This is a genomic window from Spirosoma pomorum (assembly GCF_054776615.1).
On the sequence record NZ_BAAHBP010000027.1, the window covers coordinates 230,685 to 346,027 of the forward strand.

94 protein-coding genes and 1 riboswitch (2 of these 95 cut by a window edge) are annotated in these 115,343 nt (G+C 53.2%); of the genes, 48 read left to right on the forward strand and 46 right to left on the reverse strand.

Annotation, left to right across the window (positions count from 1 at the left end; genetic code table 11):
* Positions 1 to 505 carry the 5' end (the start) of an MGH1-like glycoside hydrolase domain-containing protein gene (locus tag ACYVAD_RS16430; protein WP_461140596.1) on the reverse strand. It extends 2,171 nt beyond the left edge of the window, so 505 of the gene's 2,676 nt are visible here — the first part of the coding sequence; the start codon lies at positions 503 to 505; its stop codon lies off the left edge, out of view.
* Positions 506 to 675: 170 nt separating this feature from the next.
* Complete coding sequence (locus tag ACYVAD_RS16435) at positions 676 to 1,113, reverse strand: WapI family immunity protein (protein ID WP_461140597.1); 438 nt, start codon at positions 1,111 to 1,113, stop codon at positions 676 to 678.
* A 316-nt stretch (positions 1,114 to 1,429) separates the two neighbouring features.
* On the opposite strand from ACYVAD_RS16435, the gene ACYVAD_RS16440 reads away from it, so the two are divergent.
* The 4 genes from ACYVAD_RS16440 to mnmE all read left to right on the forward strand — a co-directional run bounded on the left by ACYVAD_RS16440 (position 1,430) and on the right by mnmE (position 5,146).
* Positions 1,430 to 1,810, forward strand: a complete 381-nt coding sequence (locus ACYVAD_RS16440) for a response regulator (protein ID WP_461140598.1) — start codon at positions 1,430 to 1,432, stop codon at positions 1,808 to 1,810.
* A gap of 72 nt (positions 1,811 to 1,882) precedes the next feature.
* Positions 1,883 to 2,644 carry an MBL fold metallo-hydrolase gene (locus ACYVAD_RS16445; protein WP_461140599.1) on the forward strand — a complete coding sequence of 254 codons (762 nt, stop codon included), beginning with the start codon at positions 1,883 to 1,885 and terminating at the stop codon, positions 2,642 to 2,644.
* 60 nt (positions 2,645 to 2,704) lie between these two features.
* Positions 2,705 to 3,730, forward strand: a complete 1,026-nt coding sequence (locus ACYVAD_RS16450; RefSeq protein ID WP_461140600.1) for an oxygenase MpaB family protein — start codon at positions 2,705 to 2,707, stop codon at positions 3,728 to 3,730.
* Between the two features lie 33 nt (positions 3,731 to 3,763).
* Positions 3,764 to 5,146 carry a tRNA uridine-5-carboxymethylaminomethyl(34) synthesis GTPase MnmE gene (gene mnmE, locus ACYVAD_RS16455; RefSeq protein WP_461140601.1) on the forward strand — a complete coding sequence of 461 codons (1,383 nt, stop codon included), beginning with the start codon at positions 3,764 to 3,766 and terminating at the stop codon, positions 5,144 to 5,146.
* Between the two features lie 25 nt (positions 5,147 to 5,171).
* Here the strand turns inward: mnmE and ACYVAD_RS16460 are convergent, their stop codons facing one another.
* Positions 5,172 to 5,603, reverse strand: coding sequence for a type II toxin-antitoxin system VapC family toxin (locus ACYVAD_RS16460; RefSeq protein WP_461140602.1), 432 nt, complete (start codon positions 5,601 to 5,603; stop codon positions 5,172 to 5,174).
* On the reverse strand, positions 5,600 to 5,854 hold the full coding sequence (locus ACYVAD_RS16465; RefSeq protein ID WP_461140776.1) for a DUF6364 family protein: 255 nt from the start codon (positions 5,852 to 5,854) through the stop codon (positions 5,600 to 5,602). Before ACYVAD_RS16465 ends, ACYVAD_RS16460 begins: the two co-directional genes overlap by 4 nt.
* Positions 5,855 to 6,054: 200 nt before the next feature.
* Between ACYVAD_RS16465 and ACYVAD_RS16470 the strand changes: the two genes are divergently transcribed.
* Together ACYVAD_RS16470 and ACYVAD_RS16475 are read left to right on the forward strand one after the other, a co-directional pair.
* Positions 6,055 to 6,942, forward strand: coding sequence for a dienelactone hydrolase family protein (locus tag ACYVAD_RS16470; RefSeq protein WP_461140603.1), 888 nt, complete (start codon positions 6,055 to 6,057; stop codon positions 6,940 to 6,942).
* A 130-nt stretch (positions 6,943 to 7,072) separates the two neighbouring features.
* Positions 7,073 to 9,361 carry a GH92 family glycosyl hydrolase gene (locus ACYVAD_RS16475; RefSeq protein ID WP_461140604.1) on the forward strand — a complete coding sequence of 763 codons (2,289 nt, stop codon included), beginning with the start codon at positions 7,073 to 7,075 and terminating at the stop codon, positions 9,359 to 9,361.
* An 80-nt stretch (positions 9,362 to 9,441) separates the two neighbouring features.
* Here ACYVAD_RS16475 and ACYVAD_RS16480 read toward each other — a convergent pair whose 3' ends face one another.
* The 4 genes from ACYVAD_RS16480 to ACYVAD_RS16495 form a co-directional block, all read right to left on the reverse strand.
* Positions 9,442 to 9,705 (reverse strand): hypothetical protein, encoded by a 264-nt coding sequence (locus tag ACYVAD_RS16480; protein ID WP_461140605.1) that lies wholly within the window; start codon positions 9,703 to 9,705, stop codon positions 9,442 to 9,444.
* 60 nt (positions 9,706 to 9,765) lie between these two features.
* The gene (locus tag ACYVAD_RS16485) at positions 9,766 to 12,114 is read right to left on the reverse strand and encodes a S9 family peptidase (RefSeq protein WP_461140606.1); all 2,349 of its coding nucleotides are present in this window, start codon (positions 12,112 to 12,114) and stop codon (positions 9,766 to 9,768) included.
* A gap of 254 nt (positions 12,115 to 12,368) precedes the next feature.
* The gene (locus tag ACYVAD_RS16490) at positions 12,369 to 12,680 is read right to left on the reverse strand and encodes a hypothetical protein (protein ID WP_461140607.1); all 312 of its coding nucleotides are present in this window, start codon (positions 12,678 to 12,680) and stop codon (positions 12,369 to 12,371) included.
* Positions 12,681 to 13,388: 708 nt separating this feature from the next.
* The gene (locus tag ACYVAD_RS16495) at positions 13,389 to 15,614 is read right to left on the reverse strand and encodes a xanthine dehydrogenase family protein molybdopterin-binding subunit (protein ID WP_461140608.1); all 2,226 of its coding nucleotides are present in this window, start codon (positions 15,612 to 15,614) and stop codon (positions 13,389 to 13,391) included.
* 173 nt (positions 15,615 to 15,787) lie between these two features.
* On the opposite strand from ACYVAD_RS16495, the gene ACYVAD_RS16500 reads away from it, so the two are divergent.
* The 5 genes from ACYVAD_RS16500 to ACYVAD_RS16520 all read left to right on the forward strand — a co-directional run bounded on the left by ACYVAD_RS16500 (position 15,788) and on the right by ACYVAD_RS16520 (position 19,370).
* Positions 15,788 to 16,156: a hypothetical protein gene (locus tag ACYVAD_RS16500; RefSeq protein WP_461140609.1), complete on the forward strand. Its 369-nt coding sequence runs from the start codon at positions 15,788 to 15,790 to the stop codon at positions 16,154 to 16,156.
* Entirely contained in the window at positions 16,131 to 16,559 is a 429-nt protein-coding gene (locus ACYVAD_RS16505) for a PPC domain-containing protein (RefSeq protein ID WP_461140610.1), read from the forward strand. Before ACYVAD_RS16500 ends, ACYVAD_RS16505 begins: the two co-directional genes overlap by 26 nt.
* 161 nt (positions 16,560 to 16,720) lie before the next feature.
* Entirely contained in the window at positions 16,721 to 17,764 is a 1,044-nt protein-coding gene (locus ACYVAD_RS16510) for an SDR family NAD(P)-dependent oxidoreductase (protein ID WP_461140611.1), read from the forward strand.
* 198 nt (positions 17,765 to 17,962) lie between these two features.
* On the forward strand, positions 17,963 to 18,706 hold the full coding sequence (locus tag ACYVAD_RS16515) for an FkbM family methyltransferase (protein WP_461140612.1): 744 nt from the start codon (positions 17,963 to 17,965) through the stop codon (positions 18,704 to 18,706).
* A gap of 142 nt (positions 18,707 to 18,848) precedes the next feature.
* On the forward strand, positions 18,849 to 19,370 hold the full coding sequence (locus ACYVAD_RS16520) for a GreA/GreB family elongation factor (RefSeq protein ID WP_461140613.1): 522 nt from the start codon (positions 18,849 to 18,851) through the stop codon (positions 19,368 to 19,370).
* Positions 19,371 to 19,476: 106 nt separating this feature from the next.
* Here ACYVAD_RS16520 and ACYVAD_RS16525 read toward each other — a convergent pair whose 3' ends face one another.
* Together ACYVAD_RS16525 and ACYVAD_RS16530 are read right to left on the reverse strand one after the other, a co-directional pair.
* Positions 19,477 to 21,453, reverse strand: a complete 1,977-nt coding sequence (locus ACYVAD_RS16525; RefSeq protein WP_461140614.1) for a TonB-dependent receptor plug domain-containing protein — start codon at positions 21,451 to 21,453, stop codon at positions 19,477 to 19,479.
* Between the two features lie 58 nt (positions 21,454 to 21,511).
* Positions 21,512 to 21,745: riboswitch (cobalamin riboswitch) on the reverse strand.
* A gap of 92 nt (positions 21,746 to 21,837) precedes the next feature.
* Positions 21,838 to 24,675 carry a M14 family metallopeptidase gene (locus ACYVAD_RS16530; RefSeq protein ID WP_461140615.1) on the reverse strand — a complete coding sequence of 946 codons (2,838 nt, stop codon included), beginning with the start codon at positions 24,673 to 24,675 and terminating at the stop codon, positions 21,838 to 21,840.
* A 446-nt stretch (positions 24,676 to 25,121) separates the two neighbouring features.
* Between ACYVAD_RS16530 and namA the strand changes: the two genes are divergently transcribed.
* Positions 25,122 to 26,192, forward strand: coding sequence for an NADPH dehydrogenase NamA (namA, locus tag ACYVAD_RS16535; protein ID WP_461140616.1), 1,071 nt, complete (start codon positions 25,122 to 25,124; stop codon positions 26,190 to 26,192).
* Positions 26,193 to 26,383: 191 nt separating this feature from the next.
* Positions 26,384 to 27,376: an aldo/keto reductase gene (locus ACYVAD_RS16540; protein ID WP_461140617.1), complete on the forward strand. Its 993-nt coding sequence runs from the start codon at positions 26,384 to 26,386 to the stop codon at positions 27,374 to 27,376.
* Positions 27,377 to 27,838: 462 nt separating this feature from the next.
* Here the strand turns inward: ACYVAD_RS16540 and ACYVAD_RS16545 are convergent, their stop codons facing one another.
* From ACYVAD_RS16545 to ACYVAD_RS16585, 9 genes are all read right to left on the reverse strand, one after another.
* Positions 27,839 to 28,525 (reverse strand): hypothetical protein, encoded by a 687-nt coding sequence (locus ACYVAD_RS16545; protein WP_461140618.1) that lies wholly within the window; start codon positions 28,523 to 28,525, stop codon positions 27,839 to 27,841.
* Between the two features lie 102 nt (positions 28,526 to 28,627).
* Positions 28,628 to 29,215, reverse strand: a complete 588-nt coding sequence (locus tag ACYVAD_RS16550; RefSeq protein ID WP_461140619.1) for a Crp/Fnr family transcriptional regulator — start codon at positions 29,213 to 29,215, stop codon at positions 28,628 to 28,630.
* Between the two features lie 286 nt (positions 29,216 to 29,501).
* Positions 29,502 to 30,410 carry a helix-turn-helix domain-containing protein gene (locus ACYVAD_RS16555; protein ID WP_461140620.1) on the reverse strand — a complete coding sequence of 303 codons (909 nt, stop codon included), beginning with the start codon at positions 30,408 to 30,410 and terminating at the stop codon, positions 29,502 to 29,504.
* Between the two features lie 20 nt (positions 30,411 to 30,430).
* The gene (locus ACYVAD_RS16560; protein ID WP_461140621.1) at positions 30,431 to 30,793 is read right to left on the reverse strand and encodes a hypothetical protein; all 363 of its coding nucleotides are present in this window, start codon (positions 30,791 to 30,793) and stop codon (positions 30,431 to 30,433) included.
* A 32-nt stretch (positions 30,794 to 30,825) separates the two neighbouring features.
* A complete protein-coding gene (locus ACYVAD_RS16565) occupies positions 30,826 to 31,740 on the reverse strand; it encodes an SDR family oxidoreductase (protein WP_461140622.1) in 915 nt (304 codons plus the stop codon).
* Positions 31,741 to 32,145: 405 nt separating this feature from the next.
* A complete protein-coding gene (arsB, locus tag ACYVAD_RS16570) occupies positions 32,146 to 33,198 on the reverse strand; it encodes an ACR3 family arsenite efflux transporter (protein ID WP_461140623.1) in 1,053 nt (350 codons plus the stop codon).
* Entirely contained in the window at positions 33,191 to 33,616 is a 426-nt protein-coding gene (locus tag ACYVAD_RS16575) for an arsenate reductase ArsC (RefSeq protein WP_461140624.1), read from the reverse strand. Before ACYVAD_RS16575 ends, arsB begins: the two co-directional genes overlap by 8 nt.
* An 11-nt stretch (positions 33,617 to 33,627) precedes the next feature.
* Positions 33,628 to 34,464 carry an arsenite methyltransferase gene (locus ACYVAD_RS16580; protein ID WP_461140625.1) on the reverse strand — a complete coding sequence of 279 codons (837 nt, stop codon included), beginning with the start codon at positions 34,462 to 34,464 and terminating at the stop codon, positions 33,628 to 33,630.
* Positions 34,465 to 34,516: 52 nt separating this feature from the next.
* Positions 34,517 to 34,843, reverse strand: a complete 327-nt coding sequence (locus ACYVAD_RS16585; protein ID WP_461140626.1) for an ArsR/SmtB family transcription factor — start codon at positions 34,841 to 34,843, stop codon at positions 34,517 to 34,519.
* Between the two features lie 227 nt (positions 34,844 to 35,070).
* Between ACYVAD_RS16585 and ACYVAD_RS16590 the strand changes: the two genes are divergently transcribed.
* Both ACYVAD_RS16590 and ACYVAD_RS16595 read left to right on the forward strand, forming a co-directional pair.
* On the forward strand, positions 35,071 to 35,352 hold the full coding sequence (locus tag ACYVAD_RS16590) for a Na+/H+ antiporter NhaA (protein WP_461140627.1): 282 nt from the start codon (positions 35,071 to 35,073) through the stop codon (positions 35,350 to 35,352).
* Positions 35,353 to 35,393: 41 nt separating this feature from the next.
* Positions 35,394 to 35,564 carry a Na+/H+ antiporter NhaA gene (locus ACYVAD_RS16595; protein WP_461140628.1) on the forward strand — a complete coding sequence of 57 codons (171 nt, stop codon included), beginning with the start codon at positions 35,394 to 35,396 and terminating at the stop codon, positions 35,562 to 35,564.
* 166 nt (positions 35,565 to 35,730) lie between these two features.
* Here the strand turns inward: ACYVAD_RS16595 and ACYVAD_RS16600 are convergent, their stop codons facing one another.
* Entirely contained in the window at positions 35,731 to 37,371 is a 1,641-nt protein-coding gene (locus ACYVAD_RS16600) for a Na+/H+ antiporter (protein WP_461140629.1), read from the reverse strand.
* A 263-nt stretch (positions 37,372 to 37,634) separates the two neighbouring features.
* Here ACYVAD_RS16600 and ACYVAD_RS16605 point away from each other — a divergent pair, with 263 nt between their 5' ends.
* From ACYVAD_RS16605 to ACYVAD_RS16615, 3 genes are all read left to right on the forward strand, one after another.
* Positions 37,635 to 38,069, forward strand: a complete 435-nt coding sequence (locus ACYVAD_RS16605; RefSeq protein WP_461140630.1) for a hypothetical protein — start codon at positions 37,635 to 37,637, stop codon at positions 38,067 to 38,069.
* A gap of 299 nt (positions 38,070 to 38,368) precedes the next feature.
* Complete coding sequence (locus ACYVAD_RS16610) at positions 38,369 to 38,746, forward strand: hypothetical protein (protein ID WP_461140631.1); 378 nt, start codon at positions 38,369 to 38,371, stop codon at positions 38,744 to 38,746.
* 601 nt (positions 38,747 to 39,347) lie between these two features.
* Complete coding sequence (locus ACYVAD_RS16615) at positions 39,348 to 39,533, forward strand: hypothetical protein (RefSeq protein WP_461140632.1); 186 nt, start codon at positions 39,348 to 39,350, stop codon at positions 39,531 to 39,533.
* Between the two features lie 571 nt (positions 39,534 to 40,104).
* Here the strand turns inward: ACYVAD_RS16615 and ACYVAD_RS16620 are convergent.
* Positions 40,105 to 41,796 (reverse strand): TlpA family protein disulfide reductase, encoded by a 1,692-nt coding sequence (locus ACYVAD_RS16620; protein ID WP_461140633.1) that lies wholly within the window; start codon positions 41,794 to 41,796, stop codon positions 40,105 to 40,107.
* Positions 41,797 to 42,149: 353 nt separating this feature from the next.
* Here ACYVAD_RS16620 and ACYVAD_RS16625 point away from each other — a divergent pair, with 353 nt between their 5' ends.
* Entirely contained in the window at positions 42,150 to 42,899 is a 750-nt protein-coding gene (locus tag ACYVAD_RS16625; RefSeq protein ID WP_461140634.1) for a DUF2306 domain-containing protein, read from the forward strand.
* A 29-nt stretch (positions 42,900 to 42,928) separates the two neighbouring features.
* Here the strand turns inward: ACYVAD_RS16625 and ACYVAD_RS16630 are convergent, their stop codons facing one another.
* On the reverse strand, positions 42,929 to 43,222 hold the full coding sequence (locus ACYVAD_RS16630; RefSeq protein ID WP_461140635.1) for a winged helix-turn-helix transcriptional regulator: 294 nt from the start codon (positions 43,220 to 43,222) through the stop codon (positions 42,929 to 42,931).
* A 254-nt stretch (positions 43,223 to 43,476) separates the two neighbouring features.
* Between ACYVAD_RS16630 and ACYVAD_RS16635 the strand changes: the two genes are divergently transcribed.
* The 5 genes from ACYVAD_RS16635 (at position 43,477) to ACYVAD_RS16655 (ending at position 56,738) form a co-directional block, all read left to right on the forward strand.
* Positions 43,477 to 44,463: a ClpXP adapter SpxH family protein gene (locus ACYVAD_RS16635; RefSeq protein WP_461140636.1), complete on the forward strand. Its 987-nt coding sequence runs from the start codon at positions 43,477 to 43,479 to the stop codon at positions 44,461 to 44,463.
* 432 nt (positions 44,464 to 44,895) lie between these two features.
* Positions 44,896 to 48,957, forward strand: a complete 4,062-nt coding sequence (locus ACYVAD_RS16640) for a hybrid sensor histidine kinase/response regulator transcription factor (RefSeq protein ID WP_461140637.1) — start codon at positions 44,896 to 44,898, stop codon at positions 48,955 to 48,957.
* 141 nt (positions 48,958 to 49,098) lie between these two features.
* The gene (locus ACYVAD_RS16645) at positions 49,099 to 55,308 is read left to right on the forward strand and encodes a beta strand repeat-containing protein (protein ID WP_461140638.1); all 6,210 of its coding nucleotides are present in this window, start codon (positions 49,099 to 49,101) and stop codon (positions 55,306 to 55,308) included.
* A 45-nt stretch (positions 55,309 to 55,353) separates the two neighbouring features.
* The gene (locus tag ACYVAD_RS16650; protein WP_461140639.1) at positions 55,354 to 55,725 is read left to right on the forward strand and encodes a hypothetical protein; all 372 of its coding nucleotides are present in this window, start codon (positions 55,354 to 55,356) and stop codon (positions 55,723 to 55,725) included.
* Between the two features lie 479 nt (positions 55,726 to 56,204).
* A complete protein-coding gene (locus tag ACYVAD_RS16655) occupies positions 56,205 to 56,738 on the forward strand; it encodes a DUF998 domain-containing protein (RefSeq protein ID WP_461140640.1) in 534 nt (177 codons plus the stop codon).
* Between the two features lie 79 nt (positions 56,739 to 56,817).
* On the opposite strand, the gene ACYVAD_RS16660 is transcribed toward ACYVAD_RS16655, so the two are convergent.
* A complete protein-coding gene (locus ACYVAD_RS16660; protein WP_461140641.1) occupies positions 56,818 to 57,912 on the reverse strand; it encodes an amidohydrolase family protein in 1,095 nt (364 codons plus the stop codon).
* A 213-nt stretch (positions 57,913 to 58,125) separates the two neighbouring features.
* Between ACYVAD_RS16660 and ACYVAD_RS16665 the strand changes: the two genes are divergently transcribed.
* Entirely contained in the window at positions 58,126 to 58,518 is a 393-nt protein-coding gene (locus ACYVAD_RS16665) for a helix-turn-helix domain-containing protein (RefSeq protein ID WP_461140642.1), read from the forward strand.
* Positions 58,519 to 58,658: 140 nt separating this feature from the next.
* Entirely contained in the window at positions 58,659 to 66,044 is a 7,386-nt protein-coding gene (locus ACYVAD_RS16670; RefSeq protein WP_461140643.1) for a choice-of-anchor Q domain-containing protein, read from the forward strand.
* A 603-nt stretch (positions 66,045 to 66,647) separates the two neighbouring features.
* On the opposite strand, the gene ACYVAD_RS16675 is transcribed toward ACYVAD_RS16670, so the two are convergent.
* Complete coding sequence (locus tag ACYVAD_RS16675) at positions 66,648 to 67,379, reverse strand: outer membrane beta-barrel protein (RefSeq protein ID WP_461140644.1); 732 nt, start codon at positions 67,377 to 67,379, stop codon at positions 66,648 to 66,650.
* Between the two features lie 394 nt (positions 67,380 to 67,773).
* Here ACYVAD_RS16675 and ACYVAD_RS16680 point away from each other — a divergent pair, with 394 nt between their 5' ends.
* The gene (locus ACYVAD_RS16680; RefSeq protein ID WP_461140645.1) at positions 67,774 to 68,208 is read left to right on the forward strand and encodes a hypothetical protein; all 435 of its coding nucleotides are present in this window, start codon (positions 67,774 to 67,776) and stop codon (positions 68,206 to 68,208) included.
* 342 nt (positions 68,209 to 68,550) lie between these two features.
* Here ACYVAD_RS16680 and ACYVAD_RS16685 read toward each other — a convergent pair whose 3' ends face one another.
* The 4 genes from ACYVAD_RS16685 to nirB form a co-directional block, all read right to left on the reverse strand.
* A complete protein-coding gene (locus ACYVAD_RS16685; RefSeq protein ID WP_461140646.1) occupies positions 68,551 to 69,219 on the reverse strand; it encodes a response regulator transcription factor in 669 nt (222 codons plus the stop codon).
* Positions 69,220 to 69,222: 3 nt separating this feature from the next.
* Positions 69,223 to 70,704, reverse strand: a complete 1,482-nt coding sequence (locus tag ACYVAD_RS16690) for an ATP-binding protein (RefSeq protein ID WP_461140647.1) — start codon at positions 70,702 to 70,704, stop codon at positions 69,223 to 69,225.
* Positions 70,705 to 70,830: 126 nt separating this feature from the next.
* On the reverse strand, positions 70,831 to 71,181 hold the full coding sequence (gene nirD, locus ACYVAD_RS16695) for a nitrite reductase small subunit NirD (RefSeq protein ID WP_461140648.1): 351 nt from the start codon (positions 71,179 to 71,181) through the stop codon (positions 70,831 to 70,833).
* A 33-nt stretch (positions 71,182 to 71,214) separates the two neighbouring features.
* Positions 71,215 to 73,737, reverse strand: coding sequence for a nitrite reductase large subunit NirB (nirB, locus tag ACYVAD_RS16700; RefSeq protein ID WP_461140649.1), 2,523 nt, complete (start codon positions 73,735 to 73,737; stop codon positions 71,215 to 71,217).
* A gap of 285 nt (positions 73,738 to 74,022) precedes the next feature.
* On the opposite strand from nirB, the gene cobA reads away from it, so the two are divergent.
* The 6 genes from cobA (at position 74,023) to ypfJ (ending at position 84,137) form a co-directional block, all read left to right on the forward strand.
* Positions 74,023 to 74,781 (forward strand): uroporphyrinogen-III C-methyltransferase, encoded by a 759-nt coding sequence (gene cobA / locus ACYVAD_RS16705; RefSeq protein WP_461140777.1) that lies wholly within the window; start codon positions 74,023 to 74,025, stop codon positions 74,779 to 74,781.
* 262 nt (positions 74,782 to 75,043) lie between these two features.
* Complete coding sequence (locus tag ACYVAD_RS16710) at positions 75,044 to 76,591, forward strand: alginate export family protein (RefSeq protein ID WP_461140650.1); 1,548 nt, start codon at positions 75,044 to 75,046, stop codon at positions 76,589 to 76,591.
* Between the two features lie 85 nt (positions 76,592 to 76,676).
* Positions 76,677 to 77,978, forward strand: a complete 1,302-nt coding sequence (locus tag ACYVAD_RS16715) for a NarK family nitrate/nitrite MFS transporter (protein WP_461140651.1) — start codon at positions 76,677 to 76,679, stop codon at positions 77,976 to 77,978.
* A gap of 101 nt (positions 77,979 to 78,079) precedes the next feature.
* Positions 78,080 to 81,709, forward strand: a complete 3,630-nt coding sequence (locus tag ACYVAD_RS16720) for a molybdopterin-dependent oxidoreductase (protein WP_461140652.1) — start codon at positions 78,080 to 78,082, stop codon at positions 81,707 to 81,709.
* Between the two features lie 2 nt (positions 81,710 to 81,711).
* Complete coding sequence (locus ACYVAD_RS16725; protein WP_461140653.1) at positions 81,712 to 83,181, forward strand: rubredoxin; 1,470 nt, start codon at positions 81,712 to 81,714, stop codon at positions 83,179 to 83,181.
* A gap of 95 nt (positions 83,182 to 83,276) precedes the next feature.
* Positions 83,277 to 84,137, forward strand: a complete 861-nt coding sequence (gene ypfJ, locus ACYVAD_RS16730; RefSeq protein WP_461140654.1) for a KPN_02809 family neutral zinc metallopeptidase — start codon at positions 83,277 to 83,279, stop codon at positions 84,135 to 84,137.
* Positions 84,138 to 84,238: 101 nt separating this feature from the next.
* Here the strand turns inward: ypfJ and ACYVAD_RS16735 are convergent, their stop codons facing one another.
* Together ACYVAD_RS16735 and ACYVAD_RS16740 are read right to left on the reverse strand one after the other, a co-directional pair.
* The gene (locus tag ACYVAD_RS16735) at positions 84,239 to 84,406 is read right to left on the reverse strand and encodes a hypothetical protein (RefSeq protein ID WP_461140655.1); all 168 of its coding nucleotides are present in this window, start codon (positions 84,404 to 84,406) and stop codon (positions 84,239 to 84,241) included.
* 59 nt (positions 84,407 to 84,465) lie between these two features.
* Positions 84,466 to 85,236: a UbiA prenyltransferase family protein gene (locus ACYVAD_RS16740; protein WP_461140656.1), complete on the reverse strand. Its 771-nt coding sequence runs from the start codon at positions 85,234 to 85,236 to the stop codon at positions 84,466 to 84,468.
* Positions 85,237 to 85,530: 294 nt separating this feature from the next.
* On the opposite strand from ACYVAD_RS16740, the gene ACYVAD_RS16745 reads away from it, so the two are divergent.
* Positions 85,531 to 85,896: a Crp/Fnr family transcriptional regulator gene (locus ACYVAD_RS16745; RefSeq protein ID WP_461140657.1), complete on the forward strand. Its 366-nt coding sequence runs from the start codon at positions 85,531 to 85,533 to the stop codon at positions 85,894 to 85,896.
* Positions 85,897 to 85,906: 10 nt separating this feature from the next.
* Here the strand turns inward: ACYVAD_RS16745 and ACYVAD_RS16750 are convergent, their stop codons facing one another.
* Positions 85,907 to 86,110 carry a hypothetical protein gene (locus ACYVAD_RS16750; RefSeq protein WP_461140658.1) on the reverse strand — a complete coding sequence of 68 codons (204 nt, stop codon included), beginning with the start codon at positions 86,108 to 86,110 and terminating at the stop codon, positions 85,907 to 85,909.
* Here ACYVAD_RS16750 and ACYVAD_RS16755 point away from each other — a divergent pair.
* Positions 86,109 to 86,441 carry a hypothetical protein gene (locus tag ACYVAD_RS16755; protein ID WP_461140659.1) on the forward strand — a complete coding sequence of 111 codons (333 nt, stop codon included), beginning with the start codon at positions 86,109 to 86,111 and terminating at the stop codon, positions 86,439 to 86,441. The genes ACYVAD_RS16750 and ACYVAD_RS16755 overlap by 2 nt on opposite strands.
* Positions 86,442 to 86,555: 114 nt before the next feature.
* Positions 86,556 to 88,034: a M48 family metalloprotease gene (locus ACYVAD_RS16760; protein ID WP_461140660.1), complete on the forward strand. Its 1,479-nt coding sequence runs from the start codon at positions 86,556 to 86,558 to the stop codon at positions 88,032 to 88,034.
* A gap of 493 nt (positions 88,035 to 88,527) precedes the next feature.
* Here ACYVAD_RS16760 and ACYVAD_RS16765 read toward each other — a convergent pair whose 3' ends face one another.
* From ACYVAD_RS16765 to ACYVAD_RS16775, 3 genes are all read right to left on the reverse strand, one after another.
* Positions 88,528 to 88,800, reverse strand: a complete 273-nt coding sequence (locus ACYVAD_RS16765; protein ID WP_461140661.1) for a DUF433 domain-containing protein — start codon at positions 88,798 to 88,800, stop codon at positions 88,528 to 88,530.
* A 135-nt stretch (positions 88,801 to 88,935) separates the two neighbouring features.
* Positions 88,936 to 89,991 (reverse strand): PLP-dependent cysteine synthase family protein, encoded by a 1,056-nt coding sequence (locus ACYVAD_RS16770; protein WP_461140662.1) that lies wholly within the window; start codon positions 89,989 to 89,991, stop codon positions 88,936 to 88,938.
* A gap of 96 nt (positions 89,992 to 90,087) precedes the next feature.
* A complete protein-coding gene (locus tag ACYVAD_RS16775; RefSeq protein ID WP_461140663.1) occupies positions 90,088 to 91,473 on the reverse strand; it encodes a glycoside hydrolase family 140 protein in 1,386 nt (461 codons plus the stop codon).
* A 355-nt stretch (positions 91,474 to 91,828) separates the two neighbouring features.
* On the opposite strand from ACYVAD_RS16775, the gene ACYVAD_RS16780 reads away from it, so the two are divergent.
* Together ACYVAD_RS16780 and map are read left to right on the forward strand one after the other, a co-directional pair.
* Positions 91,829 to 92,866, forward strand: coding sequence for an aldo/keto reductase (locus ACYVAD_RS16780; RefSeq protein WP_461140664.1), 1,038 nt, complete (start codon positions 91,829 to 91,831; stop codon positions 92,864 to 92,866).
* A gap of 147 nt (positions 92,867 to 93,013) precedes the next feature.
* Complete coding sequence (gene map / locus ACYVAD_RS16785; protein ID WP_461140778.1) at positions 93,014 to 93,775, forward strand: type I methionyl aminopeptidase; 762 nt, start codon at positions 93,014 to 93,016, stop codon at positions 93,773 to 93,775.
* A 98-nt stretch (positions 93,776 to 93,873) separates the two neighbouring features.
* Here the strand turns inward: map and ACYVAD_RS16790 are convergent, their stop codons facing one another.
* Positions 93,874 to 94,341, reverse strand: coding sequence for a restriction endonuclease (locus ACYVAD_RS16790; protein ID WP_461140779.1), 468 nt, complete (start codon positions 94,339 to 94,341; stop codon positions 93,874 to 93,876).
* Positions 94,342 to 94,633: 292 nt separating this feature from the next.
* Positions 94,634 to 97,270, reverse strand: coding sequence for an ATP-dependent chaperone ClpB (gene clpB / locus ACYVAD_RS16795; RefSeq protein WP_461140665.1), 2,637 nt, complete (start codon positions 97,268 to 97,270; stop codon positions 94,634 to 94,636).
* A gap of 152 nt (positions 97,271 to 97,422) precedes the next feature.
* Between clpB and ACYVAD_RS16800 the strand changes: the two genes are divergently transcribed.
* Positions 97,423 to 97,995 carry a hypothetical protein gene (locus tag ACYVAD_RS16800; protein ID WP_461140666.1) on the forward strand — a complete coding sequence of 191 codons (573 nt, stop codon included), beginning with the start codon at positions 97,423 to 97,425 and terminating at the stop codon, positions 97,993 to 97,995.
* Between the two features lie 6 nt (positions 97,996 to 98,001).
* Positions 98,002 to 98,298 carry a hypothetical protein gene (locus ACYVAD_RS16805; RefSeq protein WP_461140667.1) on the forward strand — a complete coding sequence of 99 codons (297 nt, stop codon included), beginning with the start codon at positions 98,002 to 98,004 and terminating at the stop codon, positions 98,296 to 98,298.
* Between the two features lie 34 nt (positions 98,299 to 98,332).
* On the opposite strand, the gene ACYVAD_RS16810 is transcribed toward ACYVAD_RS16805, so the two are convergent.
* Both ACYVAD_RS16810 and ACYVAD_RS16815 read right to left on the reverse strand, forming a co-directional pair.
* Positions 98,333 to 99,268: a TspO/MBR family protein gene (locus ACYVAD_RS16810; RefSeq protein ID WP_461140668.1), complete on the reverse strand. Its 936-nt coding sequence runs from the start codon at positions 99,266 to 99,268 to the stop codon at positions 98,333 to 98,335.
* Between the two features lie 22 nt (positions 99,269 to 99,290).
* Positions 99,291 to 100,355, reverse strand: a complete 1,065-nt coding sequence (locus ACYVAD_RS16815; protein ID WP_461140669.1) for an SDR family NAD(P)-dependent oxidoreductase — start codon at positions 100,353 to 100,355, stop codon at positions 99,291 to 99,293.
* A 150-nt stretch (positions 100,356 to 100,505) separates the two neighbouring features.
* Between ACYVAD_RS16815 and ACYVAD_RS16820 the strand changes: the two genes are divergently transcribed.
* A complete protein-coding gene (locus ACYVAD_RS16820; protein WP_461140670.1) occupies positions 100,506 to 101,051 on the forward strand; it encodes a DUF4136 domain-containing protein in 546 nt (181 codons plus the stop codon).
* A 70-nt stretch (positions 101,052 to 101,121) separates the two neighbouring features.
* On the opposite strand, the gene ACYVAD_RS16825 is transcribed toward ACYVAD_RS16820, so the two are convergent.
* The 5 genes from ACYVAD_RS16825 to pheS all read right to left on the reverse strand — a co-directional run bounded on the left by ACYVAD_RS16825 (position 101,122) and on the right by pheS (position 106,477).
* Complete coding sequence (locus ACYVAD_RS16825; protein ID WP_461140671.1) at positions 101,122 to 102,162, reverse strand: SDR family NAD(P)-dependent oxidoreductase; 1,041 nt, start codon at positions 102,160 to 102,162, stop codon at positions 101,122 to 101,124.
* Positions 102,163 to 102,374: 212 nt separating this feature from the next.
* The gene (locus ACYVAD_RS16830) at positions 102,375 to 103,727 is read right to left on the reverse strand and encodes a DUF937 domain-containing protein (protein WP_461140672.1); all 1,353 of its coding nucleotides are present in this window, start codon (positions 103,725 to 103,727) and stop codon (positions 102,375 to 102,377) included.
* A gap of 133 nt (positions 103,728 to 103,860) precedes the next feature.
* Complete coding sequence (xseB, locus tag ACYVAD_RS16835; RefSeq protein ID WP_461140673.1) at positions 103,861 to 104,064, reverse strand: exodeoxyribonuclease VII small subunit; 204 nt, start codon at positions 104,062 to 104,064, stop codon at positions 103,861 to 103,863.
* A 56-nt stretch (positions 104,065 to 104,120) separates the two neighbouring features.
* Positions 104,121 to 105,323: an exodeoxyribonuclease VII large subunit gene (locus ACYVAD_RS16840; RefSeq protein ID WP_461140674.1), complete on the reverse strand. Its 1,203-nt coding sequence runs from the start codon at positions 105,321 to 105,323 to the stop codon at positions 104,121 to 104,123.
* Positions 105,324 to 105,415: 92 nt separating this feature from the next.
* Positions 105,416 to 106,477 (reverse strand): phenylalanine--tRNA ligase subunit alpha, encoded by a 1,062-nt coding sequence (gene pheS, locus ACYVAD_RS16845; protein ID WP_461140675.1) that lies wholly within the window; start codon positions 106,475 to 106,477, stop codon positions 105,416 to 105,418.
* A gap of 370 nt (positions 106,478 to 106,847) precedes the next feature.
* On the opposite strand from pheS, the gene ACYVAD_RS16850 reads away from it, so the two are divergent.
* Both ACYVAD_RS16850 and ACYVAD_RS16855 read left to right on the forward strand, forming a co-directional pair.
* Entirely contained in the window at positions 106,848 to 107,279 is a 432-nt protein-coding gene (locus ACYVAD_RS16850; protein WP_461140676.1) for a LytR/AlgR family response regulator transcription factor, read from the forward strand.
* A 252-nt stretch (positions 107,280 to 107,531) separates the two neighbouring features.
* The gene (locus tag ACYVAD_RS16855; protein WP_461140677.1) at positions 107,532 to 107,945 is read left to right on the forward strand and encodes a LytR/AlgR family response regulator transcription factor; all 414 of its coding nucleotides are present in this window, start codon (positions 107,532 to 107,534) and stop codon (positions 107,943 to 107,945) included.
* A 75-nt stretch (positions 107,946 to 108,020) separates the two neighbouring features.
* On the opposite strand, the gene ACYVAD_RS16860 is transcribed toward ACYVAD_RS16855, so the two are convergent.
* Positions 108,021 to 108,689: a porin family protein gene (locus tag ACYVAD_RS16860; RefSeq protein WP_461140678.1), complete on the reverse strand. Its 669-nt coding sequence runs from the start codon at positions 108,687 to 108,689 to the stop codon at positions 108,021 to 108,023.
* Between the two features lie 193 nt (positions 108,690 to 108,882).
* Between ACYVAD_RS16860 and radA the strand changes: the two genes are divergently transcribed.
* The 4 genes from radA to ACYVAD_RS16880 all read left to right on the forward strand — a co-directional run bounded on the left by radA (position 108,883) and on the right by ACYVAD_RS16880 (position 113,523).
* Entirely contained in the window at positions 108,883 to 110,268 is a 1,386-nt protein-coding gene (gene radA, locus ACYVAD_RS16865) for a DNA repair protein RadA (protein ID WP_461140679.1), read from the forward strand.
* A gap of 214 nt (positions 110,269 to 110,482) precedes the next feature.
* Positions 110,483 to 110,758 carry a hypothetical protein gene (locus ACYVAD_RS16870; RefSeq protein ID WP_461140680.1) on the forward strand — a complete coding sequence of 92 codons (276 nt, stop codon included), beginning with the start codon at positions 110,483 to 110,485 and terminating at the stop codon, positions 110,756 to 110,758.
* 178 nt (positions 110,759 to 110,936) lie between these two features.
* Positions 110,937 to 112,358 (forward strand): Gfo/Idh/MocA family oxidoreductase, encoded by a 1,422-nt coding sequence (locus ACYVAD_RS16875; protein ID WP_461140681.1) that lies wholly within the window; start codon positions 110,937 to 110,939, stop codon positions 112,356 to 112,358.
* A gap of 163 nt (positions 112,359 to 112,521) precedes the next feature.
* Positions 112,522 to 113,523, forward strand: coding sequence for a GRP family sugar transporter (locus ACYVAD_RS16880; protein ID WP_461140682.1), 1,002 nt, complete (start codon positions 112,522 to 112,524; stop codon positions 113,521 to 113,523).
* A gap of 133 nt (positions 113,524 to 113,656) precedes the next feature.
* Here ACYVAD_RS16880 and ACYVAD_RS16885 read toward each other — a convergent pair whose 3' ends face one another.
* Positions 113,657 to 114,142: a DinB family protein gene (locus tag ACYVAD_RS16885; protein WP_461140683.1), complete on the reverse strand. Its 486-nt coding sequence runs from the start codon at positions 114,140 to 114,142 to the stop codon at positions 113,657 to 113,659.
* Positions 114,143 to 114,290: 148 nt separating this feature from the next.
* Between ACYVAD_RS16885 and ACYVAD_RS16890 the strand changes: the two genes are divergently transcribed.
* A complete protein-coding gene (locus ACYVAD_RS16890; RefSeq protein ID WP_461140684.1) occupies positions 114,291 to 115,169 on the forward strand; it encodes an alpha/beta fold hydrolase in 879 nt (292 codons plus the stop codon).
* A gap of 51 nt (positions 115,170 to 115,220) precedes the next feature.
* Here ACYVAD_RS16890 and ACYVAD_RS16895 read toward each other — a convergent pair whose 3' ends face one another.
* On the reverse strand, positions 115,221 to 115,343 hold the final stretch of the coding sequence (locus ACYVAD_RS16895) for an AraC family transcriptional regulator (protein WP_461140685.1). 750 nt of this gene lie beyond the right edge of the window; the window shows 123 of its 873 coding nt (coding positions 751-873); its start codon lies off the right edge, out of view; its stop codon occupies positions 115,221 to 115,223.

Sequence of the window (115,343 nt, forward strand, 5' to 3'; positions counted from 1 at the left end):
TATCAAAATACTCATCCTGCTCAAAAACGCCCGTGTCAATCAGCTCAAACTCCGGCTCGGTCCGGTTCCGGCGCATACTCTCAATGACCAGCCGATTATAGGGGAATTCCTGCTGCGGGTACTTGTACAGCATCTTCATGTACGAGTGCGTCGGAGTACTGTCCAGGTAATAGTACAGCTCCTTCACATCCTCGCCGTGATTGCCTTCGGGACCGGAGAGACCAAATAACCGCTCCTTCAGGATCGTATCCTTGTGATTCCAGAATGCCAGCGAAAAACAGATCGTACTCTTGTTATCGGAGATGCCACCAATACCTTCCTCGCCCCAGCGATACGCACGTGAGCGGGCCATGTCGTGATTGACATAGTTCCAGGCGTCACCATAAGGGCTATAATCTTCCCGTACCGTACCCCAGGCACGGTCCGAAAGATAAGGTCCCCATTTTTTCCAGCCTTTATTGTCAGCTCGTTCGTAAATGCGTTCGCGTTCGGCAATGGCAGTCATAATCAATAAGTCGGTAAGTACTGTAGTGTAGTCTACTCAGTTGGGCAAACTGCCTTCAAAGATAGTATACTCCCTGACTACTTGACCGCAAAGACTCTGCCGAAGTAATCGTACCTCGCTATTTTTCGCGTGAACCGCTACTCGTTAATAAAACATGAGCTAACGGCCCCTTACTCCCGCACTGGAAAAAGTTTGAGTTGAAGTTCCAGATCATCAATAGCTTGCTGCAGGTCCTGTTTGCTAACGTCAACGGGGAGGTAAAATGCCTGATCGCCAGATTGCCAGCGCGGTAGGGCGTCAGAACTCAAACGGATCTGAAACCGATAACCACCATCTTTAGACGATGCATTGTTGAAAGCCAGCGCGGGTTCGACGAAGGTCAGCCGGGGAGAGAGCTCGCGCTGTGCAGCAATGGAACGTAACCAGTCCAGCAGCAGCTCAATTTCCCAGGTTGAGAGCAGCGGGGCTGTACAGACCGTTTGTTGGTGTTGAAACCGGGTTTTTAGCCCAATAAGCAACCAGTTGCGATCCATAAATGAATTGGAATCCGAGCATTCGTAATCCAAAATATTCAACTCAAACGTGCTGTCGTGACCAGTTAGTTTCATGGGTAAAGAGGAGAGGAAGACTGTGAGTACACAAGAGGAGCGGGGGACTGGCCCGACGCTGATCATCCACTCAAAATGGAAGGTCGGCGACTAACGTAATGGGGCAAACTTAACGCCACCAGCGTTGTTACTAAAGTGAAAGTTAACCAGAATAATTGATAGTTTTTTACTTTTCGATGAAATGTTTGTTTTTTATCGTTAGGCGGTGCCCCCAGTCCACACAGAAAGGAAGGAGAGAGCACCAGTACCTATCTTTTGCATTTGCCGATTAAGTACTAATTTCACCACTCCAAACAATACGATACGCTAAAACCCTATGTCAGCTTCCAAACGCGTCCTGATTGCCGAAGACAGCTCTGTTATTCAAAACCTGGCCCGTAAAATCCTTGAGTTTCAGAACTACGATATCACAGCGGTCAAAAACGGCGAGCAGGTATTGCAGATTCTGGAAAAAGAAGACTTCAGTATTTTGCTGCTGGACATCAACATGCCTATCATGGACGGTATGGAATGCGTTCGGCGTGTCCGGGCTCTTCCCGAAAAGGAAAAAGCGTCTGTTCCCATCGTGGCAATCACGGGAAATGCCCGCAACTATACCGAGGAAGAATTCAAAACGGCTGGTTTTAACGACGTACTGGTAAAACCCCTCAACTTCGACCGTCTGGTAGAAGTTGTCAATCAGTTAACGGAAAAATAAAGAGCGAATGAGCGAAAGAGCGAAAGAGTGATACCCCCTTCGCTCTTTCGCTCATTCATTCTTTCGCTCTTTATGATCATTACTCTGCTGGGAACGGGCACTTCGTCGGGCGTACCCTTAATTGGATGCGACTGCGAGGTGTGCCGCTCTATCGACTTTCGGGATAAACGACTACGCTCGTCCATTCATCTGTCTATTGATGGCCGTAGCTTCGTTGTCGATACAGGGCCCGATTTTCGGCAGCAGGTCCTCCGCCTGAACCTCAAGCAACTTGATGCGGTCCTGTTCACGCACGAACACAAGGATCATACAGCGGGGATGGACGAGGTACGGGCCTATAACTTCCGGTCGGGTCAGGACATGCCCATCTACGCCCGTCCGTCGGTACTAACGCAGCTACAGCGTGAGTTTGCCTATATCTTCGCGGAAAATAAGTACCCCGGTACGCCCCGAATTCAGGTCAACGAGATCCATAACGAGCCGTTCGACGTAGCGGGTATTCGAATAATGCCCATTGAAGTGATGCACCACAAACTACCGGTTTATGGCTACCGCATTGGTGATTTCACGTACCTGACGGACCTAAATTACATTTCGGAGCAAGAACTGGTAAAAGTGATGGGAACGAAAGTGCTGGTGCTGGACGCGCTGCAACGTAATCCGCATATATCGCATTTTACGTTGGCTCAGGCTATCGCCGTGGCCCAGCGTATTGGCGCTGAACGGACGTATTTTACCCACATTAGCCATAATCTGGGTTTGCACCACGAAGTCGAAAAGGAACTGCCGGCCGGTATACGGCTCGGTTACGACGGCTTGCAGATTCACCTATAGGACAAGCGGGAAAACCGTTTTTGCTCCGCTACGGTTAGATAGAGTAGACCCCGCATGCTAATGACTACTCGTATCAAACCCGCCCGTATTTTCTCCGATCAATTGCTTGGTCAATACCGCCAGCAGGGAGACCCGGCTGCTGATGCTGTGATTGCGTCAATCGTGAATGAGTGGGGAAAAGAAGGGCTACGGTCGCTGATGACCTGGCTGGCTGATACGCAGGATTTCTCGACGGCTAAGCAATCACCTGTTGTACAGCAGTTTTTCGCGGAACATGCCGCACTACCTGGCTGGGCTGACGCTACCCGAATGGCGCGGGGTATGACTTTCTTCTCAAAACATGTCGGTACGATCAGCCTGATTCTGGGTTGTTTTTCGCTACCCTATTGTTATTTAGGAGCTGATGGCGCACAAGTGCTCTGGCTGACCGAACGAATCAAAAACGACACGGCCCAGCGCTTGCAGGAAACGGGCGAATGGCTCTTTGCTGTTAACAGTCCGGCTGAATGGCGGTCAAATAATGCGGTACTGCGCACGCTGAAAGTGCGGCTAATTCATGCCGGTGCACGATGGTTTACGAAGCAATCGGGCCGTTGGAATGACGACTGGGGCGTACCTATCAACCAGGAAGACATGGCAGGAACAAACCTGGCGTTTTCGTATGTCGTACTGCTGGGGTTGCGTAAGTCGGGCGTCACCGTGACTGACCAGGAGGAGGAAGATTACCTGCACCATATTAATATTGTGTCCTCCCTGAATGGAGTAGCTGACGAACTCATTCCGGAAAATCTTCGGCAGGCGTACCAACTCGGGCATGCTATTGCCCGTCGACAATTCCGTCCGTCGCAGGCGGGGGCTGGGCTGACAAGATCATTGCTGGATGCGATCACCAGGCAGGTAGGTGGCGACAAACCCGAAGCAACCCGGAACCTCGTGGCGGGACAAATGCGTTTTCTCCTGGGCGATACGTATGCCGACTTACTCGATGTACCCCAGGCCCCTCTTGAAAAAAGATTAGCCGGACTACTGACGCGCCTGCCTATCTTTCCGTCCGTAGCCCCTGTTGCAGGAAATCGGCGCGGTTAGACGTGTACCGCATCCGCCTGTCCTCATTCGATAATGACTGTATATCAATTAGAACCTATTGCGGCCCTGGCGACAGCGCCGGGCATCGGGGCCATTGCCGTCCTACGCGTATCGGGCGAAGGTGCCATCGATGTTACCAACCGGATTTTTTGGGGCAAAGATTTGACCCAGCAGCCGAGCCACACGGCGCATTTTGGTACGTTACGTACCCAGGAGGGGGGAATCATTGATGAGGTGCTGGTAACGGTGTTCCGGGCGCCAAAATCGTTCACGAAAGAAGACGTCGTTGAAATATCCTGTCACGGTTCGGAGTTCATTATCCAACAGATTTTACGTCGGCTAACGCAGGAAGGCGTTCGCCTGGCCCGGCCGGGAGAGTTTACGCAGCGTGCCTTCCTGAATGGACAGTTTGACCTGGTCCAGGCCGAAGCCGTAGCTGACCTGATCGCGTCGGATTCGGATGCCAGCCACCGGGCCGCTCTGACCCAGCTACGGGGTGGTTTCTCGAAACAACTGAAAGCGTTACGGCAACAGCTCATCGATTTTGTTGCGCTAGTGGAACTGGAGCTGGACTTCGGTGAGGAGGACGTTGAGTTCGCTCACCGCGACCAGTTGCGGCAGCTGATGCTCGACATTCGGCGGGTGCTTCACCCACTGATCGATTCCTTCTCGGCGGGAAATGTGATCAAAAATGGCGTACCAACCGTTATTGTCGGTAAACCTAACGCCGGTAAGTCAACCCTGTTGAATGCCCTACTGAACGAAGAGAAAGCCATTGTCTCCGACATCCCCGGTACCACCCGCGACGTAATCGAAGACGAGTTGTTTATCAACGGCATTCGCTTTCGGCTAATCGACACGGCGGGGCTGCGTCAGGCTACTGATCAGATTGAAGCGATTGGTATCGAACGTACCCAGCAGAAAATGCGGGATGCCGCGCTGGTTATCTATTTATTTGATGGCAAAAACGCCATACCTGATGAGTTAACAACGGCGCTCAGCGAAGTCCGCGAATCGGGCAAGCCATACCTGTTGGTTGGTAACAAACTCGACGCGATAACCGACGCTAAACGGCAGGCGCTGGAAGAAGCTGCTGGCGAAAATATCGTCTGGATTTCAGCCGCCCAGCAAACCCATTTGGACGAACTGAAAACCGCCCTCTCAACCCGTGTCCGGACCGATGCTGCTGTTCAGACAGGTAGTGCTGTCGTCACAAACGCCCGCCATTACGAACACCTGACCGGCACCGACGAAGCCCTGAACCGTGCTATCAACGGCCTGGATGCTGGCGTCACCCCCGATTGGCTGGCCATGGACCTGCGCGTCGCCCTGCAACATCTCGGCGAATTGACGGGAGAAATCACCACCGATGATTTGCTGGATTCAATTTTCAGCAAGTTTTGTATCGGAAAGTAAGATTTACGACTGTTCAATACGACTATTACGTTAATAATCTGACCATCTCCGTGGGCGTGACAACCGGTAGACGGGTCTGATAGGCTGAGCGGAAATCCTTTATGTTTCCAGTGACGAAATACCGAATGGCGCTGGTTCCTAAGGCCGTCTGATACTGGAAGCCATCTTTTAGATCGGTGATTGCCGTTAGGTCGCTAGCGTTAGTAAACGTGTCTCTGTTAGCACCTGCTACGTTTATTAGTGTCAGGAAGCTGATCAGCGCATCACGTAGTTTTTGTCCTCGTTTGCCTGTTTTGTGCAATACATAGGCTATCGTGTAGGTACAGCCGCTGGAAATATAAATAGTGATCCGGTTTTCCTCAGCAGCCAGAAAGAGATCGGTAGCTTCATCAGCGTAGGTATCGGTTCGGTCCAAGAGCCAGTCGAGAACGACATTTGCAGCTATAAAGATGGTCATAAGCCGTAGCGATCTTTGTACATCATTTCCCGAATCTGCTTATCTGTTTTTGGGCTGAGCGCTCCTTTGGCAATCCCCCGCAATCGTAGCGCAGTAGGTATGGACGCAGTGGTATCGAGCTGGCCACTGTCGGTGGGAGCCAGCAGTTGCTCGATCATGGCCGACAATGATTTTCGCTGTTGCTTGGCCAGCAATTTTGCATGACTGACCACCCGTTCGTCAACGGTCAGGGTGAGTTTTACTTTACTTATATACGTGTGTTTTTATTCTTTAAATAAATATACGTATATGAGATGACAATGCCTGTTTATGCGATAAGCTTTCTTGTGGGCAAGTCTACGAATGGAAAAAGGATGAACGATTTAACCTTTGGATGGAACAGGTTTAATGAAAAAGGAGCCGAGGATTCCATAATTGCTTACATTTAAGCAAACTCCTTAACCAGACCCGCATGAGCGATATTAAGAAAGAAGATATCAAGCAGGAAGTGTTTGTCCTGTACGACGATTACGCGCATAATCGGATTGACCGTCGTGAGTTTGTACAGAAACTATCGACCTACGCTGTGGGCGGACTTACGGTTACGTCCCTGATGAGTTTTCTGATGCCCAATTATAAGGACAACGTCCAGGTAAAAGCTGATGACCCGCGTCTACAGGTAGAAACCATTACGTATCAGTCACCGAAGGGGGGAGGGGCAATCAAGGCGCAGTTGGCGAAGCCTGCCGATGCGAAGAAGAAACTCGGTGGGATCATCGTCGTCCATGAAAACCGGGGCTTGAATCCGTACATCGCTGATGTAGGCCGACGAGCAGCGCTGGCCGGATTTGTATCGGTTGCTCCTGATGCGTTGTCGCCACTTGGCGGCTATCCGGGGAATGATGATGCGGGCCGTGAGTTGCAGAGTAAACGCAACCGCAATGAGATGCTGGAAGATTTTATCGCGGCTTACGATTACTTAAGCAGTCACAAAGATTGTAACGGTAAAGTTGGCGTTGTCGGCTTTTGTTTCGGTGGCTGGATTTCCAATATGATGGCGGTACGTATTCCCAGCTTATCCGCAGCCGTGCCGTTTTACGGTACCCAGCCAACTGCTGAAGATGTAGTCAAGATCAAGGCTCCTCTTTTAATACATTACGGCTCCCTAGATACCCGTGTCAATGAGGGCTGGCCTGCGTACGAAGCCGCGCTAAAAGAGAACAAGAAAGAGTACACGGAGTACATGTACGAGAACGCCAACCACGGCTTTCACAACGACACCACGCCCCGGTACGATAAAGCCGCTGCCGAGCTGGCCTGGAAACGAACCATCGACTTTTTCAACAATAAACTGGCGTAAGGAAAACGAAAATGGCTTTTCTGTTTAGTCCGTGGATGCTAACGGCAAAGCTCCGGGGGTGGTAAAGTATGGAGGGCTGCTTTTCGTACCTTTGGCGTGATAGTTCAGAGAATGGCTTTATCCCCAAACAATGCGGCAAATTACCCTTACCACCCTACTTCAATTTCTTGCTTTTCTTACGTTCGCCCAGCAGAATCTGGTGCCGTACGTTCATCCGCTGATTGGCACCGAGAAAATGGGCCACACGTTTCCGGGGGCTACCGTCCCGTTCGGAGCCGTTCAGCTGAGTCCGGATTCAGATACGTTGTCGTACGAACTGAATGGGAAGTACAACGGCGATGTCTACAAGTATTGCGCGGGCTACAAATACGAAGATAAAACGATTGTTGGGTTCAGTCACACGCATTTCAGCGGAACGGGCCATTCGGACCTGGGCGATTTTCTGATTATGCCCACGCAGGGGCCGTTGCAACTTAATCCGGGCGTATCGTCAAATCCGAAAGGTGGTTACCGGTCAGCGTTCTCACACGCCAACGAAGTAGCCGAAGCCGGCTATTATAAGGTTAAACTCGACGATCACAACATCCTGGCCGAGCTGACGGCTTCGAATCGGGTAGGCTTTCATCAGTACACGTTTCCGAAATCGGATCAGTCGCATATCATTCTGGATCTGGCGCACGGCATTTATAACTACGACGACAAGGTCGTCTGGACTTACGTGCGGGTGGTGAACGACACGTTGATTACGGGCTACCGGCAAACCAACGGCTGGGCCCGCACCCGAACGGTCTATTTTGCCTTATCCTTCTCGAAGCCATTCAAATCGTACGGGCAGAAAACGCTCGACAAACCGCAGGTATACAAAGGCTTCTGGCGCAAGTTCGACCAAAGCCGCAATTTCCCTGAACTGGCCGGAAAGCGGATGCGGATGTACTTTGATTTTGATACGCAGGAAGGGGAGCAAGTAAAGGTAAAAATGGCGATCTCGCCAGTAAGCCAGGAAAACGCGCTGGCTAACATGCAGGCCGAAGTTCCTCACTGGAACTTTGACCAGGTGAAAGCCCAGGCGCAGGCCAGCTGGAACCGTGAACTGAACAAGATTCAAATCGACGCACCGGACACCGACAAGATCAATTTCTACACCTCGTTATACCACGCGTTTGTCAACCCAACGACGTACATGGATGCCAACGGGCAGTATAAAGGGCTGGATCAGGGCGTTCACCAGGCAGACGGATTTACGAATTACACCACCTTCTCGCTCTGGGATACGTACCGGGCGCTGCATCCGTTCTTCAACCTGATGCAGCCGTCGCGCAACAGCGATATGGTAGCCTCGATGATGAAGCATTACGACCAGAGCACGCTGAAAATGCTGCCGATCTGGTCGCACTACGCCAACGACAATTGGTGCATGAGTGGCTACCACAGCGTATCGGTGCTGGCCGACGCCATTATCAAAGGGGTCTACAAAGGCGATCCGCAGAAAGCGCTCGATGCCTGCATCGCTACGTCGAACCACCGCGATTACGAAGGCATTGGAGATTATATCGACAAGGGATACATTGCTGCTACGTCCAATGGTACGTCGGTGTCGAACACGCTCGAATACGCTTATGACGATTGGTGTATTGCCCAACTGGCGAAGAAGCTGAACCGGATGGACGTGTTCGAAACCTACCAGAAACGGGCTCAGAACTGGCAGAATGTGTTCGATAAATCGATCGGGTTCATGCGCCCCCGCCTGGCTGATGGCTCATACAAAAAAGAATTCGATACGTATAGTACCCACGGGCAGGGATTCATTGAGGGGAACTCCTGGAACTTTAGCTTTTTCGTACCCCAGGACCCAACGACACTGATGCAATACATGGGCGGGCCGAAAAAATTTGCAACCCGGCTCGATACGTTGTTCGCGATGAACCTGCCCGATAAGTTCTTCGCCGAAACTGAAGATATTTCTCGCGAGGGCATCATTGGTGGCTACATCCACGGCAACGAACCGGCGCACCACGTAGCGTATCTGTACAACTGGGCCGGGCAACCCTGGAAAACGCAGGAACGCGTGCGGATGATCCTGAATAGGCAGTACAAACCCACGCCCGACGGGCTGGGGGGCAACGATGACTGCGGTCAGATGAGCGCCTGGTACATGTTCTCCTCAATGGGATTTTACCCCGTGTCTCCCGGCTCCGACGAATACTCACTGGGTAGCCCGTCCGTGAAAAGCGCCCGGCTAAACCTAGAAAACGGCAAAACGTTCGAGGTCGAAGCCATCAACCAGAGCCCGAAGAACGTTTACGTGCAAAAGGTACTCCTTAACGGCAAACTCTTGACTAAACCGGTTATCACGCACGCTGACATCACGAACGGCGGTAAGCTAACGTTTTACATGAGCGCCAAGCCAGTGAGAAAATAGGAAGGTATATTACGTAAGTAAGAAAGGGCTGAATCGATCAAATAGCATTGATCGATTCAGCCCTTTTATAATGAGGACCTCTACCAAACGTAGCGAAACTGATACCAGCAGATAGCCACGAAAATGGCTTCGAAGAGCCAGGTGTAGAGCGTGTTTTTCTTGAACAGATGGAACACCAGCAGATGCATACTCACTCCGCTCAGAGCCATTGGAACACCGAAAATAAACTGGAGAGCATTGTTTGGTTGGCTTGGGTTAACAAAGCCGTAGCCAATAGCAATAACGCCCATGGCCGAAAAAATGGTCAGGGGCGTTACGATGTTGAATAGTTGCTTGATCGTCATGTTTCCGGCCGGTTCGTGGATACTTACCACCTCCGAACGGATGAAACAATCGGAGGTGAATTAGTTAACCTGATTACGGGGGTCAGGTTTCAATTCCAGCTTGAATTCCTTGGGTGGTTCAGCACCCGCCAGGTTCTTGATGAAATAATCCCAACGCCGACGAGTCATGTAAGGCGAGTAGCTGCCGAAGCCGTGAGCGCTGTTCGGGAAAATGACCAGATCGTAATCTTTATTGGCTTTTTCCAGTGCTTCGACCACCAGCAACGTATTGTACGGCGGTACGTTGTCGTCCATCATGCCGTGGGCCAGCATTAGTTTGCCTTTCAGGTTCTTGGCGTAGGTCTGATTGGCCTGCGCTTCGTAGTCGACGTTGGCCGCTAAGCCGTCGTAGCGATCGCCCCAGTCGTCTTCGTAATTGCGGTTGTCGTGGTTGCCGGATTCGGAAATACCCACTTTAAAAAAATCCGGGTAGCGGAACATCGCCGTTGCCGTGGCAAATCCTCCACCCGAATGCCCCCAGATGCCAACGCGGGCGGTATCCATGTAAGCGTACTTCTGGGCGAGTTGCCGAATGCCCGTGATCTGATCGGGGAGCGTATTTTCGGACATATTGCCGTAGCTCATGTCGTGGAAGCTCTTGGAACGTAATGGGTTGCTGGTGCCTTCAATTTCAACCACAATGAAACCCAGCTCGGCCAGCGACTGGTTGTCTTTGCGAGCTGCCGAGAAAGACCAACTACCGACACTGCCGCCTTGTGGACCGGGATAGATGTAATCGACTACCGGGTATTTTATGCTCGGGTCCAGCTTCGTCGGTTTGTAAAGCAGGCCATAAATATCTGTTTTGCCGTCAGCGGCTTTAACCGTGATGGGCGTTGGGGGTGTCCAGCCCGTCGCCGTCAAGCGCGAAATATCCGCTTTCTCCAGCGTTGCGACGAGTTTACCGGCCATGTTACGTAATACGCTGACGGGCGGCACGTTAGGCTGTGAATACGTATCGACGAAATGCGTTCCCGAGGGCGAGATCGTCACCATATGATTCCCTTCTTCGGGCGTTAGCACGGCAAAGTTCTTACCATCGAATCCAATCTTACAAAACTGACTGAAGTAGGGGTTAATAGCCTGACGTCCGTTAGCGATAAAATACAGTGTCCGGGTTTTCTCGTCCACGCGCAAGAGTCGCGTAACCAGCCAATCACCCTTGGTAATCTGGTTTTTGAGCTTACCGGTAGCGGCATCGTAGAGGTAGAGATGACCCCAGTTGTCGCGCTCCGAGAACCAGATAAATTCATTCGATTTGTCGAGGTAGCGCCAGTTGATAGCGCCCCACCCCGATTCGTACTGAGTTGGTACCGTTTCTTCGAATACCTCACGTACCGCGCCCGTTGCGGCATCGGCCAGACGGATTTTTTCCTGTTTGTGGTCGCGGGACGTAGAGACAAACGCTAGTTTAGTAGCATCGTCGTTCCAGTTTACGTCATCGAACGTACCGCTGCTGGCAATGTCGTCGCTCAGGGTAGCCCGGTGCGGATCAGCGGGGATCTGCAACTGAATCACCTTCGGATTGTCGACGTCGATAATCACCCGCTGAATTGTCGCGATGTGCTCATCGCCGGGGAGCGGGTACTTCCACTGCTTCAGGGTTGGCTTGCCGACGTTAGTCGTCACCAGATACATATCGCTGACCTGCCGCTGATCCTGTTTGAACGTCGCAATTTTTTTCGAATCAGGCGACCATATCAGAATGGCCCGGTCGCTGGACTTCCAGCCCGCATTATCGGTTGCGTAACCGAAATCCTTGATACCGTCGGTGGTGAGCTGGGTTTCTTTCCCCGAGGCTACGTCGCGCACCCACAGGTTGTAGTCTTTGATGTAAGCAGCCCGTTTTTTGTCGGGTGACAGTACGTCCGGACCGGCGCTTCCCCGAGAGGGACGACCACTGCCATCAGTAGTAGCTGACTGCGACCGGGCCGATGATGCATCGGCCGTTAGCTGATACGTTTGCAGGTTGCAGGACCAGCGTTTGCCATTCGCCGTGAACGAAACCGTCGTCAGGTCGGGCGAAAAGCTGATAGTCTGGAACGGTAATCGGCTGGCTTCATACGATTTGCCCGCAGCCGCCGACAGCGCGCTGGCCAGCTTCTGGTGATCGAAAGCAGGTGTGCGGGAACCCTTGGCTGGGTCTACCAGAATAAACCCGCTGCCAGTAGCGGTCAAGTCGCGGTACCAGAAACGGTCACCGGCCAGCCAGTTGGGGCGTACGTTGGCATGGTCAATCAACTGATCGGCGTTCGTCGATAAAAATCGCTGGGCCTGCTCATAATCGGAAGGGGTCAGCGCAGGGCGCTGCTGAGCCTGTGCTGAAACGATGGCCAAACCAATCAGGCCAACAAGAACTGTTTTTTTCATTGTAGATGAACGTGAACGTCGAAGCGCGCCATAGACTAGTTGTCCCGGTGATCGAATCGGCGATTCTGCCAAACTACAAAATTTTAGGCAATGCTGGAAGGCCAGGAGACAAGTTTACCCCAGTAGCAATCGCAGAAACGTACTAGCTGTTCTTAAATAGCAAAAGCGGACACAGGATAGCTATGGCCGCTTTTGCTACGTAAACCAGTGCTGACTGTCAGGTGCTTAGTGGTGAGCCTCTGGTAGTTAACTGATTAGGCGAAAAAGCTGGGACGGCGGAGCTCACCCGAGTTTTGCCAGGAGGCATCTCGCCGGCGGAGCGCCTGCGAAATGGTTATAATCTGTTCGCCGAGTTGGCCCTGGCCTTCGAACGAAGCCTGGTCATATTGATCCTGCCGGGAGGCATCCCAGTCGAAGAGTTCGGTTTTGGCGTCGTAAATACCAATTGGTTTACGTCCCTTGTGATTAGCGACCAACTTCAGGATTGATTCGGCTTCGGCACGCGTGTTGCAGGAAACGTGATGATACTGCTCCCGAAATAAATAAATTACTGAAAAACGATTCATGACTCTTATGTTTTGGTTGCGGCAGAACCGATTCCTGTGAAGGCTCCGGCGCAACGATGGTTCTTGATAAAACAGACTTGGAAATAGCGGTAGATGAGGCTACGCTCAATTAGTAGCGAGCGTTTACCCAGTTGCCGCCAAAGGGAGTGGCATTACGGCATAGTCCCTCAAAAACTGCTTGATTTCGACGCACGAAAGACGAAAAAGTCATCCGCGTAAAAGTGCAAATTCTTGTCCAGGTAATCTTTGTCTTATCCCCGCGCTTTGCAACGAATGGTACGTTCATGGTAGGTATAATAAGTTAATAATCAGCCTGAAAAATGAGAGGGCACTTGCTCTCCCGTTCAGTTTATAAACTAAATAAGGGGCTTAATAAGTTTTGTTTTATTGGTAAAGTGCAAAAATTGCCTACGATTTTTCATCGAAAAGCTGAATAGTACAAGTGATTCCTGTACAAAGGCTATGATTTTTCTGCCTTTTTTGCGCTCGTCGATCTGGTAGTGTGCAGTAAATGGCTATAAATCAAAATAGTATATCTAGGGAAAGTTAAATCCTGAGTAGTAGCAAAGGCGCACAAAACTGACTTTGCAAAGGGTTTCAGCGGTTGAGAAAACCAATAGGAGAGAATGGGCGCTGTAAATAGTTGGCTATCCCTAATGAGTCACTAAATCGAAAAGGCCGGTTCCTGTAGGAACCGGCCTTTTCGATTTAGCCAAGTAGTTTGTCGGGGGTGATAGGCAGATCGCGTATTCGCTTGCCCGTTGCGTGGTACACGGCATTAGCAATCGCGGCTGCAAAGCCAATCAGCCCAATCTCGCCCATTCCTTTCGCGCCGATTGGATCAATGATGGAGTCGGGTTCGTCGATCAGGATAATTTCGGTGTCGGGAATATCGGCACAGACGGGCAGGTGATAGTCCGCCAGGTTGTTGTTCACGTAGCGGCCATACCGATGGTCCAGTATCCCGTCTTCCATGAGCGCCATGCCAATACCCCAGGCCACGCAGCCGTGGACCTGACTGTGCGCCGTTTTCTGATTGACGACCTTCCCCACATCCAGCGCCGATACGACCCGCTTCGTGCGGACTTCGCCCGTAGCAGGATGTACGTGCACTTCGACAAACGTAGCGCAGAATGACTTGCTGGAATAGTTTTTCTGCTCCGGTCCACTTTCTGAATCGATCTTGACCTCGACATAAGGCAGCTTCTGCTGCTTCAATACGTCGGCGTAGGATACGGAGTTATTTTTTGCTTTGTGACTGATCTGGCCATTCTCGGCGGTTAGTTGCTCGACTGGAACACCGCCCAAGGGTGTAGCGGTCTTCTGACTAGCCATATCTATCAGCTTTTTTTGCAGTGCAACGCACACGTCGTGCACCGCTGATCCGACGGATGCGGTGGTGTGCGAACCAAACTGGCCGGGGGCGGGCGGGAAGGAGGAATCGCCCAGCTCAAAACGAACGAGTGAGGGCTCAATCCCCAGCACCGATGCGGCAATCTGCGTCATGATGGTATACGTGCCAGGGCCAACGTCGGCCGTTGAACTGCGTACCAGAACGGTGCCATCGGGCATCAGCCGGGCGCTGGCTGATGCTTTCGTTCGGGCGGCCTTGTAAATGCCAGCGCTCATGCCCATCCCGACCAGCCAGTCGCCCGACATCATGGAGCGAGGCTGTGGATTACGTTTAGACCAGCCAAACTGGTCGGCCCCCCGTTCGTAGCAAGCTTTTAGCTGATTGCTCGACCAGGGGAGTGTTGATTCCGGGTCGGTCGTAGCATAGTTTTTAAGGCGTAGGGCAACCGGGTCCATACGTAGCGCATAGGCCAATTCGTCCATGGCCGATTCCAGCGCAAACGAGCCACTGGCTTCACCGGGGCCGCGCATCCAACAAGGCGTACTTAAATCAAGCGGAACCAGCTTGTAAACCGTATTCAGGTTCGGTACGGCGTACAGCGTTTTGGTGGGGTCAACAATCCGCTCGGTAAACTCTTCGAACGTGGACGTAGCCCCAAATGCTTCGTGCGTAAGACCGACCAGCGTTCCGTCGGCAGTGGCACCAAGCCCCACCTTCTGCACGGATCGCGGCCGGTAGCCAACCATATTAAAGGCCTGATCACGTTTGAGGGCTACTTTTACGGGACGCCCTACTTTTTTGGCTCCCAGGATCGCGGCCATCTCCTGCGGCCACACCCGCGACGAACTACCAAAAGCCCCGCCCACGTAAGGTGAGTGGATCTGCACATTGTTTTCGGGCAGCTGAAACAGCCGTATAATGTCTTTCTGCGCCAGCTTCGTTGCCTGGGTTTTATTGTACACGATTACTTTATCCGCGCCCTCCCAGGTAGCCGTAGCTGCGTGGGGTTCCATCGGATTGTGAACGTTGATGGGTGTCTGGTATTCCTGTTCGATATGTACTGCGGCCGTTTTGTACGCATCACGCTGACCACGCACATAATCGTCTTCTCGTTTAGGCTTGGTGCCGCGCTTCAGATTCGTTTTTAGGTTGGTCTGGTGCGGACGCTTGTCGTACGTTACCTTGACCAGCGAGGCTGCGTGCGTAGCCCGTTCGAGTGTATCGGCCACGACCAACGCTACCGGCTGATTGCTGTAGTAAATCTGATCATTGTAGAATACCCGAAACTCCTGACCTTCTACCCGCGACTCTTTCGGATCAACCGGGATGTCGTAACCCGGTACGGCCGGTCTGTTTTCGTGGGTCATGACGACCAGAACGCCGGGTAAGCGTTCGGCCTCCCGTGCATCAATGCGGGTAATCCGCCCGCGCGCAATGGTACTGGTAACCAGTACACCGAACGTAACGCCGGGCAGGTTGTACTCGGCAGCATACGTAGCGCCACCGGTCACTTTAAGGGGGCCATCGACCCTACTCATTGGATCGCCGAGCTTGATGGTTTGGGGAAGGGATTCAGTCATACGTACTACCGTTTCGGAGGGGCAACGCCCATGCTGACTAAAGCCCAAAAAGAAGGGCAAGGTTTTGAGCGGGGGTGAGTTTGTGAGCGAATCAGCACGTAACGGACTAACCAAAGCCTGGTTCGGCGGGTTATTTGCAGAAACAACGCGACGAGCTTCACACAACGGCAACGATGGAAACGATTTATGAATGGCTACTATCCTACATGGGTAAGGAAGATAAATACTACACAATCCTGAATGCACAGCGTCATGACGCCAACGATTCGGCAACTATTGAGGTGCTGGCCCGAACCAAGGATTTTCGTTCGGTAGGTATGTTGATCTACCAAAGTACAACCCCACTGACCAAGCAGCCGGACTGGGTGCCGCAGGCAGCGACGCAGACGGATTTTCTGTTCGACAGTGCCCGGCAGGTGGTTGATTATTTAGAAACGGGTGAAGGAGCGACCCTGGCCAGCGACAAAACAGGCATTCACCTCATTCTGATCGAGCCAGAGGATGATCTGATGCCCATTGCGTTCGATCAAAACGCTCAGTAATGCTATGCTGCTATTCCTGATGACGCTGCTGACGGGGCTGCTTGGTCAAACGCCAACACCCGCTGTCAAACCAACTCGCGTTCACTTTGAGCGGGGAGCTATTACGGCTCAGATCAAAGGGCAGTTGGCAGAAAAACAGGAGGGCGCGTATTATCTGGTCGAGGCTAAAGCCGGTCAGCGTATGGTTGTTCACACGGCCGGACTTTCTACCGAACCGATCAATCACATGGTACCCATCGCGGTTGTGTACTCGCCGTCGGGTAAGTACAGCGGTGACAAAGGGCCGATCAACTTCGACGCAAAACTAACCGAAACCGGTACGTATACTATCCGGGTTGCCCGCAACCTGATGGCGTCGAATGTGGGCGCGGGTCCGTATTTGCTGGAGATTATAATCCGGTGATGACCAAGAGTAAAGGGGGGGGGGAGACGTAAAACGGGAGAATTTCTTTCGTCTTCCGTTTGTCCCCCTTTTCTTCCTACACCCAAGCGTTTCCATTAGCTTTCTTCTTACTAACCTTCCAGCGCTGAGGGCGTTATCCCTATGCACTGACGCAAAACGATATGAGTACAACTGCAAATCAAACGAAAGCGATATTATGGGGCCTGGCAGGAATTGGGGCCTGGGCTTTGACGAAAGCCGTGCTGGCTCAACGACGTAAATTAGATTTTCGTGGCAAAGTCGTCATCGTAACTGGTGGTTCGCGGGGATTGGGTCTGGCCATTGCGCGGCAACTGGCGAAAGAAGGTGCCAACCTGGCGCTATGCGCCCGTGATGCGGCCGAACTCGAACGGGCCGAGGCTGAACTGTTAACTTACGGTGGACAGGTATTTACCTACGCTTGTGACATTACCGACAAAGCCGAAGTGGAGCGCTTTGCGGAAGCCGCCCGGCAGGTCATTGGCCCGATCGACGTACTGATCAATAACGCCGGCATCATTCTGGTGACTCCCTACGAACACAGCACTGAAGACGATTTTCGGGATGCAATGGATACCAATTTCTGGGCTCCTTATCACCTGATTAACGCTATCCTACCGCAGATGCTGGCTCGAAAATCGGGCCGAATTGTGAACGTAACATCCATCGGTGGTAAAGTCTCCGTGCCTCATTTACTGCCGTATTCCGCGAGTAAGTTTGCTTTGGTAGGCTATTCGGAAGGACTACGGGCTGAGTTGCTCAAGGATAATATTTACGTAACGACTGTCTGTCCCGGCCTGACGCGTACAGGCAGTCCCCGGAACGCTATTTTTAAGGGTAAGAATGAGGACGAATACGCCTGGTTCAAAATTGCTGATTCGTTACCGCTGATAACCAGCAGTGCCGAAGACTGCGCCAATCAAATCATTGACGCGTGTCGTTATGGGGAGGCTGAGCGGCTGATTACGTTATCGACCAAACTCGCAGCCGGGCTACAGGGATTGGCCCCTAATCTGGTTGCTGAACTAAGCGCCGTAACAAACGAATACCTGCTGCCCAGCAAAGCACCGGGCGGGGCTGGTAGCCAGCGGGTAGCGGGGAAAGATAGCGAAACGCCCTTGTCGCAATCCGTGGTAACCACCTTAACCAACCAGGCTGCGGAACAAAACAACCAGTACAATAACTAATCTTCAGGGGCTCAGCGTACACGTTGAGCCCCTGCTCGTTGTAGACCCGGTCATTTACTCGATAAATGATTAGTAATCAGAAGGGGGTTCAGCAAAAGCGTGACTTTTACCGGTTTACGGTTCAAAATGGTAAGTGAGCCCGTTGGCTAATCAACGATTCCAACAACGGTCTGGCTTGCTTAACCAAACCCGACTGAGATGAAAAAGCGCATCGTCAAAGCCGTACGGTCTGTCTTGTCGCCACTGGGCGTATTTCTGGCGTCAAACTACCCAAACATCGTTAACGGGCATAAGCTGGAGGACGATCTACGAATTCTGCTGCCCCAGGCCAATCCGGTTTGCTTCGACATCGGGGCTAACCGCGGGCAAACCATCGAACTACTACAGGACTGTCTGAATCAGCCGGTTATTCACTCGTTCGAACCGGCATCAACGACGTATTCGGAGTTGACGAGTAAGTCATTCGGCCCGCGTGTGCAGTGTCATCAGCTGGCGCTGGGAGACCAGGTGGGCGTGGCTGAATTTCGTAATTACAAGGTGTCGGAGTTGAGTTCATTTCTGCCCATGAACCCCGACAAACGGGAGAACTTCTTCGCCGGGGAGGAAGTCGTGTCGGTGGAATCTGTTCCGGTCGATACACTGGACAACTTCTGTTCGGCCCGCGCTGTTGACCGTATTGATTTGCTGAAGATAGACACGCAGGGATTTGAGCTACCTGTATTGAATGGAGCTGCTGAACTCTTTAAAAACGGGAAGATTGGAGCCGTTCTACTGGAGCTCAATTTCGCGACGCTGTACGAAGGGCAGTCCGACCCACTAGCCATTTTGCAGCTTCTGCATACCTACCAGATGCGGCTGGTCGATTACTACGAAACCGAGCGGATCAACGGCAAGGAAATCTCTTGGACAACAGCGCTATTCATTCACTATCCAAGTCGCTAATAGGGACTTTATGGTGTTTTTGGTGTACTGCCTGGTCAATTGAGAAGGGTTTGACTGCCGTGTTTCGAGCCAGAACAATTCGGCTTATAGCGATGTTTTTTCATGGGGGAGTAACAATAAAACGCTCGCTCCCGAAGAGATTATGAGCAGCGCTTTTTTGAAAAATGAAACGGCTGATGCACCCGTTGTGATTCCCGCCCGTGCGCCCTTACCCCCGGGTACACCCAACTATGTGACGCCCCACGGTCTTGATCTATTACGTGCTGAACTCACCGATTTAGAAACGGAACGCGCTCATTTACAGGCCGCCAGCGTTGACGATCAGAACGAACGTAGTCGGCAACTCGCCTTGCTCAATGGGCGTATTGCAAACTTGAACCAACGTATTTCCAGCAGTAAAGTGGTCAATACCCATGAACAAGATAGTGTTCGCTTTGGGGCTACGGTTAGTCTGGCGATACAATCGGGAAAGCTGGCCGGTACAAAACGGCGTTTCACAATCGTTGGTGTCGATGAAGCCAATGCCGATAAGGAGTTAATCGCTTTCACGGCTCCTTTGGCTCGCGCCTTGCAGGGAAAGCGGGTAGGAGAAACGGTTAGCTGGCCACCTTTACAGGGCCAGCAGGTAATGGAAATTGTGGCTATCAGCTACGAGGCTGCCTGACCTGTTCGTTTAATTCACTAAAAAGTCAATAAATAAAGCGAGTCAGGGGTGTACTAATCGACCACATGTAGCGGTTGGTGCGCCCCTGACTCGTTTCAATATCTCTTTACAAACTTACTCTTACCCCAATATTCGCCGTGCGTTGCCGGGTATTGTAGCCGTATACGTCCGTATACTGCCTGTCGAGCAGATTTTGCACGTCGGCGTACAGGCGTACGTGATTCAGCCGATATTCGGCGTAAAGATCGAAAGTGCTGTAAGGGGCCAACGTTACGTTCTCGCTGGTAAACGTGGCCGAGTTGTAGAACCGGTCAGTGCGGCTGCCCACCGAACGTAAAGAGGCACTGGCGAAGAGCGCCGGCGTGATCTGATAACCGGCCGTAACGTTGACGAGCACTTTGGGGCGACGAAACAGGTTGTTATAGGTCGTGTCCCGACCCGCGGCCTGGGTCGTCACCCGACCGTCGAGCAGCGTGAGATTACCAGTCAGGGCTAATTGCCCCAGTTGCGCCTGTCCTTCAAACTCCCAGCCGTGGTCGTGCTGCCGGTCAAAGTTGATGTACTGGCTCGTGTACGGCGGTACCGATAGCGACTGGAAGAAAATAACGTCACGCACCCGACGATCGAAATACAGGGCTCGCACCCAGGCGTTCTTCGACTTGGTGAATACCTGAACCCCAGCTTCAATAGACTGACTACGTTCTGGTTTCAGCGCCCGGTTGCCGTACGGTGAGAAGATCTGATAGAGCGACGGAGCCCGGAAACCCGAAGCCAGATTGGCAAATACCTTGATTTGGTCCCGAATCAGATACGATGGGTTGAACGAATACGTAAAGGCGTTGCCGTAGACCGAATGGTGGTTATAGCGCCCACCCAGTTCGACCGATAATCCTTTTTGTGTACGCCAGACGCCGGATGCGTAGAAACTCAACTGACCCGTGCGGGCCGTATCAGCACCCAGCGGAGGAGCTTCATACAGGCCGTAGCTGCTGACCGATCGATACGTCTGATCCGTGTTGGCGAAGCGGTAGTCGGCACCGGTTAGTAGTTCGATGTTTTTGCGGATAGTTAACGTGTGGTACAACTCCGCAAAATGCGTCAGGCCGCTGTATTCGCTGTAACTGTATTTATCAAAAGCGTTTGGCTCGACCGATGTTGAATCGTCTTTGTAGACCCGCCGACTGCCGCTGATGCCATAGTTGGCTACTAGTTTACCGCGCTGGTGACTCCATTCCAGCCCCGCCGATCCAAAGCTGAACCGGTTGTTGGACGTATAATCTTTTTCGTCACCGAAAGCTCCGGCGTCGAGGTCCGTCTGGTAGGCCGTGGTCAGTCCGCGCAGCTTCAGCGTCAGGCGCGGATTGAGCGTTATCGCGATGTTACCAAGCAGAGCGTTTTGCCGGTAGCCGTCTTTATCGAACGTACCCGTGTTTTCGCGATCCGTAGCCGCCGAGAAGCCCGTCGATGACAGCCGCGTGTATTGCAGATTATACGAAACTTTATTCGTCGCACCACTCAGGCCAATGCCCCCCCGGAACGTATTGTACGTACCATACTGCGCCGTTGCCGACACCTGTAGTGGCCGTTTGCCAACACCGTTACGGGTAGAGATCGAAATAACACCGGCAACGGCATCAGAACCATAGGCTGTCGACTGAGCACCTTTCAGAATCTCGATTCGTTCGCATTCGCCCACGGTAATGAGGTTCAGGTCAAACGCATTAACCGTCCCCGATGGGTCATAAACCGGTACGCCGTCCAGCAGAATCAACGTATTGCCCACGGCAGCACCCCGTAGGTACACATCCTGGTTCGAACCCAGCGGCCCCTGTGCGCCTACAATCATCAAACCCGCCTGACGCGTCAGTAACTGGCTGACGGTCTGGGTAGCGTAACGTTGCAGCACTGAGTCAGGGAGGACCGTCACGACCTTGCCGGTCTGCGATTGTTTCTGGGGGAATTTGTTGGCCGTGACCACGACTTCGTCGAGTGTTCTGGCATCCTGAGCCAGGGTAGGTACGGCGGTACCGAGAGCAACCGATCCTAGCAGGGCGGTTGCGAACAGGCGCGGAGTTGTGCGCATGAAGAAAATAAAAAAAGTGAATACCCGTCGCTGTTAATCGCCATCCTCCGTAACGACAAACAACTCACGACCAGCGGCAGGTCTCCTGACTTAGCTCACCGATTCAGGTCTTCCCGTTGCGCCGGAGCGGAACAGTGACCAAAGCAGCAATGAATCGGCTGTCTTAAAAACGAAGCAGTACAGTTGCGGGGACAGTCCCGGTTTTGGTCCGAAAAGACCACCGAAGTTCCCTATTAAGCCAGTATCGTCGGCACTGGGGCCGATGACGGGCACCGCTAATCCGGGGCGAAGGTACGGAACGAATCGGTGAAGTAGGGACAATACACAAAAGCGCCCGGCAGAAAATCCGCCGGGCGCTCCGCTTAAACAATTCAGAATAGCTACTTATTTACCGTTCAAATCAGCCACTGAGTTGCTGTCTGTTTCGTAAAGCTGGTTGAACAGGAACTTGAACGTTCCCTGCGCCTGCGCCCGGAAGGTAATTTCCGGACCAAATGCGTACAGCTTGCCCGCGCCAACCGGTGCCATAAAAGCAGCTACGCCGTCTTTCAGGTAGGCTTGTCCCCAGGCCCAGCCGCTACGTAGTGGTTTGCTGCTATCGAACCAGGCCAGTGGTTTTACTTTACCGGTAGCGATGGCATCGGGAGCGATGTTAAACACGGGGCTGGCATCGAAATAAACATCCGTCTTGGTTGGCAGTCCCCAGGTTGCCTGCTGCGTCGAATCGATGTTCACGCGTAGCACGCTGCCTGGAATGTAGTATTTCTCGCCGGGCAGTGAGCGTTCCTGCCCTGAGCTGGTTACTTCGGTCAGGGCATTCTTGACGGGCAGACCCAGGTGATAAGCCAGGTTGGTGCTGCTGCCAATGGTAATAATATCGCCACCGGCTTCCAGGAATTTCTTCAACTCCGGAACCGACTTCTCGTGGGTGATCCGGCCCGTGTGGGTACGGTACTCAGCGGGAAGTTCGTCGTTTTTCGGTATCCGTGGCGCATAGTTCCGGTAGGGATCGTTGTCCTCACCCGTATACTGCGGAATGGCGCGGGTTACGAATACGATCGCATCGTACTTCTTCCGCAGGTTACCGGCGTCAACTTCCTGACTGTAAATTACTTTCATTGGGAAGTGGTACTGCTCCATAATCCAGCGAACCCAGCCCGACGGCATCGAGCCACCGTAGGTATCCCAGAGGGCGATCCGCATCGGGCTTACTTTGGCCAGCGAGCCCGTTGGTCGTTTGGCGATGCTCGTTACGTCGATACCCAGACTTTTGGCTGATTTATCCAGCAAGGTCTTGGCTTTGTCCGAAGCGGGAACGAAGAACGTACCGGGCGCTACTGCCGATTTGCCGCTACCACCCGTCGGGACGCGAAATACATCAACGCCACCCGCCAGCAGATCGTTGACGGCGATAAACGAGTTGTTCGACTGAGCACTCAGTAAGTAACCGGCTCCTGAAGTAGCGGCCATGCGGCCCTCCGGCGATTGAAGCTGACCGTAAGGAAGGGTCTTGAAGGGTCCTTTGAAATCCTCCAGCACCCGGTCGAACTGAACGTTCATTAAGTAAGCTAGTGTCCAGCCAGCCGCGTCATACGGACGAACCGGTGGGCCACCCGGATACTGGAAGTCGTTCGGGTGATCCTGGGGCTCGAACATATCCAGAACGTGCGGGCGGAAGGCCTGTGCCGTTTTTACGACGTACGAACCGGCGGGGTATTTCTTGCCGGCAACGCTGAAGTCGCTGGTAGCCTGCTGAATCTGAATACCCGTTTTGATCAGAGCGTTGATAAACTTAACGGCCGTGGCAAAATCGGCTTGGTTGGCCGGGATGATAAAGCCGCGTGGATCACGTAACGCCGGAGCCCGCATCACTGAATCGTAGTATTTCGCCGGAACACCACCGCCGGGAGCAATGAATCCGTAAATGTCCGTGTTAACACCGCGTGGCGTAGCGTTCGGATTAGCTTTCTTCTGGTCAGCGCGGTATTCTTCCGTGATCAAATCGACACGTTTGGGCGACAGACCCCAGTAATCCTGGCTTCCCCGATCGATGGAGTTCTTACCCATGCGATAGATGTTGAACAGCAGTTCGTCTCGGTAGCGGGCCGCGTAACCCAGCACGGCGTAGTTCAGCGACAGCGAATAATCGATCGACTGCTTGAAATGCCACTTCTGGGGTGTTACGGGGAAAGGCGTGTTTCCGTTTGGAATCAGTCGGCTCGGTACCAGCGGAATGTCTTCCGGCGTGGGGCCACCAATGATCTCGGTCAGCAAACCGATCATGTTATGGAAGTGCGTCGTTGTCCGCAGACCACCGTTGTACCAGGTCGAGAATACCGAACCGCCTAGCCGCGTAAAGCCGGGTTTGTTTTCGGAGTTCAGTCGGTTGATCATGGCCGCGCCCAGCGCGTCAATACCCGTCACCATCAGCGGATCGAATACGTAGTTGAATGGATCACGGTAGGGGGGGCCGGCCAGCACCGATCCAGCCGGACCGCGCTGGTGGTGGTTGTACATGATCTGCGGAATCCACTCCACGAACAGTTGACGCCCGATGTTCTGGGTTTCTTTCATGTTCATGATAAAGAAATCCCGGTTGTTGTCGTGACCGACGTATTTCTGGTACAGCCGGGGCAGCCCTTCCAGCGACCGTTTTTCCGCTTTTTTCTCCCGCATGTACCAGTCCGACACAAGCTCCTGACCGTCGGGGTTCGCGTGGGTCAGCAGGATGATGTCCTGGTCCAGAATGCGCATGGTCTCCGGATCTTTCCGGCTAATCAGTTCCCAGGCTGTTTCGATCAACTGCATGGTGCCGACCGTTTCGGTAGCGTGCAGCCCCCCGTCGATCCAGACGATTGATTTTCCTTCGGCCGCCAGCGCTTTTGCCTGCTCGTCGGTCAAGCCTTCGGCGCGCGCCAGCTTCTGCGAAATCTCCTTGTAGCGGTCCAGCTTTTTCAGGTTCTCCGGCGACGAGACAATCAGCATGTACTGCCGACGACCTTCTTCGGTTTCGCCGATGTCAACCAGTTTGACCCGGTCTGAGCTGGCGGCCAGTTTCTTGAAATACGCTTCCGTCTGCGTGTACGTAGCCAGTTGGTAATCGTCGCCGATGTTGAAGCCAAAATGCTCCTTCGGCGACGGGATGGATTGTGCCCAGACTGTACTCAGGCTCAGGCCAGCGAACAGCAGCAGTGTTGATGAACGGAGAAATCTACGCTTCATGCGGGATTTGTTTAGGGTAAATGTTAGGCTTGTTTACTATTGGATAAATGGGTAGCAGCACGAGACCAGCTTAAAGTACTTGAAATACCAATCAACCAAAAACACCGTGCCAGGCTAATCGAACAAAGTTAACCAAGAATGTCACTAGGCAAAAGAAATGGTTTGTCAGTAGAAAGATAATGATTGTGAATGCCGGATATTAGTGGTTAAATGCAAACATTGTTTCGGTAAATTGGCTAATTGCCGTAAAAGAATCTGATTGGTTAGAACTGTGTCGGTAAAGCAGCCAATAACGGCAGAGAAGCCCTATGAGCAAGAACGTATCGGGCATTTATGCTCAAAACATTTAAAAACTTGAATCAATAACCAACTTCGGTTTGTTTTAATGGTCAGGGGCTCTTTGTGTGGCCCACGCAGATGCAGTTTTTGAACGCTGTTTATCCATTATGTCTATTCTGTTTTCTCCTATTACCATTGGTCAGGTTCAATTTAAGAACCGTATTGTGGTCTCCCCAATGTGTCAATACTCCAGCCAGGACGGTTTTTCGAACGACTGGCATTTGGTTCATCTGGGCAGCCGTGCCGTTGGGGGCGCTGGCCTGATCATTTCCGAAGCCGCTGCTGTATCGCCCGAAGGCCGGATTTCGCCCGATGACCTGGGCATCTGGACCGATGAGCACATTGCGGGCCTGAAGCGAATTACGCGGTTCATCGACGAGCAGGGGTCGGTAGCTGGTATTCAGCTGGCCCACGCAGGACGAAAAGCCAGTACGCGCCGACCCTGGGAGGGCGGTGGGTCCATTGCTGCAAGCGAAGAGCGGGGCTGGGAAACGGTAGCCCCTAGTAACGTTCCGTTCTATCCCGAAAAATCAGAGCCAAAGGCCCTGACTTCAGAGGGCATTGAGAAAGTAATTAACGACTTCCGGGAAGCTGCCCGGCGGTCGCTGGAAGCAGGTTTTCGGGTTGTCGAAGTGCACGCGGCTCATGGCTACCTGATTCATCAGTTCCTTTCGCCCTTAAGCAATGAGCGAACGGACGAGTATGGCGGTTCGTTCGAGAACCGGATCCGGCTGCTGCTCGACATCGTTGCCGCCATAAAAACGGTCTGGCCCGCTGACTTACCCTTGTTCGTCCGTATTTCGACAACCGACTGGACCGAAGGGGGCTGGACCGCCGATGATTCAGTTTCCTTGGCTAAGATTCTGCAAGAAAAAGGGGTTCACCTAATCGATTGCTCGACGGGCGGCAACGTACCAAACGCCAAAATTCCGGTCGCGCCAAACTACCAGGTGCCCAATGCCGAACGTATCAAACAGGAAGTGGGCATTCTAACCGGGGCGGTGGGACTAATCACGACGGCCGAACAGGCGGAAGAAATACTGGCTAACGGCCAGGCTGATTTTATTCTGATGGCTCGTGAGGAATTACGAGATCCGTACTTCCCGTTGCACGCGGCTGCCACATTGGGAGAAAACCTGGCGTGGCCCCTACAATATGAACGCGCCAAACCCCGATGAGTTGATCATCGATCACTTTGTAATTTGAACCTTCTGCCATTCCGACCGGGGCGCGTAGCCGCCAGGAAGAATCTTAAAGCATCCTCACCTGAGCGTTGGTAAACAGTGCGTGCGGTTCCTCCTGACATCGGAATGACATACGTATCATACTAGTTTTATTGCCGTGTACTAATTACACAAACAACTCAACCATGGAATACAGAAAATTAGGCGAATCAGATATTCAATTGTCGGCCATTACGTTTGGCGCCTGGGCCGCTGGTGGCTGGATGTGGGGCGGCACCGAACGTAGCGGAGCGGTCGAAGCCATCCGGGCATCTTACGATTTGGGTGTAACGTCGATCGACACAGCCCCCATCTACGGGCAGGGAACGAGCGAGGAAATCGTGGGCGAAGCCATCAAAGGTATTCCCCGCGACAAGGTGCAGATCCTCACTAAATACGGGATGCGCTGGGATCTGGCCAAGGGTGATTTTGGCTTCAAAAGCCAGGACAACAACGGTAATGATATTGATGTCTACAAATATTCGGGTAAGGAAAGTATCATTAAGGAATGCGAGGATAGTCTGAAGCGCCTGGGTACCGATTATATCGACTTGTACCAAATGCACTGGCCTGACAAAACGACACCCATCGACGAAAGTATGGAAGCCGTATTGCGGCTGATTGAGCAGGGGAAAATTCGGCAGGCGGGAGTCAGTAACTACAGCGTAGCGCAGATGCAGGAAGCTGAAAACGTGCTGGTGATCGCTTCGAACCAGGTGCCTTACAGTATGCTGAACCGCAGCGCCGAAGCCGAGCTGGTGCCGTACGTACTGGCAACGAACAAATCAATTCTGGCCTACAGTCCAATGGAACGCGGACTGCTAACGGGCAAAATCCGGCCGGGTCATCAGTTTGCCCCTGGCGATCACCGGGCAACGTACCGATTCTTCAAACCGGAAAATATCGAACAAGCCGATAAACTGTTGCAGGCGATCAAGCCGCTGGCCGACGAGAAAGGCGCAACCCTGGGCCAACTGGTTATTCGCTGGACCATCGAGCAGCCCGGTATTACGTCGGCGCTGGTGGGAGCCCGTGACGCTGAGCAGGCCACGCAAAACGCCAAGGCCATTAACGTTACGTTATCGGCCGACGAAATCGACTTCATTAACCAGCAGCTAGCTACGCTAGAGTTGGTATAGATCTCTAAAAATAAGGCAAGTAAACAGGCCAGTCCGTCACCGGGCTGGCCTGTTTACTTGAAAATTGTCGCCATTCGGTTAGGAGAAGAGTCGAAGTCCTTCAGGGCTTAAGATTGTAGTGGAGGGGAATAAAACAAGATAGCTATTATTGAAAGACCTATTCAGGAAAGTTGAACAGGTAGTATAGGCATGTCGATTCTCTTCCGCGAAAGCTAATTCGTCTCAATTTGTGGAGCGTTTAGCAATACTACGTCGACAAGGGACAGCTGGTAGGGGATAACATCGACTTGATTTTGGTAACCGATTCGTAGTGGTGCCAAGTAATAGCTTTAAGAGATACCTAACCGGAAGGTAGTCGATCCTGGAATTCAGTTAGTGAGTCTCTAACGGGCAAAGCACATCAGCTTGGCTGCATTACTCAAGTCCTAATTTACAAGGCCCACTAAGCAAGCGTTCACCTTATCAAAATGATACCCGTCGTTTCTTGAGCAGTTGTCGAACAGCGGCTGCGGTTGATAGCAGTACCAAGGGTACTAACACGCTGGGGAGCAATACAAACGGAAAGTAGCCAAGGGCTAGATTAGGTTGCTCAAAGCCAAAGCGTATATATCGTGCTGGTAAAGAAAGTAGGGCTGCAGACACCACGTTTAGCAACAACGCCAGACAAACCAGATTCCAGATAATAATGACTTGAGGACTTAGTGCCTTCTTTACAAAACTAAAATAGTAGATAACCGGAGCCGACAGGCCAGAGAAAATATCAAAATTCCTTCCATGAAAGGTCATCGCTTCAGGGACATGTTGACCAACAAAGAGCCAGAATAAAACCAGCTCGACGGGGATCCGAATAATATGAAAAAGAGTAAGCGTTGGTAAGTCTAGCTCATCTAAAAAGGCTCGCCCTTTCTTGGTCAAAAATCGGGATAGTAGAAAAAGTAACGGCGGCACGATCAATAGCGGAAAGCGGATCGTTAGCGTGGCGGGATTGGTATAAAAACCCGTAAGGGCAAGTAGGGACTGGACACCTATCCAAGCCAGTAAAATAAGCATAAAAGGTGTTGACTGCTTAGTGGCTTTGTAAAAGAGTCCAATGGCCAGTAATACCGTTGCGGCAAAAGTTAGGTAGACATAGATGGGTAGCTGTAGCATCGTATCGTTTGATTGATTACGATACAAAAGAAGACAAGCCCGCCCCAAACTCACTTGCCATTTGCTATGAACCAACTTGCCAAATGACAAGAAATGGGCCCGTTACTTCTTAGCAAACTCTTTTCGTATACGACTAAGCGATGTGTCTGTTATACCCAGATAGGAGGCAATATGCTTCAACTGAGCGTATTGGAAGACTTCTCGGTTGTTGCTTAGCAAGTCACTGTACCGATCTTCGGCGCTTTTGTTGATCATGGATAGGGTGCGCTGCTTGTAAGCGACAAACTCCTTCACCAACATTGCCCTGGCAAACTCCCTAAACTCAGGTACGGAATGAAAAAGTAGGTTTAGTTTTTCAAAACTAGTCGTGTACACTTTGCAGGTTGTAATAGCCTGTAAATTCTCGGTGGACGGTTGATGAAGAAAAAAGGAAGCGGCTTCAAAGGCAACTCGGCCTTGGGGATAAAAGTAAGTGGTGATTTCGTTACCGTTGGTGTCAAAGGTAAACGCTCGAACGAATCCTTCCGCCAAGTAGTAATAGTCACTTACTTTTCCCTGCTTCAACAGATACTCATTTTTGAAAAGATTTATTTCGTCAAACTGTTGGGCAATGGTTTCCAGTCCAATTTGGGTTACGCTTATGTTCGGAATGTTCTTCTCAATAAAGCTGATCAGCGGTTCTTTTTCCATAAGCACATCGTCAGGTTGACTTCTAGCCTGTTTACAGGGATAGGATGAGTTGGTGGCTAATGTAGTCATCCATGTTCACTACGTAGTCACCGGAGACTCTGTTTAATGTTGCGCAGGGGCATCAGGGTGCTTTCACTGTACTGCTTATTGCGGTGCTATAACGTTTATACGCTCGCCAGCAGCAACGGTTGGTTATCGGCCAAGGATCCTATTCTGAGACGGACCATACACAGTTTGTGTCAGGCAATTTTAGCGGAATACTGCCAATGGGGTATTTAGTTAGTACTCAGTTAAATGAAGTTCTGAATTCCAACGGACTCTGATTGGTCTTGCTCTTAAAGAGCTTGCTGAACGACTGCGGATGTTCAAAGCCCAGTTCGTAAGCAATCTCACTGACAGAAAGGCTGCTAGTCGATAGTTTCTCCTTTGCCTTTTCTATCAGCTTCTCATGAATATGCTGCTGGGTGGATTGTCCCGTTAACTGTTTTAGTAAGCTGCCCAGGTATTTGATCGAAACATTTAACTCGTTCGCCACATACTGAACGGTTGGCAGGCCTGTCGCCAATAGATCTTTGTTGTTGAAATAATCGATCAGTACCTCTTCTACGCGGTTTAAAAGTTTGCTGCTAGTAATTTTTCGGGTAATGAATTGGCGTTCGTAAAACCGCTGGGCATAGGTAAACAATACCTCCAACTGGGCTACGATGACATCCTGGCTGAACTTGTCAATGGTAGAACTGTACTCGTTTCGAATATTGTCAACAATGGAATTGATGATAGTTTCTTCTTTTTCAGAAAGAAACAAGGCTTCGTTGGTAGCGTAGCCAAAGTATTCGTATTGCTTAATTTTTTTTGCCAGCGACGTATTCCATAAAAAGTCGGGATGAATAAAAAGCATCCAGCCAATCAGCTGATGTGGCAGACCATTGGCTTCGCCCCGTAGTAGTTGCCCCGGAGCCAGAAAAGCCATCACGCCTTCATCAAAATCATATTTCTGTTGCCCATAGAAAAGTTTATCACAGCCCCGTTTCATCGACACTACGTAAAAATCAAACAGTACCGACGTAATGTCCGTGTTAGTTGCCATACCTTCCAGGCTCAAAATACTAATGAGCGGATGATGCGGTTTTGTGACGCCTGCGATGTGGTGCAGCTGCGAAATGGACTGTACTCTATATGGTTTGGGATTTTTCATCAAGGTAGTAATATCTTTTCTTATTTGATGTTTAGCCAAAGTTCCTCTACGTTAAAACGTATGTGTGATACCTTGGTTTTACTAGGCATATCCATAGCGGTGGCGCTTCCGTCTTTGACAATCCTGGTGTGTCTGATCAATTCCTCAAGACTGGTCTTGTCTTCTTTGGTCCATTTGCCCTTACCAAAATCTAACACTTTTTTCTTCTCTATCCGCAATCCATTTATAGCGTCTATAAAATGAACAGACTGGTTATTTTGATAAGAGCTGTCCACCCGTAAACTGATTGGACTGCCTGTTTTATTACTGATGTATACAGTTTTTGGGGGGCTACAGGATAAAAGCATACTGGAGACTGTTACGATAAAACCAATTCGTTTCATGGTAGTATTGGTGAATTACAAATTGGAAAGGACTAAAATGCAACGTTGGCTAGCTCTTGCGATAGCTCCCATAATCTCATAGAAACAGCTGCATCCTTTGCTTGGACAGGTATTTTTGCCACAGCGGGAAAGCCACGCGTCTCCATCAGCTTGTTTGGTCCATAATACATTCCTCCTTCAGCCTCTGGAGACGTTGCGGCATATAAGGTTGGCAAGGCCCCCTGTGCAGCGGGTTGAAACAAAAAGGGAAGTAAGGTTCTCGCCATTCCGAAGGCACTCCATCGCCCCGCCCCTGTAATCAGTAGATTGGTCCGGGAAATACCTGGATGGGCAGCTATACTCGTGACACCCCAACCGTGCTTGTCACTTTGCCGTTGAAGTTCTAAGGCAAACATTAAGTTGGCGAGTTTTGACTGACTGTATGCTTTCCCCGGAACATACGAAGCTATTGACTGAAGGTCATCAAAATTGATTGTCCCTTCCCGATTGGCTATACTGGACAGGGTAACCACACGGGCATCGGGTGATTGACGTAATAAGGGCAGCAGTTGTGCGGTCAGGGCAACGTGGCCAAGGTGGTTTGTGCCGAACTGTAACTCAAAGCCATCGGCCGTTTCGAGTCGTTTAGGTGGCGTCATGACGCCCGCATTATTGACGAGAAGATCGATGGCTTGCCCTTTCGAGATCATTCTCGACGCAAAGGATTTGATTGACGCCAGGTCTGCCAGATCTATTTTCTCAAAACTTACCTTGGCTTTTGGGTTACTCTGTTGAATTCTGGCAATTGATTCCGCTCCTTTTTGAGGGTTACGTCCCAGCACCAGTACCGTCCATCCAGCCGCTGATAGCGCCATTGCATCTTCATATCCAATGCCTTCGGTACTACCTGTAATGACAGCTAAACCGCTGTCTCTTTGAGGAATATCAGCTATTGTCCAATTTTTCACGTTCTGCTTTGTTTAATGGTTTTGTTGATGCAAAGGTGGGTGCCATCAACAAAGCAGCTGTAGCCAAAAGTCGTATTGTTGTAGTGGAATGTACGGCATCAACGAAGACCGCCAATTTTTGGGATAGTGGATTGCCAGCCTTGATGCGGGCGAAGTGCAGTATATAAATTAGTGACAGATTTCCCGCGAACCTGATACCTAGTCGCTTTTAACGATGAACCTGGTTAGCCAGACAAGGCGTATTGTCGCTATCCACAGCTGACGGATTTTTTTGTCAATCATCCGATAGGCTTATTGATATGAGGATCTCTTACAAAGCCCAGTTTGGTAGATGCAGGCTGACGACTCAAAGACTGGGTGAAAGCCTTAAGAAGGGATCACCTGAACTCCGGATAAACGTCACGCCTAATTGCGAAACGTGTCTTTGTCGTGAGCAGCAAATTTCGTTTCCTGTTTCAGCGCGAAATTGACCATCAGAATCAGCACCGGCACCTCGATCAGCGGACCAACCACGGCAGCAAATGCGGCCCCGGAATTGATGCCAAATACAGCAATGGCCACCGCAATACCCAACTCAAAATTGTTACCCGCTGCGGTAAAAGCCAGCGATGTGGATTTACCGTAATCGGCTCCGGCCCTTTTGGATAGGAAAAAGGCCGAAAAGAACATGATGGCAAAATAGACCGTCAACGGAATGGCGATACGTACCACATCGAGCGGGATCGATACGATCAACTGCCCTTTCAGGCTGAACATGACGATGATGGTAAACAACAGCGCAATAAGTGTTGTCGGGCTAACGGCGGGCAAAAAACGTTCTTCATACCATTGCTGGCTGAATAGACGCGTGAGGATGATGCGCGAGAACAATCCAAGCAGGAACGGCACACCCAGATAGATGAAAACGCTCTGGGCTACTTCGCCAATCGTAATGTTGACGGTATAGCCTTTCAGCCCGAACAAGGGCGGCAGTACGGTAATAAAAATGTAGGCGTAGACCGAATAGAACAGTACTTGGAAAATACTGTTGAAGGCCACCAGGCCAGCGGCATACAGCCGGTCGCCTTTGGCCAGGTCGTTCCAGACGATCACCATGGCAATGCAGCGGGCAATACCGATCATGATTAGGCCGGTCATGTATTCGGGCTTATCGGACAGAAACAAAACCGCTAGACCGAACATCAATAGGGGACCAACAATCCAATTTTGGAAAAGGGATAACCCTAGAATCTTGGTATTGGCAAACACTTTCGGTAATTCGCTGTACCTCACCTTTGCTAAAGGCGGATACATCATCAGGACAAGACCAACCGCCAGCGGCACGTTGGTTGTTCCCTGATTGAATTGATTGATGAACATCTGCGACTGCGGCAGAAAGTAGCCGATGGCGACGCCTAGCAACATAGCCAGGAAGATCCACAGTGTTAGAAAGCGATCAAGAAACGACAGTTTAGGCATGAAGATGCTGCTCGATGAATTGGCGGCTGTATGCTTTGATTTCGTCGCGCACCTGACGGAAGGAGTTTAAAGCATCAACCGCATCGGCGGACCGTCCGGATTGATGGCCGGGGTCAGTAAAACTGTGGTGAATCTTCTGGGCCGATGAGGAGAAAATCGGGCATTGCTCGCGGGCGTTATCGCATACCGTTATTACGTAGTCAAACGGAATAGTAGTGTATTCGTCGGCGTGGTTGGAGGTGTGATGCGAAATGTCGATCCCATCTTCGGCCATGACCTGAACGGCCAATGGGTTTACCCCTTTGGGATCAACGCCGGCGCTGTAGACCTGAGCGCGATCACCAGCAAAATGTTGAAGATAGCCTTCGGCCAATTGTGAACGGGCAGAATTGCCGGTACAAAGTACTAGAATCGTCATCTGTTTCATGGTTATTTCTGGGCGTAAACGGTGATACTATAGATACCTCCGGCTGGATGGCCTTTCTCCTGTTGGCGGTAATGGGTTATTTCATCGCTCGACAGATAGTTTTGCAGCACTTCATCAGGCAGGTTGATTTCACGCTCTTTCTGGACAATGATGCTACTGAATCCAGCATCTTCTACAAGCTGTAGATAGGCCTCTTTCTGGATAGCTCCCGATACACAGCCCACGTACATTTCTGCATCATGCTGCAACCCTTGGGGTAAGTCGCCTTTCAGCACAATGTCTGAAATACTGAAATATCCACCCGGTTTCAAGATGCGGTAGGTTTCGGTAAAGGCTTTATGCTTATTGGGAACCAGGTTCATAACACAGTTGCTGACCGCAACGTCAGCTACGTTTTCGGGCAGGGGCATATCTTCGATGTCGCCGTGAACGAACTCAACATTCGTAAAGCCTAATGCTCTGGCGTTTTGGCGGGCGCGGTCGATCATGGCCTGAGTCATATCAAGTCCGATCACCCGGCCTGTTTCGCCAGCTTCAGCACGAGCAACAAAACAATCGTTACCAGCGCCCGAACCGAGATCGACAACTACATTACCGGGTTTGATCTGGGCAAACTGCGTTGGTAGTCCGCATCCCAGTCCGAGGTCAGCTTCAGCCACATACCCGGTTAAAGCGTCGTATTCCTGCGCCATGACGATTGGCACGTTGGCGCTGGTGTCTGGGCCACAGCAGTTCCCAGCCTGTGGCTGTTCAGCCGGGCTGCGTCCAGCCGGGCTGCGTTCAGCAATTGCGCCGTATTTCTGGCGAACAACCTCTTTGATTTGGTCAGCGGTTTGCATGGTTTTGTTTATTGTAATATTGCGATAATTGAGGGCAAAAAAAGCCCTCCACTTAACAGCAGTTGGCCTTAACAGGTGCATCTAACAACGCACCGAACACTTGTCGGGCTTCTTCCCAGACAGGCGGATTGATGCAGTAGCATACGCGGGGCGGGTTAATTTCTCCCTGAATGATACCAATACGTTTTAGCTCTTTCAGGTGTTGGGAAACGGTTGCCTGGGCTAAGTCTAGTTCGTCAACCAAGTCACCACATATGCAGGCTTTACGCTCGATCAGTAATTGCAGGATAGCCACTCTGGCCGGATGAGCAAAAGCTTTTGCCAGCTCCGCAATTCGATTCTGATGCTCCGTAAAGACTTCGGTTTTAGTCAATCCCATACGGCAAAGGTAGAAGGTTAACTTATTGATTGCAATATTACGATGAATTATTAAGGTGTGTCTAGAAAGAAATTTCTGAGCTTATTGTAAGGACGCTTTTGGCTCACTTGTAAGTCTTGTTCCGAACTTTGACCAGTACTGCTATAACCATTCGTGCAGAATAAAACACTGGAAATCATCAAGAGCTTTCTCCAATCGCCGACATTTCCACGTATCCTTCTATTAATTTGTGCTATTACCTCCGTACTGCTGCTAATTCCACTGCGGCAGAAGGCTTTGAGTGGCGGTTAAACAGCGAGATTGGCATTAGCGCAGACTTCCTGCACTTGCGCTACTCTGTCTTACTGTGGATCAATGACAGGCTGATGGCCATCTTCTTTCTACGGGTTGGTCTGGAAATCAAACGAGAAGCGCTTTACGGTGAACTAGCCTCGATCAAAAAAGTCGCGCTGCCCATCTTTGCCGCTTTGGGAGGTGTCATCGTTCTGGCCTTGGTTTACGCACACTGATCAACCAGGGGACGCCGACCGCTAAAGGATGGGGTATTCCCATGGCGACCGATGTGGCCTTTGCTCTAGCAATCGTCGTCATGCTGGGCAAAAGGATTCCTGTGTCTTTGAAGATCTTCTTGTCAGAGCTGGCTATTGTCGATGACCTATCAGCCATTATTGTGATCGCTGTTTTTTATTCAACCGGTTTGCATACGCTCTACCTGTTGTAGGCAAGTGGGATTGTGTTGCTACTGTTTGCCCTGAATAGGGTCGGCGTTAGACACCTGTTCTTCTACCTCATTCTTGGCTTAGTGTTATGGTATTCGGGTTGGTAGCCGTTGATGCATCGAAAAGCATTGGTCAGTACATAGGTTAGTGCAACACGCTATGACCAATTCATCCCTCGGCGGCTTTTTGAGAAGCATCCAGGCGAGCCATTTTAAGGTCCAGGCGCCGTTCAGCCGTTCGTAACACCTCATCGCTAAAGCGGTTGTCGCTGGCCAGCTCCACGAGCAGTCCCTGCTGATAGGTACCAATGACTCGCTCGGCGGTTCGCAGCTCGCTGAGCAGAGAATAATCCTGTTTCGTACGACGTGAATTTGATTCTGATTCCGCAAACGTAGTGCCTAACTCATGAATGACGAGTTGATAGCGCCGGATCAGCGTTTGTTTGAGTGGAGCCGACATGGGCACGGGAAAATCGTGCTCCAGATAGCCAAGTGCCCGTTGGGCCAGCAGGTATTCCAATGCCTGATCTTCGCGTGCCTGATCGTTTTGGGGCTTTACCCCCAATAGTCGGATCAGTAGTGGTAGGGTTAATCCCTGTAACACTAACGTAGCCAGAATGACGACGAAGGCTAGGAACAAAATCAACGTCCGTTGGGGAAACGGCTGACCATTCGATAGCGTAAGGGGCAGGGCCAGCGCGGTCGCCAGCGAGATAACCCCTCTGGTGCCTGTCCAGGCTACAATCAGTACGTTTCGCCAGTCAACTTCATTGGGTGATTCATCGATAACGGACTCTGCGTCAGGAGTCCGCTCGGATCGGCCAAGCAGACGGGGATAATAGGTACTAAAGAAGACCCACAGGATTCGAATAATGATCGTAACCGCACTGACGACAAGGCTGTACATTGCTAACTCACCGGCGGTGTACCCGCGCAGATCGGCAACGATGGCCGGTAGCTGCAATCCGATCAGAATAAAAACCACCCCTTCGAGCAGGAAAATGGCTGTGTCCCAAACGGCCCTTGATTCAAGGCGGGCCTGGGGAGAAAAAACTTCTGGTGCCCGCCGGGTGATTAGAAGTCCGGCGCTGACAACGGCTAGTATACCTGATGTGTGTGCGTGTTCGGCGACCAAGTAGGCCAGGTAGGGGGCCAGTAGTGTCAGGCTGGTCTGAATGGTTGCGCTGGATAGTAGCCGGAGGGCAAGCGTAACTAACCAACCCAGCAATCCGCCAATCAGCAAGCCCCCGCCGGCCACGACCAGGAATTGCAGACTAGCCTGCCACAGCACAAAACTACCCGTCATGACGGCAGCTACGGCGTAGCGGTAAGCTATCAGCGCTGAGGCATCGTTGAGTAGGCTTTCTCCTTCCAGAATGGCGATGACCCGTTTATTCAGCCCTAATCCCTTGATGATACTATTGGCGGCCACGGCATCCGGGGGGGAGACGATGGCACCCAGCACAAAAGCCAGCGGCCAACTGAAGCCAGGGATCAAGTAATAAGCAGCTACGGCAACCGCCGTCGTGGTGAAAAATACCAACGTAACCGCTAACGTGGTGATCGGACGGATGGATTGGGTGAACTCTTGCCAGGCTGTTTTGGAGGCAGCATCGTACAAGAGTGGGGGAAGAAAAATGACTAGCGCCACCTCAGGGTCAAGGGCCAGGTTGGGTAGAAACGGCACAAATCCGATTAGTAAACCTGTGCCCACCAGCAGAATAGGATAGGGGAGCTTTATGTTATCGGCAATGGCCGACAAGCCAATCAGGATGGCGAGAATAAAAATAACGGTTTCAAAGTCGGCCATGCGTTACAGGGAAGTTAGTACGCCTGTCAGGTCGACGTTATAGTATAACCGCTTTTCCTCGTCAGTAGCTGGAATGGAATCGAATTCGTTTGTTTAGTCGACTACCGTAACGGGAGTGCTATTAAAAACCAACTGAGTTTCTGTACCAGTTGCCAGAAACAGCGTAGCTGGATTTTATGGAGAGGAAAAACGGCTTACCAGTAGAAATAGCAATTAATTCGGGGTTCTGTCTGTTCTCACCCGTACCAGTTCTCCCGCCTTTCATGAAAAAATGGCTTATCTACACAGGTTGTCTCCTTGGGGGGCTCATTGTGTTGTACCTGATCAACCGGGCGAACAACGAAGCAGCGACCGCGCAAACAACCTTAGCTCAACAAAAAGCAGCTGAGACAAAAGCAGAAGGCATCCGACCAAACGCCCCGCGGGATTTAATTATTTCAGCGTACACCTGGCAGAAACGCGAAGGTGGATCAACGGCTGTACATTCGTTCTCGGTCCACAATACGTCAAAGCGCCACGCGTACAAAGCCATATCCTTACGATTTTTTTACTTCTCGGATTTAGGTACGGAAGTGGGCCGAATCGACAAAGTAATCGATAAAGCTATACAAATAGGTGAAACGGTGCGCGTCGAGCGCTTGGAACTGGGCGCGTTGCCCCAAGATGTTGACGGCGCAGACGTGGAGATCATTAACTGAATTACGTCTCCATTCCTGGTTTAAAACAAGTACTAATGCATCGGGTGTAGGCAAAAACTACGTAACGAAATCGTCCACCAAACATAAAAGGAGCAACAAGAATATATTGTACTTTTTCGTTGGTGGGTGGACGCAGATGAGACTGTTTTCTGGATGAGAAAAACAGATGTATACCTGCGTTAATAATGGCATTAACGCAGGTTTGTTTATCATTAAATGACTCAATTTCAGTTTACTGTAACTATTATCTGATTAGGCTGGTTAGTCAAGTAGCCAGCCTCTAATGGTCAGGCAATATCATGAAATTAAAATCGATCATTTTTGTAGTATTAGTAGTTTTTTGTACGAGTGCCTCTACATACGTTCTTGCTCAAACGAACTCAGATTTAACTAATAAAGAACTGGCGGAAAACCAGCGGGATGCTAATTTGCTTGAAACAACCCTGCGCCAGGATCAGGCCCAAAAAATAGACGAGCAGAAACGGGCAGACGAGCATAGTGATGCGGTCTACTTCGCTCAGAAGCGTAACGCTGAACGTCAAAAGGTAGGTTCTATAAATCCATCGGAAGCAACAACGAAAATGCCCGTAAAGGCAAACCGTCCTGCCCGAAAAGCCTATAATATGTGGATCAGCGATGAGAAGAAACCAACTGCACCGGTGAAAATGTTAGAGTAAGCTAGTAGCGAAGGTTATTTGTGACAACGCCCCGGTTCGATTTGAACTGGGGCGTTGTCTGTTTAACCCTACTCTATGAAAGTCCAACTGCCATTCGAAACCGTCTTGGGACATCATGGTACTGGGTGAGCGAAGGCGTTTATACAGTAAGCGACCTAGTACTGGTGAAGGATAGCCTAGGTATCAGCAGTTGCTGTCAGGTTGTCTTGAAAGAATGTCACTCTTCTGATGGCAATGTGGTGGAACGTGAGTTTATGGGCTATAACTAAATAAAAGCGTTTTTTCTTTGACTGTGTTATACTACTAAATCTATAGATATGGCTAACCAGGACAAGAAGAACAAGAACGCAAAGAAAGTAGCGACTAAAGCGCCCAAAGTACACGGTGCACCCAAAGTCCCAAAGTATGAACAAAACGAGTCGAGTTTGATACCCCCAAGTGTGGTATCCAAGGGGCGAAAAGGCTAGTTTCATCCACTGTCTTGGGTCTACCCCACAATAAAGAGTTCAGTTTGTGACAATTCTCTGGAACTAAGCTAAGTCGCCTATTGTAGATTACTGAATAGTCTGTATTTATCGTCGTTTATTCTTTACCGTTATTTATGTCTAAGCCAGTTTATACGCGTATTCCAGATACTTCTGATTCCATATATTGGAAGGTCAAGCTGGTGCCTGACTCCCTGCGTAGCATAACTTTCGTTCCTCGCGATAAAGCCCTGCATCAGCAGTTAAAGAAAGCTGCCTGGGCTAATATCCAGGCCGCGCTGCCTAAGAAGCGGAAAAAGTGACATCACTATTTCCAAAGCTCTAGAAATAACGAATAACTGCGCTCACGATGAGCGGAGGAGAACTCTGCAAGAAACACAGCACCAGTTGCATGAAACCTCTTTTCGAGCTGATGGCAAAACGCCCATCGACGAAAGTGGGGAGGGAGTATTGCAACTAATTGAACAGGAAAAAGTATTCGGTTGTAAGCGATCAAGCTACTAGCAACGTTACGTTATCGGCCGACGAAACCGACTTCATCAACCAGCAGCTGGCTACGATGAAGTCGGTTTCGGGGTCCAGAAATAGCTAAACGTAAACAGGCCAGCCCGGTGACGGGCTGGCCTGTTTACGTTTGTGTACAAGCGAGCCTCACAAAAATAAAGCAATTGGTTACTGAATTTGGTGCTGTGTATGGGAGGAGTGGCACAAAATAGATACTGCGTGGTTGACTAGCAGATCGACTCCGTTTCGAGAACGTTGATTGGGCTCAAGTGGGAGCGTTTGGTGAAAACGAATTAATCTGCGCCTAAAAACTTATTTTTAGTAGGAGTAGAGTATAGACTCTGCTAGAATTTCCTACGCTCCATCCATTTACTCAAGCAGAGCCGCTAGGGCATTCTTGTCCTTTATCGTTTTTAGCCAAGTGATAGCTCCTGGCTTATAGATCCCCTTTTGATCGATGAAGGCATACCCTGGGTAACCACTAAACGAGAAATAATGCGACAGTTCTGCATCGAGCGCTTCATCAACAAAAATGTGAATACCAGGCAGTTTCAGCTCACCTATTTTTCGTTTCCACTGGCCCTCATCCGAACCTCGGGCTGTGCAAACATAGACAAATGCTAGCGGTAGGTCTTTGGCCTCCTGCTGCAATTTTTTACTGTGTGGCATTTCTTGCAAGCAGGGTCCGCACCAGGTAGCCCATCGGTCAAATATGATGGCTTTACCGACGAAGCTCTGCTTGAGCTTGGCGAGAAAATCCGCTCCGCTCATGGACGAGAGCTTATACAACGTTGCTCCAAAATCAGTTTGCTGTAAGGGGCTGCCGAAACCGGCTGCGGTTCGTGAATTTCCCGAAGCGGCCAATGCCTTATTCACGGAGGCTAGCTGATCAACAGTACGAGCATACTCTTTCCTCGCGATCAACTTACACCAGTTCGTGGACATACTGGGCAGTATCTGTTCCAGAGCTGCTTTCTGTTCGACAATATCCTTACTGTCATTTAGTTGCAGCTTCATGAAGTCGGCCCGTGAGGGTGAGTAGAGACTGTCCAGCCAGCGAATACCTTGGGCAATCCTCCGATCCTGATATATTTTCCGCATCCTTGGCCCCAACTGTTTCGTCCACTGGGTCCGATGGGCAGGAGCGGGCGAAAGCGTGGCCGTACTCCGTAAGGAATCAATGGCCGCTTTTTCCGGCTCCGTCAGATCGGACAAGCGGGCCACATCCTCCCAATCGACCATCACTCGATTAGCGGGAAGTTGGCGAAAATAAGTGGATAGGTATAAGTAAAGGACCATGCTGCTATTGGATCGTAGATACGTCTTGTGCGCTTTAATTTGATCGAAAAGAGCCGGTTCCATTGTATGCCCCCAGTAATGAAGGCAAATCCAACTATAGAATTCGGACAGCCGCTCATTCTCGAGTAGCCAGGCATAGGGCGACGGATGAGTAGCTATAAACTCAGTCTGAATCGTTTTTAAGGAGTCGAAAATAGGGGTGTGGGCGGCCAGCACTTCCCTAGCCACTGGGTGTTGAGACCGGCGTACCTGCTGTACGCGCGAAGAAAGAGCCAGTTGTTCGGCCCGTTTGAAGAGTATATACTCATTCATGTACTCGTTTAGGGGGCCATCGTCGCCTAGATACCGAACGCCGTCTGCCTTAAAGGCAACCTCCTTTCCGGCTGCTTTTAGTTTAGGGATATCTAACTCGACATATAGCTGTTTATTGGCGTAGAGGCCCGTATAAAACAGTTCGCCGAACTGTACCCACATCTGTTGGTAAGGCAGTGGATAGTCCAGTTCCAGTTCAAAGCTTCCATCCGCTGCCAAGTGAGCAGTTTTTGTTTTCTGTCCTAACAGAGTAACGAGCGTATAGGTGATGGTGGTTTCCTTTATTTCCTGTGGGCTTATGTGAAGGAGTTTACCGGTGACTTGGGGTATTGCGCGTTGGGCGAACTGGGTATCAAATTGAGGATCTTCGATAGCGACAACGCCAACTGGTTGCGCAAGGCCAGGAACAACGATGATGAGTAAAACCCAAATTGTGATAGCGGCTTTCATGGTTTAGGTATGGCGTTCGATTAATAAGCTTGGAGTTATTAAATCTAGGAAAAATTAGTGCAATCCTAAGTACACAATCTAGCTCAAACGCCCGAATTGAGAATACGGTAACCCCTCGTTATCTCACAGGGGAGCGATTTGCGATACGCCGAAACATAGCCCAGTAGGCGAGCGAGCCTTTGGTTTATTTGTACACCAGAAAAGGTCGTCGGGCAAAGCAGCAATAGGGTGAAGTAGTCGTTCCAGCAGTGCCCTGCGCCCAAATGTCCCTCAGCCGTGTTTTATGTCCCCTTACGTTGAGAAAGGCAGGATCGTGTTCTAGTTTGGACCAGCCAAACACAAACACAATAGCTATGAAAACGCTGCTCTTAGTCTTGCTCTCCGCTCACATTGTTGCGGGTTTTACGGCCCTGACGGTTGGGCTCATCCCCATGTTTTTTTCTAAGGGTACTCGAATCCACAAACGAGCTGGTCTGATTTACGTCTATTGTATGATGGTTGGGATGGCTACTGCCTTCTTGCTATGCGTCTTGCAACCATTTAAGATGATGCGCCTGTTTTTGATCGGCATTGCCGTACTCAGTCTGTACCAAAGCCTAACGGGATGGCGGGCCGCTAAGCAGAAGAAACAAAAACCTCAGATGATCGATAAACTGCTCACCTACCTGACTCTAACGGTGAGCGTGGCCATGCTTGGATTCGGCGCTTATTTGCTAACCAATGGGTTCTCAGTCGTGGCCATCCTGTTCACCGTCTTTGGCTTTCTGACCTTCAAAAATGCTTGGTATGATGCCAAATCGTTCACCAAACGGCCAGAAAAGATGCACTGGTTTTATCACCACATTACCCGGATGGGTGGTTCATACATCGCCACATTTACTGCGTTCCTAGTGAATAATGCGAACCGAATAGTACCGGATGGAGCCCCTGCCTGGACTGAGACCATTGGGTGGTTTACACCAGCCTTGGTTGGTAGTTTGTTGATCGCCCGTACCGTGAATTACTACAAACAAAAATCGGAGAACGGAGTAGTCCTACAGCCACAGCCTATGGCTCATGGGAAGGGATTTGTGGGAAACGCGGAGCAAGAGCCTAAACCATAACTGTTATACTGGCACAATTAGGAAGCCGGTTATAATTGCTCTAGCTGTTGAAAGATTGGAATTAACGCTTGGCCTTTTTCGGTAAGCAGGTACTCAATGTGTAAAGGCTTTTGCTTGACTACTATTTTCTCCAGGTAGCCTTCATCCACTAATTCTTTGAGCGCCAGAGCAAGTGATTGTTTATTGGCTCCTTCGATCGATCGTAGCAACGAATTAAACCGTAAAGGGCCACCCAGGGCCAATTGAAAAAGCTGCGGTTTCAACTTCCCCGACAGCAGCTTTAGCAGCTCTTCGGCGGGACAGCTATTGTCAAGTTTTTGCATCTTTTTATGGTCAGGTTTTTTTGACTAGTTGACCCGCGCTATCGCTTTGCCCAATTTTGGCGTCAAGTTACGCATCAGGGACAAACAAAAATGACAGATCAGGTGGTCTACGTAGGGCTGACGGGCAACGGCGCTATTCGGTAAACTCCTGGCTATCGCAAACAGTAATTGACACCTATCATTCGGAGACTAAACAAGCCGGGACAGGTTGATCAAGGCAACCAGTCGAAACGTATGAACGTAATCAGTAAATCATGGTCGGCTCGCTGGACAGGTGGGGACACGCGCAAGCCGATTTACCGAACCAAGTAATGAACAAACCAATGGAAAATAAGGATCAAAATCCGCTTTTGTGTGATCTGGAAACGGGGATGTGTGAGATGCCTGGGTCAAAGGCTACAGCACCCACGCAGGCTACCTCGCCGGTCAAAAAGCCAATCAAGATTATTTACTACACCGACCCCATCTGCTCGTCATGCTGGGGTATCGAGCCCCAGTTACGTAAGCTGAAGCTTGAGTATGGTCATAGCGTCGAGGTTGAATACCGTATGGGCGGCTTACTGCCCGACTGGAGTTACAATAGCGGTGGTATCAGTAAGCCCTCTGACGTGGCTCATCACTGGGATGAAGTAAGCCAGCGTTATGATATGCCCATCGACGGCGACGTATGGCTGGAAGACCCCTTGGATTCGTCCTATCCACCCTCGATTGCGTTCAAAGCCGCTCAGCTTCAAGACCACGCTAAAGCCGTTCTCTTTCTGCGGGAGATCCGCGAAATGGTTTTTCTTCACAAAAATAATATCACCAAATGGGAGCATTTGGTGACGGCTGCGCAAAAAGTAGGACTGGATGTTGATCAGTTTCAGATCGACTATACAGGGAAGGCGCAAGCCCTTTTTCAGGAGGATCTGGCAGTAGGCCAGCAGCTGGGCGTGCGCGGTTTTCCTACGATGTTCTTTGTCAACAGCCAGGACCAGCCGGAAAAAGTATACGGATCAAAACCGTACGCTGCTTACGAAGACGCCCTACGGCACCAATTGCCTACAGCAACCAAAGCGCCAATAAGGCAGGACTGGGAAAGTCTATTTGCGACATACCCAACGCTGACATCCCGTGAATTTTCGGAGTTGTCCGGTGTTAGCCGGCAGGATAGCGACAACTATCTGCAAAAGCTGGTAGATGCGGATAAACTAGATAAAATCACAACCAAAAATGGGGTGTTGTGGACCCGTCGGGAGTAAGTAATTTATAAGTGATTCATTCGCTCGCAAAGCCCCGGTCGGTACTTTACTGACCGGGGCTTTGTGTGGCGCAACGAAACGTAATCGTACCACAACGACCCGGAAGTCCAGGTGAACAGCCCTTCGTAGAGTACGTGTCCAAACGTTCTTTTTCCGGCCCAAGCGTGACCTTCATTTACCTAACTTAGTCAGTAGGGTATGTCCGTTGTCCGGCCAGTCCGTAGGTAAACCGGCTGTTCATCGATCCGAAACACGGAATGCGTTGTAGACGTCATACTTTTGCTCTCAGGCATCGAATAACGACGTACGTATCAACGCGGTCTATTCGTTGATCGGATTCCATCATTGACCTGTTTGCAAAACCGATTGTCTACGCGTTCCCATCCATTGCCGCATTTAAGCCGTATATTAAGCTACTTTCGGAGTAGTAGTATGATGGCGTGTCAGTGTACAGAATGGCGGCAACCCGATCGTCGTTTCGTTGGACGGGTAAGCAAAAATGGATTGCGGGGCAGCTGGTACGTTGTCCTGCTGTTCTTGGCCGCCCTGGCCTCCCTGGGCGCGCAGCCTCTACAATTACCCGCTCCTGAAGTAATCACCGCCCGCCAGGGCCTGCCCCAGGCGTTCGTCCCGGCCATCACCCAGGACAAGCGCGGCTTTATCTGGATGGCCACCCGCGACGGACTAGCCCGCTACGACGGCTACACCTTCAAGGTTTTTCAGCCCACCAATGAGCCACGACCCTCGCTGTCCGGACCAGGCCTTACTAAGCTGGTGATGGGACCTGATGGCTACCTCTGGATTCAGAATGATCAGTTTGGACTCGATGGCTTCGACCCCCTGCGCGAAACATTTACCAACCTTTCGCGCCTACCCGCTTACCAACGCGCTTTTGGGCGGGATACGTTGGTCAACGTCTACCCCGATTCGCACCGGCGGCTCTGGCTCACCTTTCGCCGAAGCGGACTAAGCTGCTATGAACGGGATACCCAGCGATTCATTCACTATTCATCCCAATCGGGTGGTCCCGCGAATCAGCCGATGATCGCCGTGGGGGAAGATGGCTGGCGACATATCTGGATTACTACAGCGCGGGGGCTGGCCCGCTTTGAGCCGGCCACCGGCCACTTCATCCACGTGGGTTACCCCGCCGGCCACCCGGCCACCGACCCCATCCGCCGGCTCTACCGCCGACCCAACGGCGAACTTTGGTTATCCGCCGAGAGGCACCTGACCCGCTGGAATCCCCAAACCCGGCAAACGATAGTGTACCCGTTAGCTGTCCGGAACGGGCGGGCGGACTGGCATCAACAAATCGCTTCCGACAGCCAGGGGACCGAGTACCTGAATTTGAATCAGCAGCTATTTCGCTACACCCCGGCTCAGGGGCTGCAACCCCTGACGCCCCCCGGTGGAGGAGCCATGTACCTGGCGCTGTTTATTGACCGCTCCGACGTGCTCTGGCTGGGCACCGATCTGGTGGGGGTGCATAAGATAAACCTGCGGGCAACGGCCTTCCGGAACATGCCGTATCGCCGGTTCTTCATCGATGACTGGCTGACGCAGTACGCCGGTGTTTCTCCCGGTGCACTACCAGCCTGGCCGACCGGAACGACCGCCTACAACCTGCGCACCACCATCGACAACAGCGGGCAGATGTGGCTGGCTACCGGCAACACGCCACTCTACCGGCTTAACCCGGCAACCCGCCAACTCACCGTCCAGGCCGGCCCAGTACCGCTGCGCGATTACCGGCTGGAGCGACCAACCCTGCTGGCCACCGACCCCGACGGGCGGGTGTGGCTAGCGCATCCCGACTGGACGGGCTACTACGACCCCGCCCTGAATCAGTGGATTCGGTTCGGGGCGTTTCGCTCCTCGGCCATCCCCTCGCCCATGCTGCAACTGGTCGTCGACCGCCAGGCGCTGTGGCTAGCCACGGCCAGCCGGGGCCTCTACCGGGTCGACCGAAAAAGTGGGCAGATTCGTACCTACCAACGGAATCCGAAGGACTCGACATCCCTACCCAACGATAACCTGTACTGGCTCACCAGCGATCCGCTGAATGCCAACCAGCTCTGGATCGGTACCTTTGGCAGCGGCCTGTGCCGATTCGACAAACGCACCGGCCGTTGCGTTCGCTTCACCACCCGGCAGGGTCTGCCCAACAACGTCGTCTATGCGGCCATCCCGGACCGGTGGGGGTCGGTCTGGGTGGCGACCAACCAGGGGCTGGGGCAGCTCGACCGGCGGACGGGTCGCGTCCGCACCTACCGGCAGGAGGATGGTCTGATCAACGATGAATTCAACCGCTTTCACGCCGTAGCGATGCCTCCCGTCGGTCCCGCCAGTGGACAGATCATACTGGGCGGCATTGCCGGTCTGGTCGGTTTCGATCCCCGCGCCATCCGGCCCGATACGTTCCAGCCCCTCGTGCAGGTGTCGGCCATCCTGGTCAACAACCGGGCGCTGCCGGTTGACTCGTTGTTGCGGCCGGGCGGCAACGGCCAGCTAACCGACCTGGTGCTGCCCTACAACCAGAACTTCCTGACGGTTCGCTTCGCGGCTATGCAGTACAACCGGCTGGGGCAGGCGACCTACCGCTATCAGTTGAGGGGCCTTTCGTCCGATTGGGTAGAAACGAACCGGCCCGAAGCCATTTTTACGGCTCTGCCTCCCGGTCGGTATGACCTCCGGATTCAGGCGGCCAACACCAGTGGCCAGTGGAGCCGGCATGTTCGCCAGGTACAGTTTCACATTGCGCCACCGGGGTGGCAGACCGGCTGGGCCTACGGGGCCTACGCCCTGCTGATCGCGGGGCTGCTGTGGGCCTACAGCCAGTTTCGGACCCGGCAGATTCAGCAACGCCAGCATCAACTCAACCAGCAGCGCGAAGCCGATCAGCTCCGGCGGCTCGACGAGCTCAAAACCCGCTTCTTCGCCAACGTAACGCACGAGCTGCGCACCCCGCTCACGCTGATTCTGGGACCGGCCCAGCACCTGAAAACGCGGCTGAACGACCCCGCCGATCAGCAGTGGGTGGCCACCATCGACCGGCAGGCGCAGCAACTGCTGTCGTTGACTAACCAGTTGCTGGACCTCTCGCGACTCGAAGCGGGGGTGGTGTCGGTACAGGCCCAGCCCGGCGACCTGGTTACGTTTGTGGCTCAGTTGCTGGAGTCGGTGCGGCCCGAAGCCGACCGAAAGGGACTTGCTCTCACGCTAACCAATACGTTGCCAGGCTCCCTGTACTGGTTCGACGCGGACAAACTGGAACGTATCACACTGAATCTGCTGACCAACGCCATTAAGTTCACTCAGCAGGGTAGCGTTCAGGTAACCCTTACCGGCGGGGTCGAACTGGTGGTGGCCGACAGCGGACCGGGGCTGACGACGGCCGAACAGGAACGGGTCTTTGACCGCTATTACCAGGCCGAGCCCCAATCGGCCGCGTCGCCGGGCTCGGGCATTGGTCTGGCGCTGGTGAACGAGCTGGTTACGTTGCAGGGGGGCACGGTGCGGGTGGAAAGCCCCTGGACCGATGCCCACGGGGGGGCCCGCTTCGTGGTGCAGCTACCCTACCAGCCCGTGGTAGACCCGATCCGTGAACCCGCATCGGTGTCGGCCCCGCTACCCGCTACCTTGTCTGCGTTGATAGAAACGCCCGATATGCATCGTTCCGACGAGCAGCCGCTGATCCTGGTGGTCGAAGACCAGCCCGAGCTACGGGCGTTTATTGCGCAAACCGTGGCCGACCTGGGGCGGGTGCAGCTGGCCGACGATGGGCAGGCGGGCTGGGAAACCGCCCTGGCGCTGGGCCCCGATCTGATCATCAGCGACGTACTCATGCCCCGACTGGATGGTTATGGTCTCAGTAGCCGCCTGAAGCAGGACCCGCAAACCAGCCACATCCCCCTGCTGCTGCTGACGGCCAAAGCCACCGTCGATGACCGGCTGCATGGCCTGGCCGGTGGGGCAGACAGTTACCTGACCAAACCCTTTCTGCCGACTGAGCTGCACCTACAGGTCCGCAACCTGCTGACCCGCCAGCAACGCCAGCGTGCCTGGCTGCGCCAGCAGCTGCTGCATCCCGATGCCGTCCAGTCCGACTCTGTCCGACTGCCCAGCAACCCGCCGGGCGGAGAGCTACCAGGGGCGGATGATCCGTTCATGACGGCGCTGCAGCGGGTACTGGATCAACACCTCAACAACGCCCAGTTTGGCGTGGACGAGCTGGCCAGTGCCCTGCACGTGAACCGGGTGCAGCTCTACCGAAAAGTCAAAGCCCTCTCCGGATACACCGTCACCGAATTGATACGCAACTACCGACTGGGACTGGCCCGCCAGCGCCTGCGTGCGGGCGCGTCGGTAGCCGACGTGGCCGACGCGGTGGGCTTCGAGAGTGCCAGCTACTTTGCCCGCTGCTTCCGCGAGCAATACGGCCTGACGCCCAGCGCCTACCAGCGGGGCCAGGAGCCTACACCCGCCAAGTAGCCCTGGGGGCAAAAAAAAGCCCCATTTTTTGGGTTGATGTAACATCTTTACTAGTCGATGTAACATTTGTACTAACCCCCCCGGGGTGCCGAGCCCTAGCTTTGCGGCTGGCAGGTTGACTAACCCCCTGCCCGGCAATCTATGGACTCAACTACTACCCGAACCCTCTTTATTTATTGCAGGCCCTGGCCGCGACTCGTGTTGCTGCTGGTCGTCTTATGCAGCGTCTGGAGTCGTTCACTGGCCCAGAACGGGGCGGTGACTACCACGCAGAGTTTTTCCTACACCGGCCAGATCGTGACCTGGACGGTACCCAGTGGCGTTACTTCTTTGACCATTGAGGCCCGGGGAGCCGAAGGGGGGGCTATTCAAGGGGGCACCGCGTCGGCGGGCAAAGGGGCCATCGTGGCCGCCCGGGTGAGTGTCACCCCCGGCCAGGCCCTGAGCGTGCTGGTGGGCCAGTCGCTAAATGGCCGAGCCGCCGGGGGTGGGGGCACGTTTGTGGTGGCCCCCGGCAGCAGTGCGACAGTGCCCACTCCGCTGGTGATTGCCGGCGGGGGTGGTGGGGCGAGTTTTGCAGACTCCCCGAGCAAACACGGGCAGGCCGGCCCAAGTGGTGGTGCTGGAGCTGGAGCTGGTGGTGGTGGTGCTGGTGGTAGTAATGGTAGTGGTGGTGCTGGTGGTGGTACTGGTGGTAATGGTGGTGGTGGCCTGCTGGGCGACGGTGGTGGTGATGGTGGTGGTAAAGCCTTTGTGAACGGCGGGGCGGGGGGCAGTGGAGCCACTTCGGGTAGTTTTGGTGGTGGTGCTAGTGGCTCTTCGAGTGGTGGTAGTGGTGGTGGTGCTGGTGGCTACTCAGGTGGTGGTGCTGGTGGTAGTGGTGTTGGTGGTGGTGGCGGTTCGTACTATTCCCCCACCGCGAGCAACCCGAGCGTGACGACGGGAACGGCGGGCAACTCGGGCAACGGCCTGGTCACTATCACGTACGTGCTGCCTACTATCCGCTACGTTAAACAAGGCGGCAGTGGTGACGGCTCCTCGTGGTCCAACGCCAGCGCCAACTTACAGGCCATGATCGATGCCCAGGGCGTGCAGCAGGTCTGGGTGGCCAGCGGCCGCTACACCCGCACCGGCGGGGGCTCGTTTGTGATGAAGAACGGGGTGGCCATCTACGGGGGCTTTGGGGGTTCGGAGACGGCCCTAGACCAGCGTTCCCCGGTCAATCCCGTGGCGGGGCAGGTCTCCTCGACCACGCTGACGGTAGGCAGTAGCGGGGGGGCGGTGATCAACAACAACGGGCTAAACAGCACGGCCCGGCTGGACGGGGTCGTCATCACCGGCGGCAGCACGGAGTTTGGCGGTGGGATCTACAACCTCAACAGCAACCCCAGCTTCGCCAACTGCGTCATTACTAACAACACAGCTAGTGGTTTTGGTGGTGGGATCTACAACAGCAACAGCAGCCCCAGTTTCACCAACTGCACCATTGCTAACAACACAGCTAATAGTGGTAATGGGGGTGGTATCTTCAACGAACGCAGCAGCCCTACCCTCACCAATTGCGCCATCACCAACAACACAGCTATAATTGGTGGTGGTATCTACAACCGAAGCAGCAGCCCCCGCTTCACTAACTGTACCATCGCTAACAACTCCACTACGAACGGTGGTCGTGGGGGTGGTATCTACAACCAAAGCAGCAGCCCCGGTTTCGCCAACTGCCTGCTGAGCGGTAACTCCGCCAATCTGGGCGGAGCCATGCGCAACGACAATAGCAGCAGCCCTACCCTCACGGGATGCACCCTGACGGCCAACCGAGCCACGTTCGGGGCGGCTCTGATCAACTACTCCAGCAGCCAGCCCCAGCTCACTAACTGCATCCTGTGGGATAACCAGGAAGCAGCCAACACCAGCATCAACAACGACACGGGCACGGGCGTGACGGCCAACTACTGCCTCATTGGCAGTGGCGAGGCTGATGTTACGGGTACCAACAACCTTACCGCCACAGTCTCCCCCTTCGTGGGGGGCACCGACTACCGGCTGCGGGCGGGTTCTCCGGCCACTGACGCGGGCGACCCCACCAGCACCACCACCACCAGCGGCACCACCGATCTGGCCGGCAACCCCCGCTTCTTCCAGAACGGCCGCATCGACATCGGCGCCTACGAGGACCAGACTCCGCCCCAGCCCATTCGTTACGTCAAAGCGACGGCCAGTGGCACGGGCGACGGCTCCTCCTGGGCCAACGCCAGCGCCAACCTACAGGCCATGATCGACGCTCAGGGCGTGCAGCAGGTCTGGGTGGCCGGCGGGCGCTACACCCGCACCAGTGGTGGGGCCTCGTTTGTGATGAAAAACAACGTGGCCATCTACGGGGGCTTTGCGGGCTCGGAGACGGCCCTCAGCCAGCGCCCCGCCGTCAACCCCGTGGCGGGGCAGCTCTCCTCGACCACGCTGACCAGCGGGAGCAGCAGTGTAATTAACAACAATAACAACGGGTTGAACGGCACGGCGGTGCTGGACGGGGTCGTCATCACCGGCGGCAGAGCAGACCAGGGCGGGGGGATCTATAATGACAGCAGTAGTCCGAGTTTGAGCAACTGTCTCATCAGCGGCAACTTCGCTACCCGCTTTGGTGGTGGCCTTTACAACTACAGCAGCAGTCCAAGTCTGAGCAACTGTCTCATCAGCGGCAACTCCGCTACCAACTTTGGTGGTGGCCTCTACAACGACAGCAGCAGTCCAAGTCTGAGCAACTGTCTCATCAACGGCAACTCGGCCAGTAGCAGGGGTGGTGGCCTTTACAACGGCTATAGCAGCAGTCCAAGTCTAAGCAACTGTCTCATCAGCGGTAACTCTTCTAATCTGGGTGGGGCTCTATACAGTGAGAGCAACAGCCGTCCGAGCCTTGTCAACTGCACCCTGACGGCCAACCGGGCCGGGGCGGGGGCTGCTCTGGTCAACTATAGTAGTAGCCAGCCCCAACTCACCAACTGCATCCTCTGGGACAACCAGGAAGCAGCCGGCACCAGCATCAACAACGACACGAGCACGGGCGTAACAGCCAGCTACTGCCTCATCGGCACCGGCGAGAACGACTTCACGGGGAGTAACAACCTGGTGGCCACCAGCTCGCCCTTCGTGGGCGGCACCAACTACCAGCTTAGCCAATGCTCGGTAGCCGTCGACGCCGGTGACCCCACCAGCACCACTACCACCAGCGGCACCACCGACCTAGCGGGTAATGCCCGCTTCTTCCAGAACGGCCGCATCGACATCGGTGCCTTCGAGTTTCAGGGCGATGCTACCCAACCCTTAGTGATCACTCAGCAGCCCCCCGCCGGCTTCGTGGTGCCCAACGGCAGCACCGTTCGCGTGAGTGTCGGGGTCAGTGGCTCCAATCCCACCGTCCAGTGGTACAAGGACAATCTAAACAACCCGGTGACGGGCCAGACCTCGGCTACGCTGACCATTACCAACGCCCAGACCTCGGACGCGGGCTCTTACTCGGCCGTCATCACCAACGCCTGCAGCAGCGTCACCTCGACGGCTTTCAACCTCGCCGTCGATCCGCCCATCACGCCCCGGCCTACACTGACCACGCCCGCCAGCGGCACCACTACCACTGGCCAGCCCACCTTCAGCGGCACGGCCCCGGCCTCCAGCACGGTGACGGTGACCGTAACGGATGAGGGGGGTACACCCCTGCGCACGCTGAGTACCACGGCCAGTACGCCCAGTAGCGGCACCCTGGGCAGCTTCAGCGTGAGCCTGCCAGCGGATCAGGCCCTGGCGAGCGGGTCCTATTCCGTGTTTGCCCAGGCCCAGCTGCCGGGTCAACAGACCAGCAGTGGTTCGACGCGGATCAGCTTCCGGGTCGATGCGCGTGTGGCCAGCGTGACCATCAATCCTAGTTCAGCCACGCTCACCTGCACCAGTCCCGCGGTGAGTCTGACGGCGGTGGGCAGTGGGAGTGTACGCTGGAGCACGGGCTCGACCGAGCCTGTCATCAGCGTGAGCAGCGCGGGTATTTACAGTGTTACGTTGACGGCCTCCAATGGCTCAACGGCCTCGGCCAGCACGAATGTAACGGCGGAGCAATCCGCGCCCTCGCTGACGATCAACCCTGTCTCGGCCACCTTGACCTGCGCGAGTCCAACGGCGAGTTTGACGGCGGTGGGCAGTGGGACGTATCGCTGGAGCACGGGCTCGACCGACCAGATAATCAGTGTTTCTACGGCGGGTGTTTACAGTGTTACGTTGACGGCACCCAGCGGCTGTACCAGCTCCGCCAGCGTGAACGTAACGGCCGGGCAATCCGCGCCTTCGCTCACCATCAGCCCAAGCAGTGCTACCTTAACCTGCGCCAGTCCGACGGCGAGTTTGACGGCGGTGGGTAGTGGGACGTATCGCTGGAGCACGGGCTCGACCGAGCCTGTCATCAGCGTGAGTGCGGCTGGCATCTACAGCGTGACGTTGACCTCGCCAACGGGCTGCACCACCTCGGCCAGCGCCAGCGTGACGTCCGAACAATCCGCGCCTTCGCTCACCATCAACCCCGGCTCCGCCACCTTGACCTGCGCTAGTCCGACGGCCAGTCTGACAGCCGTTGGCACAGGGAGTGTACGCTGGAGCACGGGCTCGACTGAGCCTGTTATCTCCGTCAGCAGCGCAGGCATCTACAGTGTTACGTTGACGGCACCCAATGGCTGCACCACGTCGGCCAGCGCGAACGTAACGGCCGATCAAACTGCCCCCTCGCTGAGTATCACGCCAAGCAGTGCCACGCTGACTTGCGCCAGTCCGACGGCCAGCCTGACAGCGGTGGGCACGGGATCGGTGCGCTGGAGCACGGGCTCGACTGATCCCGTCATCAGCGTGAGTAGCGCGGGTATTTATAGCGTGACCTTGACGGCGCCAAGCGGTTGCACCACCTCGGCCAGCGCCAATGTCACCGCCGACCAGACAGTAGCCGCCCTGAGCCTGACCAACGACGGACCCCTGGCCTGCTCACCCGGTAGCTTCGTCACCCTCACCGCCACCGGCGCCCCGGCGGCCTCGACCTTCCGCTTCAGCCCCGGGGCCACCCAGCTATCCAGCGCCAACTCGGCCACCGTCAGTGCCGCCGGCACCTACTCGGTCACCGCCACCACGCCCAACGGCTGCCTGGCCACGGCCGCCACTACCGTCACGGGGGCTAATTGCAGCTTTGCCATCAGCGGGGTGACGACGGTGTCGTGCGTGGTCGTGGATGCAACCCGGGGCGAACGGCGGGTCAGCTTCACCCCCCAGTATACGGGGCTGACGGGGGAGCCCCTGAGCTTCTCGGTGGTTAATGAGCTGGCGGCCACCCCGTCGGCTGGTCCCTACACGCTGCGCTTGTACAGTGACAACCCCATCATCACCCTGGTGGCTCAGCAGGGCAGCGCGACCACGAGCTTCCGCTACGACTGGCTGGCGGGCTGCAACGGCAGCACCCCACCAGTCGATCCGCTCAACACGCCCCCCACGGTTGTCAGTCCGATCACGGCCCAGACGGCCACGGTGGGGCAGGGGTACAGTTTCACCATTCCGGCCGGCACCTTCACCGACGCCCAGACGCCCACCCAGCTGAGGCTGAGCGTGGCGGGTTTGCCGGCGGGTCTGGTCTTCGTGGCCCCGGCCACCATCTCGGGCACGCCTTCGGTGAGCGGCACCAGCCCGGTGACGGTGACGGCGACCGATCCGGGGGGCTTGTCGGCCAGCACCCGCTTTGAGCTGACGGTCAGGGGTAGTGCCGTGACTCCGCCCGCGGGTTTTGCGATCAGCGGGGTGACGACGGTGTCGTGCGAGACGGTGGACGCGGGCCGGGGGGAACGGCGGGTACGCTTTGTGCCCCAGTATACGGGTCTGACGGGGGAGCCGGTGAGCTTCTCGGTGGTCAATGAACTGGGCCGCACGATGGCGGCTGGTCCCTATACGCTGCGTTTGTACAGTGACAACCCGGTGATCACGCTGGTGGCCCAGCAGGGGGGGAGCACCACGAGCTTCCGCTACGACTGGCTGGCGGGCTGCGGGTCGGCTCAGGGCCGGTTGGGTGTGCTTGCCGAGTCGGGCCTCCAGGTCCGGGTGCTGGGCAACCCGCTGGTGGGCGATGAGCTGGTGGTTGACGTCAGCGGGGCGTCCGGTCAGCGGCTGCGGCTGGGTGTTGTTGATGAGCGGGGCTACCCGGCGGCCCAGGTGGTCGAGGTGGCGTCTGCTGGTTTGGTGGAGCGGGTGGTGCTACGGGTCGGAGGTAGGGCAGGCGTCTATCTGCTGCAAGTGCAAACGCCCACTCAACGTCAAACCGTCAATGTCCTCAAGCACTAAGCAACGTATCTCAACGAAATCAATTGTTTTTACCCAGCACCAATTATGTCATCGATACCTGATTTTGTTCATCGTACGGCCCAAACGTGTCAACAGTGGGGCGTACCCTGCCAGGTTCAGGAGTTGCAGATTTGTGAGCAGTTAGTTGTCCGGTTAATACAGGCTGTTGATGCCGCTACAGCCCGGCTGCTATTCGAAGAACTGGTCACCACCGCGTTGCAGACCACAACGACGGGCAGCCCCTGGGGCTGGGTGGCGACTGAACTGCGCTTCGAGTTACGGGCAGCCCGGCTGGGTCAGCGCCATCAGCTGGCGGTCGAAGCGTTAGCCGCGGAGATCGTCCCCGATGACCAGGCCCTTGACCTGTTCAATGATCGGATGCAGCGACCGCTCCGGTTGGGCTCCAGCGGAGAATGATTGGTCCGAGTGCGTCATTATCAACTGAGTTAGTTGACTGAATGAGAAAGCCGTCGCCTGCTGGGTGACGGCTTTTTTGTGGCGGGTGGTAGCTACTGGGAGAGCCGCGTTTGTCATCTGGTGATCCGCCTGGCCGAGTTTTAGATTGAAAGGACACTGCGCACTAAACTCGGGTTGGTAAACGCCCTAATTATAATACCCCTCGGCTCGCTTGAGTTCGTTTACCAAGACTTTGAGTGTTTAACGCTTAGCCGTCACCCTTTGGCTTAGCCCGTCTCGCTGAAAGGAGCCACCAGCTATCCGCTTTTTGTTCCGCTCTTCCCATTGACCAACGGTAGATCGAGGAGTTGATTAGTTTCACCTTTTGGTCAATCAAGGACGACCTGATTACCTGCCTCTCAGTAGCGACGTCGATAGCGCGAATTGAGCGGCATTACTGATGGCGAAGAGTTTGGTTGGTAGGTATCTTATCTGGTCGAATGACGTTTGGTTTAGCACTGTTCAGTACGGTATGGCTGTTAGTAGGCATTGGCTACTTTAGCGGGCGTAAGCTCGCTTACTCGCAGTGGCAAAATACGATCAGCGAGTTAGGGGAAGCGGGTAGTCCGCTGTCGCGCCCTGTCAGCTATGGCTTGTTTCTACCCGTTGGCTTACTGCTGGGCCTGGTTGCCCTGGTTGCTGATTCAACCGCTCTGGCTGGTTTAGCGGGGTGCGTGGGAACGGGCTACATCGTGGCGGCCTTGTTTCCCTGTGATGTGGGCTCCCCCTTGTCGGGTAGTGGGCGACAGCAGCTTCATAATATAGGGGGAGCCGTGGAGTATGTTGGTGGTGCTTATTGGCTGACTCAACTGAGCCCTCAGTTGGTCGTACTTGATTACAATCTGTATGCTATTGGGGCTGCAGTCCTGATTGTGGGTAGTGTTCTCTTGTCGCTTTGGGGCTTGCCGCTTCGGGGTCTTGTTCAGCGGCTGATGGAAGGGGTTCTGTTCGGCTCTTTACTGCTGGCTACGTAAAGAAAAGATAGCGTCCAGGGGATGGGTAATTAATTGAGCGCTTGGTGAGATTGAGGAGGTGGATACTTCACAAAACCAATCAACCTAACGACGCTTTTTTTGCCAATTTCTCACTGGTCGCTCTTCCCTTTGGCAAGCTTGATTTCTTAGGAGCTTCTAGACGCAGGAATCGAGCTGCATTGTTGTAAAAAATATCTCGCTTTTGACGGGCACTTAAAAAATTAGCTTCTTCTATCGCCTTGATGCCTGCTTCGATAGCTTGTGGCCAAACCATTTGATCCGAACCAAACATCACCCGCTTGCCAAAACCCGCATCCATGATGCGTTTCAGATAAGCATAAAACTCCGCCCGGGGCAAAATGTAGCAGATCACCCCCAGATCTACATACGCCTGAGGATGAGCATACAGTGTGGCCAGCAGATCATCGCCCAGCGGCCAGCCCGCGTGAGCGATGGCTACCCGTAGGTTAGGGTGGCGGATCAGCGCTTCTTCCGCCGTGAAGGCACTGTGCAAGCGGGCTCGATACTTAGGATCACCAAAATAGGCTACTCCCGGTGGGCCCGTGCCAATATGTACACTTACGGGTACATCAAATTCTTCCGCCAGTTTCAGATACGGCTCGACAACAGAATCTGACAGGGCGATGCCTTGATACTGCAAGCACAGTTCGCCGAACACCTTGACGGCTCCGGTCTGAAAATAATGCCGCATCGAGTCCAGGGTAAGTGCGGGATCACCGATAGTAAACAGTACGCCCGGAATAATCCGGTCGGGGGCTTGCTGTTGCCAGCGTCGAACGTAGGCCATCGGCCCGCTGGCTACGCCAATAATATTGTATTTCTTAAGAATGCTAATCGTTTGGTTGCGCAAGGCGTCGTCGGAGGGAGCGGAGGTTAAACAGTTGGCACACAGGGTAGCGGATTTGAGTAACTGCTTCATATAGCCCACACCCCCGCCCTGTTTAGGATCCTGGGCCGACCAGTCACGATAGGGTGCGCCAATGGTGACTGGTGGTGGACCTTGAGCGGTGAAGGGAAAGGCATGCAGATGCATGTCGATGATGGGTAATCGTTTGTGGCTTAGTTGCGCCCAGCCAGCTCCCGTTGCTAACAAGTAGCCGGAACTGGTCAGCAGGATATTGATGAGGGTTTGTCGTCTAAGGAAATGCATCATGAGCCTGGGTGAACAACATGGATAAGTTAAGGGCAAACCTAATCGTTTGCTTACTATCTGGATATCGGATAAATGTATGAGGTCAGTTGCCCTCATCATCATTTCTGCAAAATGCCAGAATTACAGATATGCCAGTATCTCTTCGTTTCGGGAGGGAGCGTTTTCCAGAGATAAAGAGACAATCGGTTTGCTAGTATAGATCAACCCTGCTTTATGGGCGGACCTGCGGACTCTAGCCCGATAGGTAAGGTTGCTTACTGGTCGGGGACGGATGATCCGTTCATGACGGCGCTGCAGCAGGTACTGGACCAACACCTCAACAACGCCCGGTTTGGCGTGGACGAGCTGGCCAGTGCCCTGCACGTGAACCGGGTGCAGCTCTACCGAAAAGTCAAAGCCCTCTCCGGATACACCGTCACCGAATTGATACGCAACTACCGGCTGGGACAGGCCCGTCAGCGCCTGCGTGCGGGCGCGTCGGTATCCGACGTAGCCGACGCAGTGGGCTTCGAGAGCGCCAGTTACTTTGCCCGCTGCTTCCGCGAACAATACGGCCTGACACCCACCGCCTACCAGCGGGGGGAGGAACCCACGCCCACAATCTAGCCCCGTGAGACAAAAAAAGCCTTATTTCTGGGCGGATGTAACATCTTTACTAGTCGATGTAACATTTGTACTAACCCCCCCGGGGTGCCGAGCCCTAGCTTTGCGGCTGGCAGGTTGACTAACCCCCTGCCCGGCAATCTATGGACTCAACTACTACCCGAACCCTCTTTATTTATTGCAGGCCCTGGCCGCGACTCATGTTGCTGCTGGTCGTCTGGTGCAGCGTCTGGAGTCGTTTACTGGCCCAGAACGGCGCGGTAACTGCGACCCAGAGCTTTTCCTACACCGGCCAGATCGTCACCTGGACGGTACCCAGTGGCGTTACTTCTTTGACCATTGAGGCCCGGGGGGCCGAAGGGGGGGCTATTCAAGGGGGCACCGCGTCGGCGGGCAAAGGGGCCATCGTGGCCACCCGGGTGAGTGTCACCCCCGGCCAGGCCCTGAGCATTCTGGTGGGCCAGTCGCTAAATGGCCGAGCCGCCGGGGGTGGGGGCACGTTTGTGGTGGCCCCCGGCAGCAGTACGACAGTGCCCACCCCGCTGGTGATTGCGGGCGGGGGCGGGGGTGCAGCGGCCCAGTTTGATTCCCCGACCAAACACGGCCAGACAACTCCCGAAGGCGGTGCTGGTGTTGGTGTGGAAGGTGGTGCTGGTGGTGGTGCTGGTGGTGGTGGTGTGGGTGGTGGTGGTGGTGGTGGTGGTGGTGGTGGTGGGTTACTAGGTAGCGGTGGTGGTGGCTCGTTTCCAAGAAGCGGTGGTGGTCAAGCCTTTGTGAATGGAGGAGCTGGCGGGTCTAGTTCTTCAGGAAATGGTGGCTTTGGGGGTGGTGGTGCTGGTATTAGCAGCTTTAGTGGTGGGGGTGGGGGTGGCTACTCTGGTGGTGGTGGTGGTGGTGTGCGTGGTGGTGGTGGTGGTGGCGGCTCCTACTATACGGGTACTAGCCTAAGCTTGGTATCGGGAGCAACGGGCAACTCGGGCAACGGGCTGATCATCATCAGTTACAGCGTTTATCCCATCCGCTACGTCAAAGCGACCGCCACGGGTAGTGGCGACGGCTCCTCCTGGGCCAACGCCAGCGCCAACCTGCAGACCATGATCGACGCCCAGGGCGTACAGCAAGTCTGGGTGGCAGCGGGGACCTATAAGCCCAGCTCGGCAAATAATACCGACCAAAGGATCGGCTTTGTGATGAAGAACGGGGTGGCTATTTACGGGGGCTTTATCGGCCGCGAGAGCGAGTTAGGCCAGCGGCCGGGGGTCAACCCGGTGACCGGGCAGGTCTCCTCGACTACACTGAACCCCGATGGGGGTAGAGTGATCACCAATATCGGTCTGGACCAGACGGCGAGCCTGGATGGGGTAGTCATCACCGGTGGTTACAACTCTAGTGGTGGAGGCATCAGCAATACTAACAGTAGCCCAACGCTGACCAACTGCGTCATCAGCAACAATTCAAGTGGTAGTGGTAGTCAGGAGGGGGGTGGAGGCATCAACAATACTAACAGCAGTCCAACGCTGACCAACTGCGTCATCAGCAACAACTCGAGTGGCAGTAGTGGTGGGGGCGTATACAACAGAAATAGTAGCCCAAGGCTGACCAACTGCATTATCACCAACAATTCATGCACTGATAATAGTGGCGGTGGCATTCTCAACAATAATAGCAGTCCAACGCTGACCAACTGCGTCATCAGCAACAACTCGGTCGGAACTACTGGTGGTTATGGTGGGGGCCTCCTTAACCTTAGAAGCAGTAGCCCCACGCTGACCAACTGTTTACTGGTGGCCAACCAGGCGGGCATCGGGGGCGGAGGCCTCTGTAACGACAGCAACAGTATTCCCCGCCTGCTAAACTGCACCCTGACGGCCAACCGGGCTCCGGCTGGGGCCGCCCTGTACAACTATTCCAGCAACAGCCAGACTGTGCTGATCAACACCATCCTGTTTGACAACCAAGAGTCGGATGGTAGCGCCATCTACGATGAAGTGGGCACGGGGGTGACGGCCAACTACTGCCTCATCGGGGCGGGTGAAACCAACTATACGGGTACCAACAACCTCACCGCCACGGCCTCCCCATTCGTGGGGGGCACCGACTACCGGCTGCGGGCGGGCTCACCGGCCATCAATGCGGGCGACCCCAACAGCAGCACTACCACCAGCGGGGCCACCGACCTGGCGGGTAACCCCCGCTTTTTCCAGAACGGCCGCATCGACATGGGCGCCTACGAGGACCAGACTCCGCCCCAGCCCATCCGTTACGTCAAAGCGACGGCTAGTGGCAGTGGCGACGGCTCCTCGTGGACCAACGCCAGCGCCAACCTACAGGCCATGATCGACGCCCAAGGCGTGGAGCAGGTCTGGGTGGCCAGCGGCCGCTACACCCGCACCGGCGGGGGCTCGTTTGTGATGAAGAACGGGGTGGCCATTTACGGGGGCTTTGGGGGTTCGGAGACGGCCCTAGACCAGCGCCCCCCGGTCAATCCTGTGGCGGGTCAGCTGTCCTCGACCACGCTGACCAGCGGGAGCGGCAGTGTGATCCTCAACAATAACAACGGGCTAAACAGTACGGCCCGGCTGGATGGGGTCGTCATCACCGGCGGCAGGGATCTTGGTGGTGGTGGGATAGCCAACTTCAACAGCAGCCCTCGCTTCACCAACTGCGCCATTACGGGCAACTCCGCTCTTAATGATCTTGGTTTGGGTGGTGGGATCTACAACACTGGCAGCAACCCCAGCTTCACCAACTGCGCCATCACGGCCAACTCCGCCACTAGTGATGGGGGGGGCATGTTCAACGTCAGCAGTAGTCCGAGCCTGACGAACTGTACCATCACCGGCAACTCGGCCAACCAGGGGGCAGGAATCGCTAATAATAACAGCCAGCCGACGCTGCTCAACTGTGTGCTCAGCGGTAACTCCGCCCGGGGCGACGGGGGCGCCCTCTATAGCATTAACAATAGCCGGCCCCGGCTCACGGGCTGCACCCTGACGGCCAACCGCGCCCAGTCGGGGGCTGCTCTGCGCAACAATACCAGTAGCTCCGCCCAGCTCACCAACTGCATCCTGTGGGACAACCAGGAAGCAGCCGGTACCAGTATCAACAACGACACCGGTGGGAGCGTAACGGCCAGCTACTGCCTCGTCGGGGACGGGGAGGGTGACTTCACGGGCACCACTAACCTGGTGGCCACGGCTTCCCCCTTCGTGGGGGGCACCGACTACCGGCTCAGCGCCTGCTCGATCGCCATCAACGCGGGCGATCCTGGTAGTAACCAGACGACCAATGGAGCCACTGATTTGGCGGGAAACCCCCGCTTTTACCAGAATGGCCGCATCGACATGGGCGCCTACGAGTTCCAGAGCGATCCCGCCCAGCCGGTGGCCATCACCAGCCAGCCCCCGTCGGCCAGCAACGTAACAACCGGCAGTAACATCAGTGCCCCCGTCAGTGTCACGGGCAGCGTCACCAGCTACCAGTGGTACAAAGACGGCCAAGTGGTGAGTGGTCAGACGTCGGCCACCCTCACCCTGGCCAGCGTGCAGCCCAGCCAGAGCGGCTCCTACTCGCTGGTCGTCACGGGGGCCTGCAATAGTCTAACCTCGACGGCCTTTGGCTTGACGGTCAACCCCGTCAGCGTACAGGTTTATTCCCAGGCCCTCTCCCCCACGCTCACCCGGCAACTCCGATCCCGCCTGGAGCTGCGCAACACCGGTAATAGCTCGCTGCCCCTGGCCGATTTTCGGGTGCGGTATTATTTTACGTCCGATAACGGCCAAACTGCCACCGCTACCGTCGAGTCGGCCAGCGTAGGGGGGCAAAACGTAGGGGCCCAGAACGTGACAGCCCGGATCGTTACACTTCCTTCGCCGGTAAGCGGGGCGAATAGCTATCTGGAAATAGGCTACGTATCGGGCAATCAGCAGCTAGCTCCCCAAAACAGCCTGGTGGTCGAGGTGAGCCTACAGCGCAGCGACAACGGCATCTTCGATCAGGGCAACGACTACTCCTACGCCCCCAACCCGGCGGCCCCCGCCCTGAACAACCGGGTGACCGCCCTGTTTGCTACTACCATCGTCTTCGGTACGCCCCCCCCGGGTACCTTCGGGGGCAATTGCAACTACGCCCTCACCAGTCAGCCGCCTTCCAGCAGCAACGTAACGGTGGGTAGTTCGGTGAGTGTCTCCGCTAGTTTCAGCGGTACCGTCGACAGTTACCAGTGGTACAAAGACGATTTCATCCCGGTAGCCGGCCAGACCACCCCCACGCTGAGTCTGGTCAATGTGCAGCTCAGTGACGCGGGCTCTTATTCGCTGGTGGCATCAGGCCGCGAGTGCAGCTCGGTGCGTAGTGCGGCTTTTACCCTGAGCGTGAGCCCCGCCGTTACCGGCGCCCCTACGCTGGCTACGCCCGCTACGGGTACGACCACCAATGGGGTACCCGTCTTCAGCGGCACGGCTCCTAATGGCAGCACCGTCAGGGTAGTGGTGAGCGGAGCAACCAGCCAGACTTTGACTACGGCGGCTACCAACGGTACCTTCCGTGTAACCGCTAGCAGCCCCCTGGTCAGTGGTAGCTACCTGGCCTACGCCGACGCCCAGCTGAGCGGACAGACGGCTAGCCCGACCTCCAATACCAGCACCTTTGGCGTCGATGCGACCGACCCAACCGTTCGTCTGGTCAGTTCGGCGGGTGCCAGCGGCAGCACCACGACGACCAGCCCGTTTGCCTTCTCGGCTATTTTTTCCGAATCGGTCACTGGTTTCAGCGTGGCCGGCATCTCCGTCAGCAACGGCTCGGTGAGCAGTGCCCCGGCGGGTTCGGGGGCAGGCCCCTACGCCTTCCAGGTAACGCCTGCGGTAGCTGGGCAGCCCACCAGCGTGAGCGTAATCACTAGCGCGGCCCAGGACGGGGTGGGCAACCTCAATCAGGCCTCGACGGCTTATATACTGACGTATGAGCTACCGGTCGCGAATCCGCCCACGCTGACCAGCCCGGCTAACGGCACCACCACCACCGATCAGCCCACCTTTAGCGGCACGGCCCCGGCCTCCAGCACGGTGACGGTGACGGTGTTAGACGGAGCAGGCGCCCCCGTGCGCACGCTGACCACCACGGCCAGCGCACCAAGTAGCGGCACACTGGGTAGTTTCAGCGTGAGCCTGCCAGCGGATCAGGCCCTGCCCAGCGGGCCCTACACAGCGTTTGCCCAGGCTCAGTTGCCGGGTCAACAGACCAGCAGTGGTTCCCCCCGGATCAGCTTCACGGTCGATGCGCGTGTGGCCAGCGTGACCATCAATCCTAGTTCAGCCACGCTCACCTGCGCCAGTCCCACGGCGAGTCTGACGGCGGTGGGTAGTGGGAGTGTACGCTGGAGCACGGGCTCAACCGAGCCTGTCATCAGCGTGAGCAGCGCGGGTATTTACAGTGTTACCCTAACGGCGCCCAATGGCTCAACGGCCTCGGCCAGCGCCAGCGTAACGGCCGATCAAACCGCGCCCTCGCTCACCATCAATCCCAGCAGTGCTACCTTAACCTGCGCGAGTCCAACGGCCAGTTTGACCACCGTTGGCACGGGCTCGGTGCGCTGGAGCACGGGCTCGACTGATCCCGTCATCAGCGTCAGCAGCGCGGGCGTCTACAGCGTGACGCTGACCTCGCCCAGTGGCTGCACCACGTCAGCCAGCGCTAACGTTACCGCCGAGCAAACCGCCCCCACGCTCACCATCAATCCCAGCAGTGCCACGCTGACCTGCGCCAGTCCGACGGCCAGTCTGACGGCGGTGGGCACGGGCACGATACGCTGGAGCACAGGCTCGACCGAGCCTGTCATTAGCGTCAGCAGCGCGGGCATTTACAGTGTGACCTTAACCTCGCCAACGGGCTGCACCACCTCAGCCAGCGCTAACGTAACGGCCGATCAAACCGCCCCCTCGCTGAGTATCACGCCAAGCAGTGCCACGCTGACTTGCGCTAACCCAACGGCGAGTTTGACAGCCGTTGGTACGGGCAGTGTGCGCTGGAGCACGGGCTCGACCGAGCCTGTTATCAGCGTCAGCAGCGCGGGTGTCTACAGCGTCACGCTGACCTCGCCAAGCGGTTGCACCACCTCGGCCAGCGCCAGCGTCACCGCCGACCAGACAGTAGCCGCCCTGAGCCTGACCAACGATGGACCCCTGGCTTGCTCACCCGGTAGCTTCGTCACCCTCACCGCCACCGGCGCCCCGGCGGCCTCGACCTTCCGCTTCAGCCCCGGGGCCACCCAGCTATCCAGCGCCAACTCGGCCACCGTCAGTGCCGCCGGCACCTACTCGGTCACCGCCACCACGCCCAACGGCTGCCTGACCACAGCTAACACCACCGTCACGGGGGCCAATTGCAGCTTTGCCATCAGCGGGGTGACGACGGTGTCGTGCGAGACGGTGGACGCGGGTCGGGGGGAACGGCGGGTCAGCTTCACCCCCCAGTATACGGGGCTGACGGGGGAGCCCCTGAGCTTCTCGGTGGTTAATGAGCTGGCGGCTACCCCGTCGGCTGGTCCCTACACGCTGCGCTTGTACAGTGACAACCCGGTGATCACGCTGGTGGCTCAGCAGGGCAGCGCGACCACGAGCTTCCGCTACGACTGGCTGGCGGGCTGCAACGGCAGCATCGCACCGGTCGATCCGCTCAACACGCCCCCCACGGTTGTCAGTCCGATCACGGCCCCGACAGCCACGGTGGGGCAGGGGTACAGTTTCACCATTCCGGCCGGCACCTTCACCGACGCCCAGACGCCCACCCAGCTGAGGCTGAGCGTGGCGGGTCTGCCGGCGGGTCTGGTCTTCGTGGCCCCGGCCACCATCTCGGGCACGCCGTCGGTGAGCGGCACCAGCCCGGTGACGGTGACGGCCACCGATCCGGGGGGCTTGTCGGCCAGCACCCGCTTTGAGCTGACGGTCGGGGGTAGTGCCGTGACTCCGCCCGCGGGTTTTGCGATCAGCGGGGTGACGACGGTGTCGTGCGAGACGGTGGACGCGGGCCGTGGGGAACGGCGGGTACGCTTTGTGCCCCAGTATACGGGTCTGACGGGGGAGCCGGTGAGCTTCTCGGTGGTCAATGAACTGGGCCGCACGATGGCGGCTGGTCCCTACACGCTGCGTTTGTACAGTGACAACCCGGTGATCACGCTGGTGGCCCAGCAGGGGGGGAGCACCACGAGCTTCCGCTACGACTGGCTGGCGGGCTGCGGGTCGGCTCAGGGCCGGTTGGGTGTGCTTGCCGAGTCGGGCCTCCAGGTCCGGGTGCTGGGCAACCCGCTGGTGGGCGATGAGCTGGTGGTTGACGTCAGCGGGGCGTCCGGTCAGCGGCTGCGGCTGGGTGTTGTCGATGAGCGGGGCTACCCGGCGGCCCAGGTGGTCGAGGTGGCGGCTGCTGGTTTGGTGGAGCGGGTGGTGCTTCGGGTGAGTGGGGCTAGCGGGGTGTACCTGCTGCAAGTGCAAACGCCTACTCAACGTCAAACCGTCAAGGTACTAAAGGCTCACTAAGTCAAGGTTGACAGCGTAGATAACGACGGAGCCCCGTCCTGGTTCATCCAGTGACGGGGCTCCGTAATTACAGGGTAGCTTAGGGGACCGTTTCCATTTTTACCAGTTCCCCCGCTCAAGCCCGACCTGGTCTGATTATCTCATAACTAGCGCCAGAATTCTGATATTCACATCAGCGAACGAAGAGCTACCGATGGCGATTAACGTCACTCCAGCAAGATTACTGGGCACTGCTAATCGTCAGCGTTAAAAGCTGAAAAATGAGGATTTGTCGCTTTGAAGGCCGTTTCTTGGAATAGTTCGCTGATCGCTACAAACTCATTTGCAGTGGTTGTAATAAATAAGTGAGGAGGAGTAGCAAAAAAAGAAGGCGGCTCATCAAGCCGCCCCTTTCTGACATACTAAAACATTACTTTTCTTGATACTATTCAGAACTGCACGGATTAAACTTTCCTGCAGTTAATGCGATGACCGCGACTGGGGCATCATCTTACTGTTATTACTGGCTTGAGTGAGATGCTTACTGCACTGGTGAAAAGTTGGCTAAAGCTACTATTTAAATCAGTAACTTAGTCAAGGTACCAGAGCGCGTCTACAGCCACATTAGAATTTAAAGCCGACACTGGCGCTCAAAATACGACGAGCCGAACCGTTGAAACCCGTCCCCTGGATGGCGTCACTAAAACCGTAGTGATAGGTCAAATCCAGAAATACCGGACCTGCATCAAAACCCACCTGGCCTAGTCCGTTGAACGTACCACTCTTGATTTCAGCGTTGCTCACGTTGAATGAGTTACTGTTTGAGTTGATCCGATTGGCGTATTCAACCCCTAATTGTACACGTACCGCTGAGATACCCCGATCTGACTCGGTTATCTTGTAACCAATGTAAACAGGCACCTGCACGTACTGAATGTTAATCTGATCCTGGATGCTGGAAGCACTCTGGCCCGAGCCAGCCGTAAAATAGTTCGAACTAGAAGCAAAGTATTCTGCTCCAACCTGGCCGAACAGACGACCGCCACCCCGCACAAAGAAACCGGCCTGGTAGCCCAGACGGCCCGAAATATTACCGTTGGAGGAGTTGCTTTCGCCGGGTAGTTTAGTGGAATTGAGCCCCGCGTAGATACCAAAAGCAAAGTTCTTGTAGTCGGCCTTGGTCCGCTTCATGTCGGTTGGCGCGGTGTTGCTGCTGGTTCCTTCATCAGTTGTGGTCGCCAGCGTAACTTTTTCGGGAGTCGTTTGGGTATTCGCTGAAGGAGTGAACTGGGCCTGAGCAACATGCAAACTAAGTAGGCAGGCTGTCAAAACTGGGATGGTCAACAAGTTTTTCATAGACATGTTTGTTTGAGCGTTAAACGGACACTGAATGGGTTATAAAGCTGTCTTGCTAGCTAGATAAAGTCAGTAGTGATACTATTTTTCCTAGTTTATCTAGTGGTTAGCTTCATTAGCCTAACTGGTCAGTAGAGACAAAGTTTGTCGATTGGTCCCATTAGGTCGTTAGCTCCAACAAATCATTGGTTTTATTATATTATAGTCCCAGCTAGGCTTATCACAAAGTTACTAATGACTTGAACGCTCGTTCTTCCAGGGGAGCGTTTACTGAGATGGATAACGCATTAGCTAGTTCAAACCTGGGCTAAGGTATTACCTGTAGATAACTGGTTTATTCCTGTCACAACCACACAAGGGAATTTTGGGTCTGCTACCTAAACAGTTAATCAATATGCGCTCCCCTTACACAATTATTACGTTCTTATTAATAATCATCAGCCTACCGAGTTGTGACCTGGCGGGCGTTGGGCCTTATTACAATCTAGGCACGTTTACCAGCCGTTCTATTGCTGAACACAAGGCACTAACCTATTTGGCTGACCGGTATGATGAGTTGTCAAACAGCAAATACGAAAAGGTCGCCTTCACGTTTACCCATCCAAACCCAGTAGTAGGTTCAAACCCTATGGTGCGCCATATTCTTTGGTATAGCAAGGCTGAGCAAATAATCCGGTTAGAAGCTGATCCGGGTAGTGGTCCTCGTTGTTCCTGGACTCATATTGATCAGAATACCTTACATCAATTAGCTAGTAAAGGTCAGGGGCTCTCACTAGCGGATTCACTGGGTAAGTCAACAGGGGTAAGCTATTTTCAATGTGTTGATTAGTGATCACAGTTAGACTTTTCTATGATTGTGAGTGGTGTTTTGCCTGCGTTTATTGGCAAAGGAAAATTGATTGGTGAATCTGACGATTGTTAGATCGCGAACCGCCCTGACCGCTCCACGGGTCTGGTTTGAAATGCCGGTTAAATGCTGACGTTCACGCCTTATAATACCGCTTTACGTACCAAGCGCAATGCAGGCAACAGCTGCTAATACCAATATACTCTATTCGACGCAGTTATGCCGCGGTTAGAGAAGTTAAATGGTTCTTTACCAGTTAAGTGTAAATAGTCCAACTGAGTGTTTTCTTCTGTAAAAAAGCTTTTCTAAAAGATCATCTATCGATCAACGTTTCCTGTCCGCTAGGGCCAGCCGAATCAGATCAACGATATTTTTGACGTTGGCTTTGCGCATGATACTGGCCCGCTGGTTCGCAACCGTGTTGGCGCTGACACCAAAATGACGGGCTATTTCGGGGCTGCTCATGCCGTTGATCAGACAATCCAGGATCTGCGATTCCCGGGACGTAATTCGGTTCCAGATACCAGATGGGAACTCGTTGTTTACTTCTTCGCTGTCAACCAGGGAAGTGGCCGTTCGGAAGTGCTTGATGATAATGGAAGAGGCCGAAGGCGGGAAATACAAATCGCCTTTGGTCACTGTGCGTACGGCACGTAAAATTTCATCCTGACTCGTATCCTTCAGCAGGTAACCAGCTGCTCCGTACTGCACCGATTTGATGATATAATCCGGGTTGTTATGCATACTGAACATAAGCGTATGCATCGACGGATACTCCTGGGAGACCTGCTTCAATACGTCAATGCCTGACATACGGGGCATGGTAATATCGAGCAGCAATACGTCCGGCTGGGCGTTGGCCAACATCGTAAGAGCTTCATCGCCATCGGCAGCCTCGCCCATAATTTCCATATCATCCTCGTCCTCCAGCAGGGTCCGGATTCCTTTTCGCACAACGGAATGATCATCGGTAATAAGAATACGTATTGCCATGGGTCAGTTTGGAATAAGTGGATGATGAACCCGTACAAGGACTTTGGTCCCTTTGCGGATCCGGGACGTAATAATCAGTTCGCCGTTCAGTAGCCGCGCCCGGGTATGCATGTTATCAAGCCCCTTGCTGATCGAAAGTTGTTGCTCGTTCTTGGGCATTTTTACCGCAAAGCCTTTGCCATCGTCCGTTACTGCCAGGGTAATTTTTTGGCGGTCGATGTGCAATTGAATGCGGATCTGCTGCGCTGCTGCGTATTTAACGGCGTTGTGCAACGCTTCCTGGGCAATTCGGTACAAGCCGATTTCGGTGGCGGGCGTAAGCCGTTTCATCGACTCGTCACTGTCGAAAATAATGTCGATTCCAGAAGCCCTGGTTGTCTGATCCGCCAGTAGTTTCAGCGCTGATTGCAGACCGAAATCACTCAGCACGGATGGCATGAGATTATACGCAACCTGACGTGTGGTCTGAATGGTATCGTAGATCAGGTCGCATACTTCTTCGGCCCTTACTCGCTGCTTCTCGTCCAGTGGGAAACCTGATTTTAGTTTTTCCGCGTGTAGCTTAAGTCCCGTCAGCATCTGCCCGATACCGTCGTGCAGTTCCCGGGCAAACCGGCGTCGTTCTTCTTCCTGGCCTTCCAGCAGAGCAGCCGCCCGAACGAGGCTTTCGGCCAGTTGCAGTCGGTATTTTTCTTCGGTGGTTTTCAGTAGTTCGTTTTGCGTCTCAACGAGCTTCTGGTTGGTGAAAACCAGACTGCGGTTGGTTTCTTCCAGCGCATGATTCGTGATCTCCAATCGTTTGTTGGACTGACGCAAGTTTCGTTCGGACTTGCCGAGCCGCCGAACAACGTTCTGGGTGTAGTTGACCACGGGCCGGAAAATGAAGTAGCCTTCGATGAGCAGGGTCAGCAGAGCGGCCAGCGTCAGAAAAAACTCGATGCGCTCAAGCGCTTTAACCCGTTCCAGACTTTCGGCGTCGAACTGATACACGATGTCGTTCATGCGCAGGACGTACGCCAGTTCGTGCTGAAGAATGTTCTGAAGTGCTTCGTTACGTTGGGCTGCTGTCGAAACCGGATTGTTGATCTGACTAAAACCGAGGGCTAGTGACTGAAATGACGGCTCAATGGCCGCGAACATACTGTCCAGGGCTGGGCTCCGGCGGATGGTGTAATCTTTTTCGGGCTGGAGGGTACCCTGCTGGAGCTGAACGTGGGTTTTCTGCCAGAGGCTGAGCAGTGAAGTAAAGGAGACCGTATCAGACGTGGGAATGTTCTGCGAACGTAGCAACGACAGTTTAGTAAGCCGCTGGCTGAGCATTCGCTGGCGACCAGCGATGTTGACGACACGACTGTCGCCGTAGTGGTTTCGGATAACGTACCGGAAAAACAGGAGCCCGCTGATTAACAAGAGGGCAATGACCGTAAGGGCCATTACGTAGAACCGTGTTAACCGGCGAGCTACCTGTTGATCGAGTTGATTCATAACTGTCTGAAGTTATCTTGCATACACCCCATCGCCCAGACCTGATGCGATTTGGGGACGGCTCGACTTCAGAAAGACGCGACAGGGAGTTGGAAACTAGTTTGGGTAGATCGCTCAACCAGTATCTCAAATCCCAATATACACCATCTCATCGACAATTTTTACGGGAAACGTCGCGATCTGGTAATCGTCGCCGGTCAGGCACTGGCCCGTTTGGAGTGAAAACGTGCGTTTGTGAAACGGGCAGGCTACCTTGGGTTCGTCACCCTGGCTGCCAATCATACCCCGGGACAGGGCCATCTGATGGCGGTGTGGGCACTCATTATCAGTGGCGTACCACTCGCCCCGCCGGGTAAAGTTGAAGATGGCAATCTGTCGACCTTCGATGAGGGCACAGGCCCCGCCGTCTTCGGGAATATCATCGACCCGGCAGGCAACGTGCCAGATAAGTTCTGTTTTTTCGACCAGTGTTTCCATGATACTAAAGCGTTTTTTGGGTGGTTGATTCAGTTAGCTCCATTCCTGAACGCGAACCTGATCGCGCATGGATTCAAAAGCGACAGTTGGGTCCTTCTGCTCGGGGGCGTTGACGAAGTGCGTGAAGCGTTTCCGTAGTTCAGGATTTTCAACCACTTCCTTCCACTCGCAGTGGTACGTGTCAACGATCAACTGCATTTCGCGCTCCAGATCGTTGGCAATGCCTAGTACGTCATCAATCACCACGGCCTTTAGGTAAGTCATGCCGCCTTCCATCTTGTTGAGCCAGGTAGCCGTACGGGTCAGGGGATCTGCCGTGCGGACGTAAAACATCAGGAAGCGATCGAGGTATCTGACGCAGGTTTCCTTATCCACGTCTGACACCAGCAGCTGAGCATGTTGTGGCTTCGCTCCGCCGTTGCCGCACACGTATACGTTCCAGCCTTTCTCCGTGGCAATGATGCCGAAATCCTTGGTCTGCGCTTCGGCGCACTCCCGCGTGCAGCCTGATACCCCCGACTTCAGCTTGTGGGGAGAGCGTAGACCTTTGTACCGGTTTTCGAGTTCGATGGCGAACGTAACAGAATCCTGCACCCCGAAGCGACACCAGGTCGTGCCGACGCAACTCTTGACAGTACGTAACGACTTGCCGTAGGCATGACCACTCTCGAAACCAGCGGCAATCAGTTCTTCCCAGATCTTGGGCAGATCACCGACGTGCGCCCCAAATAAGTCGATCCGCTGACCACCGGTGATTTTGGTGTAGAGTCCGTATTTCTGCGCGACCTGCCCGATAACGATCAGCTTTTCGGGCGTGATTTCCCCACCGGCTATGCGGGGCACGACAGAATACGTACCGCCCCGCTGGATATTGGCCAGGAAACGGTCGTTTGAATCCTGAATCGTGGCCCGGTCCTTCTTGAGGATGTTCTCGTTCCAGAGACTCGCCAGAATAGATGCAACCGCCGGTTTACAGCCTTCGCAGCCATCGCCTTTGCCGAACGTGTTCAATACGTCGCTGTATGTTTTGAGGCCGTTCATTTTTACCAGGTCCAGTAGTTCCTGGCGAGTATAGTCGAAGTGCTCGCAGAGGACGTTACGTACGTATACGCCCTGGGTTTTCAGTACGCCCTGGATCATGTCTTTGACCATCGGTGTACATCCTCCGCAGCCCGTACAGGCTTTGGTTGCTTTCTTGAGCGCATCAATGGTATGGTGGCCATTCTCGCCAATTTCGTGGCAGAGCATGGCCTTCGTAATGGCTTCGCAGGAGCAGATCAAGGCATCGTCGGGCAGGCTCATGATGCCCGCTGCACCTCCTTCTTCGCCCCCGCGAGACCCTAGAATCACGTCTTCGGGGTCGGGGGGGAGAATAGTCTGATTCTTACAGGTTTGCAGTAGCATGTTATACTGCTCGGCGTCGCCCACCAGAATGCCGCCCAGGAGGTGCTTCCCATCCGAACTGACGTTGATTCGCTTGTAAATGCCTTTCGCCCGGTTTTCGTACACAACGGTACGGCAGGCAGGTTCTGCCGCGAAGGGATCACCAAAGGACGCTACGTCGGTGCCGATCAGTTTTAGCTTGGTCGACATGTCGAAGGGTTTGAATTCCTTTGTTTCGCCCAGGAGCTGCGCGGCCACCACGTCGGCCATTTCGTAGCCAGGGGCCACCAGTCCGTAGATCATGTGGTGCACGATGGCGCACTCACCAATGGCAAAAATCGATGAGTCCGATGTACGGAGTTGATTATCGGTCAGGATACCCCCGCGTGGGTGGGTGTCCAGACCGGCGGCTTTGGCCAGTTCGTCACGCGGCCGAATACCCGCCGAAACAACCAGCATGTCCACGTCCAGCCGCGACCCGTCGGCAAACTGCATGCCGGTGATAACAGTGTCGCCCGTGATTTCCTGGGTACTTTTCGACAAGTGAATCGTGAGGCCCAGCGATTCCAGTTGCCGTTGCAGAATACCGGAGCCAGCGTCATCAATCTGGCGGGGCATCAGACGCGGGGCAAACTCGACCACGTGCGCTTCCTCCAGCCCCAGATCCAACAGTGCTTTGGCCGCTTCCAGCCCCAGCAGCCCACCACCCAACACGGCTCCCCGGCGTGCGGTGCGGGCGTACGACTGGATCATATCGAGGTCTTCGATGGTCCGGTATACAAAAACCCCATCCTTTTCGACCCCGGCCATTGGCGGCACAAATGCCCCGGAACCAGTTGCCAAAATCAGATAATCGTAAGGAGCAACTACGCCGTGGTGGGAGCGAACGGTTTTCTGATCGCGGTCGATATCGACAACTGGATCGGTTAAATACAGTCGAATGTTATTGTCATGGTACCACTGCTCAGGTGCCATCGTCAGGTCATCGGCTGTCTTCCCCGCAAAGTAGGCACTCAGGTGAACCCGATCGTAAGCTACCCGAGGTTCTTCCCCAAAAACGGTAATCGATAAGGGCTGTCCAGTTTTATTTTTTGCCAGCAGCTTCTCACAGAATTTGTAGCCGACCATGCCATTTCCAATAACGACGATGTTGGTGTTTGTTCTAGGTTGCATAGTTGTTTATAACTACAGTTTTATAAAAATACCGGTTATCGTGTTGACTTTTTGGGGGATTATAGTGCTTGTAAGACGTTTTGGGGTCTTCAAAGCTAAAATGAGTTTTTTGCAATTCCTAGATTAAAATTTGTAAAAAATTATAAAAACAGAATTTTTATCTAATTAAAACTTGATTTAACAAATTTTACCTATAGCTTTGATCCGTCGATAGGTAGTAGTAAGAGTCAACTATCGATAGTAGTGAAATAGTATTATTCTACTAAACGATTGCTGACTATGAATGTGCAGCCGAGACTTACACTGGTTGGCGCGGGGCCAGGCGACGATGAACTGATTACGCTAAAAGGAATCAGAGCATTACAGCAGGCAAATGTTGTTTTGTACGACGACCTGGCGACGAGTACGCTGCTGGATTTCGCGCCCGAGCAAGCCCTTAAGCTATACGTAGGCAAACGGGCGGGTAAGCCATCGGCCTCGCAGGACACCATCAATCAGATGATTGTTGAGCTGGCCCGGATGTATGGGCACGTAATTCGGCTGAAAGGCGGAGACTCCTACGTATTTGGGCGGGGCTACGAAGAATGCGAGTACGCCCGGCAGCACGGAATTCCAAGCATGGTTATTCCGGGCATTTCCAGTTGTATTGCCGTTCCGGCCTCGCAGGGCATACCGGTTACCTGCCGGGGCATCAGCGAGAGTTTCTGGGTGATTACCGGCACAACCCGGCACGGCGAATTATCGGCTGATCTACAACTGGCTGTCCAGTCGAACGCGACTGTCGTTGTCCTGATGGGACTCAATAAACTAGATGAATTATGCGCGCTGTATAACCAGCAGGGTCGGGGTGATTTGCCGATGGCGGTTATACAAAACGGAATACGTGCCGATGAGCGGTGCGTGGTAGGGCAGGTCTGGGAAATGCCGGCTTTGGTGGCAGCGCAGCGCGTGGGGGCGCCTGCGGTGCTTGTCATCGGCGAGGTGGTTACGCTGCATCCCGACTATGTCGTGGCGTACGCGGAAAGCCTGACGCTGACCTGCTGATAAAAAAGCCGGTCCGGTGTGGGGGCACCTTTGGACCGGCTCATTTGGGGTTGTCTATGCATCACATAAACGCATCAAAGGAAATGAAAAAAAGTACGTAATACAACCGACTACCGTCTCCTGCCGGGGCTTTATCGCCTGTCTTTACCCGGCCTTATCCATCCCTGCTTCGTTCGGGCAACCACCCGTTGTTTACCCAAGTCTGGGTATCCCTGTTCGTATACTGCCTATTCGCAACCATCACCAACAGTAGCGTACACGTATGAGACGATCTTTAATTCGATCAGTGCTGCTCTGCGGATTTTCCTTTGCCGCCAGTGCAGAACTCTTTGCTCAATACTCGCTGGTGGGCCAGCTCCGTACCCGAACCGAACTGCGGGACGGATTCGGAAACCTGGCTCCTAAAGACAGCCCGTCGGCCTTTTTTACGTCGCAGCGGGCGCGGCTCACCTTCAACTACAAATGGGACCGCATTACGTTCCAGACCGCCGTGCAGGATGTACGCGTCTGGGGACAGGATGCGGCCACGATCAATAACGCCGACGGGAACCGGCTGATGGTGCACGAAGCCTGGGCCGAAATTACGCTGGCTAACAGTGCCGATACAACCATCAAGTTCAAACCTCTTCAGAATCTGTCGCTGAAAATCGGGCGGCAGGAAATGGTTTACGATGACTCCCGCCTGATCGGCAACCTGGACTGGCTCCAGCAGGGCCGTCGGTTCGATGCAGCCCTCCTGAAAGCACAGCATCATGGCTGGGCCGTTGACCTGGGCGCTGGTTTCAACCAGAATACCGATGCGTTCGGCGTAGTAGGTACGTATTACACGGCTGGCAATGCCCCGGCGTCTGCCTTGTCAAGCAAGAACGTAACGCTGGCTATCCCAGCCGGTTTTGTCCCGACGAGCGGCAAAGGGGGCGCGCCCGTACTGGCAACGCCCCTCAGCACCAATGGTCAGAATCAGCAGTTCAAAGCATTTCAGATGCTGTATCTGACCCGGAAGTTCGGCGCAACAAAATTTTCAGCGCTGGTCTTCAAAGATGACTTTCAGAAATACCGGAGCGACTCACTGGGTAGTGCAACGCAGGGTTACGTATATGGGCGCCGTTACGACATAGCGGGCGTAAACTCCCGTGTGACCTACGGCGGAATGCTGACCGGACTGCTGGGAAAAGAATCGTCCCGGTTCGGTAAAGTGCAGTGGCAGACGTTTGCCTACGGCCAGAGCGGCAAAGACCGTGATGGGCTCGCCATCAAAAATGCGTACCACTATGGAGCCAACTTCATGGTGCAACGAGGGCCACTAAGCGTCGGGCCGGGCTACGAAGTGGTGTCGGGTAACAACGCGACAACGATCCAGAGTGGGCAGACGAGCCGGTTTGACCCGCTCTACGGCACGCCCCACAAATTCTGGGGCTACATGGATTACTTCTACGCCGGGACGGGCTCGCCAGCGGGTGGTCTGAAAGATGCGTTCCTGAAATTCAAGTACACGGGTAGCCGCCTGACCACGGGGCTGGACGTGCACTATTTTGCTTTGGCCGCCCCAACCTACAACCGGATGGCCGACGCACCAACCGGTGCCTTGCTGGATTCGAAACTGGGTATGGAATACGACTTCACGGCAACCTATGCGCTCAACCGGTTCACGGCCGTAGAGTTTGGTTATTCAGTCCTGAAAGGGACTAACAGCCTGGAATACAGCAAACAGGGAACCATGGACCAAAAGGATAAAACCGGGCAGTGGGCCTACCTGATGATCAATATCCGCCCGGACTTTTTCTACGTCAAACCAGCCGCTGGCAAGTAACGGCCTGATCCCTGAAAACACATACGACGAACTGCTTTCCCGCTTCTTCCCGGAAAAGCTATACACATTCATTACCATACGAACCATGACAACGAACAAACCGCTTGAGTCGCTCAATATCTTTAGTTTCCGTGGTGTACAGATGCGGACCTTTCACATTACGTGGTTAACCTTCTTTGTTTGCTTCTTCGGCTGGTTCGGCTTGGCTCCGCTGATGCCTGCCATCCGCGCCGACCTGAACCTGACCAAACCACAGGTAGGAAACACCATCATCGCGGCTGTATCGGCCACGATCTTTGCCCGCCTGATTATCGGTAAGCTCTGCGATACGTGGGGTCCGCGCAAAACCTATACGGCGCTGCTCGTGCTGGGTTCGCTACCGGTTATGCTGGTGGGGCTGGCCCACGACTACACGGCATTTCTGCTGTTCCGGCTGGCAATTGGTACCATTGGGGCCTCGTTCGTGATCACGCAGTTCCATACCTCGATGATGTTCGCGCCGAACATCAAAGGAACAGCCAACGCCGTAGCGGGTGGCTGGGGCAACCTGGGGGGCGGTATCACGCAGCTGGCCATGCCCCTGATCATGGCCGCTATCGTTGGGTTCGGCTATACCAAGCCCGAAGCCTGGCGAATGGCGATGGTCGTGCCGGGCGTGATGATGCTCGTGATGGCGTTCCTATATTACCGATTTACGACCGATACACCCAACGGCAACTACGAAGACATCGGGCACGCAGCTACCAAAGGCGAGTCGGTTAGTTTCTGGAAAGCCTGCGCCGATACGCGGGTGTGGGCACTAGCGCTGGCGTATGCCTGCTGCTTCGGGATGGAAATTACGTTCGATGGCGTTGCTGCCCTCTACTTCTTCGATAATTTCAAAATGGAAGAAACCGAAGCGGGTTTCTGGGCCATGCTGTTCGGCTTCATGAACATCTTCGCCCGTGCCCTAGGGGGGATCATTGCCGACCGGATAGGCAGAAAATATGGTATGCGGGGCAAGGGTGTTCTGCTGGCTGGTATGCTGTTGCTGGAAGGTATCGGCATCATGCTGTTCGCGCAGGCGGGTAACCTGCCGATGGCGATCCTGGCGATGATCTCGTTCGCCCTGTTCCTGAAAATGTCGAACGGCAGTACGTATTCCATCGTACCGTTTGTCAACCCCAAAGCCGTCGGGATTATCTCGGGCGTGGTTGGCGCGGGTGGTAACCTGGGCGGTATGCTGATGGGCTTCCTGTTCAAATCGCAGTCGATCACCTACGGACAGGCCTTTCTCTACATCGGCTGCGCCATCGCGGTCGTCGGGCTGCTGCTGTTCCTGGTCAATTTTGGTAAGTCGGCGGTAGCCGAACCGGCACAGCATGAAAATGAATTGCAATTAAACTAAGGAGGAAAGGGGGAGGGGGAAGAAGAACGAAAGGAATTCGTTGATGCACAAACACGTTTCCGCTTGCTTTTCTCCTTCCTCCTCCTTTCCTCCCCCTTTTTATGCATCAAACGACCTGTTGTTATTGTGGTGTTGGCTGTGGAATCGTGGTCAAACAGGAAGCGAATGGACAGTTGACGCTGGAGGGCGACAAGGCGCATCCGTCTAACCGGGGCATGCTCTGCTCGAAGGGGATGAACCTGCATTACACCGTTATGGATCAGTCCGACCGGTTGCTGTATCCGCAGATGCGGCTCAGTCGATCGATGCCCATGCAGCGGGTGAGCTGGGATGCGGCCCTAGAGCGGACAGCCGCCGTTTTCCGGACGCTGATTCAGAAATACGGGCCTGACTCCGTCGCGTTTTACGTATCGGGGCAGTGCCTGACGGAGGAGTATTACCTGGTCAATAAGCTGATCAAAGGCTTTATTGGCTCAAACAACATCGATACCAACTCCCGGCTGTGCATGAGCTCGGCGGTGGTTGGCTACAAGCTGTCACTGGGCGAGGACTCGGTGCCGGTTTGTTACGATGACATTGAAGAAGCCGACCTGTTTTACGTACAAGGGGCCAACCCAGCCTGGTGCCATCCCATTCTGTGGCGACGAATCGAAGCCCACAAAGCGGCCAATCCACACGTAAAAATCATCTGCGTCGACCCGCGCCGGACGGATACGGCTCGCTCGTCGGATCTGCATTTACCGATCCGGCCCGGCACTGACATTGTGCTCAACAACGCCATTGGCCGGTTGCTGATCGAGAAAAACTACATCGACCACGACTTTATCGCCGATCACGCCGATGGCTTCCTGGCGTACCGGGCGCAGGTGATGCAACGGACGGTGTCCGAAGCCGCTGATCTGTGCGGTATCGAAGCTGATCTGATTGCGCAAACGGCTGATCTAATTGGCCAATCGACGGGCTTCCTGTCCCTCTGGACGATGGGCATGAACCAGTCTGCGGTGGGTGTGAACAAGAACTTGTCGCTGATTAACCTGCACCTGATCACGGGGCGCATCGGCACACCCGGTAACGGGCCTTTTTCACTGACGGGGCAGCCCAATGCGATGGGCGGTCGCGAAGTGGGTGGACTGGCCAACGTACTCCCCGCTCACCGCGACGTAACGAATGCGGTTCACCGCGCCGAGGTGGAAGCCTTCTGGCAGAGCCCGGTCAATATTGCCGCCAAACCCGGCCTGACCGCGACCGAGATGTTTGAAGCGATGGAGGACGGTCGGCTGAAAGCCATCTGGATCATCAACACCAATCCGCTGGTCAGTATGCCCGACGTGAACGCGGTCGAAAAAGCCCTTCGAAAGGCTCGTTACGTTGTCGTGCAGGACGTATCGAATCGAGCTGATACGGTACAATTTGCCGACGTGGTGCTGCCCGCAGCTGCCTGGCTGGAAAAGGAAGGGACAATGACTAACGCCGAACGCCGGATTGCGTACCTCCCCAAGGTGCTCGACGGACCCGGCGAGGTATTACCCGATGCCGAAATCATCTGGCGGTTTGCGCAGAAAATGGGTTTTGACGAAGCGTTCAACTACGTCAGCGCATCGGAGGTGTACCAGGAGTACACCCGAATTACAGCCGGTACCAACGTGGACGTAACGGGCGTTAGTTACGAGTTGCTGAAGCAGAAACGAACCATTCAGTGGCCCTTTACAGGGCAGGAAAGGAGGAGTGGAGGAGAGGAGAAAAGCGTTACGTCGATAGGGACGAAACGGCTCTTTACCGATCATCAGTTTTACACGGCCAACAAACGGGCGCAGATTCACGCGGTGCCGGACGGGAATACGTCGGAGCCAACGGATGCTGATTTTCCGCTGGTGCTGACGACCGGCCGGATTCGGGACCAATGGCATACGATGACCAAAACGGGACGTGTGGCCAAGTTGAACCAGCACATTCCGCAACCGTTCTTACAACTTCATCCCGTCGACGCCCAGTCGCGGGGAATTCAGGATGGGCAGTTGGTGATTGTGCAAGGTCGCCGGGGGGAGGTGCGGGTGAAAGCGCAACTAACCGACGACGTACGACCCGGTCTTTGTTTTTTGCCCATGCACTGGGGCAAGCAACTGACAGGCAATCCCACCACCAGCAACCTGAACCGGGCGAACAACCTGACGAATAACCTGATCGATCCCCGCTCCAAAGAGCCGGATTTTAAATTCACCGCCGTTGAGGTAACGCTGTATCGCAAGCCAGTCGAAAAAATCATTGTCATTGGGGCAGGGTCGGCGGGGTTGGGCTTTATCAATACGTATCGGTCGCTACGGGTGGATAACGCCACCGCCGAAGACGAGATTCACGTCTTTTCCAAAGAAATTTACCCGTTCTACAACCGGGTGATGCTGCCCGATTACATCAGCGGCTCGCAGTCGTGGGAGCAACTGGTCAAACTGCGCGAAGACCAGTTTGAGGAGGCTAATATCGTTGTTCACAAAGGGGTCAGTATTAACCACGTCGACCGGCAGGCGAAAGTGGTGGTCGATAGCAACGGTGTAGAACATAGTTATGACAAACTGATTCTGGCAACGGGCAGCAGCGCCTTCATGCCCCGGACCGTACCGCGTCTGCCGGGACTATTCAACATGCGTTCGCGGCTGGACGCTGATTCACTCCTGCCGTTCCTGGACCAGAAAGACCCACAGGCCGTTGTCGTGGGCGGTGGGCTGCTAGGGCTGGAACTGGCCGCTTCCCTGCGGGAGATCGGGGTGCGGATCACGCTTATTCATCGCTCGGGGCGGTTTATGGAGCGCCAACTCGATACGCTGGCCAGCGATTTGCTGTACCAGGAGTTGCTGGACCGGGGCATCGAGATTTACTTCAACGAAGAAATTCAGATGTTTAACGGGCAGGAGCGTCTGGAAGGGGTACAACTGAAATCGGGCAAAAAGCTTGCCTGTCAGGTGGCAGTACTGGCCATCGGAACAACGCCCAATATTGACCTGGCTCGCTCGACGGGGCTAGCCTGTAACCGGGGCGTCATTGTGAACGATTACCTGCAAACCTCCGACCCGGATATTTTTGCGATGGGCGAAATCGCGCAGTGGAACGGCCAGATGTGGGGTATTACGTTAGCCGCCGAGCAGCAGGCCGACGTAGCAGCCCGGTTTCTGGCGGGTGATGTTTCGCAGCCCTACCGGGGGAGCCTGTCGATGAACATCCTGAAAATGGAAGGGCTGCACCTCTGTAGCCTGGGTATGGCCGAGATACCCGTGGGCAGCAGCGACTACGAAGAAATCGTCTTTATCGACAAGGCCCGGCGTTACTACAAGAAGTGTATTGTGCACCGGGACAAACTGGTGGGTGCCATTTTGATTGGCGATAAAAACGAATTTCTGGAATTCCGCGATCTGATTGCGAACGGCATTGAGCTGTCTGAAAAGCGCTTACAACTACTGCGTTCCAGCCAGAAGGCCGAGCCGGTGGAGGGTAAGCTGGTTTGTTCCTGCAACACGGTGGGGCAGGGTAACCTGGAACGCGCCATCCAGGCGGGCTGCACTGATTTTCAACAGCTCTGTCAAAAAACAGGGGCCGGTACCGGCTGCGGCTCCTGCCGCCCGGAAGTGCGGAGCTTATTAGAAAAAATGAGCGAAAGAGATAAAGAGCGAAAGAGTGATATCCTCGGATTGGTACCGTTCGGCTTATTCGCACTTTCACTCCTTCACTCTTTCGCTCTTTAGATATGCGCGATTACTACACACTGAAAGTCAACCTACCCGGAGGCATTGTGTCGCCGGGGGCGTTGCAGCAGGTCTTGTTGCTGGCGTACGAAGCCAAGGTGCGGCAGGTTCGCTTCGGTGCCCGTCAGCAGTTGCTGATGACGGTGCACTACGAGGATATGCCATTCCTGAAGAAAGACCTGAAAACGCACCAGATACCGTACGAAGTAAACACGGAGCAGCACCCCAACATCATCAGTTCGTACTGCGGGGAAGACGTATTTCGCACGGGCGACTGGCTGCGGGAAGGAGAGTATCATACTGTGCTGGATCAGTTCGATTATCAGCCGCGACTGAAAGTCAATATCTCCGATAGTAACCAGAGCTTTACGCCCTTTTTTACTGGAAACCTGAATTTTATCGCTTCGTCCGAGCCGCATTTCTGGTATCTCTACGTTCGGCCGAAGCAACGTAATACGCTCTTTCGCTGGCCGGATTTAGTGTATACGAACGACCTGGGCCGACTGGCGCAGGCGGTAGAAACTACGCTGCTGGACCAGGAATTTCAGAACGAAACGCTGCTGTATTCGGTGGTTACGTCGGCGCAGTCGTTCATCACCCAACCCGCTACGCAGGACGTTGAACTACCCGAGTTTTCGCTGCCCTACTACGAAGGATTCAACCGGTACGGGCAGCGGTCGTGGCTGGGCCTGTATCGGCGATCCGAGCAATTCTCGATCGCTTTTCTGCTGGATGTCTGCACCCTGTGTTTGAAAACGCGTATTGGCGAGTTGTGTATTACGCCCTGGAAATCGCTCATCGTCAAAGGAATCGAAGAGAAAGATCGGGCGGCCTGGTCTTACGTATTGGGCAAACACGATATTAACGTTCGGCACGCGGCCAACGAACTGGCCTGGCAGACGGAAGACCACGACGACGAGGGAGCGCAACTCAAAAACTATATTGTGCGCTATTTCCAGCGGTACGATGTCCGTACGTTTGGCTTGTGCTTTGGCGTGCAGACGCGGCCCAAGTCGGAAGTCTTTGGCTCGGTACTCGTGCGCCGTCGACCGTTGCTGCGCATCGGGCAGCTGGCCCTGCTGAGCGTGTACGACCTGTATTTTACCGACAATTTCAACCCCAATAGTCGGACGTATCATCTGTTTGAGAAAGGGCTGTTCAAGATTCACGTTCCTAACCAGCTCCGGCTGCTGAGTCGAAAATACAACACCCGGCTGGCTGGGAAGGAACTGGGACAACTTGAGCCGGAAGCCGAAAAAGCAGAGCTTATTCCCACTGCTCAACCCATCGTTCACCAGTGTCTACACTGCTTCACCATCTACGACGCGCAGTATGGGGACGAACGGCAGGGGGTTCCGGCGGGAACGCCGTTCGAAGAGCTGCCCGCTACGTATAGCTGTTCAACCTGCGATGCTCCCAGGGCCGATTTGCTACCGGTTGAGCTGGATCAGACAGCGGCTGGGTACGCTTAAGGTCGATTCTATAGTTGAGAATAAGGGCTGGATTAAACACTTTGCCTCCGAAAACAGTAATTCAACCAAAAACGGATTATTAACAACGAAAAACTATGCGTTGGATCGGAGGACGCGAAAGCGATAATGTTGATGACCGCCGGGGTGGTGGCGGTGGTGGATTAGTCGTTGGTGGCGGTATTGGTACGGTTATCATTGCGCTGCTTTATATGTTCTTGGGCGGAGATCCGTCGCAGGTTTTAACCCAGCAGACCGACGAGACGCAGACCACGTCGCAGGCGCCCACTGGACCGCAACACGACGACGAAGCGGCTGCCTTTACCCGAAAAGTACTGGCTAGTACCGAGGATGTCTGGGGGAAAATCTTCGCTGATAAAGGCGAGCAATACAATGACCCTACGCTGGTGATGTTCCGGGGTGTAACGTCGTCGGGCTGCGGGACGGCTCAGCAGGAGATGGGACCCTTCTACTGCCCACTCGACAAAAAAGTATACATCGATTTATCATTCTATGACGAGCTCAGCCGACGGTTTCAGGCCCCCGGTCAGTTTGCTATGGCCTACGTCATCGCTCACGAGATCGGTCACCACGTCCAGGACGAGCTGGGCATCATGAATAAAGTGAACCAGGCGCGGGAGCAAATGAGTCAGCGCGACTACAACAAGCTGTCGGTGCGACTGGAGCTACAGGCCGATTTCTACGCAGGTGTGTGGGCACACCACGCGCAAGGGCAGAGTATTTCGATCAACGAGAACGACGTAGAGGAAGCGCTGACGGCGGCCAACGCCATCGGCGACGATAAAATCCAGGAGCGGACGCAGGGGCGGGTTGTGCCGGATGCATTCACGCACGGTTCCTCGGCGCAACGGGTGTACTGGTTTAAAAAAGGTCTCCGTACCGGCGATATGAGCCAGGGCGATACGTTCAATAGTCGCGAAGACGAGAATTTGCAGTAATCCAGTTTCTGCTTTGGCTGGATAGAAGTAAAAGCCAGTGATACGTTAGTCTGCCAGCGGCACATCCGATGCCGCTGGCTTTTATTTTTAATGCGCGTGAATTAGAAAGCACTTGCCAGATAGGCATGATCAAGCCGGTGAATAGCCCGCTGCAACAGTTGCCACCAGGTTGATAGTGTGCTAAACATATAGAGTGACTCAAACCCGAAAAGCACACCTAACAAGATCAGGATAATCAGTTGAGAGGAAGTTAGGCGAGGTTTTTTCATGGGACAGGGTAAGAAAGATATACGCCAGGGTTGGTGAAGATTGGTTCTGCGGCCGATACTCAGAAAACGGCTTGCCAACTTATCCAGTATAACAAACCCGGGAGCATTAGTAAGCCGTCCAGGTAAACGTAATACCAGTAGTCAGACCGCCATACCGGCATATACCGTAAAGACCCTACCAGAATAAGCATTGGTATACCTAAGCACAAAATCCACCCGAACGGCATACCATGGGCTAAGAGGATAATCAGTGATAGCACAAAACAGCCAGCAATCCCGTAAAACACATTGATTGCCCGCTGCTGACTCATTCTGGATACCAGCGTAAGCCATTTTGATTGTTTGTCCTCCTCCCGATCCCGGTAGTCGAACCAGAAGCAGATGCAGTAGATGAACAAAAACCGGTTAATCGTCCAAACGGTCAGGGTGCTTGTCCAGCCAGAAGACTCCAGCAATACGGGAAGAACCGCCGTAACGAAAGTCCAGACCAGCGCCAGATACGTCGTTTTAAGAATGGCAACGCGACGTAGATACCGAAACGGCTGGTAATCGATCTTGGGTGCTGTGTAAAGCAGGGTAGCCACCACAACCGGAATGAAGTAATGGAGATAACGTAATAACTGACTCAGCAACACCAGACTCAGCAAAGCCGCCCCAATACCGATGACCAACAAAAGCGATTTATGCCGTTTGTTCCACTGATTTCGCTCCGTTAGCTCTGCTGTAGTAGGCGTCAGATACCAGTGGAAGGCATAACTGCTCAGGGTTGCCAAGAATAAAAACGGCAAGAAAAAAGCCGGTAGCTTCTTGTGAAAAAGCAGGGCCGTCATGTGACACATTATGACAGCGCATAGGGCAATGTAGCTATTGCTAAACAATATGAATTCCAGCAGCGCTATTGCTCCTTTTCGTACCTGGGCAAAATTATTTGCTACTGAGATAGCCATCAGAAATGCGAAGCGCTAGTTGACGACAAACAAACCTGTTTTAAGGAAGGAAAGTTAGTTTGTCTGTCTTCATTCGCTTATAGGAGACAAGCCGGTTTCGAAGCCCCTGTCTAACCGAAAGATGTTTCTGCCGGAACGTGTTTTTTCTGCAAGCTGGCTTGATACGCCGAAAACACCATGTCGTTTTTTGAGCTGTTCGTTCAGGCGCATCAACAGTTGACGTACGCCCTGATGAAGTTTTACGCCAATGCACTACAGGAAGCCGAGAAACGAATGCGTAATCTGGCCTTGATGGATGTCAAAGGGCAGGTGGCGGAGACGCTGCTCATGCTACAGCACAAATTTGGTTTGGACGTAACAGGATCGATCAACGTTGTATTGACGCGGCAGGCCATGGCTGCCTATGCGGGCACCACCTACGAAAGCTTTATTCGTACCCTCAACGAGCTGGTCGGGGCGGGCCTGATTAAGCAAGTTGATAAACGAGTGTCAATGCTGGACGTAAAGGCATTAGCCGCTCTGGGCAATGCTGTTCCTGACTGATCGTCCGTGATTAGAGTGTTTGTCCAGCGCGAAATCCATCACGCTCCTCGGTATAATGCTGTGAAAAGTGCCTAAACGGAACGTAGTAACACGACTCCACTAGAACCTCGCTCGAAAAAACAAACATCCAGCCGACGTAAGCCGTTATTGAGCCATCGTAGCCAATCCAGTCGGAATGAGCTACCGTAACCATCACATCAATTAATGCTACCATGAAAACGAAAACGCTTCTAGCGATTATGCTATGCGCAGGCTTAACGACCGGCGCGTTGGCGCAGGATGACCAAGCTACCCGGGCCGCTCGCAAAGAAAAAACCAGAGAAGACGTCAAGCGCGTTGGCGACAAAGTTGAGAACGGCGTAGCCGATGGTGCACACGCGGTAGGTACGGCTGGCCGAGCTACCGGAAAAGCAGTTGGCAAAGCCGGGAAAGCCACTGGTGAAGCTGTGTCCAGCGGGGCAAAAGCTACCGGACGGGCTGTCACCAAAGCGACTAAAGCCACCGGGCGGGCTATCAAGGGCGAAGCAAAAAAAATAGATAATTAGTAGGGCCTTTTCAGTTGCAGTAGGAAGGGCGATAGCCATGCATGGCTATCGCTTTTTTTGCTTTCGAACTCACTGGACGAAGGCCTAGGATGATTTATTTAACCACCTATCACTATGCATACACATTACTTTCACAGACTAGTTTTTGGTAGTATAGTCCTGCTATCTATTTTTTCCTGTGCTCGCAATCCTGTTACCGGGAAGCGCGAGATAAGCTTGATGTCGACCGAGCAGGAAATTGCCATCGGCAAGGAATCGCATCCCTCGGTTGTTGCCACGATGGGATTGTACGAAGACAAACGGCTACAGGCGTTCATGAACGAAAAAGGGAAAGCCATGGCTAAGGTATCGCACCGGCCTGATCTGCCGTACCAGTTCTACATTGTTGATTCGCCCATTGTCAATGCCTTCGCTGTTCCGGGAGGGTACGTTTACTTTACGCGCGGTATTTTGGCTCACTTCAACAACGAGGCCGAATTTGCTGGCGTGCTGGGTCACGAAATTGGTCATATTACGGCGAAGCACGCAGCACGCTCCCAGAAGAGTCAGCTGCTGAGTACAATCGCGCTGATTGGCGGAGCGGTAGTAGCTCCTCAGGTTGTCGGACAGAACATCGAAGCGCTCCAACAGGGGTTAGGTCTTTTATCCTTAAAATATAGTCGTGATCACGAATCGGAATCGGATAAACTCGGTGTGGAATATTCGAGCAAGATCGGTTATGATGCGAATCAGATGGCTGATTTTTTTGGAACACTTAAACGCCTGTCCGAAAAGTCAGGGGAAGCCATTCCGCAGTTTATGTCGACTCACCCCGACCCTGGTAATCGCTTCACACGCGTTCATGAACTGGCAAAAGACTATCAGACGAAAAATCCCGCTTCTTACCAGGTTAATCGTGACCGATACTTGCAGCTGGTCGACGGACTTATGTATGGTGAAGACCCAAAACAAGGTTTTGTTGAAAATGGCTATTTCTATCATCCTGAATTGCGTTTTCAATTCCCCGTACCCAATAACTGGCAGTCGCAGAACTCACCAAGCCAGTTTCAGATGGCCGCCAAAGACGGTAAATCTGCGATGATTCTGATGCTGGCAAAAGGAAACTCGCTGGACGAAGCAGCTCAGAATTTGGTGAAAGAATTAAGCCTGAATGTACTGGAAAGTGGCAAAACGACAATTAACGGTAATCCTGCCTACGTACTTATTTCGCGGCAACAACAACAGCAGCAGCAGGGCCAGCCACAACAGCAGCAGGATCCCAGAACTGCCCTTCAGATTGGAACCTGGTTGATCCAGTATAACAACGCTGTCTACGCGCTGCACGGACTAGCCGCAAACGCTGATTTCAATTCAAGCTACGGAACATTCAAGCAGGTGGCTGAAAATTTCCGCTCGCTCACCGACGCGGATAAACTCAATCGGAAAGCGGAACGGGTGCTGGTAAAGTCAACGCCCCGCGACGGCTCGTTTCGTGAAGTAGTGACCGCGCTGGGGATGCCCGCTAACCGGGTAGACGAGGCCGGGATCCTGAATGGCCTCAAAGCCGATGACCGCGTAACGAAGGGTACATTGGTCAAGATTATCAGTCGGTAAGACTATCGGCTGGCTCATAATATTATTCAATAGTCCTGCCATGCTGACGTAGAAAGCATCCTCCAGTGCTAAGTAAAAGGTATCGCCGAAGATGTTTCCTACGTCAGCATGACAAAAAAGTCAGCTGGTGTACGTAACTCGCTTCAGATCAGAAGAAAAGACGATCTGCTCCTTCACAACAAAACCTCATAGTCTTTTCCAGCGCGTAACTAACTCTATTACGAATTGAATAATAATGCCCCACGTCAGGGCATTTAGCAGTAAGCACAACACAATTTCCGATACGTAATTAGGCCTTAACAAGCTGGCCCACGGGTAGAGAATATGCCACACAACTCTCTCCCACAATGGCGGCTCGGCCGCTGAGGCAAATAAGAATGTGAGAGGGAAGAGGAAACCGAAAAACACGAGTAGGTAAAGGGCTGTATACAGCCCAATTCTGCCTGCGCGACGCTGCCAGATTTTATTAAGCATGGTTTTTTGTGAACGTCAACTAGAGTAAGCCCCGATTCCTGACTATCTCAAATTTTACGCACGTGTGTATGTCTTTCTCCATGAGGCCGGGGTACCTATCAATCAACGCTTGGTAGCTAACATCATTTGAGAGCTGCGCCAAAATGGTCGATACGTAAACTCCCACATAATTGATATAACTCGTGTCGTCAGCACGAATAACAATCCGGCTCTCCCGCACTTCTTGATCCATGGCTTCGTGCCAGCGTTTTTGCTCTGCAAGTAATTCGCGGACTTTACGTATCGACGACATACTCTTTTATTTTACCGGATAATCTACACGATAGTAAGCAAAGATAGTAAATAGTCCGTTTTCCTAAAATCGTAGAACGCCCAGTTATAACATCGCTTTACGTTGACGATAGGCCGACTATTTACGCTTTATCGTTTATAGCAGCACCCGTTTCAGCGCTTGCTCTTCGGCCTGCACGGAGCCGAGCAAACCTTTCTCATCCAGCCATAAAGCGTTGTAATACGTATTGAGATAGCGTAATCCCGAATCACAAATCAACGTAACGATTGAGCCTTTCTCGCCGTTTTGTTGCATTTCGTTGGCTAGCAGGAGGGAGCCGTAAAAGTTGGTTCCTGTTGATGGCCCCACAGGGCGGTTCAGCAAATCGGACAGGATGTTCATGGCGGCTATGCTTTGCGCATCCGGAATCTTCTCCATCCGGTCGATAATGCTCGGAATGAACGAGGGCTCTACCTGGGGGCGGCCAATCCCTTCAATTCGGGAAGCCAGTTCACTGCGCAAAGCGAAATCGTTGGTTTTCCAGCAGTCATAAAAGACCGAAAATTCGGGATCAACAACGCAAACCTGCGTAGCATGATGCATAAAGCGGACATATCGACTGATGGTGGCCGACGTACCTCCCGTGCCCGCGCTGCTGACAATCCAGGTTGGAATGGGGTAGGACTCTTTCTGCATCTGCCGGAAAATGGACTCGGCAATGTTATTGTTGCCCCGCCAGTCGGTCGCGCGTTCGGCGTAGGTAAACTGATCGATGTAATGACCGCCCGTTTGTTGCGCCACCTGTCGCGCAGCCGCGTAGACTTCGGAAGGATGATCGACGTAATAGCATTGGCCCCCGTAAAATTCAATGGCTTTGATCTTATCCTGGCTAGTCGTGCGGGGCATCACCGCGACGAACGGAATCCCGATTAGTTTGGCGAAATAGGCTTCGGACACGGCCGTAGACCCGCTGGAAGCTTCGACCACCGTTTTGCCTTTCTGAATCCAGCCGTTACACAGCGCGTATAGAAACAGCGACCGGGCGAGCCGATGCTTCAGACTACCCGATGGATGAGTCGACTCGTCTTTGAAATACAGATCGACGTACGGAAACGCGCGCAGTTGGAGGGGAACCAGATGCGTGTCGGCCGATCGTTGATAGTCCGCTTCGATTAACGTTAGGGCGTGGGAGGTCCAGTCTCTATCCTGCATTCGGGCTTGTTTACGTTGATTTTGGGCGCCAGACTGCCGTTTGGCGGTCACAAACGTAGCGGTTTCTCCAGAAAAAACGGTAACGGCCAGGCGAGGTTACAGCGCCAGATAGTTCCTGGCAGCATCATCCAGCACCAGTACCCAATCCTGCCCATAACCTTTTGACGGAGGAGAGAATTGCTTCGGCTGCTGATTGTCGAACGTACCGGCTGGCTGCGTTTTACCCGTTCGGGGGTCGAACCAGGTAGCTGTAACTGTTTTTCCCGAAATCTTGCCCGGATTGACCGTAAAAGGCTTTCCCACGGCGGAGTATACAAAGGCGTAATCAGTACCCCGCGTAGCCTGGATACGTTCGGCAGCAGTCAAGTTGTTTTCGACAATCAGCGACTGGTCAGGGACGCGGTCGAGTAGAGGACGCGCTGTCATTAGTTTCCGCACGTAAGCCATCTGACGAGCACCAGGAAATTCGAGGGCGTCGTACCAGTAGGTATGAGGATTGTTAACCGCCGGGCGTTTGGAACTGTACATCTGCCAGATGTCGTGGCAGCCATACGTATGCCCGTGGGCCCCGGCGAATAGATCCAGATACGCGTAAACCCGTACGTCATACGCATTAGAAATACCCAGATCTCCCGCGTTAAAGCAAACGGGATGGTCCTCGTAGATCGGCTCAGCGTCCATGGTGGGTTTGGTTGGCTGGCGGTTGTACGAAACACTGATGTAGTCGTACACGGGCGTAAAGCGACAGTGCCCGTTCTGGTGAATGTTGAAGTCGAACCAGCTATCGTTATGGAACCAGGTTGACGAGCCGCCAGCCATCCCGTTGGGTTGCGAATGGTACGACATCAGGGCCTTGTCGGCCCCGCCAACTCCTTCCTGAATGCCGTCAGCCATTGCCCGCCAGACCGCCAGATCCTGCGAACCATCGCGGGGGTTTCGGTCGCCACCCAGAATCCAGATGAGGTTCTCCCGGTTTTTGTAGCGGTTACCAACGTAACGACCATATTCGCGGGCGTTATCGGGCGTAAAAATTTCCGGCCCCTTTCCCCAGGTGCTCTTGAACAGTTTATCGCCCCAGGTTGGCAAAAAAGCAATGACGATACCGTACTGAGCCGCTTTGTCGATAACGAAATCGACGTGTTTGAAATAAGCTTTATTCGGTTTGGTCGGATCATTGTTCTGGAGCGGTACGTCGCCATAGGGGTTTGTCTCGTTCAGTCCGTCCATTTCCGCCAGCGCTACGGCCTGCACAACTGTAAAGCCCTGCTCGGCACGTTTTTTCAGATACCGGTCCGCTTCCTCTCGATTCAGTCGGTGAAACAATTCCCAGGCGGTGTCGCCCAGCCAGAAAAAAGGCGTACCATCCTGATGGACCAGATAGCGCTTGTTCGCCGAAACCTTCAGCCGACCATGGCTAAACGGAGATTGGGCCAGCAACTGGCTTTGGATCAGAATAAAGAGGAGAAAGACTATTTTTGTCATTGCATCCGACTACGTAGACGAACGGGGAAGAAGGAAATCGATAAAGTTTACTGGTTGGTTGGGTGCAGAAAATCGCCGATGAACTGGCCGAGAGCTGCTTTTGCCGGGGTTTTGAGCAATACAGTCTGAGGAATTTGAAAAGAAGCTTTTTTGCCCTCAAATTCTCAGCAGGAAACGTATTCCAAATGCGAGTAAAGTCTCCTTTGGAAGTTTTCAGGTAAAAAGAGGCTAACGGCTGGTAATGCAATCGTACCTATGCGAAACTCTCGTAAGAATAGAGCCGAAAAGAGGAGGTCGTCAGCGGGTGGTGCCAACTAACACGCTAAAGGGAAGTTATACAGGAAACGACAAACAAATGGAATACAGACAACTGGGTAATTCGGGTTTACAGGTGCCGGTCCTGAGTTTTGGAACGGCAACGTTTGGGGGCGGCTCCGATTTCTTCAAGGCCTGGGGAAGCACGCAGGTCGACGAGGCCAGCCGGATGGTGAGCCGCTGCCTGGATGCGGGCCTGACGCTCTTTGATACCGCTAACGTCTACTCGCAGGGCATGTCCGAAGAAATTCTGGGGCAGGCGCTGAGTGGCCGTCGGGACAACGCCTTGATTTCGACGAAAGCCACATTCAAGATGGGCGATGGTCCCAACGATTTTGGTTCGTCGCGCGGGCACCTGATCAAAGCCTGTGAGGATAGCCTGCGCCGGTTAAAAACTGACTACATCGACATCTATCACATGCACGGTTTCGACGCCCGGACGCCGGTTGACGAAACCCTCCGCGCGTTGGACGACCTGGTACAAAGCGGCAAAATACGTTACATTGGCTGCTCGAATTTTTCGGGCTGGCATCTGATGAAATCGTTGTCGGTAGCCGAACGGTACGGCTGGACAAAATACGTCGTGCACCAGGTTTATTACTCGCTGTTGAGCCGGGAGTTTGAATGGGAACTGATGCCACTGGGACTTGATCAGGGAGTCGGCACGATGGTGTGGAGTCCGTTGGCGGCTGGCCGTCTGGGTGGAAAATACCGTAGGGAGAACCCGATGCCCAGCGATAGCCGCATCGCCCAGGGCGGGGGAGAAGGACCGGCTATTCCGGAGGATTACTGGTACGGGATCATTGACGTGCTGGATGAACTGGCCGGTGAAACGGGTAAGACCGTAGCGCAGGTTGCTCTGAATTGGGTTCTGCAACGACCAACCGTTTGTAACGTAATTATCGGTGCCCGCAACGAGGAGCAACTGGAACAGAATCTGGGGGCTGTCGGCTGGAACCTCTCGACGGACCAGATCAAGCGATTGGATGCCGCCAGCGACCGGGAGCCGGTTTATCCGTACTGGCACCAGCGCAAATCACCCCAACTGAAATCTGCCCCCGATTTGTACAAGGTGTAATCGTTAGCAACGCGGGGAATTATCATTTTCTGATAGCGGTTGATTTGGTAAGCTGTCGTTGGTAACCCAATGACGAAGACAGTAGATTTTCCGTTTGACGGCCTGAATGAACGTAACGGTTGGTCGTATACACTAACACACATACGTATGTCGCTAAAATCGGAAGAAGAACTAATTGGAATGCAGCAGATCAGCCACGCTGTTGGCTCAACACTCAGGCTGATGCAGCAGTATGCCAAACCGGGCATGTCAACGCGTGAACTGGATCAGTACGGTCGGGGCCTACTCGAAGAATACGGTGCCCGATCAGCGCCCAAGCTCACGTATGGCTTTCCGGGCTGGACCTGCATCAGCGTAAATGATGAAGTTTGTCATGGCATTCCTTCAGCCAGACGGATTCTTCAGGAAGGCGATTTGGTTAACATTGACGTTTCTGCCGAACTGAATGGGTACTGGTCCGACAACGGCGGCTCGTTTATTTTAGGGAAAGACGTTCACCAGCAGGGGGGGCTGGTGGAGACGTCAAAGCGGATTTTGGCGAAAGCCATCAGCCATATTCGGGGCGGGGTACAGATAGCTGAAATTGGCCGCCTGATCGAGACCGAAGCCAAACGGTCCGGCTACCGGGTGATCAAGAATCTGGCTGGACATGGTATTGGACGTAGTCTGCACGAGGAGCCGCACGATATTCTGTGCTACTACGACCGGTCGAACAAAACTCGGTTCAAGAAAAACTCGGTGGTGGCAATTGAAACGTTCTTGTCGACCAAAGCTTCGTACGCTCACGAAAAAGGGGATGGGTGGACATTGATTGCTAAGGACAGCTTTGCGGTGCAGCATGAACACACGATCGTGGTCACCGACAACGAGCCAATCATTCTAACTGCGGCTAATCAGTTGTGGAATTAAGTGGGTATCACACTGAAATAGTTTGTTCTCAAAAAATAGACTATCTCAGTGTGATACGAGCTCTTCAGTTTGTTACGAATTCTGTGTTTACTGATTTATTACGCTGCAACGAGATGATGATTCGTATATGTGTTGATCATCGACACTAATTCTGAGCCGTCAATGAGTTTGAGGTAATGTTTATAAGCCTCAGTAGCGTATTTCTTTATTACGTCCGCAGAGAACTTAAGATTAGTGACCATTACACCTGTACTGGCTTTGAGATCATTTATTTTGAATAGAAATCTCTCTACTATATCAACGCCTATAGGTTTATTACTACTTGTTTTGCATTCAATTAGATGACGAGTCGGAATCACGCCATCTAGTGTGGCAACCATATCATAACCGCCATCTCTAGTCTTTTTTGTGGGCGTAACGTTATAGCCGAGGCCTACGAAAAGGCGTCTAACTATTCGCTCAAAGTCGTGGTGATGAGTGCTATAAATTTTCTTATTGTCCTTATGAATTTCTAGGATTAATTCATCAACATCGTCTTGACAATTCTGACTAGATAACTCATTCAACAGTATTACTGCCGTAACTCCTTTAGAATTTAATTTTAGAGGTTGCTTTTCATCTACTCGTAGATTGATTTGCTGCTCTTCTGTATCAATTCGAAATAGAAAATTCTCAAGAATTGGAATTAGTGGGTTCGTTGCTACGACGCCGTTTATATTCTGAAGGTTCTTGAGGAGGACCGAAGAAGAAACGATAAACTTCATGCAAGATGAGTTTGTGATACACTCAAATATAACAAAACGGCCCGGCAACTCAATCGAGTTGCTGGGCCGTTTTGTTACGTTGATAATCTATTAACTAGTCTAGTTCGATCTCGGCGTCCAGGTTGCTGAAAGCAATTTCACCAGCGCTGTTTAGCTCCATCAGGACGACTGAATCGCGCTTGACCTCGTTGGCCAGAATCGCTTTCGACAGGGCGTTGAGCACCCGGCGCTGCAAGACCCGTTTCAGTGGCCGAGCACCGAAGGCAGGATCGAACCCTTCTTCGCCGATTTTATCCAGTGCTTCGTCGGTAGCGTCGAGCTGGATACCGCTTTCGGCCAGTCGTTGCCGGATTTCGCGGAACTGAATGTCGACGATCTTGCGAATGTTGTCCTGCGTCAGCGGGTCAAACATAACAATCTCATCAATCCGGTTCAGGAATTCAGGACGAATCGTCTGCTTCAGCAGCTCCATTACGTCCCGTCTCGCTTCCTCCCGCACCAGTTCATGATTCCAGCCTTCGTCTTCGCTAAACTTAGCCTGGATCAGACTGCTACCAATGTTGGAGGTCATAATGATGATCGTATTCTTGAAGTTCGCAACGCGACCCTTGTTGTCCGTTAGGCGACCTTCGTCGAGTACCTGCAACAAGATGTTCCAGACATCCGGGTGCGCTTTTTCAATCTCGTCGAGCAGAACAACCGAATACGGTTTCCGACGTACAGCTTCGGTTAGCTGACCACCTTCGTCGTAACCAACGTATCCTGGAGGAGCACCAACCAGCCGGCTGACGGCGTGGCGTTCCTGGTATTCCGACATGTCGATCCGCACCATGGCGTTCTCGTCGTTGAACAGGTACTCGGCCAGCGTCCGGGCTACTTCGGTTTTACCGACCCCCGTTGTGCCAAGGAAAATAAACGAACCGATCGGGCGTTTAGGATCCTGCATACCGGCCCGGCTCCGGCGAACGGCGTCCGAAACGACTTCGATCGCTTCGGCCTGACCCGCTACGCGTTTGCCCAGCTCACCTTCCAGATTCAGCAGTTTGTCGCGCTCGCTCTGTAGCATCCGGTTTACCGGAATACCCGTCCACTTGGCTACGACCTCAGCAATATCCTCGGATGTAACTTCTTCCTGCATCATCCGGTCAGCGTGATCGGCATCCTGATCGCTTTCCGCTAGTTCAGCCAGGCGTTTTTCGGCTTCAGGAATCCGACCATATCGGATTTCGGCTACTTTACCGTAGTCGCCGGTCCGCTCGGCCTGCTCGGCTTCAAAACGTAACTGATCTAGTTGTTCTTTCAGCGTCCGGCTTTCGTTGACCGACAATTTTTCGGTTTCCCATTTTGCCTGCAAGCTGCTGCGTTGCTCGTTCAGATCGGCGATCTGCTTGTTGAGCAGTGTTTCTTTCTCCTTGTTGTCTTCCCGACGGATGGCTTCCCGCTCAATTTCCAACTGCATGATGCGTCGATTGAGCTCGTCCAGTTCCTCGGGGATCGAGTCCATTTCCAGCCGGAGTTTAGCCGCAGCCTCGTCCATCAGGTCAATAGCCTTGTCGGGTAGAAAACGATCGGTTATATACCGCGTGGATAACTCGACGGCAGCGATAACCGCGTCGTCTTTAATCCGTACGCCGTGGTGAAGTTCGTATTTCTCCTTGATACCACGCAGGATCGAAATAGCATCGGGCATATCCGGCTCATCGACAACAACGGCCTGGAAACGACGTTCGAGGGCTTTGTCCTTCTCGATATATTTCTGGTATTCCTTAAGTGTGGTGGCACCAATGGTGTGCAGTTCCCCCCGCGACAAGGCTGGCTTCAGCAGGTTGGCTGCATCCATAGCGCCCTCGCCACCGGCTCCGGCTCCGACCAGCGTATGAATCTCGTCAATGAACAGAATAATCTGTCCTTCGGAGTCGGTTACCTCTTTGATAACCGCTTTCAGACGTTCTTCGAACTCGCCTTTGTACTTGGCACCGGCAATCAGCAGACCCATGTCGAGCGAGACAATGGTCTTACTCTTCAGGTTCTCGGGTACGTCCCCCGACACGATCCGCTGGGCCAACCCTTCCACAATGGCCGTTTTACCAACACCGGGTTCCCCCAACAGGATAGGGTTATTTTTGGTACGACGGCTCAGAATCTGCAACACGCGCCGAATCTCTTCGTCACGACCAATAACGGGGTCAATCTTCCCACTGCGAGCGCGCTCGTTCAGGTTGATACTGTATCGATCCAGCGAGCGGTATTTTGCTTCGGCGTTCTGATCAGTTACGGAGTTACTACTTCCCCGTAGTTCTTTAATGGCTTGTTTCAGTGGCTTTTCGGTCATGCCTACGTCTTTCAGTAACGTGGCCGTGGCGTCCTTCCCGCTGGTAAGACCAAGCAACATCAGCTCAACGCTGACGTACTGGTCGTTAAATTCTTTCATGTACCCGCTGGCGCGTTGCAGCGCAGCGTTCAGGTCGTTGCCCAGGTAAATATTGGAGCCGTCATTGTTGCTGGTAGCCGCTTTGGGATAACCGGCTACAATCGCATCAAGGGCCATGGTCAGTTGACTGGGCTCGGCACCGACTTTTCGGGCGAGAAAACCAATGGTATTTGGATCTTCGTCCAGAATGGCTTTCAGAACGTGACCCGTTTCGATCAATTGCTGCTGATTGCCCTGGGCAATCTGAGCCGCCTTCTGGATCGTTTCCTGGGCTTTTATGGTGTAATTATTGAAGTTCATGGCTATGTAGGTCGACCGCTTGGCGCGGTAAGGATTTTAGTTGGTTACCTTTCTAGTAACAAATCACGTACCGTAGGGTTTTGCGGTCATTTTGGCTGATTTTGTTACGTACGATCGGTATTTTTTACGTCAGATTGACCTACTTTGACCCGATGAACCATTGGATTTCTGTCATTTCGCTGGGATTGCTCGTCGGAGGTTGTAGTCAGATACCCACTACGCGGATGGGCCCATACCAAATGCGGGATTATGTATGGGTTGGGCAACGTATGGAACGCGTTACGGCTCCCTATGTCATCGATACCCAGTACGGGAAGAAGCATGTTGTGCTCGTTGGCTGTAGCCACGTCCGCGATACGTCAAGTGCGCAGTTTGCCACTATCCAGCGTCAATTTGCCCGGCTGGAACCACAGGTAGCGTTTAACGAAGGCGGGCAGATCGATTCGGCGGAGCGGTACGCAACGATACAGGAAGGAATCCGGAAAAATGGAGAAAACGGAGTCATGAAATACCTGTGTGACCAAGCTGGTATACGATTGCTGAATGGTGATCTGGCCGAAGAGCTGGAGTTTCCGTTGATGCTTCGCCGGTACGACAGGAATGATTTGCTGCTTTACTACGTCATGGAACGAGTCGTTGTACCGTACCTGAGTGGGTCTTACGGCAATCAGTCGTTTGATGAGCTATACCAGAAAGCTGTTCCGGACTGGTTCGTTAAAGGCTGACTTCCGTTGACGAAGCAGGAACAATCGCTGGACTATTTTAAGGCGTTATATCAAGCCAAAGTGGGTGAGCCATTTCAACTGGCTCTGAATGAGGCCACCGAGAAATTCGATTACGTCAATGGGAACGGATGCTATTATTGCGCTGTGGGGCGGGCCTCAAAAATGACCCGCGACAGCGTACTGTTGGCTAACATTGATCAGGCTCTTGATCGGTACGACCGGGTCATGGTTACGTTTGGGCATGGTCACGCGCTGGCTGTTGAACCGGCCCTGCGTCAGCTTGTGCAGCGTAAGCGTCACTAAAAAGCCGCCCTGCTTTCACAAGGCGGCTTCATAACTAATCCAGGCTCTCTGCTTCAATGGGTGTCATACGCTCCCGGGCAATCTTAGCCTGATGCGGGTCATCCGTCTCAACCGGTCCAGCCAGTAATTCGGCCTCGTGTACGACGATGGTTTTTGGCTCGTGGAACCGGCCTTTAGGCAACCAGTAGGCCAACAAGCCAACGTAAGCGGCCGCGAGTCCGGCGGCCGTCCAGCCAACAACCGGGTATCGGTTCCATTGCCGAGTGGCGACACCGCCAAATCCGGCGACAAAGGGGACCATATACCAGGGGTCATTCAGTTGGCGCGCAATAACGTATCCAGCGGCACCCGTTGCGCCCAGTATTCCTGCTGCCAGCGGAACGTCGCGTTCGTTGTCGCGCTCCCAGGCGCCTAGCGTCAACAACGTATCGGGCGTGCCTACGACAGTAGCTGCCGTCAGCCAGCCTGCATACAGACTAACCGGAATGTGCAGATACTTTTCGGGCGCCGGTACGTCCGTTTTACCGATTTCCAGACTCTGGTGCAGGGCTAGGGCTGCTGGTAGATTAAGCTTCGTCGTCAGGTCAGAAATGATAATGCTGCGGGCGTCATCCTGTGAAAAGAATCGGCCAAAAATGGCGTTCAGGGTCCAACTGGTCAGCCACCAGGGTAGAGCTTTCTGGTAGCGCGGGTTGTTTTGCTGCGAAGGAAGTGCCTGATGCACCAATAGCGCGCCTAAACCCGTATAAATCGTTGACCAAACTACGCCGAACGCCCAGCCCGCGGGTACGATCAGGTTCTTGTCGAAAACCCGCTGGTATTCGGCAGGTACGTCGTATTCGGGTTCCGATTCGGCCATCTGCATTTCTTTTCCCTGCTGCCGTGACCGGCGGCTCGACAGGGTTGTGTACACAATACTACCAGCCGCAAAGACTGCCGTTGCTATACGTAAGAATGATGAGTTTTTCATGGTACTATTTAGAGAAACGATTTTAAGCCGCTGCAACTTCCTTTTCTACGTCGGCTTTAGCCTGTGAAGCGTCAGACTTAAGATCGTGATAGGAGCTGAGCAGTGAGTTGATCACTGACGAAACGGTGTCAGAAACAGAACTTCCGGCCGCTTTTGCTTTGATCCGGTAACGCGTGCGATCGACCGGATTCGTGTTGGCGTAGGCAATACCAAGTGCAACGCCAGCCAGGACGGCTACGCCAAAACCAACGGCCCAGGGTAATGCCGATGATTTTGATGGCTCATGCTCTTCGGACTTGGGCGACATTTTGTCCCGCATCAGCGAAGCCAGCGCTTCCTGGGGAGCCACGTATGCCATCACTTCGTACGACTTATTCTTGAGACCACCCGGTACGATTTTGGGTTTGCCAGCCATCAGTGCTTCATAGCCAGCCTTCGCTACCATAACAGGGTCCTGCAACTCATCGGTAACTTTAGTACCTTCTGCATTAGCCTTGTGGAAGAAATCAGTATCGGTCGCGTTGGGGAGCAGGGCCGTAATTGTTACGTTTGTGCCCTTCAGTTCATTCGCCAACGATTGCGTGAAATTGTAAACGTAGGCTTTTGTACCCGCATAAACCGCCATGAGTGGTGTTGGGGTGATAGACAACAGGGAGGCCAGATTAAGGATTTTTCCTTCGTTACGGGCCAGCATATCGTAGAGGAACAGCTTGGTCAATTGAGTCAGCGCCAGCACATTCAGGTGAATCATCGACTTCTCCCGCTCCCAGTCTGTATCCGTTGCGAAAAGTCCGTAAAGACCAACGCCGGCATCGTTCACCAGCACATCAACGGTAATCTCCTTGGCTTTTACCTGATTGTAAACATCCTGACCGGCATCCTCTTCCGATAGATCCTTTTTTATTATCGTAATCTCCGACGTGCCGTAGTTGCCTTTGAAAACATCAGACAGGCGTTCCAGCGTATCATCACTTCGGGCAACCAAAACTAAATTATAGCCATCCTGAGCGAAAAGTTTGGCGAGTTCCTGACCAATACCACTCGAGGCACCAGTAATCAGTGCTGTTTTTCCCGTTCCTGTATTCATAACGTTGTGTAATTTGTGAGTAACTGATTGAACTGCTGTCGTTAGAAGTTGTTTCGAAGAAATAACCTATTTGTCGTTAGGTTACGGCCGTAAAAGGCACAAAATGAGCCGCTTATTTGTTCTGTTAGTAGTGCATTTAACTACTCAACAATGACCAGAATATTTATTGGAGTCGTCCTGATTATAGCTGGTTTATCCGGTTGTTCATCGTACCGAATTACCCGAAACCAACTGGATCAGTCGGCTACCTGGAATGCCTATCAGACCTTCGCGTTTGTTGATACGAACCGGATTGAGGCAACACCACGTACGGATTATCAGGCGGCAATCACGAACGTAAAACAGGCCGTAACGGCGGAATTAACCCAGCGCGGTTATCAGCAGAGCAGAAACAACCCGGATTTGCTGGTCGACATTGGGGCTGCCGTCAATGAGAAAACGCAAACTCGCTCAACAACTATTTATGAAGCTCCCGGCTATACGGGGCAGCGCCGTTACCGGTGGCAGAGCCAGGAGGTTCCGGTAGGAACCTACGAGGAAGGAACCGTTCGAATTCAGGTGGTAGATACCCAGCGGGAAGCGTTAGTGTGGGACGTAGCGGTGGCTAGTGTGCTGAATCGTAAAAAAGAAGCTGCGTCTGTACAGCTTGGAGAAGCCGTTGCGAAAGCTTTCGGAAAGTTTCCTGACAAAAAATAAATAGCTCTTCAAAACGAACGCGGTCTTGTCAGATGACAGGACCGCGTTCGTTTTGAAGAGCTTGAATCGATTAGGCTACAACTTCCCGAGCTTTATCGGTTGTATTACGTACTGTATCGGAGATACGATCTCCCGCTGACAGAAGCGCATCCTTCGCTGAGTCGGTAAATTTTCGCGCCTTGTAGCGGTATTTTAAGCGCTGGTACGTGTTCGTATTATTGTAAAGTGTTACAATAGCTATACCGGCAATAGCAACGGCCGTGATACCGATACCCAGCGTCAGAGCTTTCCGGTTCAGTTTAGCCTCTGTTTCATTTTTGTCCTCCATCTGTGCGCGAGTGGCCCTAGAGACAACTGAATCAGGAAGAACGCGCGACGCAGCTGCCTGGAGTTTGGTTGTAAAGCCGGCAATGGCTTTGTCTTGTCCCTTTAGAAGAGCTTCATAGCCTTCCTTCGCAACATCAGCCGGGCTGGTTGAACGGGCAGCTTCCTGCGCTACTGTATTCATTGCCCCCGCTTTATTGAAGAAATCAGTGTCCGTAGCGGGCGGCATCAACACTGTAATGCCGACATCCGTGTTTTTTATCTCGTTACGTAAAGCCTCCGAGAACGAGTAAATGAATGATTTCGTGGCCCCATAAACTGCCATCAGCGGGTTAGGCATGATTGAGACAATGGACCCAAGCATCAGAATCTTCCCCTCGTTCCGGGTCACCATATCTCTTAAAAAGAGTTTGGTTAGATGAACCAGTGACGTAACGTTGACCTGGATAACACTTAACTCTTTCTGCAAGTCTGTCTCCGTGGCAAAGACACCATACTCGCCGAAACCGGCGTTGTTGACCAACACATTAACGGTGATGTTTTTGCTGACGACTTCGTCGTAAATCTGCTGGGCTGCTTCTGGGGCCGATAAATCTTTCTCGATGACGGTAACGATCGACGTACCGTATACTTGTTTGAACCGATCGGCTAGTTCGCTTAATTTATCTTCGCTTCGGGCAACCAGTACGAGATTGTAACCGTCTTTCGCGAAGAGTGTAGCCAATTCCCGGCCAATGCCGCTCGATGCTCCTGTAATCAGGGCTGTCTTTCCAACTTCTGCTGTCATAGTGAGTAGACTCATTAAAGCGTACTATCATCTAGTCAACCCCGAGCAACAAAAGATGTTTATGGTAAAAAAAGGAGGAGGGGGAGGAAGGAGGAAAGGGAAGTAGTAGGAAAAAGGAGGAGAGCAAGAGGAAGGAAGAGAGAAACAGGGCAAAATTATGCGTCCGCAATCCTTTCCTCCATCCTCCCTTTCTTCCCCTTCTTCCGACTTTTTTATTTCACTACCACCTTCATATCAATTTTACGAAGAGTAGGTTTTGGCACACCTGAGGTGTCGCGTCGGCTGACGCCCGTACCCCGCCCGATGGCGTCAATACGAACGAAGTTGATGCCCGCGGCCATGAGTTGCTGCTTAACCTGATTGACCCGCTTGAACGACAGCTCTTTGTTAGTCATACCATAACCGGCTGCATCATTCGCGTAGCCGATCAGCTGGATCTGAAGTGCTGGGTATGCCTTGAGTAATGTTGCTAGCTCATTGACAACCGGCTGAGCAGTAGGCGTCAATGATAAAGAGCCCGGCGTGAACGTCAAACCGGGCAGGGGAAAGACCCGACCTTTGGGTAAAGCCGGATTGGTCAGGTAAGGCGTCAACTGCTGCGATAGCAAACCCGTTGTTGGCGAGGCACCCGCAACACCAGGTACCGAGGCTGGTGCAGTAGCGGCTGTTGTCGCTGTCGGCGAGGCTGAAGTCGGTGGTTGCGGCACTGCCAATGAACGAGTAACGGTGTCCGTAATAACCGTGTCGGCCAGTGGCGTACTTTCTGACGTTCCTTCTATTGTTTTATCGTCGTATTGCCGCGTATTCTGGTAGATATAATAGCCGCCGGCGGCAACCGCCAGTGCCAGCAGAATTCCAACGCCCCATTTGGCCAGCACGCTGGTATCTTCGCCAGCATCGTCGTTTAGATCGTAATTGATCGGCTGCCGGGTGAAGGTTTCAGACTGACGAACCTGACCGGATGGTGTAGTTGTTTCAACCAGCGTCCGGCGGGCAGGTGCTGCTGATCCGCCTACTACCTGATGGAGGCCTAATTTCTCGATCAGGCGAGGCATGAGCTCATCCGGAACAGCGTTGACAAACGCATCACGTTCGGAAAAGAGTGAGGAGGCCAGACCATCGGCGTCTAATTTCCGCTCTTTCACCTGTTTCCCTAGTGTATGCAGCACAACCGGCGTGATTAGCCCCAGTAAGGAAATAGCCGATGAGTTGCGAATACCTGCGTAGCCTGAAATCATGCTGCCAATCGAACTCTTCATGGCAGGCAGTAGATGACTGATAACGTCGTTCCCCTGCGTAATCAGCGCGTTGGTCTGATTCGGATCACGAAGAACAGTAGTAAGATTGTCGGTCAGGGAACCGTCGTAACGGCCTTTCTGAATATGGTTAAATAGTTGATTGACGCCAATTTCGGTAGTGGTTCGTTTCATCAGACCACCAACCAAAGTATAGACCAGACCGTCAACGGCTTTCTGCGTTTTTTCAACGGGCTCGTCGACGTAATTCGCAATACGTGTGACAACCTCCGGATTTAATGTAGCAGTTAACGTGGAAAACAAATTCATAAAAAGAAGGCTCGATCAGGCACAAAGGTGAGTTTTTATCCTACAACATAACGAAAAGCACAAACACACCCTGGCCTTAAAATTAGGTAAGGATTGGCAAAGGTTACATATGATTCCAGGAGAAATTGCCTATTTATCGGCGTGGGATTCGTTCAATAATGTCCTGGTACTCTGTTTCAACGGATCGTAATCGTTCCTGACAGAACGTAATCAACTCCGTAGCCAGCCGGATTTTGGCCGGCAGTTCATCCAGGGGAACCTCTTCATTTTCAATGGCATAGACCAGCGTCGACAACTGATCATATGCTTCCTGGTAATTCATTTTCTTACTGGCCATAACTTGCTAAGGTGTGTTCCTGGGGGCTAACGAAAAAGTAGGTGCATCTTATCCGATCATTCCGTCCGGATGTTGATCACGCCATCACGCAGCTGGACTTGCATCGCTTCTCCCGGTTTAACGTCGCCAGCGCTCGTCATAATATGCCCGTTACGAAGTAGCAAGGCATACCCACGTTTCAATACGTTAGCTGGGTCGAGGTGGCGCAGTGTAACTGCCTTCTCTGTCAGGTCAGTATGACGGTTGCGCAGATAGTTGTGCATCACAAAGCGCAATCGTTCGGTTTCCGCGTCCAGCTGCTCCCGGGTTAGTTGAATAGCATCGCGGGTAACGTTGCTCAGGCGATCACGCAGATACAGGCAGTTTTCTTCAAACTGGCGGTTGTGTTCGATCAGAAAGGCGGCTGCTTTGGTTGGTGTTTTAACGCTCTGATGACAAAGCAGATCGGTAATGCTGACGTTACGTTCGTGGCCAATTCCCGCCAAAACCGGGATAGGAAAACCCGCCACGGCCAGCCCCAGCTGATACGTATCAAAAGAGCCGAAATCCAGTTGCGAACCACCACCCCGCACCATGACTACGGCATCATAAAGGACACCGCTCATCCGGATCTTATTTAACTGGGTACAAATTGCCTGTTCTGCTCCCTGGCCCTGCACCTGCGTCAGGTATTCATCAATTACGAAGTCGTAGCCGAAAGCATTCTGCGCTAATTCGTGCCGGAAATCCCGCCAGCCGTCCGAATTAGGCGCTGTAATCAAAGCGAGTCGTTGCAGTACTGATGGACGAGCCAGGAGTTGGTTTGCCGTAATGTACTGCTCCGCTTCGAGCCAGACCAGATCCGGGTGTTCCCGTACCAGCGTGTCCAGTACCGCCTGGCGCTCCCGCTCCAGATTACCCAGCGTATAGGAGGGGTCAATTTTAATAATCTCGAGCCGGAGTCCATAAACCGGACTGTAGCTGACCGAGACTAATAGCAGCAACTGAATATTTCGGGCGAAGGCTACGCCGGTTGCCTGCTCAAAGTCGCGAATGGTATGGTAGTTCCGGCGCCAGATACAGGCTTCCATTTTCGCTACCGTACCCGCGGCTGGAGTTCCCGTTTCGCGCTCAACCAATGTCAAAAAGCAGTATCCACGGTCAGGATAATTCTTGATATCACTGGTTTCAGCAATAACCCATACGGCTTTCTGACCAAACGCCTGATCGAGAACCGCTTCGAGCGTGAAGGCTAAATCCGAAAGACGAATAGGGGACATGGGATAAAGAGCGAATGAGCGAAAGCATGAAAGAGCGAAAGGTTGCTGACGTATAAGTCGCTCGTTCACTCATTCACACTTTCGCTCTTTGATTATACTCCCTCAAACTGACGGAGGAAACGAACGTCGTTTTCGGTATAGAGACGTAGGTCGTTGACCACGAACTTAAGCTGGGTAATACGCTCGATACCCATCCCGAAGGCAAAACCAGTATATTCTTCCGGATCGATACCACAGTTGATCAACACCTGTGGATCAACCATGCCCGAACCGGCAATCTCAACCCAGCCGGAATGCTTACAAATGTTACAACCTTTACCGCCACAGATCTGGCAGGAAATATCGATTTCGGCGCTCGGTTCAGTGAATGGGAAATAGGAGGGGCGGAACCGAATCTGCGTACCTGGCTCGAACATCTCTTTCACGAAATGATAGAGGGTATCTTTCAGATCCTTGAAGCCAACGTTCTTGTCTATATATATACCTTCGACCTGGTGGAACATGCAGTGAGCCCGGGCCGAAATGGTTTCGTTACGGTACACCCGACCCGGCATAATCGACCGGATGGGCTGAAACGTACCAGGAGCCGCGTTACGTTGCCGCTCCATTAGTCGGGTCTGAACGTTGGAGGTATGGGTCCGGAGCAATACATCCGAAGAAGAACCTGAATCAGATTTTTCGACGAAGAACGTATCCTGCATATCGCGGGCCGGGTGGTTATCCGGGAAGTTAAGCGCCCCGAAATTGTACCAGTCCGTTTCAATTTCGGGCCCGTCCACAACGTTAAACCCAATCCGTTCGAAAATCTGAATGATCTGCTGCCGTACGAGCGTCAGGGGGTGCTGGTTGCCGGTCAGATTAGGAACAGTAGGCAAGGTCAAATCAACCGGAGGAGCGCTATTCGCGCTAGCCTGTTGTTCATCGACGGAGGCACTAAACGAGTCGAACCGCGCCTGAGCCAGGTTCTTCAGGCCATTCAATTCCTGACCAACCGCCCGGCGATCTTCGGCGGGAATACTCTTTAAGCCTTCAAATAATTCAGTAACAACCCCTTTACGGCTGATATAACGCATTCGAAACTGCTCAAGTTGCTCTTTCGACGTTACGTTACATTGATCTATTTCCTGATATATCTCTTTTATCTTCTCTAGCATAAGCTACTTAGTTGGCTATCGGCTACTACAAAGGTAGATAAAACTAGGCCAGTGTGCTGCATTTAGGTGTGGTGAGAATTATTGTACCCAATATGAGGCATATAATCCCCATAAGTTGTATTCTAAAGTAACCGAATTCGGGAAAATAGTGTCTTGTATGAAGTATACTCAAAGGATTATACTGCTGATTATTAGTGTATTATATATGTGTTGAGTATAATATGAAGTCTTTGGCGTAGGTAGGTCTGATTCTTGCCACGTATATAGGGTAAGTGCTGACGTAAAACGGTCAATTGTGAACTAGTGGATACGCAGTAAGTACTTGACAGTCAAACAATCAAATTAGTTTAAGTTATCACCATCAGTCAACATGAAAGCACTCGTTAACGATTCTGTCTTCGATCCTATGTCTATGCCGTTCCACAAAAGTGTGGAAAAAATTGCCGATTCTGCCTGCATGCAGAAACTGCTGATTCCATTCTATGATCGCAAACGGACAGTGTCGGTAGACGAGATCGTACGTCTGGAAGGGTCTGGTAACTATACGAACTTCTTTCTGAAGGATGGTACCAAAATGCTGGTGTCACGGACGCTGAAAGAATACGAAACGTTGTTGGACGGACAGGCGTTTGTACGCGTTCACAAGTCATGCATCGTTAACCTAGAATTCGTTCGTAAATTCTTCGTCAAGAAAGAAGGCGAGTTAGAATTGATTGATGGTCAGCAAGTGAAGATTTCTCGCCGTCGGGCTCAGATGTTTATGGACCGTATCCGGGATTTCCGGCTTCTAGCAATAAACTAAGTCCCATAGACGGATAAAAATACGGTTAGCCAAGCACGGAAACAGTTCAGCAAGGTAGCACGTAGTTTTACGTAGTAGGTAACGGGTATTCCCGTAAATACATATGATATCTTTTTGGGTATTTGCCTGATTTTCAACTGGTTGTTTTATTGATACAACCGTTGCGGATCAGGCTTCTTTTTTTGAGTAAGTGGTGATCGGGTAGCTTTGTTCAACCAATCAGAAACGAACCAAATCCTAAAATCCACTCTCATGAAAGCAAATGTATCACCCGTGGGTCTGCCTGTATCACCTTGTTTTCCCCTGTCTTATCAGCGCGGAACTCATCGTATTGCGCTTCCTTATCTGAACCGGACTATCTATATCTCGGCAGATGATGTGGTATGCCTGGAAGGAGAAGGAAATTATACGTTTCTCTACACCAGAGATCAAAAGCGATACCTGGTATCGAAAACGCTGAAGGATTTCGAAAAGATGATGGACGAATCTCTGTTCCTGCGAACCCATAAGTCATATATGGTCAACTTAGCGTACGTTCAGCCGAATACGCTTAATCGGGAACGGCAGGTCGTTATGGTTAACGGACGGGAAGTTGGTATCTCGCGCCGTCGAATGAAAGCAATCGCTCAACAACTCGCTCAGTTCTGGCACCGGAATCATAACTGATCAGAACATCTGATTGGAATAAAAAAAGCGGTCAGTCCACCTTTGGACTGACCGCTTTTTTGTGATGTTGTCTGTTTAGAAGAGACGGTAAGCGAGCGTAACCTGCCAACCACGTAACCGCTGACTAAACCGGGCACCGCTGTCTTCGATCTGAGCAATGTCGGATAAATTGCCTTCGTAGCGCACATCCAGGCCCAATGAGCCGATATCCAGACCACCTCCAACCTGGTACCCGTAATACGCTTTAGACCAGGCATCGTTCAACGTTCCGTTGGTGTACTGACTTAGCGCCTGACCTAGGCGTTGGTTGTCATCAATGCGAAACGAAACTACCGGACCTGCGACAATCCGAATCGGGCCACCTTTAATGCCCAGAAGTACCGGTACGTCAAAGCTTCTGGTTTTGATGGTAACGGTTTCCGTCTGGCCATTACGAACAATACCAAAGTCACCCGAGCGGCTCGAATACAATAACTCGGGCTGAATGAACAGGTTCTTACCAAATCGCGTGTAAATACCGAACGACGTACCAGTGCGGCTTGCATAGCTGTCTTTCAGGTTATTGCGAAACGTCTGTCCGTCGACACTAACCGTTGGAGAGCCGTTAGCATTGGTGCCCGTGTTGACAAAATTGCCAAACTTGAGCTGCGATAGGTTGACACCCCCTTTTATTCCTATCTGAAACTGCGCAAAGGACAGAGCCGGCAGCAGTGTTAACATTGCGAAAAGCAGGGATTTTTTCATAATCGGTTTTACTGAGAATTAGTTAAACGTTAAACGCGAATTCATTCGTGAGGGTACAAATACTCAACTAATTTCGAGCAAACGGCGTTAGTTAAATAGCCGTAATTTCGTCGAAACGCGGGTTTGACAACGCTGTTCAGCGTGGGTTTAAACGCCGGTTGAATTTCTGCTTTACTGGCATTAATCGTCCCGAATGGCCAAGCTAAAAACAACTTATTTCTGTCAGAACTGTGGCCAGCAATCGGCCAAATGGATGGGACGCTGCCCGGCGTGTGGGGAGTGGAATACAATGGTTGAGGAGGTCGTCCAGAAAGACGAACCCGATAAAGGCGGCTGGCGTAGCCCATCGGCCGGCCCTGGCGGGGTCAAAGTAGCCCCGAAGCCCAAGGCCATCCACGCAATTAATTACGAAGAGCAGCCCCGGATCGCCACGGTTGACAACGAACTGAATCGAGTATTGGGCGGAGGTATCGTTCCGGGCTCACTCGTTCTGATTGGTGGTGAACCAGGAATTGGTAAATCGACTCTACTCCTGCAAATCGCGCTGACACTGACGGGGCTGCGGGTTCTTTACGTATCAGGCGAGGAAAGCGAACAGCAGATCAAAATGCGAGCCGAACGGCTGACGGCTCCCACCAGCGACTGTCACGTGATGACCGAAACGTCGACGCAAAACGTATTCCGCGTCGCTGAGCACTTCGAACCCGAAATTCTGATTATTGACTCCATCCAAACCATGCAGTCGTCGCTGGTAGAATCAGGGGCGGGGAGTGTCTCGCAGGTGCGGGAGTGTACGTCGGAGTTCATGCGATACGCCAAAGAGAGTGGGGTACCTGTGTTTATGATTGGTCATATCACGAAAGAAGGGTCGCTGGCTGGTCCGAAAGTGCTTGAGCACATGGTCGATACTGTACTAACGTTCGAGGGGGATCGCCACACGACGTACCGGATCTTACGAACAACCAAAAACCGTTTCGGGAGTACCGATGAACTTGGTATTTACGAAATGTTGGGATCAGGGCTGCGTCAGGTAACAAACCCGTCCGAAATCCTGATTTCGCAACGTGACGAAGCGCTGAGTGGCGTGACCATCGGCTCTATGCTGGAAGGAAATCGGCCCCTGATGATTGAAACACAGGCCCTGGTGAGTGTTGCTACGTACGGAACGCCACAGCGCAGCAGTACCGGCTTTGATGCAAAACGGCTGAATATGCTGCTGGCCGTGTTAGAAAAACGCGGTGGCTTTCGACTGGGACAACAGGACGTATTTCTCAATATCGCGGGTGGACTTCGGGTCGAAGATCCCGCTATTGACCTGGCCGTGTGTGCCGCTATTGTATCGAGTTATGAGGATATTGCCATTCCTCCTTCTATCGCCTTTGCGGCCGAGATTGGATTAGGCGGTGAGGTGCGTGCGATCAGCCGGATTGAGTCGCGAATTGCGGAAGCGGAGAAGCTTGGTTTTCGGCAGATATTTATTTCAAAATACAACCTTAAGGGGTTGGATACAAAAGGGTTTGCGATTAACGTAAAACCCGTTTCGCGGTTGGACGAAGTCTTCCAGGGCGTGCTAATGTAAGACGTAAAAGGTGATAGAGCAGCAAAAGAGGGCAGTCGGCTAAGCGCTAGTTGTGGGATAAGTGGATGCTGATTGCGTGTGTCGATGAGTTGTCAATAGCTACGTTGAAAAAGAAATCAACCCGTACGTAAACGTTTCGTGAAAACGTAGTTACATGACCGGAGGAAGGAATTCTTTTGCTTATGTTTGGCAAACAATATTACGTACGACTATTATGAAATCTCTATTTGCCAAAGCTATCCTTTTTGTGTCTAGCGCCTTTATTTTGACGGGGTGCGCTACCGTGTTCGGTGGTCCAAGAACATCATACCAGGTTACCAAACCAAGAGACGGAGAGCCGCAACGGGAGATACGCGTTGGAGCCCTTATTGCTGACATTATTCTTTTCTTACCAGGTACCATTGTCGACTTTGCGACCGGTGCTATTTACCGACCTGCTCCTCTCAAAAGTCCGGTGCCAGTGCCTCCGCCGGTCAATGGCATTCGATAAGTCTTGCCAACACAATCAATTAGCCCACCGCTTCACAAAACGGTGGGCTTTTTTTATGATAATGACGAATCGATGCTATACTAATCAAGTCGAAGACACCAAGAGCAGAGTAGACGCAACGGGAGGTGAACATGGAAATTTAATTCTAGTTATAGAACTAGATTAACCTGCTATACTAATGGCTTCACTCAACGAAATAACGGATAGTTCCTCAAATCCCGAGCGCTCAACGAATTCGGACAATCTGATTAGTCGCAAAGGATTTCTCCAGGCAGCTGGGGTAATGGCGGTTGGCATGGCAGGCGGCTTGTCGGCAGCGTGCCAGTCAAACGGGCAGGCGCCTTCCTACCCAGTACCGACCAGCGGTACGTATAAAGCGCCCAGCGGGCAGCAGGTACCGACCTCACCTCCGTATTCTCCCCCCGCCGAAGTGCCCAGTGACGTCACAAAGCCAATCGAGCTCGAAGCCTGGAAGTCAGACGCTGATCGAAAGTCGCCACCCGTGCCGACACCCCTGCCAAAGGACCAGCGTGTTGGCTACGCGATTGTGGGGTTAGGCCACCTGTCGCTGGAAGAAATTCTGCCGGCGTTGGGCACCTGCAAAAAATCGAAAGTCGCTGCGTTAGTGAGTGGAAGCCCAGAGAAGATGCAGCGGGTGGCGCTGCAGTATGGTGTGAAGCCGGAAAGCTGCTACAGCTACGAGAATTACGATAAACTGAAGGATAACCCGGACGTACAGGTCATTTATATTGTGCTACCGAACTCCATGCACGCTGAATATACGATTCGGGGCGCACAGGCCGGGAAGCATATTCTGTGCGAGAAGCCAATGGCCAGCTCGTCGGCAGAGTGTCAGGCCATGATCGACGCCTGCAAAAAGGCGAATCGTAAGCTGATGATCGCCTACCGGATTCATTATGAACCATTCAACCGTTACGTTCGGGAAAAGGTACAGGCGAACGAATATGGTAAGCCTAAGTTCGTTGATGCGTTTAATTGTCAATCATCGGCTAATCCTAAACACTGGCGTCACATCAAGGCGCTGGCGGGCGGTGGAGCTCTACCCGATATTGGGCTTTACTGCCTGAACACAACCCGCTTCATTCTGGGAGAGGAACCCACCGAAGTATCGGCTTACATTTACAGCGATCCCGATAATCCATTATTTAAAGAGGTGGAAGAAGTCTGCTCGTGGCAGATGAAATTTCCGAGCGGTATCATTGCCAACTGCGCAACGCACTACAATGTCCATGATTCACGCAAGTACCGGGTTATGACCGAACGCGGCTGGTACGAACTGGAAAACGCCTACGCGTACGAAGGTCAGAAGCTAATGACTTCCCGCGCCGACGGCGAGATTGTCCGTCAGGAGAACGTAAGCATCACCCCCAAAGATCAGTTCGCGGCCGAGATGGATTATTTCTCGGAGTGTATTATAGAGGACCGGGCGCCGTTTTCAACGGGCGAAGAGGGACTACAGGATCAGCGGCTCATGGAAGCCATTTACCAATCGGCGCGGGAAAAACGGCCGGTCAAGCTACCACTGATCGAGAAAAAGGATGCGTTTCGGGGACCGAAACCGCCGGAACTTCAGGCGTAATGCAGGTTATAGACGGAGAAAATCTCTAAAGGAACTGACTTGGGTTTTAATTCTCAGGGGGAGTAAGGCAATTCTCCCAGGTCATATTCTATCACTATCAGCTAGAAAGCGGAGAAATTCGCTGGCTATTTAGCCACACAAGGCTGATGTTACCGCGAATGCTATGCTGGTTATCGAAGAATATTTTCCGGCCGTCATGGCCTGCCTGCTGGCCATGCTTTGCTGGGGAACCTGGTCGAATGCCCAGAAACTAGTTACACGCGATGCCCCGGTTGCTCACTTTTATCGGGACTATATATATGGTATCGGCCTCACGTCGCTGATACTGGCCTTTACGGTCGGTAGTCTGGGCGAACAAGGGCGACCATTTGTCGAAGACTTGACTCAGGCTAACGTCGGAAAGTTGCTCATGGCGTTGGCGGCTGGTATCATCTTTAACGTAGGAAACCGCTTGCTGGTCGTTGGTATTCAACTGGCGGGCATTGCTATAGCAATGCCGGTCGGGACGGGCATTTCGCTCATACTGGGTCTGGTCGTGAATTATATGGCTGAGCCTGAAGGAAAAGTGGGACTGCTGGCAGCGGGCGGAGCTGTGGTTATCGTGGCTATGGTGTTTGGTGGACTTGCTTACAAAGCCAAAGATGATGGGCAGGAATTTAATAAACGCGGGTTGGTTATTGTGCTGCTTTCCGGCCTGCTGACTGGGTTTTTCTTTCGCATGATTACCAGCACGCTGGCGCCCGATCTGGCCCAGCCAGAAGCGGGTGCTTTAACGCCCTCTACCGCCTTTGTCGCTTTTTCGCTGGGTCTACTACTGAGCAATTCCGTACTGGAGCTAGGCGTCCGTCGATTTATTCCCGAGGAGAAAGACAATGAGAACGCGGAAGTTGGCTACAAGGATATGACGTTCCAGCAACACCTGTACGGAATTGGAGGTGGCGTCATCTGGGGTATCGGGATGGGAGCCCTGCTGCTGGCGTCGCAGCCCGCCGGAAGTGCCGTTTCGTTCGGGCTGAGTCAGGGGGCTACGATTGTAGCGGTGCTGTATGGGTTGTTCGTCTGGAAAGAATTCGAGGGAGCCCCGCCAGCCAGCAATCATTGGCTGTGGCTCATGGGTGGTTGTTACGTTGCTGGAATCGTCCTCATTGTCATCGCTCGGGCATAAGCATAACCTGTTTTGAGCTGCTCAATACCAGTGAGCCAAAAGTTGGCTGAGATTCCGTTCGTAAATCAATAGAAATGATCGCGGATGAAATCCCTTACCAGTGATCTGATCCTACGAAGAAAAGAACGTCTGCCTAACCAACAACAGGCTGAGCCGTTTTACGCAGCAGGCCACTCAATTTCAGGATCGTAAAAAAATGATGGGCTTCGTGAAGCAGAAAGAACTCTGCCCATCCTTCGATTCCCATATAGCCAAACAATGGATGGCTACCAACCTGGACTAGTTGCTCGTCGTGAAGAATACTCAGGAAGGCATTAAGCGTAGCGCGTTCACCCATAAAACGTTCCTGTAGGGCAGGCCAGGAAAGTGCTAGCCATTCCGAAAAGCCCGGATCTTCTTCGGCAACGTAACGAGCAAAGACAGGTTCTTCCCCTTTGACGATCTGTTGGATACGCGTCAGGAAAATCTCCTGATAACGCCCCAGGTGAGCTATATTTTCCTGGATAGACCATTTGTCGGGAACCGGACGCTGAGAAAGCTGTTCCTGGGTAAGCCCAGCCAGTAAATGGTTGAGTGCATCAGGCTGATGGTCTAAACGAGCAAGGATTGAGGATTTCATACCGCAATAATAAAGCGGAACCCGCTATTCTAAACGCCCGCCACCGTATAATTGAAAACCAACAAAAAGAGTAATTGGAGCCAACAATGATAAGTATAGCTATGTTATAGAATAGTTGCTTTAAACCAACCACAAACAACAAAACGTTATGAGTTACATTAAAGTAGGTACAGATCAAGCAGGCGAAGACATCAACCTGTATTATCAGGATTTAGGGACGGGTAGCCCCGTTGTACTTATTCACGGCTGGCCACTAAGCAGTGCTATGTGGGATTACCAATTGGCTGAACTGCCTAAGCATAACATGCGCGTAATCGCTTACGATCGGCGTGGTTTCGGTAAATCGTCTCAACCCTGGGATGGCTACGAATACGATACGCTGGCGGACGACTTGAAAGCGCTGCTGGATACACTCGACCTGCGGAACGTAACGCTCGTTGGTTTCTCGATGGGTGGGGGTGAAATCGCCCGGTACATTGGTCGGTACGGCAGCGATCGCATTGCAAAAGTCGCCTTCGTTAGCGCCGTGACGCCTTATATGTTGAAAACAGAAGATAATCCGGATGGCGTCGAACAAAGCGTGTTCGATGACATTTTGGATGGATTGAATAAAGACCGGGCTGATTTCCTGCAAACCTTTGGTAAGCAGTTCTACGGTGTCAGCCTGATCAGTCACCCTGTAAGCCAGGCGCACCTGGAAGGCGACTTCGCTCGGGCATACGCAGCCTCGCATCGGGCAACCATCGAGTGCGCGAAAGCATTTGCTATGACTGACTTCCGGGATGATCTGACGCAGGTTAACGTACCAACGCTGATCATTCATGGTGATGACGATAAAACCGTACCCATCGAGTCGTCGGGTGAACTGACCGCCAATGCTATCCCAAGCGCACAATACATTGTGTACGAAGGAGCACCACACGGACTGTTCTACACCGAAAAAGACCGGCTAACGGAAGACATTATTGCCTTCGTACAGGAGGGAGTATCGGTACGGGAGCCTGCCGGGACTACCACGATCTACTAGGGTTACCTAGCAAGTATGAAAAAGCCCGCCTTCGATGAAGGCGGGCTTTTTTTATATCTGTCTGTACGTCTTCACGTAAATGGAAGGGGTCTGGCCCGTGATATCCTTGAACTGGCGGTTGAAGTTCGACAGGGTACGAAACCCACTTTCGTAGCTGACCTGGGTGATACTGAG

What these genes read in the sequence shown, in the direction of transcription:
- ACYVAD_RS16830 (WP_461140672.1), bottom strand. Translation starts at nt 103,727, where the DNA reads ATGAATTTGTTTTCCACGTTAACTGCTACATTAAATCCGGAGGTTGTC.
- ACYVAD_RS16555 (WP_461140620.1), bottom strand. Translation starts at nt 30,410, where the DNA reads ATGAAAAATCCCAAACCATATAGAGTACAGTCCATTTCGCAGCTGCAC.
- nirB (WP_461140649.1), bottom strand. Translation starts at nt 73,737, where the DNA reads ATGCAACCTAGAACAAACACCAACATCGTCGTTATTGGAAATGGCATG.
- ACYVAD_RS16575 (WP_461140624.1), bottom strand. Translation starts at nt 33,616, where the DNA reads ATGACGATTCTAGTACTTTGTACCGGCAATTCTGCCCGTTCACAATTG.
- ACYVAD_RS16735 (WP_461140655.1), bottom strand. Translation starts at nt 84,406, where the DNA reads ATGAAAAAACCTCGCCTAACTTCCTCTCAACTGATTATCCTGATCTTG.
- ACYVAD_RS16545 (WP_461140618.1), bottom strand. Translation starts at nt 28,525, where the DNA reads ATGCTACAGCTACCCATCTATGTCTACCTAACTTTTGCCGCAACGGTA.
- ACYVAD_RS16600 (WP_461140629.1), bottom strand. Translation starts at nt 37,371, where the DNA reads ATGGCCGACTTTGAAACCGTTATTTTTATTCTCGCCATCCTGATTGGC.
- ACYVAD_RS16515 (WP_461140612.1), top strand. Translation starts at nt 17,963, where the DNA reads ATGAAAAAGCGCATCGTCAAAGCCGTACGGTCTGTCTTGTCGCCACTG.
- ACYVAD_RS16760 (WP_461140660.1), top strand. Translation starts at nt 86,556, where the DNA reads ATGCATACACATTACTTTCACAGACTAGTTTTTGGTAGTATAGTCCTG.
- ACYVAD_RS16755 (WP_461140659.1), top strand. Translation starts at nt 86,109, where the DNA reads ATGAAAACGAAAACGCTTCTAGCGATTATGCTATGCGCAGGCTTAACG.
- ACYVAD_RS16560 (WP_461140621.1), bottom strand. Translation starts at nt 30,793, where the DNA reads ATGAAACGAATTGGTTTTATCGTAACAGTCTCCAGTATGCTTTTATCC.
- ACYVAD_RS16550 (WP_461140619.1), bottom strand. Translation starts at nt 29,215, where the DNA reads ATGGAAAAAGAACCGCTGATCAGCTTTATTGAGAAGAACATTCCGAAC.
- ACYVAD_RS16680 (WP_461140645.1), top strand. Translation starts at nt 67,774, where the DNA reads ATGCGCTCCCCTTACACAATTATTACGTTCTTATTAATAATCATCAGC.
- arsB (WP_461140623.1), bottom strand. Translation starts at nt 33,198, where the DNA reads ATGCCTAAACTGTCGTTTCTTGATCGCTTTCTAACACTGTGGATCTTC.
- ACYVAD_RS16490 (WP_461140607.1), bottom strand. Translation starts at nt 12,680, where the DNA reads ATGAATCGTTTTTCAGTAATTTATTTATTTCGGGAGCAGTATCATCAC.
- ACYVAD_RS16440 (WP_461140598.1), top strand. Translation starts at nt 1,430, where the DNA reads ATGTCAGCTTCCAAACGCGTCCTGATTGCCGAAGACAGCTCTGTTATT.
- radA (WP_461140679.1), top strand. Translation starts at nt 108,883, where the DNA reads ATGGCCAAGCTAAAAACAACTTATTTCTGTCAGAACTGTGGCCAGCAA.
- ACYVAD_RS16510 (WP_461140611.1), top strand. Translation starts at nt 16,721, where the DNA reads ATGAGTACAACTGCAAATCAAACGAAAGCGATATTATGGGGCCTGGCA.
- clpB (WP_461140665.1), bottom strand. Translation starts at nt 97,270, where the DNA reads ATGAACTTCAATAATTACACCATAAAAGCCCAGGAAACGATCCAGAAG.
- ACYVAD_RS16540 (WP_461140617.1), top strand. Translation starts at nt 26,384, where the DNA reads ATGGAATACAGAAAATTAGGCGAATCAGATATTCAATTGTCGGCCATT.
- ACYVAD_RS16445 (WP_461140599.1), top strand. Translation starts at nt 1,883, where the DNA reads ATGATCATTACTCTGCTGGGAACGGGCACTTCGTCGGGCGTACCCTTA.
- ACYVAD_RS16870 (WP_461140680.1), top strand. Translation starts at nt 110,483, where the DNA reads ATGAAATCTCTATTTGCCAAAGCTATCCTTTTTGTGTCTAGCGCCTTT.
- ACYVAD_RS16770 (WP_461140662.1), bottom strand. Translation starts at nt 89,991, where the DNA reads ATGCAGGATAGAGACTGGACCTCCCACGCCCTAACGTTAATCGAAGCG.
- map (WP_461140778.1), top strand. Translation starts at nt 93,014, where the DNA reads ATGTCGCTAAAATCGGAAGAAGAACTAATTGGAATGCAGCAGATCAGC.
- ACYVAD_RS16860 (WP_461140678.1), bottom strand. Translation starts at nt 108,689, where the DNA reads ATGAAAAAATCCCTGCTTTTCGCAATGTTAACACTGCTGCCGGCTCTG.
- ACYVAD_RS16650 (WP_461140639.1), top strand. Translation starts at nt 55,354, where the DNA reads ATGTCATCGATACCTGATTTTGTTCATCGTACGGCCCAAACGTGTCAA.
- pheS (WP_461140675.1), bottom strand. Translation starts at nt 106,477, where the DNA reads ATGCTAGAGAAGATAAAAGAGATATATCAGGAAATAGATCAATGTAAC.
- xseB (WP_461140673.1), bottom strand. Translation starts at nt 104,064, where the DNA reads ATGGCCAGTAAGAAAATGAATTACCAGGAAGCATATGATCAGTTGTCG.
- ACYVAD_RS16580 (WP_461140625.1), bottom strand. Translation starts at nt 34,464, where the DNA reads ATGCAAACCGCTGACCAAATCAAAGAGGTTGTTCGCCAGAAATACGGC.
- ACYVAD_RS16435 (WP_461140597.1), bottom strand. Translation starts at nt 1,113, where the DNA reads ATGAAACTAACTGGTCACGACAGCACGTTTGAGTTGAATATTTTGGAT.
- mnmE (WP_461140601.1), top strand. Translation starts at nt 3,764, where the DNA reads ATGACTGTATATCAATTAGAACCTATTGCGGCCCTGGCGACAGCGCCG.
- nirD (WP_461140648.1), bottom strand. Translation starts at nt 71,181, where the DNA reads ATGGAAACACTGGTCGAAAAAACAGAACTTATCTGGCACGTTGCCTGC.
- ACYVAD_RS16775 (WP_461140663.1), bottom strand. Translation starts at nt 91,473, where the DNA reads ATGACAAAAATAGTCTTTCTCCTCTTTATTCTGATCCAAAGCCAGTTG.
- ACYVAD_RS16470 (WP_461140603.1), top strand. Translation starts at nt 6,055, where the DNA reads ATGAGCGATATTAAGAAAGAAGATATCAAGCAGGAAGTGTTTGTCCTG.
- ACYVAD_RS16685 (WP_461140646.1), bottom strand. Translation starts at nt 69,219, where the DNA reads ATGGCAATACGTATTCTTATTACCGATGATCATTCCGTTGTGCGAAAA.
- ACYVAD_RS16840 (WP_461140674.1), bottom strand. Translation starts at nt 105,323, where the DNA reads ATGTCCCCTATTCGTCTTTCGGATTTAGCCTTCACGCTCGAAGCGGTT.
- ACYVAD_RS16880 (WP_461140682.1), top strand. Translation starts at nt 112,522, where the DNA reads ATGCTGGTTATCGAAGAATATTTTCCGGCCGTCATGGCCTGCCTGCTG.
- ACYVAD_RS16485 (WP_461140606.1), bottom strand. Translation starts at nt 12,114, where the DNA reads ATGAAAAAAACAGTTCTTGTTGGCCTGATTGGTTTGGCCATCGTTTCA.
- ACYVAD_RS16815 (WP_461140669.1), bottom strand. Translation starts at nt 100,355, where the DNA reads ATGAATACAGGAACGGGAAAAACAGCACTGATTACTGGTGCCTCGAGT.
- ACYVAD_RS16525 (WP_461140614.1), bottom strand. Translation starts at nt 21,453, where the DNA reads ATGCGCACAACTCCGCGCCTGTTCGCAACCGCCCTGCTAGGATCGGTT.
- ACYVAD_RS16885 (WP_461140683.1), bottom strand. Translation starts at nt 114,142, where the DNA reads ATGAAATCCTCAATCCTTGCTCGTTTAGACCATCAGCCTGATGCACTC.
- ACYVAD_RS16605 (WP_461140630.1), top strand. Translation starts at nt 37,635, where the DNA reads ATGAAAAAATGGCTTATCTACACAGGTTGTCTCCTTGGGGGGCTCATT.
- ACYVAD_RS16820 (WP_461140670.1), top strand. Translation starts at nt 100,506, where the DNA reads ATGACCAGAATATTTATTGGAGTCGTCCTGATTATAGCTGGTTTATCC.
- ACYVAD_RS16675 (WP_461140644.1), bottom strand. Translation starts at nt 67,379, where the DNA reads ATGAAAAACTTGTTGACCATCCCAGTTTTGACAGCCTGCCTACTTAGT.
- ACYVAD_RS16825 (WP_461140671.1), bottom strand. Translation starts at nt 102,162, where the DNA reads ATGACAGCAGAAGTTGGAAAGACAGCCCTGATTACAGGAGCATCGAGC.
- ACYVAD_RS16780 (WP_461140664.1), top strand. Translation starts at nt 91,829, where the DNA reads ATGGAATACAGACAACTGGGTAATTCGGGTTTACAGGTGCCGGTCCTG.
- ACYVAD_RS16595 (WP_461140628.1), top strand. Translation starts at nt 35,394, where the DNA reads ATGGCGACCGATGTGGCCTTTGCTCTAGCAATCGTCGTCATGCTGGGC.
- ACYVAD_RS16520 (WP_461140613.1), top strand. Translation starts at nt 18,849, where the DNA reads ATGAGCAGCGCTTTTTTGAAAAATGAAACGGCTGATGCACCCGTTGTG.
- namA (WP_461140616.1), top strand. Translation starts at nt 25,122, where the DNA reads ATGTCTATTCTGTTTTCTCCTATTACCATTGGTCAGGTTCAATTTAAG.
- ACYVAD_RS16530 (WP_461140615.1), bottom strand. Translation starts at nt 24,675, where the DNA reads ATGAAGCGTAGATTTCTCCGTTCATCAACACTGCTGCTGTTCGCTGGC.
- ACYVAD_RS16500 (WP_461140609.1), top strand. Translation starts at nt 15,788, where the DNA reads ATGGAAACGATTTATGAATGGCTACTATCCTACATGGGTAAGGAAGAT.
- ACYVAD_RS16810 (WP_461140668.1), bottom strand. Translation starts at nt 99,268, where the DNA reads ATGAAAAACTCATCATTCTTACGTATAGCAACGGCAGTCTTTGCGGCT.
- ACYVAD_RS16710 (WP_461140650.1), top strand. Translation starts at nt 75,044, where the DNA reads ATGAGACGATCTTTAATTCGATCAGTGCTGCTCTGCGGATTTTCCTTT.
- ACYVAD_RS16890 (WP_461140684.1), top strand. Translation starts at nt 114,291, where the DNA reads ATGAGTTACATTAAAGTAGGTACAGATCAAGCAGGCGAAGACATCAAC.
- ACYVAD_RS16625 (WP_461140634.1), top strand. Translation starts at nt 42,150, where the DNA reads ATGAAAACGCTGCTCTTAGTCTTGCTCTCCGCTCACATTGTTGCGGGT.
- ACYVAD_RS16585 (WP_461140626.1), bottom strand. Translation starts at nt 34,843, where the DNA reads ATGGGATTGACTAAAACCGAAGTCTTTACGGAGCATCAGAATCGAATT.
- ACYVAD_RS16765 (WP_461140661.1), bottom strand. Translation starts at nt 88,800, where the DNA reads ATGTCGTCGATACGTAAAGTCCGCGAATTACTTGCAGAGCAAAAACGC.
- ACYVAD_RS16460 (WP_461140602.1), bottom strand. Translation starts at nt 5,603, where the DNA reads ATGACCATCTTTATAGCTGCAAATGTCGTTCTCGACTGGCTCTTGGAC.
- ACYVAD_RS16635 (WP_461140636.1), top strand. Translation starts at nt 43,477, where the DNA reads ATGGTCGGCTCGCTGGACAGGTGGGGACACGCGCAAGCCGATTTACCG.
- ACYVAD_RS16715 (WP_461140651.1), top strand. Translation starts at nt 76,677, where the DNA reads ATGACAACGAACAAACCGCTTGAGTCGCTCAATATCTTTAGTTTCCGT.
- ACYVAD_RS16640 (WP_461140637.1), top strand. Translation starts at nt 44,896, where the DNA reads ATGATGGCGTGTCAGTGTACAGAATGGCGGCAACCCGATCGTCGTTTC.
- ACYVAD_RS16725 (WP_461140653.1), top strand. Translation starts at nt 81,712, where the DNA reads ATGCGCGATTACTACACACTGAAAGTCAACCTACCCGGAGGCATTGTG.
- ACYVAD_RS16690 (WP_461140647.1), bottom strand. Translation starts at nt 70,704, where the DNA reads ATGAATCAACTCGATCAACAGGTAGCTCGCCGGTTAACACGGTTCTAC.
- ACYVAD_RS16750 (WP_461140658.1), bottom strand. Translation starts at nt 86,110, where the DNA reads ATGGTAGCATTAATTGATGTGATGGTTACGGTAGCTCATTCCGACTGG.
- ACYVAD_RS16620 (WP_461140633.1), bottom strand. Translation starts at nt 41,796, where the DNA reads ATGAAAGCCGCTATCACAATTTGGGTTTTACTCATCATCGTTGTTCCT.
- ACYVAD_RS16800 (WP_461140666.1), top strand. Translation starts at nt 97,423, where the DNA reads ATGAACCATTGGATTTCTGTCATTTCGCTGGGATTGCTCGTCGGAGGT.
- ACYVAD_RS16745 (WP_461140657.1), top strand. Translation starts at nt 85,531, where the DNA reads ATGTCGTTTTTTGAGCTGTTCGTTCAGGCGCATCAACAGTTGACGTAC.
- ACYVAD_RS16660 (WP_461140641.1), bottom strand. Translation starts at nt 57,912, where the DNA reads ATGATGCATTTCCTTAGACGACAAACCCTCATCAATATCCTGCTGACC.
- ACYVAD_RS16850 (WP_461140676.1), top strand. Translation starts at nt 106,848, where the DNA reads ATGAAAGCACTCGTTAACGATTCTGTCTTCGATCCTATGTCTATGCCG.
- ACYVAD_RS16610 (WP_461140631.1), top strand. Translation starts at nt 38,369, where the DNA reads ATGAAATTAAAATCGATCATTTTTGTAGTATTAGTAGTTTTTTGTACG.
- ACYVAD_RS16480 (WP_461140605.1), bottom strand. Translation starts at nt 9,705, where the DNA reads ATGACGATCAAGCAACTATTCAACATCGTAACGCCCCTGACCATTTTT.
- ACYVAD_RS16875 (WP_461140681.1), top strand. Translation starts at nt 110,937, where the DNA reads ATGGCTTCACTCAACGAAATAACGGATAGTTCCTCAAATCCCGAGCGC.
- ACYVAD_RS16450 (WP_461140600.1), top strand. Translation starts at nt 2,705, where the DNA reads ATGACTACTCGTATCAAACCCGCCCGTATTTTCTCCGATCAATTGCTT.
- ACYVAD_RS16665 (WP_461140642.1), top strand. Translation starts at nt 58,126, where the DNA reads ATGGGCGGACCTGCGGACTCTAGCCCGATAGGTAAGGTTGCTTACTGG.
- ypfJ (WP_461140654.1), top strand. Translation starts at nt 83,277, where the DNA reads ATGCGTTGGATCGGAGGACGCGAAAGCGATAATGTTGATGACCGCCGG.
- ACYVAD_RS16495 (WP_461140608.1), bottom strand. Translation starts at nt 15,614, where the DNA reads ATGACTGAATCCCTTCCCCAAACCATCAAGCTCGGCGATCCAATGAGT.
- ACYVAD_RS16615 (WP_461140632.1), top strand. Translation starts at nt 39,348, where the DNA reads ATGTCTAAGCCAGTTTATACGCGTATTCCAGATACTTCTGATTCCATA.
- ACYVAD_RS16740 (WP_461140656.1), bottom strand. Translation starts at nt 85,236, where the DNA reads ATGACGGCCCTGCTTTTTCACAAGAAGCTACCGGCTTTTTTCTTGCCG.
- ACYVAD_RS16655 (WP_461140640.1), top strand. Translation starts at nt 56,205, where the DNA reads ATGACGTTTGGTTTAGCACTGTTCAGTACGGTATGGCTGTTAGTAGGC.
- ACYVAD_RS16645 (WP_461140638.1), top strand. Translation starts at nt 49,099, where the DNA reads ATGGACTCAACTACTACCCGAACCCTCTTTATTTATTGCAGGCCCTGG.
- ACYVAD_RS16855 (WP_461140677.1), top strand. Translation starts at nt 107,532, where the DNA reads ATGAAAGCAAATGTATCACCCGTGGGTCTGCCTGTATCACCTTGTTTT.
- ACYVAD_RS16670 (WP_461140643.1), top strand. Translation starts at nt 58,659, where the DNA reads ATGGACTCAACTACTACCCGAACCCTCTTTATTTATTGCAGGCCCTGG.
- ACYVAD_RS16475 (WP_461140604.1), top strand. Translation starts at nt 7,073, where the DNA reads ATGCGGCAAATTACCCTTACCACCCTACTTCAATTTCTTGCTTTTCTT.
- ACYVAD_RS16720 (WP_461140652.1), top strand. Translation starts at nt 78,080, where the DNA reads ATGCATCAAACGACCTGTTGTTATTGTGGTGTTGGCTGTGGAATCGTG.
- ACYVAD_RS16630 (WP_461140635.1), bottom strand. Translation starts at nt 43,222, where the DNA reads ATGCAAAAACTTGACAATAGCTGTCCCGCCGAAGAGCTGCTAAAGCTG.